At 66.7% G+C, this 111,829-nt stretch carries 105 protein-coding genes and 3 tRNA genes (2 of these 108 running past the window's edge); 46 read left to right on the plus strand and 62 right to left on the minus strand.

From position 1 onward, the window contains the following. Together AC1RJ5_RS05040 and AC1RJ5_RS05045 are read right to left on the minus strand one after the other, a co-directional pair. On the minus strand, positions 1-1,187 hold the 5' portion of the coding sequence (locus AC1RJ5_RS05040) for a potassium transporter Kup (protein WP_342250550.1). 739 nt of this gene lie to the left of the window's left edge; 1,187 of the gene's 1,926 nt are visible here — the first part of the coding sequence; it begins with the start codon at positions 1,185-1,187; its stop codon lies off the left edge, out of view. 180 nt (positions 1,188-1,367) lie between these two features. Then, complete coding sequence (locus AC1RJ5_RS05045; RefSeq protein WP_493112043.1) at positions 1,368-3,707, minus strand: glycoside hydrolase family 31 protein; 2,340 nt, start codon at positions 3,705-3,707, stop codon at positions 1,368-1,370. Positions 3,708-3,856: 149 nt separating this feature from the next. On the opposite strand from AC1RJ5_RS05045, the gene AC1RJ5_RS05050 reads away from it, so the two are divergent. Beyond that, on the plus strand, positions 3,857-4,339 hold the full coding sequence (locus tag AC1RJ5_RS05050) for a cupin domain-containing protein (RefSeq protein ID WP_269574842.1): 483 nt from the start codon (positions 3,857-3,859) through the stop codon (positions 4,337-4,339). A gap of 105 nt (positions 4,340-4,444) precedes the next feature. After that, positions 4,445-5,266 carry a hypothetical protein gene (locus AC1RJ5_RS05055; RefSeq protein WP_269574841.1) on the plus strand — a complete coding sequence of 274 codons (822 nt, stop codon included), beginning with the start codon at positions 4,445-4,447 and terminating at the stop codon, positions 5,264-5,266. 42 nt (positions 5,267-5,308) lie between these two features. On the opposite strand, the gene AC1RJ5_RS05060 is transcribed toward AC1RJ5_RS05055, so the two are convergent. Next, positions 5,309-5,512: a hypothetical protein gene (locus tag AC1RJ5_RS05060; protein WP_493112044.1), complete on the minus strand. Its 204-nt coding sequence runs from the start codon at positions 5,510-5,512 to the stop codon at positions 5,309-5,311. 105 nt (positions 5,513-5,617) lie between these two features. Between AC1RJ5_RS05060 and AC1RJ5_RS05065 the strand changes: the two genes are divergently transcribed. Beyond that, positions 5,618-6,538, plus strand: a complete 921-nt coding sequence (locus AC1RJ5_RS05065; RefSeq protein WP_342250551.1) for a LysR substrate-binding domain-containing protein — start codon at positions 5,618-5,620, stop codon at positions 6,536-6,538. A 42-nt stretch (positions 6,539-6,580) separates the two neighbouring features. Here the strand turns inward: AC1RJ5_RS05065 and AC1RJ5_RS05070 are convergent, their stop codons facing one another. After that, on the minus strand, positions 6,581-7,048 hold the full coding sequence (locus AC1RJ5_RS05070; protein WP_342250532.1) for an Lrp/AsnC family transcriptional regulator: 468 nt from the start codon (positions 7,046-7,048) through the stop codon (positions 6,581-6,583). Between the two features lie 137 nt (positions 7,049-7,185). Between AC1RJ5_RS05070 and ald the strand changes: the two genes are divergently transcribed. Continuing rightward, entirely contained in the window at positions 7,186-8,292 is a 1,107-nt protein-coding gene (gene ald, locus AC1RJ5_RS05075) for an alanine dehydrogenase (protein ID WP_269574838.1), read from the plus strand. A gap of 225 nt (positions 8,293-8,517) precedes the next feature. Here ald and AC1RJ5_RS05080 read toward each other — a convergent pair whose 3' ends face one another. The 14 genes from AC1RJ5_RS05080 to AC1RJ5_RS05145 all read right to left on the minus strand — a co-directional run bounded on the left by AC1RJ5_RS05080 (position 8,518) and on the right by AC1RJ5_RS05145 (position 19,424). Continuing rightward, complete coding sequence (locus AC1RJ5_RS05080; protein ID WP_493112047.1) at positions 8,518-9,174, minus strand: tetratricopeptide repeat protein; 657 nt, start codon at positions 9,172-9,174, stop codon at positions 8,518-8,520. After that, complete coding sequence (locus AC1RJ5_RS05085; protein WP_269574836.1) at positions 9,174-9,581, minus strand: cytochrome c-type biogenesis protein; 408 nt, start codon at positions 9,579-9,581, stop codon at positions 9,174-9,176. The genes AC1RJ5_RS05080 and AC1RJ5_RS05085 overlap by 1 nt, the downstream gene beginning before the upstream one ends. Beyond that, positions 9,578-10,102 (minus strand): DsbE family thiol:disulfide interchange protein, encoded by a 525-nt coding sequence (locus AC1RJ5_RS05090; protein ID WP_269574835.1) that lies wholly within the window; start codon positions 10,100-10,102, stop codon positions 9,578-9,580. Before AC1RJ5_RS05090 ends, AC1RJ5_RS05085 begins: the two co-directional genes overlap by 4 nt. Continuing rightward, positions 10,099-12,024, minus strand: a complete 1,926-nt coding sequence (locus AC1RJ5_RS05095; protein WP_493112050.1) for a heme lyase CcmF/NrfE family subunit — start codon at positions 12,022-12,024, stop codon at positions 10,099-10,101. The genes AC1RJ5_RS05090 and AC1RJ5_RS05095 overlap by 4 nt, the downstream gene beginning before the upstream one ends. Next, positions 12,021-12,455, minus strand: a complete 435-nt coding sequence (ccmE, locus tag AC1RJ5_RS05100; protein ID WP_269574833.1) for a cytochrome c maturation protein CcmE — start codon at positions 12,453-12,455, stop codon at positions 12,021-12,023. Before ccmE ends, AC1RJ5_RS05095 begins: the two co-directional genes overlap by 4 nt. After that, complete coding sequence (locus tag AC1RJ5_RS05105) at positions 12,452-12,586, minus strand: hypothetical protein (RefSeq protein WP_260396071.1); 135 nt, start codon at positions 12,584-12,586, stop codon at positions 12,452-12,454. The genes ccmE and AC1RJ5_RS05105 overlap by 4 nt, the downstream gene beginning before the upstream one ends. Continuing rightward, positions 12,583-13,302 (minus strand): heme ABC transporter permease CcmC, encoded by a 720-nt coding sequence (gene ccmC / locus AC1RJ5_RS05110; protein ID WP_184167609.1) that lies wholly within the window; start codon positions 13,300-13,302, stop codon positions 12,583-12,585. Before ccmC ends, AC1RJ5_RS05105 begins: the two co-directional genes overlap by 4 nt. 85 nt (positions 13,303-13,387) lie before the next feature. After that, positions 13,388-13,825, minus strand: a complete 438-nt coding sequence (locus AC1RJ5_RS05115; RefSeq protein ID WP_269574832.1) for a hypothetical protein — start codon at positions 13,823-13,825, stop codon at positions 13,388-13,390. 49 nt (positions 13,826-13,874) lie between these two features. Further along, entirely contained in the window at positions 13,875-14,735 is an 861-nt protein-coding gene (locus AC1RJ5_RS05120; protein WP_269574831.1) for a sigma-70 family RNA polymerase sigma factor, read from the minus strand. Then, on the minus strand, positions 14,732-15,190 hold the full coding sequence (locus AC1RJ5_RS05125; protein WP_184167616.1) for a carboxymuconolactone decarboxylase family protein: 459 nt from the start codon (positions 15,188-15,190) through the stop codon (positions 14,732-14,734). The genes AC1RJ5_RS05120 and AC1RJ5_RS05125 overlap by 4 nt, the downstream gene beginning before the upstream one ends. Before the next feature lie 196 nt (positions 15,191-15,386). Next, on the minus strand, positions 15,387-16,988 hold the full coding sequence (locus tag AC1RJ5_RS05130; protein WP_493112054.1) for a M20/M25/M40 family metallo-hydrolase: 1,602 nt from the start codon (positions 16,986-16,988) through the stop codon (positions 15,387-15,389). A 74-nt stretch (positions 16,989-17,062) separates the two neighbouring features. After that, entirely contained in the window at positions 17,063-18,115 is a 1,053-nt protein-coding gene (locus tag AC1RJ5_RS05135) for a Leu/Phe/Val dehydrogenase (RefSeq protein ID WP_269574829.1), read from the minus strand. Positions 18,116-18,179: 64 nt separating this feature from the next. Then, positions 18,180-18,256 (minus strand) — tRNA-His (locus AC1RJ5_RS05140). Between the two features lie 67 nt (positions 18,257-18,323). Beyond that, positions 18,324-19,424, minus strand: coding sequence for a GspE/PulE family protein (locus AC1RJ5_RS05145; protein WP_493112056.1), 1,101 nt, complete (start codon positions 19,422-19,424; stop codon positions 18,324-18,326). A 118-nt stretch (positions 19,425-19,542) separates the two neighbouring features. Between AC1RJ5_RS05145 and AC1RJ5_RS05150 the strand changes: the two genes are divergently transcribed. Next, complete coding sequence (locus AC1RJ5_RS05150) at positions 19,543-20,214, plus strand: prolyl hydroxylase family protein (RefSeq protein ID WP_493112058.1); 672 nt, start codon at positions 19,543-19,545, stop codon at positions 20,212-20,214. 80 nt (positions 20,215-20,294) lie between these two features. Here the strand turns inward: AC1RJ5_RS05150 and AC1RJ5_RS05155 are convergent, their stop codons facing one another. The 4 genes from AC1RJ5_RS05155 to AC1RJ5_RS05170 all read right to left on the minus strand — a co-directional run bounded on the left by AC1RJ5_RS05155 (position 20,295) and on the right by AC1RJ5_RS05170 (position 27,148). Beyond that, complete coding sequence (locus tag AC1RJ5_RS05155) at positions 20,295-22,985, minus strand: TonB-dependent receptor domain-containing protein (RefSeq protein WP_342250538.1); 2,691 nt, start codon at positions 22,983-22,985, stop codon at positions 20,295-20,297. An 80-nt stretch (positions 22,986-23,065) separates the two neighbouring features. Continuing rightward, positions 23,066-24,727, minus strand: a complete 1,662-nt coding sequence (locus AC1RJ5_RS05160) for a beta-helix domain-containing protein (protein ID WP_269574825.1) — start codon at positions 24,725-24,727, stop codon at positions 23,066-23,068. 186 nt (positions 24,728-24,913) lie between these two features. Then, positions 24,914-26,173, minus strand: coding sequence for a metal-dependent hydrolase family protein (locus AC1RJ5_RS05165; RefSeq protein WP_493112061.1), 1,260 nt, complete (start codon positions 26,171-26,173; stop codon positions 24,914-24,916). A gap of 90 nt (positions 26,174-26,263) precedes the next feature. After that, entirely contained in the window at positions 26,264-27,148 is an 885-nt protein-coding gene (locus AC1RJ5_RS05170; RefSeq protein ID WP_342250540.1) for an EamA family transporter, read from the minus strand. A 146-nt stretch (positions 27,149-27,294) separates the two neighbouring features. Between AC1RJ5_RS05170 and bla the strand changes: the two genes are divergently transcribed. Beyond that, the gene (bla, locus tag AC1RJ5_RS05175; RefSeq protein ID WP_493112063.1) at positions 27,295-28,191 is read left to right on the plus strand and encodes a subclass B3 metallo-beta-lactamase; all 897 of its coding nucleotides are present in this window, start codon (positions 27,295-27,297) and stop codon (positions 28,189-28,191) included. Positions 28,192-28,342: 151 nt separating this feature from the next. On the opposite strand, the gene AC1RJ5_RS05180 is transcribed toward bla, so the two are convergent. The 5 genes from AC1RJ5_RS05180 to lon all read right to left on the minus strand — a co-directional run bounded on the left by AC1RJ5_RS05180 (position 28,343) and on the right by lon (position 34,497). Further along, positions 28,343-29,182 carry a protein NO VEIN domain-containing protein gene (locus AC1RJ5_RS05180; protein ID WP_493112065.1) on the minus strand — a complete coding sequence of 280 codons (840 nt, stop codon included), beginning with the start codon at positions 29,180-29,182 and terminating at the stop codon, positions 28,343-28,345. A gap of 79 nt (positions 29,183-29,261) precedes the next feature. Then, the gene (locus AC1RJ5_RS05185; RefSeq protein WP_342250542.1) at positions 29,262-31,334 is read right to left on the minus strand and encodes a M13 family metallopeptidase; all 2,073 of its coding nucleotides are present in this window, start codon (positions 31,332-31,334) and stop codon (positions 29,262-29,264) included. A gap of 152 nt (positions 31,335-31,486) precedes the next feature. Continuing rightward, positions 31,487-31,561, minus strand: a tRNA-Val gene (locus tag AC1RJ5_RS05190). 99 nt (positions 31,562-31,660) lie between these two features. Next, a complete protein-coding gene (locus AC1RJ5_RS05195; RefSeq protein WP_086129015.1) occupies positions 31,661-31,933 on the minus strand; it encodes an HU family DNA-binding protein in 273 nt (90 codons plus the stop codon). Between the two features lie 167 nt (positions 31,934-32,100). Next, a complete protein-coding gene (gene lon / locus AC1RJ5_RS05200) occupies positions 32,101-34,497 on the minus strand; it encodes an endopeptidase La (RefSeq protein WP_269574819.1) in 2,397 nt (798 codons plus the stop codon). A gap of 91 nt (positions 34,498-34,588) precedes the next feature. Between lon and AC1RJ5_RS05205 the strand changes: the two genes are divergently transcribed. From AC1RJ5_RS05205 to AC1RJ5_RS05215, 3 genes are read left to right on the plus strand one after another with little or no spacing between them, the layout of a single operon-like run. Then, positions 34,589-35,233 carry a hypothetical protein gene (locus AC1RJ5_RS05205; RefSeq protein WP_493112068.1) on the plus strand — a complete coding sequence of 215 codons (645 nt, stop codon included), beginning with the start codon at positions 34,589-34,591 and terminating at the stop codon, positions 35,231-35,233. 11 nt (positions 35,234-35,244) lie between these two features. Then, positions 35,245-36,963, plus strand: a complete 1,719-nt coding sequence (locus AC1RJ5_RS05210) for a M1 family metallopeptidase (protein WP_493114647.1) — start codon at positions 35,245-35,247, stop codon at positions 36,961-36,963. Positions 36,964-36,966: 3 nt separating this feature from the next. After that, complete coding sequence (locus tag AC1RJ5_RS05215; protein ID WP_493112070.1) at positions 36,967-37,572, plus strand: methyltransferase family protein; 606 nt, start codon at positions 36,967-36,969, stop codon at positions 37,570-37,572. A gap of 12 nt (positions 37,573-37,584) precedes the next feature. Here AC1RJ5_RS05215 and AC1RJ5_RS05220 read toward each other — a convergent pair whose 3' ends face one another. Continuing rightward, positions 37,585-38,205: a hypothetical protein gene (locus AC1RJ5_RS05220; RefSeq protein WP_493112072.1), complete on the minus strand. Its 621-nt coding sequence runs from the start codon at positions 38,203-38,205 to the stop codon at positions 37,585-37,587. A 135-nt stretch (positions 38,206-38,340) separates the two neighbouring features. Here AC1RJ5_RS05220 and AC1RJ5_RS05225 point away from each other — a divergent pair, with 135 nt between their 5' ends. Beyond that, a complete protein-coding gene (locus tag AC1RJ5_RS05225; RefSeq protein ID WP_493112074.1) occupies positions 38,341-39,777 on the plus strand; it encodes an NCS1 family nucleobase:cation symporter-1 in 1,437 nt (478 codons plus the stop codon). Beyond that, positions 39,774-40,217, plus strand: a complete 444-nt coding sequence (locus AC1RJ5_RS05230; protein ID WP_342250547.1) for a hypothetical protein — start codon at positions 39,774-39,776, stop codon at positions 40,215-40,217. Before AC1RJ5_RS05225 ends, AC1RJ5_RS05230 begins: the two co-directional genes overlap by 4 nt. Here AC1RJ5_RS05230 and AC1RJ5_RS05235 read toward each other — a convergent pair. The 3 genes from AC1RJ5_RS05235 to AC1RJ5_RS05245 all read right to left on the minus strand — a co-directional run bounded on the left by AC1RJ5_RS05235 (position 40,214) and on the right by AC1RJ5_RS05245 (position 43,090). Beyond that, positions 40,214-40,861 carry a hypothetical protein gene (locus AC1RJ5_RS05235; protein WP_493112076.1) on the minus strand — a complete coding sequence of 216 codons (648 nt, stop codon included), beginning with the start codon at positions 40,859-40,861 and terminating at the stop codon, positions 40,214-40,216. The genes AC1RJ5_RS05230 and AC1RJ5_RS05235 overlap by 4 nt on opposite strands. A gap of 215 nt (positions 40,862-41,076) precedes the next feature. Then, a complete protein-coding gene (gene clpX / locus AC1RJ5_RS05240) occupies positions 41,077-42,333 on the minus strand; it encodes an ATP-dependent Clp protease ATP-binding subunit ClpX (protein WP_184167662.1) in 1,257 nt (418 codons plus the stop codon). Positions 42,334-42,454: 121 nt separating this feature from the next. Then, positions 42,455-43,090, minus strand: coding sequence for an ATP-dependent Clp protease proteolytic subunit (locus AC1RJ5_RS05245; protein WP_184167666.1), 636 nt, complete (start codon positions 43,088-43,090; stop codon positions 42,455-42,457). A gap of 174 nt (positions 43,091-43,264) precedes the next feature. Here AC1RJ5_RS05245 and AC1RJ5_RS05250 point away from each other — a divergent pair, with 174 nt between their 5' ends. Next, on the plus strand, positions 43,265-44,554 hold the full coding sequence (locus tag AC1RJ5_RS05250; protein WP_493112079.1) for a hypothetical protein: 1,290 nt from the start codon (positions 43,265-43,267) through the stop codon (positions 44,552-44,554). Then, positions 44,551-45,579, plus strand: a complete 1,029-nt coding sequence (locus AC1RJ5_RS05255; protein WP_269574811.1) for an SDR family oxidoreductase — start codon at positions 44,551-44,553, stop codon at positions 45,577-45,579. The genes AC1RJ5_RS05250 and AC1RJ5_RS05255 overlap by 4 nt, the downstream gene beginning before the upstream one ends. Before the next feature lie 85 nt (positions 45,580-45,664). Here the strand turns inward: AC1RJ5_RS05255 and AC1RJ5_RS05260 are convergent, their stop codons facing one another. The 3 genes from AC1RJ5_RS05260 to AC1RJ5_RS05270 form a co-directional block, all read right to left on the minus strand. Further along, positions 45,665-46,591: a glycosyltransferase family 2 protein gene (locus AC1RJ5_RS05260; protein ID WP_493112081.1), complete on the minus strand. Its 927-nt coding sequence runs from the start codon at positions 46,589-46,591 to the stop codon at positions 45,665-45,667. 111 nt (positions 46,592-46,702) lie between these two features. After that, entirely contained in the window at positions 46,703-48,292 is a 1,590-nt protein-coding gene (tig, locus tag AC1RJ5_RS05265) for a trigger factor (RefSeq protein ID WP_493112083.1), read from the minus strand. A 71-nt stretch (positions 48,293-48,363) separates the two neighbouring features. Then, a tRNA-Leu gene (locus AC1RJ5_RS05270) sits at positions 48,364-48,448 on the minus strand. Between the two features lie 112 nt (positions 48,449-48,560). Here AC1RJ5_RS05270 and AC1RJ5_RS05275 point away from each other — a divergent pair. The 3 genes from AC1RJ5_RS05275 to AC1RJ5_RS05285 are packed head-to-tail and all read left to right on the plus strand — an operon-like array spanning position 48,561 to position 49,672. Next, complete coding sequence (locus tag AC1RJ5_RS05275; protein WP_269574808.1) at positions 48,561-48,740, plus strand: hypothetical protein; 180 nt, start codon at positions 48,561-48,563, stop codon at positions 48,738-48,740. 16 nt (positions 48,741-48,756) lie between these two features. After that, positions 48,757-48,939, plus strand: a complete 183-nt coding sequence (locus AC1RJ5_RS05280) for a hypothetical protein (RefSeq protein ID WP_269574807.1) — start codon at positions 48,757-48,759, stop codon at positions 48,937-48,939. Between the two features lie 28 nt (positions 48,940-48,967). Next, positions 48,968-49,672 carry a Crp/Fnr family transcriptional regulator gene (locus tag AC1RJ5_RS05285; protein WP_269574806.1) on the plus strand — a complete coding sequence of 235 codons (705 nt, stop codon included), beginning with the start codon at positions 48,968-48,970 and terminating at the stop codon, positions 49,670-49,672. A gap of 9 nt (positions 49,673-49,681) precedes the next feature. On the opposite strand, the gene AC1RJ5_RS05290 is transcribed toward AC1RJ5_RS05285, so the two are convergent. Genes AC1RJ5_RS05290 through gatC form a run of 6 tightly spaced genes read right to left on the minus strand, consistent with a single transcriptional unit; the run spans position 49,682 to position 54,377 of the window. After that, the gene (locus AC1RJ5_RS05290) at positions 49,682-50,326 is read right to left on the minus strand and encodes a peptidylprolyl isomerase (RefSeq protein WP_493112086.1); all 645 of its coding nucleotides are present in this window, start codon (positions 50,324-50,326) and stop codon (positions 49,682-49,684) included. Continuing rightward, positions 50,323-50,928: a hypothetical protein gene (locus AC1RJ5_RS05295; RefSeq protein WP_342251407.1), complete on the minus strand. Its 606-nt coding sequence runs from the start codon at positions 50,926-50,928 to the stop codon at positions 50,323-50,325. Before AC1RJ5_RS05295 ends, AC1RJ5_RS05290 begins: the two co-directional genes overlap by 4 nt. 18 nt (positions 50,929-50,946) lie before the next feature. Then, positions 50,947-52,452 (minus strand): Asp-tRNA(Asn)/Glu-tRNA(Gln) amidotransferase subunit GatB, encoded by a 1,506-nt coding sequence (gene gatB, locus AC1RJ5_RS05300; RefSeq protein WP_184167704.1) that lies wholly within the window; start codon positions 52,450-52,452, stop codon positions 50,947-50,949. Next, positions 52,449-52,604 (minus strand): hypothetical protein, encoded by a 156-nt coding sequence (locus AC1RJ5_RS05305; protein WP_184167707.1) that lies wholly within the window; start codon positions 52,602-52,604, stop codon positions 52,449-52,451. Before AC1RJ5_RS05305 ends, gatB begins: the two co-directional genes overlap by 4 nt. 1 nt (position 52,605) lies before the next feature. After that, the gene (gene gatA / locus AC1RJ5_RS05310; protein ID WP_493112089.1) at positions 52,606-54,090 is read right to left on the minus strand and encodes an Asp-tRNA(Asn)/Glu-tRNA(Gln) amidotransferase subunit GatA; all 1,485 of its coding nucleotides are present in this window, start codon (positions 54,088-54,090) and stop codon (positions 52,606-52,608) included. Next, positions 54,090-54,377 carry an Asp-tRNA(Asn)/Glu-tRNA(Gln) amidotransferase subunit GatC gene (gatC, locus tag AC1RJ5_RS05315; protein WP_183994508.1) on the minus strand — a complete coding sequence of 96 codons (288 nt, stop codon included), beginning with the start codon at positions 54,375-54,377 and terminating at the stop codon, positions 54,090-54,092. Before gatC ends, gatA begins: the two co-directional genes overlap by 1 nt. Positions 54,378-54,575: 198 nt before the next feature. Between gatC and AC1RJ5_RS05320 the strand changes: the two genes are divergently transcribed. Continuing rightward, a complete protein-coding gene (locus AC1RJ5_RS05320) occupies positions 54,576-55,685 on the plus strand; it encodes a DUF3089 domain-containing protein (protein ID WP_493112091.1) in 1,110 nt (369 codons plus the stop codon). A 23-nt stretch (positions 55,686-55,708) separates the two neighbouring features. After that, positions 55,709-56,170, plus strand: coding sequence for a Holliday junction resolvase RuvX (gene ruvX, locus AC1RJ5_RS05325; RefSeq protein ID WP_269574801.1), 462 nt, complete (start codon positions 55,709-55,711; stop codon positions 56,168-56,170). Here ruvX and AC1RJ5_RS05330 read toward each other — a convergent pair. Then, positions 56,167-56,955: a hypothetical protein gene (locus AC1RJ5_RS05330; protein ID WP_493112093.1), complete on the minus strand. Its 789-nt coding sequence runs from the start codon at positions 56,953-56,955 to the stop codon at positions 56,167-56,169. The two genes, ruvX and AC1RJ5_RS05330, sit on opposite strands and share 4 nt — an antisense overlap. A gap of 138 nt (positions 56,956-57,093) precedes the next feature. Between AC1RJ5_RS05330 and AC1RJ5_RS05335 the strand changes: the two genes are divergently transcribed. Beyond that, positions 57,094-58,083, plus strand: coding sequence for an aspartate carbamoyltransferase catalytic subunit (locus AC1RJ5_RS05335; protein WP_269574798.1), 990 nt, complete (start codon positions 57,094-57,096; stop codon positions 58,081-58,083). Between the two features lie 145 nt (positions 58,084-58,228). Then, positions 58,229-59,392 (plus strand): dihydroorotase, encoded by a 1,164-nt coding sequence (locus AC1RJ5_RS05340; protein WP_493114649.1) that lies wholly within the window; start codon positions 58,229-58,231, stop codon positions 59,390-59,392. Positions 59,393-59,503: 111 nt separating this feature from the next. Here AC1RJ5_RS05340 and AC1RJ5_RS05345 read toward each other — a convergent pair whose 3' ends face one another. Next, positions 59,504-60,124, minus strand: coding sequence for a DJ-1/PfpI family protein (locus AC1RJ5_RS05345; protein ID WP_342251096.1), 621 nt, complete (start codon positions 60,122-60,124; stop codon positions 59,504-59,506). 89 nt (positions 60,125-60,213) lie between these two features. On the opposite strand from AC1RJ5_RS05345, the gene AC1RJ5_RS05350 reads away from it, so the two are divergent. Continuing rightward, positions 60,214-60,609 (plus strand): hypothetical protein, encoded by a 396-nt coding sequence (locus AC1RJ5_RS05350; protein ID WP_269574795.1) that lies wholly within the window; start codon positions 60,214-60,216, stop codon positions 60,607-60,609. 163 nt (positions 60,610-60,772) lie between these two features. Here the strand turns inward: AC1RJ5_RS05350 and AC1RJ5_RS05355 are convergent, their stop codons facing one another. From AC1RJ5_RS05355 to AC1RJ5_RS05375, 5 genes are all read right to left on the minus strand, one after another. After that, positions 60,773-61,165 carry a DUF1801 domain-containing protein gene (locus AC1RJ5_RS05355; protein ID WP_269574794.1) on the minus strand — a complete coding sequence of 131 codons (393 nt, stop codon included), beginning with the start codon at positions 61,163-61,165 and terminating at the stop codon, positions 60,773-60,775. Further along, entirely contained in the window at positions 61,162-61,347 is a 186-nt protein-coding gene (locus AC1RJ5_RS05360; protein ID WP_493112096.1) for a hypothetical protein, read from the minus strand. The genes AC1RJ5_RS05355 and AC1RJ5_RS05360 overlap by 4 nt, the downstream gene beginning before the upstream one ends. Before the next feature lie 143 nt (positions 61,348-61,490). Further along, entirely contained in the window at positions 61,491-62,870 is a 1,380-nt protein-coding gene (locus AC1RJ5_RS05365) for an SPOR domain-containing protein (RefSeq protein ID WP_493112098.1), read from the minus strand. 10 nt (positions 62,871-62,880) lie between these two features. Continuing rightward, the gene (locus AC1RJ5_RS05370; protein ID WP_493112100.1) at positions 62,881-63,495 is read right to left on the minus strand and encodes a hypothetical protein; all 615 of its coding nucleotides are present in this window, start codon (positions 63,493-63,495) and stop codon (positions 62,881-62,883) included. Continuing rightward, on the minus strand, positions 63,495-64,208 hold the full coding sequence (locus AC1RJ5_RS05375) for an AAA family ATPase (RefSeq protein WP_269574791.1): 714 nt from the start codon (positions 64,206-64,208) through the stop codon (positions 63,495-63,497). Before AC1RJ5_RS05375 ends, AC1RJ5_RS05370 begins: the two co-directional genes overlap by 1 nt. A gap of 176 nt (positions 64,209-64,384) precedes the next feature. Here AC1RJ5_RS05375 and AC1RJ5_RS05380 point away from each other — a divergent pair, with 176 nt between their 5' ends. Next, on the plus strand, positions 64,385-65,323 hold the full coding sequence (locus AC1RJ5_RS05380) for an SPOR domain-containing protein (RefSeq protein ID WP_493112102.1): 939 nt from the start codon (positions 64,385-64,387) through the stop codon (positions 65,321-65,323). 256 nt (positions 65,324-65,579) lie between these two features. Beyond that, positions 65,580-66,371, plus strand: a complete 792-nt coding sequence (locus tag AC1RJ5_RS05385) for a MipA/OmpV family protein (protein WP_269574789.1) — start codon at positions 65,580-65,582, stop codon at positions 66,369-66,371. Positions 66,372-66,425: 54 nt separating this feature from the next. Here AC1RJ5_RS05385 and AC1RJ5_RS05390 read toward each other — a convergent pair whose 3' ends face one another. Beyond that, complete coding sequence (locus AC1RJ5_RS05390; protein ID WP_493112104.1) at positions 66,426-66,836, minus strand: endonuclease domain-containing protein; 411 nt, start codon at positions 66,834-66,836, stop codon at positions 66,426-66,428. 204 nt (positions 66,837-67,040) lie between these two features. Beyond that, positions 67,041-67,919, minus strand: a complete 879-nt coding sequence (serB, locus tag AC1RJ5_RS05395; RefSeq protein WP_493112106.1) for a phosphoserine phosphatase SerB — start codon at positions 67,917-67,919, stop codon at positions 67,041-67,043. On the opposite strand from serB, the gene miaA reads away from it, so the two are divergent. The 7 genes from miaA to AC1RJ5_RS05430 all read left to right on the plus strand — a co-directional run bounded on the left by miaA (position 67,912) and on the right by AC1RJ5_RS05430 (position 74,470). Then, entirely contained in the window at positions 67,912-68,841 is a 930-nt protein-coding gene (gene miaA, locus AC1RJ5_RS05400; RefSeq protein WP_493112108.1) for a tRNA (adenosine(37)-N6)-dimethylallyltransferase MiaA, read from the plus strand. The genes serB and miaA overlap by 8 nt on opposite strands. 80 nt (positions 68,842-68,921) lie before the next feature. Continuing rightward, positions 68,922-70,673, plus strand: a complete 1,752-nt coding sequence (gene ilvB / locus AC1RJ5_RS05405) for a biosynthetic-type acetolactate synthase large subunit (RefSeq protein WP_493112110.1) — start codon at positions 68,922-68,924, stop codon at positions 70,671-70,673. A gap of 4 nt (positions 70,674-70,677) precedes the next feature. Continuing rightward, positions 70,678-71,193, plus strand: a complete 516-nt coding sequence (ilvN, locus tag AC1RJ5_RS05410) for an acetolactate synthase small subunit (protein ID WP_184167756.1) — start codon at positions 70,678-70,680, stop codon at positions 71,191-71,193. Positions 71,194-71,359: 166 nt separating this feature from the next. Continuing rightward, positions 71,360-72,379 (plus strand): ketol-acid reductoisomerase, encoded by a 1,020-nt coding sequence (gene ilvC, locus AC1RJ5_RS05415; RefSeq protein WP_184167759.1) that lies wholly within the window; start codon positions 71,360-71,362, stop codon positions 72,377-72,379. Positions 72,380-72,738: 359 nt separating this feature from the next. Beyond that, positions 72,739-73,353, plus strand: coding sequence for a YceI family protein (locus tag AC1RJ5_RS05420; protein ID WP_493112112.1), 615 nt, complete (start codon positions 72,739-72,741; stop codon positions 73,351-73,353). 64 nt (positions 73,354-73,417) lie between these two features. Beyond that, positions 73,418-73,813 carry a hypothetical protein gene (locus tag AC1RJ5_RS05425; RefSeq protein WP_269574784.1) on the plus strand — a complete coding sequence of 132 codons (396 nt, stop codon included), beginning with the start codon at positions 73,418-73,420 and terminating at the stop codon, positions 73,811-73,813. 54 nt (positions 73,814-73,867) lie between these two features. Next, positions 73,868-74,470 (plus strand): TMEM175 family protein, encoded by a 603-nt coding sequence (locus AC1RJ5_RS05430; RefSeq protein ID WP_493112115.1) that lies wholly within the window; start codon positions 73,868-73,870, stop codon positions 74,468-74,470. 117 nt (positions 74,471-74,587) lie between these two features. Here the strand turns inward: AC1RJ5_RS05430 and AC1RJ5_RS05435 are convergent, their stop codons facing one another. Continuing rightward, on the minus strand, positions 74,588-77,269 hold the full coding sequence (locus tag AC1RJ5_RS05435; RefSeq protein ID WP_269574782.1) for a TonB-dependent receptor domain-containing protein: 2,682 nt from the start codon (positions 77,267-77,269) through the stop codon (positions 74,588-74,590). 232 nt (positions 77,270-77,501) lie between these two features. On the opposite strand from AC1RJ5_RS05435, the gene folE reads away from it, so the two are divergent. Genes folE through AC1RJ5_RS05450 form a run of 3 tightly spaced genes read left to right on the plus strand, consistent with a single transcriptional unit; the run spans position 77,502 to position 79,229 of the window. Next, positions 77,502-78,122: a GTP cyclohydrolase I FolE gene (gene folE / locus AC1RJ5_RS05440; RefSeq protein ID WP_493112117.1), complete on the plus strand. Its 621-nt coding sequence runs from the start codon at positions 77,502-77,504 to the stop codon at positions 78,120-78,122. Next, entirely contained in the window at positions 78,122-78,886 is a 765-nt protein-coding gene (locus tag AC1RJ5_RS05445; protein ID WP_493112119.1) for an SDR family oxidoreductase, read from the plus strand. Before folE ends, AC1RJ5_RS05445 begins: the two co-directional genes overlap by 1 nt. Beyond that, a complete protein-coding gene (locus tag AC1RJ5_RS05450) occupies positions 78,879-79,229 on the plus strand; it encodes a dihydroneopterin aldolase (protein ID WP_493112121.1) in 351 nt (116 codons plus the stop codon). Before AC1RJ5_RS05445 ends, AC1RJ5_RS05450 begins: the two co-directional genes overlap by 8 nt. On the opposite strand, the gene AC1RJ5_RS05455 is transcribed toward AC1RJ5_RS05450, so the two are convergent. Beyond that, positions 79,230-80,366 carry a GGDEF domain-containing protein gene (locus AC1RJ5_RS05455; protein WP_493112123.1) on the minus strand — a complete coding sequence of 379 codons (1,137 nt, stop codon included), beginning with the start codon at positions 80,364-80,366 and terminating at the stop codon, positions 79,230-79,232. A 178-nt stretch (positions 80,367-80,544) separates the two neighbouring features. On the opposite strand from AC1RJ5_RS05455, the gene AC1RJ5_RS05460 reads away from it, so the two are divergent. Continuing rightward, the gene (locus tag AC1RJ5_RS05460; RefSeq protein WP_493112125.1) at positions 80,545-81,672 is read left to right on the plus strand and encodes a zinc-binding dehydrogenase; all 1,128 of its coding nucleotides are present in this window, start codon (positions 80,545-80,547) and stop codon (positions 81,670-81,672) included. 45 nt (positions 81,673-81,717) lie between these two features. Continuing rightward, complete coding sequence (locus AC1RJ5_RS05465; RefSeq protein WP_493112127.1) at positions 81,718-83,334, plus strand: hypothetical protein; 1,617 nt, start codon at positions 81,718-81,720, stop codon at positions 83,332-83,334. 6 nt (positions 83,335-83,340) lie between these two features. Here AC1RJ5_RS05465 and leuA read toward each other — a convergent pair whose 3' ends face one another. Then, the gene (gene leuA, locus AC1RJ5_RS05470; RefSeq protein ID WP_493112129.1) at positions 83,341-84,999 is read right to left on the minus strand and encodes a 2-isopropylmalate synthase; all 1,659 of its coding nucleotides are present in this window, start codon (positions 84,997-84,999) and stop codon (positions 83,341-83,343) included. 163 nt (positions 85,000-85,162) lie between these two features. Then, positions 85,163-85,399, minus strand: a complete 237-nt coding sequence (locus AC1RJ5_RS05475; protein WP_493112131.1) for a hypothetical protein — start codon at positions 85,397-85,399, stop codon at positions 85,163-85,165. Positions 85,400-85,683: 284 nt separating this feature from the next. Here AC1RJ5_RS05475 and AC1RJ5_RS05480 point away from each other — a divergent pair, with 284 nt between their 5' ends. Together AC1RJ5_RS05480 and AC1RJ5_RS05485 are read left to right on the plus strand one after the other, a co-directional pair. Next, positions 85,684-85,941: an SWIB/MDM2 domain-containing protein gene (locus tag AC1RJ5_RS05480; protein ID WP_184167796.1), complete on the plus strand. Its 258-nt coding sequence runs from the start codon at positions 85,684-85,686 to the stop codon at positions 85,939-85,941. An 86-nt stretch (positions 85,942-86,027) separates the two neighbouring features. After that, entirely contained in the window at positions 86,028-86,207 is a 180-nt protein-coding gene (locus AC1RJ5_RS05485; RefSeq protein ID WP_184167798.1) for a hypothetical protein, read from the plus strand. Here AC1RJ5_RS05485 and AC1RJ5_RS05490 read toward each other — a convergent pair. After that, positions 86,204-86,611, minus strand: coding sequence for a hypothetical protein (locus AC1RJ5_RS05490; protein ID WP_269574773.1), 408 nt, complete (start codon positions 86,609-86,611; stop codon positions 86,204-86,206). The genes AC1RJ5_RS05485 and AC1RJ5_RS05490 overlap by 4 nt on opposite strands. A gap of 75 nt (positions 86,612-86,686) precedes the next feature. Here AC1RJ5_RS05490 and AC1RJ5_RS05495 point away from each other — a divergent pair, with 75 nt between their 5' ends. Both AC1RJ5_RS05495 and AC1RJ5_RS05500 read left to right on the plus strand, forming a co-directional pair. Next, positions 86,687-87,862: a BaiN/RdsA family NAD(P)/FAD-dependent oxidoreductase gene (locus AC1RJ5_RS05495; protein WP_493112134.1), complete on the plus strand. Its 1,176-nt coding sequence runs from the start codon at positions 86,687-86,689 to the stop codon at positions 87,860-87,862. Between the two features lie 232 nt (positions 87,863-88,094). Further along, positions 88,095-89,489, plus strand: a complete 1,395-nt coding sequence (locus tag AC1RJ5_RS05500; protein ID WP_493112136.1) for a methyl-accepting chemotaxis protein — start codon at positions 88,095-88,097, stop codon at positions 89,487-89,489. A gap of 142 nt (positions 89,490-89,631) precedes the next feature. On the opposite strand, the gene AC1RJ5_RS05505 is transcribed toward AC1RJ5_RS05500, so the two are convergent. After that, a complete protein-coding gene (locus AC1RJ5_RS05505; RefSeq protein WP_269574770.1) occupies positions 89,632-90,024 on the minus strand; it encodes a winged helix-turn-helix transcriptional regulator in 393 nt (130 codons plus the stop codon). A gap of 82 nt (positions 90,025-90,106) precedes the next feature. Between AC1RJ5_RS05505 and AC1RJ5_RS05510 the strand changes: the two genes are divergently transcribed. From AC1RJ5_RS05510 to AC1RJ5_RS05530, 5 genes are all read left to right on the plus strand, one after another. After that, positions 90,107-90,949: an SDR family oxidoreductase gene (locus AC1RJ5_RS05510; protein ID WP_493112138.1), complete on the plus strand. Its 843-nt coding sequence runs from the start codon at positions 90,107-90,109 to the stop codon at positions 90,947-90,949. A gap of 420 nt (positions 90,950-91,369) precedes the next feature. Beyond that, on the plus strand, positions 91,370-93,100 hold the full coding sequence (locus tag AC1RJ5_RS05515) for a DEAD/DEAH box helicase (protein ID WP_493112140.1): 1,731 nt from the start codon (positions 91,370-91,372) through the stop codon (positions 93,098-93,100). After that, on the plus strand, positions 93,097-93,546 hold the full coding sequence (locus AC1RJ5_RS05520; protein WP_342249491.1) for a YaiI/YqxD family protein: 450 nt from the start codon (positions 93,097-93,099) through the stop codon (positions 93,544-93,546). The genes AC1RJ5_RS05515 and AC1RJ5_RS05520 overlap by 4 nt, the downstream gene beginning before the upstream one ends. 47 nt (positions 93,547-93,593) lie before the next feature. Beyond that, positions 93,594-96,056 (plus strand): aminotransferase class I/II-fold pyridoxal phosphate-dependent enzyme, encoded by a 2,463-nt coding sequence (locus AC1RJ5_RS05525; RefSeq protein ID WP_342249490.1) that lies wholly within the window; start codon positions 93,594-93,596, stop codon positions 96,054-96,056. Next, entirely contained in the window at positions 96,053-97,120 is a 1,068-nt protein-coding gene (locus tag AC1RJ5_RS05530) for a glycosyltransferase family 2 protein (protein ID WP_493112143.1), read from the plus strand. Before AC1RJ5_RS05525 ends, AC1RJ5_RS05530 begins: the two co-directional genes overlap by 4 nt. Positions 97,121-97,202: 82 nt before the next feature. Here the strand turns inward: AC1RJ5_RS05530 and AC1RJ5_RS05535 are convergent, their stop codons facing one another. After that, positions 97,203-98,150 (minus strand): ROK family protein, encoded by a 948-nt coding sequence (locus AC1RJ5_RS05535; RefSeq protein WP_493112145.1) that lies wholly within the window; start codon positions 98,148-98,150, stop codon positions 97,203-97,205. A 132-nt stretch (positions 98,151-98,282) separates the two neighbouring features. On the opposite strand from AC1RJ5_RS05535, the gene AC1RJ5_RS05540 reads away from it, so the two are divergent. Then, the gene (locus tag AC1RJ5_RS05540) at positions 98,283-99,608 is read left to right on the plus strand and encodes a sugar porter family MFS transporter (protein ID WP_493112147.1); all 1,326 of its coding nucleotides are present in this window, start codon (positions 98,283-98,285) and stop codon (positions 99,606-99,608) included. A gap of 26 nt (positions 99,609-99,634) precedes the next feature. Continuing rightward, entirely contained in the window at positions 99,635-100,858 is a 1,224-nt protein-coding gene (locus tag AC1RJ5_RS05545) for an ROK family transcriptional regulator (protein ID WP_269574763.1), read from the plus strand. 66 nt (positions 100,859-100,924) lie between these two features. Here the strand turns inward: AC1RJ5_RS05545 and AC1RJ5_RS05550 are convergent, their stop codons facing one another. From AC1RJ5_RS05550 to AC1RJ5_RS05575, 6 genes are all read right to left on the minus strand, one after another. After that, complete coding sequence (locus AC1RJ5_RS05550; RefSeq protein WP_493112149.1) at positions 100,925-103,243, minus strand: GH92 family glycosyl hydrolase; 2,319 nt, start codon at positions 103,241-103,243, stop codon at positions 100,925-100,927. Between the two features lie 17 nt (positions 103,244-103,260). After that, entirely contained in the window at positions 103,261-104,700 is a 1,440-nt protein-coding gene (locus tag AC1RJ5_RS05555; protein ID WP_493112151.1) for a glycoside hydrolase family 125 protein, read from the minus strand. Between the two features lie 22 nt (positions 104,701-104,722). After that, entirely contained in the window at positions 104,723-107,050 is a 2,328-nt protein-coding gene (locus AC1RJ5_RS05560; RefSeq protein ID WP_493114651.1) for a GH92 family glycosyl hydrolase, read from the minus strand. Between the two features lie 56 nt (positions 107,051-107,106). After that, entirely contained in the window at positions 107,107-108,159 is a 1,053-nt protein-coding gene (locus AC1RJ5_RS05565; RefSeq protein WP_493112153.1) for a glycoside hydrolase family 43 protein, read from the minus strand. Positions 108,160-108,326: 167 nt separating this feature from the next. Then, positions 108,327-111,308 (minus strand): TonB-dependent receptor, encoded by a 2,982-nt coding sequence (locus AC1RJ5_RS05570; RefSeq protein ID WP_269574759.1) that lies wholly within the window; start codon positions 111,306-111,308, stop codon positions 108,327-108,329. A 162-nt stretch (positions 111,309-111,470) separates the two neighbouring features. Continuing rightward, positions 111,471-111,829, minus strand: partial view of a glycoside hydrolase family 2 protein gene (locus AC1RJ5_RS05575; protein WP_493112156.1) — the final stretch only. Its footprint extends 1,636 nt past the window's final position; only the last 359 of its 1,995 coding nucleotides appear in the window; the start codon falls outside the window, past its right edge; it ends in the stop codon at positions 111,471-111,473.

A 111,829-nucleotide genomic window follows, 5' to 3' on the forward strand; every position in this document is an offset into this window, starting at 1 on the left:
AGCATCGCGCCGGTAACCGCGATGCCATAGGCCGCCGTGAGGTTCGACGAGGTCTGGAAGGTCAGGACGAGCAGGATCACCATAATCATCAGCGCCCAGTTGATGAGCGGGATGTAGATCTGCCCGGCGGTCGAGGCGCTGGTATGCTCGATGCGCAGGCGCGGCACGAAGCCGAGCTGGATTGCCTGCTGGGTCACCGAGAAGGCACCCGAGATCACCGCCTGCGAGGCGATGACGGCCGCCATCGTCGCCAGGATGACCAGCGGGAACTGCAGCACTTCCGGTGCCAGCTCGTAGAACGGGCTATGCAGCGCCGATGGGTCGCGCATCAGCAGCGCGCCCTGCCCCATGTAATTGAGGATCAGCGCCGGCAGCACGAACCACAGCCAGGAGATGCGGATCGGCTTGCGCCCGAAATGGCCCATGTCGGCATAGAGCGCCTCGGCGCCGGTAACCGCCAGCACGACCGAGCCGAGCGCGAGGAATGCGCGGAACGGATCGGCGGCGAAGAACATCATCGCGTGATGCGGCAGCAGCGCGTTGAGGATCGTCGGCGTCTGCACCAGGCTCAGCGTGCCCAGCGTCGCGATCGTCAGGAAATAGAACAGCATGATCGGGCCGAAAAAGGCGCCGACCCGCGACGTGCCCGTCCGCTGGATCGAGAAGAGCAGCACCAGGATGACCACCGCGATCGGCAGCACCAGCTTGGCGAAGGCGGGCGCGGCGACCGACAGGCCCTCGACGGCCGACAGCACCGACACCGCCGGCGTGATCATCGAGTCGCCATAGAAGAGCGCGGTCGCGAACACGCCGAGCAGCACGATGCCCTGCGTCCAGCGCTTGGCATTGCCGCTGCTGCGCGAGATCAGCGCGAGCAGCGCCAGGCTGCCGCCCTCACCCTTGTTGTCCGCCCGCATGATGATCGTGACGTATTTCAGCGTCACCACGACCATCATCGACCAGAACATCAGGCTGATGACGCCCATGATGTGCAGCGTGTCGAGGTCGAGCTTGTGGTGCCCCGCAAAGGTCTCGCGGAAGGCGTAGAGCGGGCTGGTGCCGATATCGCCGAAGACGATACCGATCGCGCCGATCGCCAGCTTCCACGTGCCGTCGAGGCTGTGGCCATGCGCAGCATGCGCGTCGAAATGAGCCGGAGCCGACTCGTCGGCTCCTTCTTTCGGGATGTTCACGGGCGCGGGTGTCGCGTCGGAAAGGAAACGGACCTGGTCATGCGACCTGCGTTCTCGATCTTCTAATTGCGGGCGGGCCGTTAGCACGCGCAGCAAAGGCAATCAACGAATGTCGTTACGCAGGGCTCGACGCGCAAGGGGGCCGGCTGGTTCCCGTGCGAAAAGATAGGCCGGTCACCTGGGCGCGGGGGACGCACCCGCGAGTCGCACCAGCGCCTGGAGATCCTGTCCGCCCGGCAACTTCCCCGATGCGGAGAGCCGCCCTTCCCGGTCGTTCCAGCGCAGCTCGGTCCGGGTCCCCGCGCCCTTGCGATAGGCGTTGGTCACGCCATCATCGTCAAAGAGAGTGAAGGCGCCGTCGCGTCCCGGATAGACGCGGATGCTCTCGAGCGGCTGGCGCGCCGCGGTGTTCGGCACCTGCGCGCCCAGCGGCACGATCGATCCGGCGCGGACGAACAGCGGGATCCGATCGATCGGCGCCGCTGCGGTCACCCACTGGCCGCCGGCATGCTTCTCGTCGGTCCAATAGTCATACCAGTCGGTGCCGGCCGGCAGGTAGACGCGGCGCGAGGTCACCCCCTGCTCGGTCACCGGCGCGACGAGGAAGGCGGGGCCGAACATATATTCGTCGCCCAGGTTCGCGACATTGGGATCGTCCGGGAAGTCCATGAACAGCCCGCGCATGAACGGCGCGCCGGTCTCATGCGTCCGGTATCCGAGCGAATAGAGATAGGGGATCAGCGCGTATCGCAGGCGCAGGAACTTCGCGAGCACCGGCTCGGCCGCCGCGCCATATTCCCAGATCGCCGTTGCCGGGCGCTGGCCGTGGATGCGCAGCGTCGGGGTGAAGACATTATATGCGAACCAACGGGTGAACAGCTCGGGATAGTCCTTGTAGTCCGCCCCCATCGCCGTGGCGCCGGCGGGATCGAGCAGCACCGGGCGCTCGGCGGCCGGGCCGTTCGGCCACTGCCAGCCGCCGGTATCGCTGCTCCAATAGGCATGGCCGCTCGCCGTGAAGTTCAGCCCCGCCGGCACCTGGCGGCGCAGCGCTTCCCAGGTCGCCTGCACGTCCGACGACCAGAAGATCGCGCCGCTATGCTGGGTGCCGAGATAGGCGGCCCGGGCGAGGATCAGGTTGCGGAAATCCGGCCGGTCGCGCGCCGACCCCTCCGCCACGCTCGACGTGTGCACCAGCGGATAGAGGTTGTGATAGCGGTCACCCGATCCGATCGAATAGAAATTGCCGTCGGGCACCAGGTCGGGCTCGGTCTCGTCGAGCCAGAACCAGTCGAAGCCCTGGCTCGCGATATTGTCGCGGATCTTCTCCCAGAACCACGTACGCGCCTCCGGATTGGTACTGTCGAGCAGCGCCCCCGCCCGGTCCGCGCGCACCGGCAATCCGTCGACCGTGTTGCCGTCCTTGTCCTTCAGCAGCCAGCCCCTGGCGCTCAGCATGTTGAAATAGCGCGATTCCCGCTCGAAGCGCGGCCACACGCTGATGATGCTGTGCATGCCCGCATCATGAAGCTGCTTGTTCATCGCCACGGGGTCCGGGAAGAAGCTCCGATCGATGTCGATCTGCCCCATCCGCGTCCAGTAGAACCAGTCGAGCACCATCACGTCGAGCGGATAGCCGCGGCTGCGATAGCCCTCGGCCACGCCCAGCAGCTCCTTCTGGCTCTCATAGCGCGCCTTGCTCTGGATCAGCCCGAACGCCGCCTTGGGCGGCAGCGGCGTGTCGCCGGTCAGCCGGGCATAGCCGGCATAGATCTCGTCGGTGGTCGCGCCGGTGATGACGAAGAAGGAAACCCGCTCGCCCACTTCGGACTGCCAGTGGGTGCTGCCATGCAGCCCGGGCGAGACGATGGTGGCGGAAGGATTGTCCCACACCACCGCATAGCCCTTGTTGGTCACCAGGAACGGGATGCACACCGTCTCGCCCGCCGGCGCATCGTAATAGTGCCGGCAGTCGATCGTCCGCCCGCGCAGGTCGAGCGGGCCTATGCTTTCCTGGTTCTGGCCGAGCCCGTAATAATGCTCGTCCTGCGGCGCGGCGAAGCTCGCCCCCGCCTTGAACGTCTTCTCGCCGTTGACGGTATGCGGCGCCAGCTCCCAACCGTTCATCTTGGTGAGCAGCCGCCCGTCCGCCGCGCGCACCGACAGCGAGACCCGGGGCAGCGACGGCACGAAATAGCGCTCCATCTGGCTCGGCGCCTTGGGCCAGGGTTGCGGATCGACGGTGAGCGTCAGCGCAGGCGAGGCGAACACATCGCCAGAGCCGTCCGCCTTGTGGGTCCAGCCCTTCGCATCGACCTTGCCCGAGATGCCATGTCCGGGAGCCGCGTCGCTCAGCCCCCGGTCGAGCGAGATCGTCACCCGCACGATGTTCGGCGCATAGGGTTCGACGGCAACGAAGGCGCCGTTGCGCTCGACCGTCGCCAGCGACTGGGCGGCAACGGGAAACGGCGCCAGCACGGTCGCCAAAAGGCCAAGCACACGGACAATTCGCATCGTTCGACTCTCCCTGCCGAGGGCGTTGCGCGAAACGTCCGCCGCCGCAAGCACGGCTAAGGTCGTAGCCCTTGCCGTCACCCCGGGCTTGACCCGGGGGCCCGCTTCTTATGTCTTGGCGCAAACAAAGCGGCTTGAGGAGAGACGCGGTGAAGACCCTTGGCATGACACTCGCACTCACCCTCGCATGTTCGCCTGGCATCGCCGCCGCCCAGACGACCACCGACCCCACCGCCTTCGCCGGCGGCGCGGACGTGCAGGCCCAGACCCGCGCGATGCTCGCCGAGATGAAGCCCGATCAGGGCTTCATGTGGCGCCCACTGGTCCGCGACGGCGCGCGCGTGGCCGCGATCGAGATCTGGAAGAAGCCGGGCCGCCCCGCCGTCCATCCGGCCGAGGCGGAATATGCGATCGTGCTCGAAGGCGCCGGCACCCTGGTCTCGGGCGGCACCCTCGCCGATCCGACGACCCGCAACCCCGGCCTGGTCGACGGCAGCCGGATCGAAGGCGGCACCACCCGCACGCTCGGCCCGGGCGACGTCATCCTCGTCCCCGCCGGCGTGCCGCACTGGTTCGGGATCACCGGCGAGCGGCTGGTCCTGCTCGGGATCAAGCTGCCCGGCGCGAAATAGCCGGCTTCCCCCCCTGGTTAAGGCATCGCGCGTTGGCGCGAGCCCGCTTTGCGGCCATACAGCCCTCGCCAGCTTACCATGGCGGGAAAACAAAGAGGGAAAACAATGCGCTTGTCCTGTTTCTTCGCACCGATTGCGCTGCTTGCTCCAGCTCTTGCCCATGCCGGCACCTGTGAGGAATCCTTCACCAAGGGTGGCAGCTTCATCAGCGGCCAGAAGTTCGCCGCGTCGGTGACGCTGCCGGGCCTGACGCCCGCCAGCGCGATCGGCCAGATGCGCGGAATCGTCGTCGCCAAGGGCTATGACGTGCTGGCGGTCGAGCCCGAGGACGGCAGCATGCTGATCGAGCAGGCGCAGACCGGCAAGGCCCGCGCCTTCCCGATCACCATCACCGCGACGCCCGACGGCAATGTCCGGATGGAGGCGAAGCTGCGCGCCGGCATGTCGGCCCCGAGCGAGCCCGCCAAGGCCGAGATGTGCGGCATGCTCAACCAGCTCAAGACCGGCAAGGCCGGCACCGCGGCCGCCGGCGCGGGCATGACCGCCGCCGGCAACAAGGCGCCGCTCGAAATGGACGCGCTGTCCATCTCGCACCAGATCTCGAAGGACACCCAGCGCAACGCCGCTGCGATCCCGCTGCGCTACAAGGACAAGACCTTCATCGTCAGCGGCACGGTGAAGTCGATCGACAAGCTGGATGACGCCTATGTCGTCACCTACGACATCCCCGAGCCCTATAACGAAGCGATCCGCCTGCCCGGCACCGCGCCATTCAAGACCGACATCTTCTGCCGGTTGGCAAAGGGCCAGTCCGTGTTCGCGCTGCAGCAAAAGCCCGGCAAGAAGGTCAAGCTCTCGGGCGTCTACGCCAATTTCAACCCCAATTCCCACGCCTTGCTGCTGGAGAATTGCCGCCCGGTGAAGTGATTGCGTACAGGTCCTGGCGAAGGCGACGGTCTTCGCCAGGGCTCACCTAATATCCGTCGCGCCGGATTCCACGCATTCGCGCGCGATTCGTTCAGAACCGGAAATATCCGGCTCGCCACCCGAAGACATCCGGCGCCCGAATACGCTCTTCAACGCGCGCCCGGCCTTTCGCAGCAGAGCGTGTACATCCTGGCTGAAGCGCTGGTGATGTTCACCCCAGGCGCGATCATACATCTCATCGATCATGGCTGCCCTCCGGACTTGAAGCTGGCCCGGAAGAGATGCGGATCTTCGGCTGCCGCGTCCAACAAAGGGATCGACACGCCTTATCAACAGGCTTTATCAAGCACCATGCGACGGCTCCCCCCGCTTCCCGCAGTTCGCGCATTCGAAGCGGTCGCGCGAAGGGGTACCTTCACGGCGGCTGCCTCCGAATTGGGGATGACCCAGGCCGCGATCAGCTATCAGATCAAGATACTGGAGGAGCGGGTCGGCGAGCCGCTCTTCGTCCGGCGGGGAAGACGCGCCGAACTGACTGCCGGCGGGGCCCGCGTCGCCGCACGGCTGGCGACCGCTTTCGACGAGATCGAGATGGCGTTCGATGAACTCACCGGCGAGAGCGAGACGGTCTTGCGCATCGCCACGACGGCGAGTTTCGCGAACAACTGGCTGGCGGGGAACATCGGCACCTTCCAGGCCGCGCATCCGGATATCGAGATCGAGCTCGAAGTCAGCGGTACGGTGATCGACCTCGCGGAAGCCCGCATCGACGTCGCCATAAGATCCGGCCGCGGCGACTGGCCGGGGCTGAAATCCGAGCATCTGGCGAAGGTCGACTTCACCCCGATGTGCAGTCCGGCGCTGCTCGAGGGGCGCGATCTGCCGCTGGACGCAGGCAAAGCCCTGGAAATGCGGCGGATCAGTCCGCAGGATCGGTGGTGGCCGATATGGTTCCGAAGTGCCGGCGTAGAGATAGGGGACGATCCCGGGCGCGGCGGCATTCGCATGGACTCCCAGGCGACCGAGGGGCAGGCGGCGCTTGCGGGGCATGGAATCGCGCTGATGACTCCGATGCTATGGCGTCCGGAACTCGCGAGCGGGCGCCTCGTATGCCCTTTCGCCGACATAGCCGATGAAGGCACCGCCTACTGGTTCGTCTATGCCGAAAACCGCAGGCATACGCGCAAGATCGCCCGGTTCCGCGACTGGCTCGTCCCGGCGTTTCGCGCGATGGCCGCCGCCCAGGAAATGCGCGCGATCGAAGGGGCATAGCTGTCTCTCCGCCGAACCGCTTCTTCGGGCGATCACCCGCCTTTATCGCCCGCCGAACAGCGCCTCCGCCTCGCTCCGCGTCGGGATCGACCGCAGCACGAAGCTCGAGTTGATCGTCACCACCCCGGGCAGCCGTCCGAGATGCTCGCGGTGGAGCCGCTCATAATCGTCCAGGTCACGCGCCAGGATCTTGAGCCGATAATCCTGCCCGCCCGAGACCAGCGCGCACTCCACCACACCGTCGATCTGCGCCACCGCCGCCTCGAACCGCGCCAGGTCTTCCTCCACCTGCGTCCCCAGCGTGATGTCGACCAGCGCGGTGATGCGGAAGCCCAGCCGCCGGTGCCCGAGTCGCGCGCCATAGCCTTGGACATGCCCTGAGGCCTCCAGCGCCTGGATACGGCGGGTGCAGGCCGACTGTGAAAGTCCCACCTGCACCGCGATAGCGCTCACCGGCGCCCGCGCATCGGCGGCGAGCGACTTGAGGATAGCTGCGTCAATCCTGTCCATCCTGCATGGATAGACGGTTTTCTCGCATGATACAGGGAATTCATGCGCTAACCCTCATCGACTGTCACATCTTTGCAGGGATTTGCCGCGATCCATGCTATATCGTGCGCGCCAACCCAATTCACGGAGAGGCTTCCATGCGCATCGGCGTTCCCAAGGAAATCAAGAATCACGAATATCGTGTCGGCCTGACCCCGGCTTCGGTCGCCGAGCTGGTCCATGCCGGCCACGAAGTGCTGGTCGAGACCAAGGCCGGCATGGGCATCGATTTCGACGACGAGGCCTATACCAAGGTCGGCGCGAAGATCGCCCCGGATGCCGCCGCCGTCTTCGCCGGCTCGGACATGATCGTGAAGGTCAAGGAGCCGCAGGCGCAGGAAATCGCGCTGCTCGAGCCGCGCCATGTGCTGTTCACCTATCTCCACCTCGCCGCCGACAAGCCGCAGGCCGAGGGCCTGATGAAGTCGGGCGCGACCTGCATCGCGTACGAGACCGTCACCTCGAACTCGGGCGCCCTGCCCCTGCTCAAGCCGATGTCGGAAGTCGCCGGCCGCATGTCGGTCCAGGTCGCCTCGCACTATCTCGAGAAGGAACAGGGCGGTCGCGGCGAGCTGCTCGGCGGCGTGCCGGGCGTGGCGCCGTGCAAGGTCGCGATCCTCGGCGGCGGCGTCTCGGGCATCAACGCCGCGCAGATGGCCACCGGCCAGCGCGCCGACGTCACCATCTACGACATCAACAACGAGCGCCTGGCCGAGCTCGACATGCATTTCGGCAGCCAGATCAAGACCGCCTATGCCAGCAAGGCCGCGATCGCCGAAGCGGTGAAGACCTCGCAGGTCGTGATCGGCGCGGTGCTGGTGCCGGGTGCGGCTGCGCCCAAGCTCGTCACCCGCGACATGCTCAAGACGATGATGCGCGGCTCGGTGCTGGTAGACATCGCGATCGACCAGGGCGGCTGCTTCGAGACCAGCCATGCCACCACGCATGACAACCCGGTCTATGAAGTCGATGGCGTGATCCACTATTGCGTCGCCAACATGCCGGGCGCGGTCGCCCGCACTTCGGCTTTCGCGCTCAACAACGCGACGCTGCCATTCGTGCTCAAGCTGGCGAACCTCGGCGCCGAGGGCGCGATGAAGGCCGACAAGCACCTCGCCAACGGTCTCAATGTCTACAAGGGCAAGATCGCGTTCAAGGCCGTCGCCGACGATCTCGACCTCCCCTACGAAGCATGGGCGGGCTGATCAGCCTGCTTGCAACGTAGGATTCCGCATGGTTCGCTGGAGCGGTCGGGACCCGGGTCCCGGCCGCTCTTTGCCTTGTAGGAAAGATAGGATCAGCCGCGCGCAACAATCGTTCGGGATGGATCGCGTTCCCGTAAGGAAGGTCAAATTTGCCGGCCTGAAAACCCGCTCTTGGGCTGTACTTCGTGTACTTTGGCGCGTCGCCCTTCGCAGCAGCGTAGGAAATCAGGGCCTGGCCGGTTGCAGCCCCTGCCGCTGCGCAGCATCCTGCAGGAACATGTCGAGCATCAGCAACCGCGTCGCGATCTGCTGGCGGTAGCTCGCCTTTTCCGGAGTCAGCGCCAGCGCCTTCTCCCACCAGGGCTTGGCCTCGGCAAAGCGGTTCGCCCGGACCAGCGCCAGGCCGTAGAAGAAAGGCGGTCCGGGATGCTGCGGTGCCAATTCCAGCGCCTTGTCGAAGGCGAACTGCGCCGCCGGCGACATCTGGTTGCCGTCATATTCCGACAGCGCGCCGCCAAAGCCTGTCCACAGCGCGGCGTCGTTCGGCACCTGACGCACCGCCCCCTGCCACACCATCACCGAGCGCGGCCGGTCGCCCTGGCGCAGCATGCCGTCGGCCAGGTTGGCGTAGCTCCAGGCATAGGTGCCGTATTTGCCGAACATCGCATCGCGCATGTCGATCAGTTCCTGGTCGACCTTGATCGGCTTGGCATCGGCCTCGATCGGATGGCCGGGGAGACCGGGGCTCCCCTGCCAGGCATAGCCCGCGGCCCCGAGCATGATCGCGGTCGCCGGCACGCTCCACAGCTTGCGCGGGTAGCGCAGCAGCACCAGCGCGAGGCCCGCCAGGAGTGCGACCGCGGCAAGCATCAGCCAGCCCATCACGCACCTCCCTTGCGGAACAGCCGCCGCGCGAGCAGCAGCCCGATCACCAGCAGCACCAGCGGCGTGATCCACAGCGGCGCGGTCACCCAGCTGAACGGCGGGTCATAAGTGACATAGTCGCCATAGCGCTGGATCAGATAGCTCCGGATCGCGGCCGGCTGCTCGCCCCTTGCGATCCGCTCGCGGACCAGCGCACGCATGTCCCCCGCCATCTCGGCATCGCTGTCGGCGATCGACTGGCCCTGGCAGACGAGGCAGCGCAGCGTCTCCATCAGCGCCTTGGCCTGCGCCTCCTGCGCTGCATTGGGCAGCTGGGTATAGGCAAGCCGGGCCGGCGGCAGATTGGAATCCGCCACGGCAGGTCCAGCCGCAAGCAGCAGGAGTGCAAGCGCGGCCCGCCTCACTTCGCCGCCTCCAGCTTGGCGAGGATCGCCGGGATGTCGTCGGCGCGGATGTCGCCGATATGCTGGTCGATGATCCTGCCCTGCGCGTCGATCAGGAAGGTCTCGGGCACCCCGGACGAGCCAAGCGCGATCTGCGCCTTGCCGGTGGGATCATCCCCGATCCGGGCATAGGGATCGCCGTTGCGCGCCAGGAAGGCCTGCACCGCCTCGGGCGTATCGCGGATCGCAATCGCGTCGATCTCCACGCCGGCCTGCCTGAGCTTGAGCAACTGCGGCGCCTCGGCGATGCAGGGAATGCACCAGCTGGCGAAGACGTTGAGCAGCCGCGGCTTGCCCCGCAGCTCGGCGCTGGCAACGCCGGGCCGGTCGGCCAGCAAGGGCTTGAGCGCCAGTTCAGGCACCGCCTTGCCGACCATCGCCGAATGGATGGTGCGGTCGCCCGGCTTGAGCAGGCCACTGGCGACCAGCGCGAAGACCAGCGCGAACAGCGCCAGCGGCGCCCAGATCAGCAGCCGCCTCATGCGTCATTCTCCGCATCGCGCCGCTCGCGACGGACGCGGCCGATCAGCGAGAGCAGCCCGCCCAGGGCGATCAGGAAACCGCCGCCCCAGATCAGCGTGACGAAGGGCTTCCACCACAGCCGCACCTGCCAGCGGCCCTGCCCGTCGCCCGGGCCGATCACGGTGTAGAGCTGGCCGTCGAGCTCGGTGGCGATCGCGGCTTCGTTGGTGGTCGTGGTCGGGTTGGCGAAGAAGCGCTGCTGCGGGAACAGGTCGAACGGTACTGCGCCGGTGCGGGTCGCCTTGAGGTGCGCTTCCAGCGCCGACCAGTTGGGGCCGACTGCCGGCTGCACCTTCACCAGCTCGATCCGGTACGGTCCGACGGTCACGTTCTGGCCGATCGCGATTGCCGCGAGCCTTTCAGTCTTGAAGGCGCCGTCCGCGGCCATGCCGGCAATGCTGACCGCGATGCCGAAATGCGCGACGACCATGCCGTAGATGTGGAGCGGCGTGCGGCGCAGGTTGCGGCGGATCAGCGGGATGACGCTGGCGACGGCGAGCATCGCGGCCAGTCCCAGCGCAAGCGAAGGAAGCCAATGCGCCCCGCCCAGGGCAAAGACGAGTGCGAAGGCCAGCCCGCCGACGCCTACCGGCACCAGCAGCTTGCCGAACAGCGTATTCCACTGGTCCCGCCGCCACTTGAGCAGCGGCCCGGCAGCGGTCGCAGCGACGAGCGCCAGGCCAACCGGCGCCGCTGCCTTTTCAAAGAAAGGCGCCCCGATCGAGAGCTGCACCCCGGCCGCCTGCGCCACCAGCGGATAGAGCGTACCGATGAAGACGACGCCGAGGATCACCGAGAGCAGCAAATTGTTGAGCACCAGCGCGCCCTCGCGGCTGACCAGTTCGAAGGTCGCGCCCTGCTTCACCGTGCCGATCCGCGCCCCGAACAGCGCCAGCGCGCCACCGATGTAGATGCCGAGCAGCGCAAGGATGAAGCCGCCCCGGGTCGGGTCGACGGCAAAGGCGTGGACGCTGATCAGAATTCCGGAACGCACCAGGAAGGTGCCGATCATCGACATGGAAAAGGCCACGACCGCCAGCATCACCGTCCAGGCGCGCAGCCCGTCGCGGGTGGCGAGTACGGTCACCGAATGGAGCAGCGCGGTCGCCGCCAGCCAGGGCATCAGCGAGGCGTTCTCGACCGGATCCCAGAACCACCAGCCGCCCCAGCCGAGCTCGTAATAGGCCCAATAGCTGCCGGCGGTGATGCCGATGGTCAGGAAGATCCAGGCGCCGAGTACCCAGGGCCGCATCGCCCGGGCAAAGGCCGGGCCGACGTCGCGCATCAGCAACGCGCCGACTGCGAAGCTGAAGGCGACCGAGAGGCCGACATAGCCGAGATAGAGGGTCGGCGGATGGAAGGCGAGACCGGGGTCCTGCAGCAGCGGGTTCAGCCCCTGCCCGTCCAGCGGCGCCGGGTCCACGCGGACGAACGGGTTGGAGGCGAAGGCCAGGAAGGCGTAGAAACCGATCGCGATCGCCGCCTGCGCGCCCAGGGTCGCGGCCAGCGTGCCCTGGGGCAGGCGCTTCTCGAACAGCGCCACCCCTGCCCCGGACACCGCGAGCACGGTGACCCAGAGCAGCATCGAGCCTTCATGATTCCCCCAGGCTCCGGCGATCTTGTAGAGCAGCGGCTTCATCGAGTGGCTGTTCTCGATGACCAACGCGACCGACATGTCCGACACCACGAACAGCGCGATCAGCATGCCGAACGCCACCAGCGCCAGCAGACCCTGGACTACCGCCACACGGCGCAGCGCAGTCATCACCTCGATGCCGGTACCCTGCGCGGCCCCTCGTGCCGCGCCCCAGGCGAGCATCACCTGCATCAGGGCAAAGCCCGTCGCGAGCCACAGGGCGGCAAGACCGGCTTCGGCGATCACTGCTCGAGCGACTTCGTCTCGTGCATGTTGCCCGCCGCCTGGGGCGGCATGTAGCGCTCGTCATGCTTCGCCAGGATGTTGTCGGCGATGAAGCTGCCATCGGGCTGGAACCTGCCTTCGGCGACCACGCCCGACCCTTCCTTGAACAGGTCCGGCGTAACCCCGCGGAACGCCACCGGCACCTTGGCCTGCCCGTCGGTCACCACGAAGCGGATCGAGACCCCATCCGCCTGGCGCTGGATCGACCCCTTCTCGACCATGCCGCCAAGGCGCACATGCTTGTCGAGCGGCAGCGGTTTCCCCTTCACATCAGCGGGCGCATAGAAGAAGGCCGCCTGGTCCTTGAGCGCCGACATCGCCAGCGCGGAGGCGCCGAGGATGGCACCCAGCGCGAGCAGCGCAAGGACGAGCCGCTGGTGCTTGGCCTTCATTCGCGATTGCCCTTGAGCGAATTGGCCGCAGCCTCTGCCCGGCGCATCGCGGCATAGCTGAGCGCGGCCAGCCCCACCGTGCCGAGCAGCACGACGAGATAGGCAGCGGTGATGAACGGCCAATGGTTCATGCCGCCGCCATCCGCCGCAACCGCGCCTCGACCTTCTGGTTCGCCAGGATCGCCCGCATCCGCATCAGCACGACGCCGGCGAAGAACAGGGTGAAGCCCCCCAGCGTGAAGAAAAGCGGCCAGAGCATCGACGGCGCGATCTTGCCCGTTACCACGCTCTCGCCCTGGTGGAGCGTGTTCCACCAGATCACCGAATAATGGACGATCGGCAGCAGCGCGCTGCCTGCCACGCCGAATAGCGCCGGCACCCGTCCGTCACCGGACCGGTCGGCATCCGCCCGGTCGAGCGCGATCCAGGCGATATAGACGAAGAACAGCAGCAGCATCGACGTCAACCGCCCGTCCCACTCCCACCAGGTGCCCCAGGTCGGGCGGCCCCAGATCGACCCGGTGAGCAGGCAGAGCGCCGCGAAGGTCGCTCCCGCCGGTGCGATTGCCCGGGCGGCCACGCTGGCCAGCGGATGGCGCCAGATCAGATAGCTGAGGCAGGCGATCGCCAGCCCGCTCCACCCGCCCATCCCCAACCAGGCGCTGGGGACATGGATATAGAGGATGCGCACGCTTTCCTTCTGCAGCGCATCGGGCGGCGTCAGCATCAGCCCGGCCCAGCAACCGAACGCCACCAGCACCACGCCGAGCCAGAACAGGATCGGCGTGAGCGGGCGCGCGATTCGAAGGAAACGCGCAGGATTGGCGAGGGCATGAAGCGCAGGCACGCGTAACGACTAGCGAGGATCCGGGCGTCGGTCCATCGTGAGAGTTGTCAGGTTCTGTTAGTCCCTGATCCGGCGTCCCGCACGATCAGTATGATGTGGGGCAGCGGCGTAGGGCCATGGTCGGGAATCGCGCCATGCCGGGCTCGACCGGCAGCAGCTTGTCCGGCGCGCCCTGGCCGACCAGGCGCAGGCTGTCTCCCTCGATCCGGAACGCCATCGCCACGTCGGAAGCGGCGTTCGGCGCGTCGGACCGGGCGGCGAGCGCGCTGTCGACTTCGATCACGAACATCACCGTGGACGGATCCGAGGCCTGGCTGACGATACGCCGCACCGGCAGCGAGTTCACCGACTGACCGTTCTGCACGAAATCGATCATGTCCTTCGAGAAACGGAAATAGGTATCCCCGCAATCGGCGGCGGCGCGCGCCCAGCGATGGCCGATAATCCCGTCGGCCGCCTTGCCATTGGTCTGGTTGCAGGAGGAGAGTGCCGATACGGCGAGGAGCAGAAGCACGGATCGCATGGGCGGAACCTTGGATTAACCGACGTTGCCAGCCTCATAACGGCGAGAGTTAATGCACTGCAGCAAGGTGCCCCAGCTTGTCCGGATTGCGGGTGACGTAGATGCCCGTGATCCTGCCGTCCTCGATCGCCAGGGCAGTCGTCTGGAGCACCCCGCCCGGCTCGATCGAGACGAAGCCCGGCAGGCCGTTTATCATGCCGTAGCGCACGATCCGCGACATCTCCTTGGCGAAGAAGCGCGCGAGCGAGGTGTAGAGCTTCATATTGTCGTCGAGACCGTGGATCGGGCGCAGGCCGGCATGGACCTTGCCGCCGCCATCCGACCAGGTTGCGACATCGCCGGCGAGCAGCCCACGCAGCGCCCCCATGTCGCCGCTGCGCGAGGCAGCGAAGAAGGCGGCCGCGATCTCCAGCCCCTTCTCCCTGGGCATCTCGTAGCGCGGGCGGGCGGCGCGGACATGGCTGCGGGCACGGCTGGCGAGCTGGCGGGCGGCGGCGGGATCGCGGCCGATCGTCTCGCCGACTTCGTCGAAGCTCACCCCGAACACGTCGTGGAGCAGGAAGGCGGCGCGTTCGAGCGGCGACAGGCGTTCGAGCGCCATCATCAGCGGAAGCGTGACGTCCTCCACCTCGTCCTCCTCCTCGACCACCGGCTCGGGCAGCCAGGGGCCGACATAGGTCTCGCGCCGGACGCGCGCCGATTTGAGCTGGTCGAGGCAGAGCCGCGTCACCACCCGGCGCAGGAACGCCTCGGGCTCGCGGACCTGGTCGCGGTCGGTATCGAGCCAGCGCAGGAACGCGTCCTGCACCACGTCCTCCGCGTCCGCGACCGAGCCGAGCATGCGATAGGCGATGCGCGCCAGCCGCGGACGCAGCGGATCGAAGCTCGCCGCCGCGTCCGCGCCGGTCATGCCGCGGCCACCGCCGGCTTGGCGTCGTAGAACAGGTCGAAGCCGACCGCGAAGCGGTTCCAGCCGTTGATCACGTTGATCATGAGCGTGAGCTGCACCTGTTCCTCCGGCGTGAACTCGAAGGCGAGTTCCTCATAGAGCGCCTGGGGCGCCCGTGCGGTGGATACCAGAGTCATCGCGTCCGTCCATGCCAGCGCAGCGCGCTCGCGCGGGGTGTAGCAGGGCGCTTCGTGCCAGGCGCTGAGCAGATAGATGCGCTGCTCGGTCTCGCCGGCCTTGCGGGCATCGGCGGTGTGCATGTTGAGGCAATTGGCGCAGCCGTTGATCTGCGAGGCGCGGATCTTCACCAGTTCGAGCAGGCTGTGCTCCAGCTTCGGCGCGATCTTGAGCGACATTTCGTACCACGCCTTCATCTCGGCGGGGGCGGCGGTGAAGAGGTCGAGGCGGCCAGTCATCTTGCATCTCCTTGGTTGGATGCAGGCAAGACGAGATGGCCGCGCCGGATGTGACATGGGGGGTGCGATTTTTTCGCGATAACCGAAAATAATCATCGTCATCCCGGCCCTGAGCCGGGATCCCGCTTCTTCTTCACCTGGATTGGGCAGCGGGACCCCGGCTTACGGCCGGGGTGACGAGTGCGGGAGCAAAGCCCTACTTCTCCTTCGGCGCCGCGAACGGATCGGTCACCGCCGGCTGGGTCGGGATCGGCAGGCGGGGCAGCGGCTTGTCCGCGTTCGCCGCGTCGAGCAGGAACGCCGCCAGGATGATCGCTGCCTGGCGCATGTCCGCCGCCTTCAGGTGATCGAAGGTGTCGAGCTGGGTGTGATGCACCCGGCTCTCATAATCGAGCGGGTCCTGGATGAACTGGAACGCCGGGATTCCGACCGCCTGCATGAACTGGTGATCGGTGCCCTCGGTCTTCTGGATCGCCACCGTCGATGCGCCCATCGAGGCGAAGGGCGCCAGCCATTCCCGGAAGATCGGCACCGCCGCCATGTTGTTCTCGGCATAGATGCCGCGAATCTTCCCCGAGCCATTGTCGAGGTTGAAATAGGCGGTCAGCTCCTTGTGGCCAGCCAATGGCGTGATCGGGAAGCGGGTCGCCCAGCTATAGTAGAACTCGTCGGCGCTGGGGACGTGATCCCAGGCCGGGCGCTTGGCAAGGTGCTGCTCGATATAGGCGATAGAACCGTAGAGGCTCTGTTCCTCGCCGGCCCAGAGCGCGAAGCGGATCGTGCGCTTCGGCTTGATCCCGCTGGCGGCGATGATCCGCGCCGCCTCCATCACAACCGCGCTGCCCGCGCCATTGTCCGCGGCACCATCGCCCGCCACCCAGCTGTCGAGATGCGCGCCTGCCATCACATAGCCGGCCTTGGCATCACGGCCCTTGATGTCGGCGATGATGTTGTACGCCTTGGTGTCGCTGTCGTCGAAATGGACATTGCTGTCGATCTCGAGCGTCGGCGCCTTGCCGGTCCAGGCGAGGCGGACAAGGCGACGATAATCCTCGGCGGCCATCTCGATGCCGGGCACCTTGGGCGTCTCGCCGACATGGTGGAGATAGCCTTCGCCATGGATCAGCTTGCCGTCGCTGCGCGAGCGGGTGACGTAAGCGACCGCGCCCTCATCTGCGAGGAACTTGGCGAGCTGGCCCTCGAACTTGGCGCGAGACAGCGACTGATCGAGCTTGCCGGGATCCCAGGTCGGCTCCTCATAGACGTCGAGCTTGGCGAGGTCCTCGTCGCTCAGCCGCTGGAAGGCCGCTTCCTTGGGCTCGGAGCCGGTGCCCGGCGCCGAAGTCAGCACGATCTTGCCGGCCAGCTTGCCCTTCCACTGCGCGAAGTCGCCCGGGCTACGCAGCGGGGCGACGATCACCGGTGCGGTGACCGGGCCGTTGGTCGCCGGCGTCCAGGCGATCGGAATGGCGGTGAGCTGGACCGGGCGCGGCGCGACCATGCGGACGCTCGACTTCTCGATCCACCAGCCGCGACCGAAGTCGAAGCCTTCCTTGTGGACATCGGTGAGCCCCCAGCCGGTGAACTTCTCCTGCGTCCATTTCTCCGCCTCGCGCATCGCCGGCGAGTTGGTCATGCGCGGGCCGATCACGTCGGCGAGATATTCGGCGGTGGTCATCACCTCCGAATGGCTGGTGCCCTGGTCGACGAGGACGGCGACGGTCGAGGGATCGATCGACTGGGCGGTGGCCGGCACCGCGATCAGCAGAGCGGCGTTGGCGAGGAGGAAAGTGCGCATGGGGCTCCGCAGAAATGCGAGGGGGATGCGCGACGCTATTGGCCGCGCATCCCCCATGCAAGACTGTGGTGCAATCAGCCCCGGCCGATCAGCCGCTGCGCGATACGATCGGCGACTTCGCTCTCGGGATCGCCGGTGCGGGCGCTCTCGTCCCACACTTCGATCAGGCGATCGGGGATCTTGTCCACGCGAGCCTGCACCTCGGCCATGTTGCCCTGGCCCAGATACTCCAAGCCGACATTGATGATGCCGCCGGCATTGATGACATAATCGGGCGCGTAGAGGATGCCGCGATCGTGGAGACGGTGGCCGTCCTGACGCGTCGCCAGCTGGTTGTTCGCGCCGCCGGCGACCACGGTGGTCCTGAGCGCCGCGATCGACTGTTCGGTGAAGATCGCGCCGAGTGCATTCGGGCTGAGGATGTCGGTTTCGATGCCGAGGATCTCGGAAGCATCGACTGCCTCACCGCCCAGCTCCGCCGCCAGCGCCTTGGCGCGCTCGGCATTGACGTCGGCCAGCACCAGCCTGGCGCCGTCCTTGGCGAGCAGGCGGGCAACGCCGCCGCCTACCGAGCCGACACCCTGGATCGCAACACGCACACCGGCCATCGAATCGGCACCGAGGCCGCGCTTCGCCGCAGCCTTGACGCCCAGATACACGCCGCGCGCCGTTACCGGGCCGGGATCGCCGCCAGCGCCGCCTTCGGCCACCGGCAGGCCCGAGACGTGGCGGGTCTGGGTCGCAACGACCTTCATCCGCTCCTCGGACATGCCGACATCCTCGGCAGTTACATATTTGCCGCCCAGCGATTCGACCGCGCGGCCGAATGCCTGGAGCTGCTCGGTGGTGACGGTTGCGCCCGGCTGGCTCGCCAGGATCACGCCCTTGCCGCCGCCAAGCGGCAGGTTGGCCATCGCGTTCTTGTAGCTCATGCCGCGCGACAGGCGCAGCGCATCGGTGATCGCGGCGCGGTGATCGGCATAATGCCAGAAGCGCACGCCGCCGGCCGCCGGGCCGAGCTTGGACGAATGGACTGCGATGATGGCGCTCAGGCCCGATTCGCGGTCGCTGAACAGATGGACGCCTTCATGGTCGTCGAAATCAGGGAAACCCCAGTCGGTGATCACGCGCTACATTCCTGCGGAGAGTGCCACACGTCTGTGGGCCGCGTGCGGTCACAAGGGGAAGAAATGGGGCGGATGACGGGACTTGAACCCGCGACCCTCGGTACCACAAACCGATGCTCTAACCAACTGAGCTACAACCGCCGTGAAGAAGGCGCGCTTAGCGGGGGTCGATGCGAAGGGCAAGATAATTACGCCAGAAATATTGGCGCTATCCGCGGGAAATTCGCACAGCCTCCTCCGGCGTGGTAATCCCCTCTCGCGCAAGCGCCCGTGCGGCCGATCCGAGATTGGGTGCGCGCAGGAAAGCATGGCGCGCCAGGATCGCTTCGTCGCCGCCATCGTTGATCAGCCGGCGAATCGCGCCATCGGCAACGATCGCCTCGAACACGCCAGTCTGGCCGACAAAGCCGATGCCTTCGCAACTCTCGCAGCCGACCGGGGCGAAGACGATCGCGCCCGAATCGAAGCCGAGCAGTGCCGAAACGGAACCCTGCGCCTGCACCGGGCGGCGGCAATCTGGACAGAGCCGCCGGACCAGCCGCTGGGCAAGCACCGCGGCAACGTTGGACGCCAGACGGAATGGCTCTACCCGCCAGTCGCGCATCCGCCGGATCGCCGAAACTGCGTCCGGCGCGTCGATCGTGGCCAGGACCAGATGCCCGCGCTCGGCCGCCTCGGCCGCGGCGGCTGCAGCCTCCCGCCCCTCCAGGCCATCCAGCGCGATGATGTCGGGATCCTGCTCGATCGCGGCCTGGATCGCGGCGGCACCGGTGCAGCCCTCGATACGGGTGGCCCCTTCCACCGGAAACGTGCCGATCGTCGCGATGTGACGAGGCGAGCCGGAGAAATGCCGGAGCAGTGTCGCAAGGGTCGTGCTGCGGCCCGATCCCGCGAGCCCCGCGACCAGCACCAGCCCGCCCCGCCGCAACGCCGGAAGCAACGCATCGACCAGCACGCGGCTCATGCCGATCGCCTCAAGGGAGCGCTCACGCCGTTCGCCGCCGTCGAGGCGCAGGACGATGCGCTCGCCCTCCCCCTGCTCCAGCACCGACGCGCCGTCCATCGCCCGGAAGTCGCGAGCAAGCGAAGGGTCGGCATGATAATGGCGCGCTTCGGTGAGCTGGCCGGCGATGCGCATGCGCACCACGATGGCAGTCGCACCGATTTCGAGGTGGAGGTGCGAGGCGCGGCGCCGGCGCCCTTCGGCAATAAGCGCCTCGGCCGCCGAATCGGGATGGGAACCCGAAAAGAGCAACGGCTGCGGCGACGTTTCGGCAACCGGCGCCAGCGCTTCGGCTTCCATGTCCATCGGATTCCTCGTTGCGGTGTGTCATCCGCTAGGCAGATCATGTGACACCGCGCTTGCGATTTTGTGACGGTTTCGGGTCACTCTGGCGCCACGCCATGGCTTTTGGCAGAACGCCGCCATGCAAAGTACCGCTTCCCCTCTTCCTGCTCTTGGCTCCGGCTTCCCTCTCGAGCCGATCATCGACCAGATCCTGCGCTGGCCGGGCGTGCAGCGCGTGCCGCACCCCAAGATCCAGATGTTCATCGCCAAGAACTTCCTGGAGCCCGAGCTCTGCCGGCAGCTGATGGCGAAGATCGATGCGGAGCGCCGCCCCTCGACCATCGCCGACGCGAATGACGACTATGCCTTCCGCACCAGCGAGACCTGCGACTTCAATTCGGACGATCCGGTGGTGGCCGAGCTGAAGCGGCGGATGACGCTCCTGACCGGACTGGACCCGACGCATGGCGAGCCGATGCAGGGCCAACGCTACGAGATCGGCCAGGAGTTCAAGGCGCATACCGACTATTTCGAGCCGCAAGGCCGCGACTATCAGAAATATTGCGGCATCGCCGGGCAGCGCACCTGGACGGTGATGCTCTATCTCAACGAAGTCGAGGCCGGCGGCGCGACCCGCTTCAAGGCTGTCGACAAGATCATCCAGCCCGAAACCGGCAAGGTGGTCGCCTGGAGCAATCTCCGCCCCGACGGGACGACCAACCCCTCGACCATCCACCACGCGATGAAGGTCCGAGCGGGCCTGAAATATGTGGTCACGCAATGGTACCGCGAATACCCCTGGGGCTGGTGAACCCAGCCTCGTAGCGGGAACAAGAAAGGGAGCGGCACCGCCAGGCGGGCCGCTCCCTTTTCAGTTGCGCATGCTCGCGATCAGAAAGTGGTCGAGAGCGAGAAGGTGAACGTCGGACCCACCGAGTAGTTGTTGTAGATCACGGTGTTCTTGCCCAGCGTCTGGGTTTCCTTGTGCTTCCGGTTCGTGATGTTGCGGGCTTCCAGCTTCAGATCGAGCTGGCGGCCGGCAATCTTCACGCCCTGGCGCATCACGAAGTCCAGGTTCAGGCCCGGATATTCGTAGATGTCCGGCTGGCCGCTATTGGCCAGACCGCGGCTGGTCACGCGCTTGCTGGCATAGGAAAGAATGAAGGTCTGCTGCGAGAGCGAGGCCTTGTCTTCCATGCCGAACTGGAAGTTGACCAGATGGTCCGACTGTCCGGTAAGCGGCGAGCCGTCCTGGAAATAGTCGGTCGCCAGGGTCGACGACGCCGCGAACATCCGGGTCTGGTCGCCTGCCTTCACCTTCAGCTCCGACTGGGTGTAGGTGTAGTTGGCGATCGCGATCAGGTAGCGCTCGGCGAAGAAGTTCGAGCCCGACCAGTCGGCCAGCGCGAACTTCTTCACGGCTTCGACCTCGGCACCGTACAGGTCAGCACGCGGCGCGTTGGCGAAGCTGGTGACGAAGTCGCTGCCGGTGATGAAGGTCTCGATCGGATTCTTGATCCGCTTGTAGAAACCCGCGACCGTAAGGCGCTGCTCCGGTGCGAAATACCATTCGTAGCGCGCTTCGGAGTTCACCAGCGTGCTGTCCTGGAGCAGCGGGTTGCCGCGATACTGGCGGTTGCTGTCCGGGTCGAAATAGAATTGGTAGATCAGCTCGCGGAACTGCGGACGGGCAATCGTCTTCGACGAGCTGAGGCGCACCTGCATGTCCGGGCGGAACTGCCAGGTCAGCGTGGCGGCCGGCAGCCAATAGTCGTTGTCGAGATTGGTCGCCGCAGTGCTGCCGGTCGGCGTGTTGAACACCTGGACCGGAACCACCGTTTCCTTCGCCGTCTCGTAGCGGACACCGAAGTCGAGCGAGAGCTCGGGCGAGACCTGCCAGTTTACCTTGCCGTAGCCGGCATGGTTCTTCAGCTCGGCGCGGAAGGCGGGAGCGCCTTCGTTCGTGTCGATCAGCGCGATGTTGTAATAGTCGATGATCGCCGAACCGAGCAGCAGGTCCGGGCGCAGCATGCCGACCGCGGTCGGGAAGCTGCTCGGCGCCGTGAACTGGAAGTCACGCCGCGAACTGGTGCGCTCGGTCTTGAGATAGGCATAGCCGGCGGTCAGCGCGAGATCGGTGACCGGCTTGAACGTGAGGTCGGCACCGGCCGAGTAGAGATTCTCGTTCAGGTCCGAATAGCTGATATGCGCGTCGCCGTTGTTGCCGTTGTTGAGGCGATTGACGAAGTACGCGCCATACAGGTCCGAGGCCACGTTGGTGCGGACATATTCCAGCGTCAGCTCGTTCGGGGCCTTGCGCTTCGAATTGGCATAGCTGCCGCGAAGATCGAGGCTCCACTCGGGGCTGAACTTGAACTCGCCGACCAGCTGGGTGTTGATCAGCTGGCGCTCATACCAGGCGGTGTCCTGCTGCATGACGTCGGTGACGGCATTGTTGTTGGTCTTGCCGAGGCCGAGACGCGCACGCTTCAGCGTGTCGTGGATGTAGAGGTTGGTCCAGCGGATCTTGTTGTCGCCATACTCGAGGCCGAGGCCGAGCAGTCCGTTGACCACGATCCGGTTGTCGGTCGAGACGCGACGGAAGTCGTTCTCGAGCGTCGAGAGGTCGCTGTTGAGCGAGGTCTGCTGGATCGCGTCGCGCGTCGTCCACTTGTTGCTGTAGCCACCGGTGGCGATCACGCCGAGCGTCATGTCGTCGCCGATCGGGAAGGACGTGCCGCCCGAGAGCGTCGCCGACCAGTTCGGGCCGATGCGCGACTGGCGCTGGACCAGCGCGTTGTTGGCGTTGATCAGCTGGCCCGCGATCGCCTGGGTGTCGACATTGCCCGAGCTGATCTTCTCGCCGCTGGCGAAGAAGGCCGCGAGCGCCGGAGGCAGATCGCGCGAGCCGTCGTCATAGCCGGTCCAGTCATGGCCGCCACCGGCATAGACATAGCCGACATGGCCGGTGGTCACGAGGTTCGCGCCCACGCCGCCGCTGACGGTGAGGAAGCTTTCCTTCGGCACCGAGTTGGTCGTCAGGTTGATGACGCCGCCGCCGAACTCGCCGGGGAAGTTGGTCGAATAGCTCTTCTGCACCAGCGAGGACGAGACCACGTTGGTCGGGAAGATGTCGAGCGGCACGACGCGCTTGAGCGGCTCGGGGCTGGGCAGCGGCGAACCGTTGAGCAGCGCGAGCGAATAGCGGTCGCCAAGACCGCGGACATAGACATAGCCGTTGCCGACCACGCTCAGGCCGGTGACGCGGCTCAGGGCGCCGGCGATATCGCCTTCGCCGGTGCGGGCGATATCGGCGCTCGACAGCACCGAGACCACCTGCGGGGTATCACGCGCGACATTGACGCGGCGTCCGGTCACGACGATGGCGTCGCCGCCCGGAACCGAGACGTCCGGAGCCTGCTCTTCCTGCGGTGCAGCCTGGTCCTGGGGCACGGCTGCAGCGTCGGACGGGGTGCCGGTGGTGTCCGGCGTCGAAGGCGCTGTCTGCGCATAGACAAGGGAAGGCGCAACAAGCGCAGAAGTGAAAAGGAACAGGCTGGCAAGCCGGAGCGGCTTCGTCATGGTAACCCCCAATCAAATCCTGAAAGGGCGGAGCGTCGCCGATTGGCCACGCCCCGCCCCAGTCTCAGGTCAGGCTAGCCTCAGTTGGTCGGCAGCGAAGTGCAGCGACGGTTGGCGTTCGTCGCATCGTCGAACGCGGCGTAGCCGGAGTTGCAGGTCCACTGCTTGTACCAGTTGTCGTTCGCGTCCTTGACCGCGCCGACATAGGTCGTCGTGTCGAAGAAGCCGGTGGCGTCCACCGTCTTCGGGTCGACCGCGGTGAGCGCCGTCTCGGTCGCACCGTTGATGAACAGGCTGGTCAGCGACGGCGTGAAGGCGTCGTTGTTGCCGTTGGCGCCGGTGCCGAAGAAGGTCGCGACCTGCGTGGCGGTGTAGCTGCCGGTGCCGAGATACTTGGTGGCGTTGCACTGCATCGCGACCGCACGGGCCAGCAGGGTGGCCGCATTGGCGCCGCCCGAACCGTTCATGCGCAGGCACTCGTTCACCGGGCTGATCACCAGGCCGTTGACGAGCTTCAGGTCCGCATTGCCGCGCAGCAGGATCGAAGCCTGGTCATTGGCTTCGTTGTTCGCGCTGGTCTGGCTCTGGATCGCGGTGAAGTTGGCAACCGCGGTCACCTGACGCGGCGTGTCGGCTTCGTTGTTGTTGCTGTCGACTTCCATCAGGGCGTCGCCCTGGCCAGGACGCTGCAGCAGCAGGACGTACTGGAAGAAGCCCTGCAGGCCCGTGTCGATGTCGAGGCTGTCGTCATCGGCGCCGGTGGCGATGTAGTGCTTGAACTTGACGGTGCCGCCGAAGAACTCCGCGCCGTCGTCCGAGCTGTTGTGGCTCTGGACCGAGTCGAGCGTGGTGCCGCTGCCGGTGCCCTCGGTGGTCAGGCCCTGGAGCTCGACGTTCGCACCGAGCACATAACCCGAGTAGCGGATCTGCGTGTACTTGATGCTGCCGGCGTTATAGGTGTCGTCGGTGCCGCCGAAGGTGGCCGGACCGGTGCCCGAGGCGCCTTCCGTCTCACGCTCGCAGGTGCCGGCGCCGGTGGTGCCGGTGTTGCAATCGGTGATCTTGGCGCGGCCCATCAGCACCACACCGCCCCACTGGCCGATCGAGGTGTCGTCGGCGAGGCCGAGCAGGTTGTCGCGGCTGGTGAAGATGATCGGCGCGGTCGCGGTGCCGTTGGCGGCGATCTTGTTGCCGCGGTTGACGGCGAGCCACGAAGTGCCGGTGCCGCCGAACAGGATCACGCCCGGCGCGATCGTCAGCGTCACGTTGGTGTCGGCGGTCAGCTGACCCGAGCCGTTCAGCGTGAAGCCGTTGGCGGTGGTGCAACCGACGGTGGTGCTGGCGCGCGGCGCAGCACTGGTCGGCGCGGTGAAGCCGCCGTCGCAGCCGACGTTCACGCGGTCCTTGAGCTGATAGACCAGGCCGGCGATCTTCGGCAGCGTGACGCTGGCCGACAGGATCGACGGCAGCGTGCAGACGCGCCATTCGCCGGTCGGGCCCTTGATGGTGCCGTCGTTGGTCAGGCCCTTCGGGTCGCCGATGGTCGGGCAGCCGGTGGCCGGGCTCACGAGCGCCGTGGTCGGCGTCGGGGTCGGCGACGGCGTCGGAGCCGGCGGGTTGTTGATGATGACGTTGCCGCCGGTGCCCGGCGAGGCGATGTCGTTCGCGCCGTCGCACGCCGCAAGGGCGGTGCATGCAGCGGCAGTCATCATGATAAGGCTGACGCGTTTGAAGCTGGCCATAGGATCTCCGTTCCGGCGGACGCCGGGTTGCATCGAATTACGGTGCGGGATCGACTCGGCTGTCCCCCGTCGGCCGCAAGGGGGCGCTAGGCGGGGTCTGTTACGCGTTGGCGCGACTTCGAAGAAGGTTTCGAGACACTTGCGTGACTCGATTGTGACAATGTCAGCGTATGGGACGGAAACGGTTCACGGATTGGTGACGATGTTGCCCGATTGCATCACGAGCCGGACATTTTCGAGCGCCGACAAATCCTTGAGCGGATCGCCGGCAACCGCGACCAGATCGGCGATTCGGCCGGGCGCGATGCTGCCGATGCGGTCGGACATCCCCAATATAGCGGCATTGCCGGCGGTAGCGGTCCAGAGCGCGTCATTCCTTGCCATGCCCCAGCCGGCCATCAGTTCGATCTCGCGGGCATTGGCACCGTGCGCGAACACGCCGGTATCGCCGCCCACGCACATCGTCACGCCGGCCTGGAGCGCGGCGGCATAGCTCGCCCGCTTGGCGCGTATCGCCTCCGGTTCGGGGGCCGCGCCGTTCCAGCTGCCATAGCGGGTGATCGCATCGGTGGCGGCGAGGGTCGGGCAGAAGGCGACCTTGTTCGCCTTCATCAGCGCGAAGACCGCGTCCGTCGCGTCATTGCCGTGCTCGATCGTGTCGGCCCCGGCCAGCACGGCGCGCCGCATCCCCTCGGGCGTGCTCGCATGCACCGCGACCTTGCGCCCGGCATCATGCGCGGCGGCGACCCCGGCCTTGAGCTCGTCGAGGCTGAAGGTGGCGCGGCTCGGCTCGCCCGGCCCCCAGCGATAATCGGCGTAGAACTTCACCCAGTCCGCCCCATGCGCGATCTGGCGACGGACGGCGACGACGATCCCCTCGCCGCTCACTTCCTCGGCGCCCTGCGGCACGTCGAACGCATAGCCCTTGGGGCCATAGGCGCCGGTGGCGACCAGCGCGCGGCTGGCGATCAGCAGGCGCGGCCCCGGCACGATGCCCTGCTGGATCGCCATCTTGAGCCCGGCATCGGCGTCCCCCGCCCCTTCGGTGCCGAGGTCGCGCACGGTAGTGAAGCCCGCCATCAGCGTCGCGCGCGCATGCGCGACCGCGCGGGCGGTGCGGAGCGCCAGCGGCTCCTTCGTCACCTGGTCGTTCCAGCTCGTCTCATTATAGGGATGCAGGAACAGGTGGACGTGAAGGTCGATCAGGCCGGGCAGCAGCGTGGTGCCCGGCAACGCCCGGGTTTCGGCCCCGGCCGGGGCGGTGACGTCGGGACCGACCGCGACGATCCGGCCATCGGCAACCAGCACCTTCCAGCCCTCGTGCACCACCCGGTCGGTTGCGGTGAACACGCGGTCGGGCACCAGCAGCACCGGCACCTTCTGCGCGAGGGCGGTGCCGGGCAGGAGAAGCGCGGCGATGGCGAGCAGGCGGCGAAGCTTGGTCATGGCCGGAGTTTGACAAAGGCGCCTGCCTTAGACCAGCCCGGTTCCATCTCTGCTTTCCGGCGAGAGCCGGGGAACAGGTACCGCTCCGTCTCAATACATCGCCGTCATCGCCACGCCCGCGGCAATCACCACCACGCCGGCGATCTGGCGCAGGCTCAGCTTCTCGCGGAACAGCCGGTGGCCCGCAGCGGCGGCGATCGGCATCTCGATCACCCCCAGCGCCCGTACCGCCGCCGCGGGTGCCAGGTTCAGCGCCAGGAACCAGCCAGACGAGGCCAGCGCGCCGAACAGCCCCGCCCCAAGCGACTGGCGCCAGCCCTTCGCCACCGCGACCAGCGCGGCACGGTCGCGAATGGCGAGGTAGAGGCCCAGCCCGCCCGCCTGCACCGCCTGGACGATCGCGACGCATGCCATCGCCGAGAACCAGGGATGATGCGGCTCGAGCCGGAGCCCGGCATGGCGGAAGGCGTTGAGCGCGAAGCCGAACAACAGGCCCGAGATCACGCCATAGGTGATGCCCAGCACCGGGTGATGGGCGCCTTCGATCTTCTTCGGCCAGACCAGCAGGGCCAGGCCCAGCGTCGTCACGGCAACGCCCACCCAGCCGAGCGTGGAGAGGTTGTCGCCGAACACGATCAGCCCGACCGTGGCCGCCAGCGGGACCGAGCTCTGCTGGAGCGCGGTGCCCACTGCGAAGCCGGCATGATGCATGGCGAGCAGCAGCGCGGCGGTGGCGATCACCTGTGCCGCCGCGCCGGTGAGCGCCGGCCACCAGAATTCCCAGCCGAATTGCGGATCGAGATGCGGGCTGAGTGCGAACGCGATCGCGGTGAAGACCAGCGAGAAGGGCAGGCCGAACAGGAAGCGCACCAGCGTCGCACCCCAGGGGCCGGTGTTCGACATCATGCCCCGCTGGAGCGCATTGCGGCCCACCTGAAATCCCGCCGCCGCCACCGTCGCCACTGCCCAGAGCACGCATTTACTCCCGATCGATACCCGAGCCGCGCTTAGGCAGACCCACGCGAGCCATCAATCCCGCTAATGGCTCCTCCCAGAAATGGTGGTTTGCGCGGTTCCCGGCCCATGGATCATTTCATGCGGCGCAAACCAAGGAGCCCCGGATGAAGTCGATCCACCTCGCTGCCCTCGCCCTGCTCACCGCTGCCGCCGCCCCGCAGCAGGACGACCCGCTCACCCGCCCGATCGCGCCCGAGGCCGCCGCCAAGTGGATCGGACCGCAGGCGCCGATCCGCGTCCATGGCAAAACCTATCTGGTCGGGTTCGCGGGGATGAACGTCGCGCTGATCGACACCGGCAAGGGGCTGATCCTGATCGACGGCGCGGTGCCGCAGTCGGTCCACTCGGTCGAGGCGAACCTCAGGAAGCTCGGCTTCCGGATCGAGGACGTGAAGCTGATACTCAGCACCGAGCCGCATTTCGACCATGCCGGCGGCCTCGCCGCGCTGGCCCGCGACAGCGGCGCGACCGTGCTGGCGGGAGCCTGGGCGGTAACCGCGCTCAAGCAGGGCATGAGCACGCCGGACGATCCCCAGGCCGCCTGGCTCGTCCCCTTCCCCGCCGTCTCGCGCGTGCGCGCGGTCAAGGATGGCGAGGTGATCCGGCTGGGCAATGTCGCCGTCACCGCCCGCGCCACGCCGGGGCATACCCCGGGCAGCATGAGCTGGACCTGGCGCAGCTGCGAAGGCGGTGCATGCAGGACGATAGTGTTCGCCTCGAGCATCAATCCGGTCGCGGCGAACGGCTATCGGTTCACGAAGCACCCCGAGGTCGTCGCCAGCTTCCGCGCCTCCCACGCGAAATTCCGAGCCATGCCCTGCGACATCATGTTCAGCGCCCATCCCGACAATTCGGGCGGGGTCGAGAAGTACGCGCGCTTTGCCAGGAGCGTGCGCCCCAACCCCTATCTCGATCCCGGCGCCTGCCGCGCCTATGCCGCCCGCTCCGCAAAGGCATTGGCGGAGCGCCTCGCCGACGAGAAGGCGGGCAAGGCCAAATGATCCGCCCCGCGCTTGGGCTCTGGCTGCTCGGCGCGAGCGCACCCGGGTCACTGCTGCACGGGATCGGTGTCGAAGGCAGTGGACCTGTGCTTCTGCGACAGCGGGCACCAACCGGCTTTTGGAGGAAACATGTGTAGAGGCTGTGCAGGCGCTACCCGAAGCTGGCCTGGAACGCCGTCGGCATGAGGGACACATGCGCCTCCAGCGGCGGCCTGAGTTCGAACGCACGCGGCTCGCGAGCGAAGTTCCAGAGGCGAACGAGGCACCATGCATCGCGCCGATCCTGTGAGACCGCCAGCTCGTTGCGCGATATGTGAAAGGGCGTTCGATCCCAGCCGTTGGTCGTCTTCACCTCAATCAGGCGCTCTCGCCCGTCAGGCTCGAAGCTGGCGATATCATAGCCTGCCCCGTCCCCGTCGAGATCGGAGACCCAGCGTATTTGCCGCGCCAGGTCGGTGCGTCCGATTGACGTGAGTGCAGAGCGCTCATGCTCCAGAACCCGCTCTTCGCCTGCCCTGCCCAGTGCCCGATTGCGCGCGTCACGCTCCGCCACGTCGAAGCGGTGCGCAACCGCCTGCATCTTCTCCCACTCGTCCGGAGGTGGCGCGTTGCTCAGCGTGGGAGGTGGGCCGATCCAGAGCGCGGGCGCCTCCCGAATAGCGCTGGACGCACCCGATCCAATCCTGGTCGCCGACGCCAGCCAATCGGGATGTCGCGCCAGCCACCGTGCCACGGCGTCGACCAGCGATGTCTGAAAATTGAAGGCGGGCCTGTAGCCGGGGATCCAAGCCTCACCCAAGCCTTTCAGTACCGCGCTGATGTTCTGATGCTTGTATTCGATCGCGCCACGCGGCCGATCGATACGCTGCTGCAACCGGCGATTATGTTCGGCCTTGTTGTACGGGCGGCCAGCCTCATTGTCCGCCAGCATCGCGAAATAGTCCGCGACGATCGCGTCATTCTGCGCGTCGGTCCAATCGCCAGGCCCCATCCAGCCTGGCTAGAATAAACCCCACGCTCTGTCACGCGAGCAGGTGGGGCTCCGCTATCGAAGCCCCACCCTTCTCACCTCACCAGATGCGCACGCGGTCCGCCGGTGCGACATATTGCTTCTGGTCGGGCGTGATCTTCCACGCTTCGTACCAGGCATCGACGTTGCGCAGCGGGTTCACCGCGCGGACCTGGCCCGGCGAGTGCGGGTCGCCGACCAGTTGCTGGCGCAGCGCTTCGGTGCGGAACAACGTGCGCCACACCTGGCCCCAGCCGAGGAAGAAGCGCTGGTCGCCGGTGAAGCCGTCGATCACCTTGGCCTTCTTGCCTCCCAGCGACTGGTGGTAGGCGTCGAGCGCGATCAGAACACCGCCGAGATCGCCGATATTCTCGCCCATCGAGGCGCGGCCGTTGATGTGCACGCCCGGCAGCCCCTCGAAGCTATAGGCCTCATATTGCGCGCCGAAGCGTACTGCCTGGGCTTCGAACTTGGCGGCGTCTTCCGGCGCCCACCAGTCGCGCAGCACGCCGTTGCCGTCGGACTTGCGGCCCTGGTCGTCGAAGCCGTGGCTGATCTCGTGCCCGATCACGCCGCCGATGCCGCCATAGTTGATCGCATCGTCCGCCTGCGGATCGAAGAACGGTGCCTGCAGGATCGCCGCGGGGAAGACGATCTCGTTCTTCACCGAGTTGTAATAGGCGTTCACGGTCTGCGGGGTCATGCCCCATTCGGCCTTGTCGACCGGCCCGCCCAGGCGCTTGCGGCGATAGTCCCATTCGAAGCGGCCGGAACGCTCGGCATTGCCGACCAGGTCGCCTGCTTTCACCTCGAACGCCGAATAATCACGCCATTTGTCGGGATAGCCGATCTTGACCGTGAATCCCTTCAGCTTCGCCTGCGCCTGCTCCTTGGTCGCCGGGCTCATCCAGGCGAGGTTGTTGATGCGACCGGCGAGCGCGACGCGCAGGTTCGCGACCAGCGTGTCCATCTTCGCCTTGGAAGCCGGCGGGAAATAGAGCGCGACATAGTCGCGGCCCACGCCCTCGCCGATTCCGCGCTCGGTGAACGCCACCGCGCGCTTCCAGCGCTCGCGCTGCTGGGGCTGGCCGTTCATGAACTTGGAGCGGAACTCGAACTGCGCATCAACGAAGCGCTTCGAGAGCAGCGGCGAGATATCGTCGGTGGTGCGGAAAGCCTGCCAGGCCTTGAGCGTCTCCAGGTCGGTATCCGCGAACACCTTGGCGATCGCCGGGATCGCGGTGTTCTGCGCGACGATCACGCGATCGGCGCTGGACAGGCCCGCGCCGACCCAGAAGGCATCCCAGTCGAATCCCGGCGCCTGCACCTTCAACTCTGCCGGAGTCACCGGATTATAGGTCTTGTCGCGGTCGCGGCTCTGCACGCGCGTCCAGTGCGCTTTGGCGATGCTGGTCTCCAGCGCGACCACCTTGTCGGCCGCCGCCTCTGCATCGGCCCATCCTGCCATGCCGAGCATCTGCGCGACATATTGCTTGTAGCGCGCAACCTGCGGCGCGAACTTGGCGTCGAGATAGAGGTCGCGGTCGCCCAGGCCCAGGCCCGACTGGCGCAGGTAGAGCGCATAGACGTCCGGGTTCTTGGCATCGTCGCTCACGCCCGCGCCGAAGAAGCTGGCCCCGAAGCCGCCGAGCGTGCGGCCCATCAGCCCGCTCATCTCGCCCTTGGACGCAACCGCGCGGATCGCGCCCAGGCGCTCGGTGAGCGGCTGCGCGTCGAGCTTCTCGGCCAGCGCCTCGTCCATGAAGCCGCTATAGAGGATCGCTGCCTTCATCCGGTCCGGATGCGCGCTGTCGGTGGCGCTGTAGCCCGAGATCAGGCTGCGCAGGCGCACTTCGGACAGGTCGCGCAGCACCGCGAAGGCGCCGAAGGACGAACGGTCGGCCGGGATCTGGGTGCGGTCGTTCCAGGCACCGTTGACGAACCGATACCAGTCGTCGCCCGGCTTCACGTTCTTGTCCATGCCGGTCAGGTCGAAGCCCCAGGCGCCATAGCGCGTGGCCCCGGCGTCAGCGGCGGCACCCGCAGCAACGGGCGCGGCGGATTGCTGGCTGAAACCGATCGCAGGCACGGCAAGCGCGGCCATGGCCGATGCGAGCAGCAGATATTTCTTCAATGGAGGTCCCCCGAATTGAGACGTTTAGGCGCGTCTGGGGGCAAGTTGTCACGGCGTGAGGGGCTGCGCAATATCCTTACGCGAAGCCGCAACACTCCGAAACACGGACAAACCAAAAAGCCCGCCGGTCACAGGGACCAACGGGCTTGTAATGGTGGGCGCGGTAGGGATTGAACCTACGACCCCACCCGTGTGAAGGGTGTGCTCTACCACTGAGCTACGCGCCCATTGGCCAGGTTCGAAAACCCTTGCGGCCGAAATGGGAAGCGGGCCTTTAGGCGGCACAGCCCCAGCTGTCCAGCCCCCAAACCCGCTTTTGTGCAGTCTTAGTTGACTGCGTCCTTGAGGCCCTTGCCCGCCTTGAACTTGGGCTGGTTCGACGCCTTGATGGTCATCGGCTCGCGCGTACGCGGGTTGCGGCCCGTCGACGCCTTGCGCTTGCTGACCGAGAAGGTGCCAAAGCCGACCAGGCGAACCTCATCGCCCTTCTTGAGCGCGGCCTGGATGGCATCGAACACGGCCTCTACAGCCTTGCTCGCATCGCCCTTACCAAGGCCCGAGGTATCGGCGACCTGTCCGATCAGCTCTTGCTTGTTCATTTCGTGACTTTCCCCCTCATGAAATTCGCACAAATACGTGAGTCGCGGCGGCAGGCCGAGCTATCACGTCAGCACGCCGCCGCCCGGGCTGTCAAAACGTTTCGGCCCGCTTTTCCCTCGAAGTGACGAAAAGGTTACGGTCAGCGAACGGCTGGGGTTGCCCTGCATCAATGATGCAGGGGGTCCCCCATTCCGGTGGGAGCAGCCGGTGGCTGGGTGGCCAGTTCATCGGCTTCGGTCCAGTCGATCGGCGTAAGCGGCTCGGTGAGCGCCAGGCGCAGCACCTCGTCGACATGCTTGACCGGCACGATCTCCAGCCCGTCACGGATGTTCTGCGGAATCTCGGCGAGGTCCTTCTGGTTCTCGTCAGGGATCAGCACCGTCTTGATGCCCCCCCGCAGCGCCGCAAGCAGCTTTTCCTTGAGACCGCCGATCGGCAGTACGCGGCCGCGCAGCGTGACCTCGCCCGTCATCGCGATGTCCTTGCGCACCGACACGCCGGTGAGCGTCGAGACAATCGCGGTGACCAGGCCGATGCCGGCGGACGGACCGTCCTTCGGCACCGCGCCTTCCGGCAGGTGGACATGGATGTCCTTGCGCTGGAGCAGGCTCGGCTTGATCCCATAGACCGGGCTGCGCGCCTTGACGAAGCTGAATGCGGCCTCGACCGATTCCTTCATCACGTCGCCCAGCTTGCCGGTCGTCTTGATCGCACCCTTGCCGGGCACGGTGACACTCTCGATGGTCAGCAGTTCGCCGCCCACCTCGGTCCAGGCCAGGCCGGTAACCGCACCGATCTGGTTCTCTTCCTCGCCCATATCGTGACGATACTTCTGCACCCCGGCGAACTCGTGGAGGTTCTCCGGCGTGATCGTCACGCTCTCGGCCTTGCCTTCCAGGATCTTGCGCAGGGCCTTGCGGGCGAGCTTGGCGATCTCCCGCTCCAGCGTACGCACGCCCGCCTCGCGGGTGTACTGCTGGATCAGCTTGCGCAGGCCTTCAGGCGTGAGGGTGAACTCACCTTCCTTTAGCCCATGCGCCTCGATCTGCTTCTCGATGAGGTGCCGCTCGGCAATCTCGACCTTCTCGTCCTCGGTATAACCTTCAAGGCGGATGATCTCCATGCGGTCGAGCAGCGGCTGCGGCAGGTTCAGCGAGTTCGCGGTGCACACGAACATCACGTCCGAAAGATCGATGTCGATCTCCAGATAGTGATCGTTGAACTTGTTGTTCTGCTCCGGATCGAGGACCTCGAGCAGCGCCGAGGCGGGATCGCCGCGGAAATCCTGGCCAAGCTTGTCGATCTCGTCGAGCAGGAACAGCGGGTTCGACGTACCGGCCTTCTTCAGGTTGGTGACGATCTTGCCCGGCAGCGAGCCGATATAGGTGCGGCGGTGGCCACGGATCTCGGCCTCGTCGCGCACGCCGCCCAGCGACTGACGGATGAACTCGCGCCCGGTCGCCTTGGCGATGCTCTTGCCCAGCGAGGTCTTGCCGACGCCCGGCGGGCCGACGAGGCACAGGATCGGCCCCTTCAGCTTGTTGGTGCGCGCCTGGACCGCGAGATACTCGACGATCCGGTCCTTGACCTTCTCGAGCGCATAATGGTCCTCGTCAAGCACGCCCTGCGCCTCGGCGATGTCCTTCTTGAGCTTCGACTTCTTGCCCCAGGGCAGGCCCAGCAGCACGTCGAGATAGTTGCGCACCACCGTCGCCTCGGCGCTCATCGGCGCCATGGTCTTGAGCTTCTTGAGCTCCGACTGGGCCTTGGTGCGCGCTTCCTTCGACAGCTTGAGAGTTGCGATCTTCTGCGTCAGCTCGGCGACTTCGTCGCCATCGCCTTCCTCGCCCTCATTGCCCAACTCGCGCTGGATCGCCTTGAGCTGTTCGTTGAGGTAATATTCGCGCTGCGTCTTCTCCATCTGGCGCTTCACGCGGCTGCGGATCTTCTTCTCGACCTGCAGCACGCCGAGCTCGCCTTCCATGAAGGCGAACACCATCTCGAGGCGCTTCATCGGATTGGTCTCGACCAGCAGCGACTGCTTGTCGGAAACCTTGACGGCAATGTTGGCGGCAACCGCGTCGGCCAGGCGCGAGGCGTCCTCCAGCTCACCGAGCTGCACGGCGGTCTCGGCCGGCAGCTTGCGGTTGAGCTTGGCGTAGTTCTCGAACTGGTCGACGACCGAACGCATCAGTGCCTGGATCTCGCTACCTTCGACGGCATCGTCGTCGATCGGCGCGACCTCGGCAGTCAGGAAGGCGCCGCCTTCCTGCATGGTAACAAGCGAGCCGCGCTCCTTGCCGGCGACGAGCACGCGCACGGTGCCGTCGGGCAGCTTGAGCAGCTGGAGGACTTCGGCGGAGACGCCGGTATCGTACAGGTCTTCGCGGCCGGGATCATCCTCTGCCGGATCGAGCTGGGCGACGAGGAAGATCTCCTTGTCGTCGGCCATCGCTGCCTCGAGCGCGGCGACCGACTTGTCGCGGCCCACGAACAGCGGCACGATCATGTGCGGGAAGACGACAATGTCCCGAAGGGGAAGAACGGGGTAGGACTGCTTCATGAATACTCCTGAGCCCGTACAGGGCTCCTATCCTCCATTATATGGTGGCCGCGGAGCCCGCATCAATCGGCGAACGCTCTTAGGATGCGGAGTGTTGCTTCCCATTGCGGCACGGGCAAGCATTTTTCCTGCCCCCGACCTGGCCGAACAGGCGATCGAAGCACTGGGCGGACGAAAATTATTGAGCCGCGTCAGGGTGTTAAAGTGGGATGGCCGAGCAACCATCTACACTGGCATGCGGGACAATCCTGTGGAAATCGCGGTCGAGACGAGAGTTACTCCCTTTGGCCAGGCGATTTCCCGTAGCTGGTTGCCCCTGCACGGCTCCTGGACTGCCAGGACGATGACGGTCGAACCGAGCGGCGGGTTCGTGGAACAGGCCGGAAAGCGGACTCCCCTGCCCGCTCCCCAGGCGCTGCACGAGCTGCAGCAATTCGGCATCTACGGCTATCTGCTTCTCGTCGGCGCACGATTGCGCGCCGAAGGTAACGATGTGATCGCACAGAGAGAGGGATTCCCCGATATCCGCTTCACGCTGGGCGCCGACGGCCGCCCTGCTACAGGCACCTATCAGGTCGATTCTCCCGACGGAGGCCCGACGATCGAAGAGAAGCTGATCTTCGAGGGTCGCGTGCGCTCGCCAAACAGGATCGCGTGGCCTGCCCGCATCCAGGTGCTGCAAAAAGCATTTGATTTTGATCTCCGGATCGACGCCTTTGACGTCGAACTCGCCTGAAGGAGGCTCTCATCCGTACGTCCCTGTTCCTCGCCGCCTCCACGCTGGCGCTTGTCACCACTTCCGCGGGCGCGCAGACGATCAAGCCCGGCGAGCCGCCGATCACCCCGACCACGCAGGAATCGGGCGGCCCGATCAGTCCGGAGCGCGCCGCGCTGCACCTCGACCATGCCGATCTCGCAATCGAGGTGTTTCCCGACAAGCAGCGCATCGAAGGTACCGGCACGCTGACCATCACCAGCGCGATTGCCCAGAAGGCGCTGCAGATCGATCTCGACAAGAACCTGCCGGTCAGCGCGGTGAGCGTGGACGGCAAGGCGCTGACCGCCGCGGACTGGAGCAATCCGGAAGGGCGGCTCACCGTCACCCTGCCCCACCCGCTCAAGGCCGGCGGCAAGGTGGTAGTGAAGATCACCTATGGCGGCACGCCGCACGTCGCCGTGCGCGCGCCCTGGGATGACGGCATGGTCTGGGCGAAGACGCCGGGGGCGGACCGCCAGCCCTGGATCGCAAGCACCGCCGAAGGCTATGGCTGCGACCTGTTCTGGCCCTGCCTCGATTTCCCGCGCGGCGAGCCGGACACGGTCGACCTGCACATCACGGTGCCCAAGGGGCTGAAGGCCGCCGGCAACGGCAAGCTGGTGAAGGTGGACGAGCTTGCCGATGGCCGCTCGACCTGGAACTGGTCCGCGCGCAGCCCCAATCCCTATTCGGTGACGCTGCAGATCGCGCCCTACAAGCTGCTCCAGGCGGACTATAAGAGCCGCTTCGGCAATACGATCCCGATGCAATATTGGTATCTGCCGGGCCGCGACGAGAAGGCCAAGAAGCTGTTCGACGAGTTCGCGCCGTCGCTCGACTTCTATGAGAGCGTGATCGGCCCCTATCCCTGGGGTGACGAGAAGGTGGGCGTCGCTGAGACCCCGCATCTCGGCATGGAGCACCAGACGATCAACGCCTACGGCAACAACTACAAGCAATACCCGTCGGGCTTTGACGAGATCTTCCAGCACGAGCTCGGCCATGAATGGTTCGGCAACCAGATGTCGGCCGGCAATTGGGACGATTACTGGCTGCACGAGGGCTTCGCCCAGTACATGCAGCCGCTCTATGGCCGCTGGCGCGAGGGCGAGGCGCGCTATGCGATCATGATGGAGGATTTCCGCCTCTCGATCACCAACCACGCGCCGATCGTCTCGGGCCAGATCCGCACCGAGGAGCAGGTCTATGAAGAGGACAATGGCGGACCGGGCCAGGACATCTACGTCAAGGGCGCCTGGATCCTCCACACGCTGCGCAACCTGATCGGCGACGACAAGTTCCTCGATGCCACGCGCCTGCTTGTCTATGGCCGGACCGATCCCAAGCCCGGCAATTTCAAGCCGCGCTTCGCGACTACACCCGAGTTCATCGGCTATGTGAAACAGGTGACCGGCCAGGACCTGCAATGGTTCTTCGACGTCTATCTCTACCAGGCCCAACTGCCGAAGCTGGTCGAGCAGCGCCAGGGCGATAGCTTGACGCTCAAGTGGGAAGTGCAGAACAACAAGCCCTTCCCGCTGCCGGTGGAAGTGTCGATCGACGGCAAGGTGAAGAAGGTCGAGATGCCGGGCGGCACCGCGACGCTGACCGTGCCCGCCGGGGCGCATGTCATCGTCGATCCGGATTCGCGCATCCTCAAATATTCGGCCGCGGTCGATGCGTTTCAGCGCTACGCCTATCGGAGGTGATCGATGATCGGACTGGTCCATCCCGAGCCCACCAGTGTCTATGCGGTCGCCATCCTGTCCGGCAGCCTGCTCGTCTGGATCGTGATGCTGCTGATTGCGAAGGCCAGGCGCGGTCCAGCGGGCAGCGAGGTCACCAGCGAACGCGATTCGGGCTCGATGCTGGGCGTAGCGGTACAGGGGCTCGCCTTTTTCGCGGTGGGATTTGGTCCGCTCAAGCTGATCCTCGGGGCGCCGGACGGCGCCGCGATCGCCGAAGGGATCGCGGTACTGCTGCTTGCCGGCGCCGTGCTGGCGCTGTTCTTCGCCTCCTCGCGGGCGATGGGCCGCAACTGGGCGATCTTCGCGCGCACCCGCGACGATCACCAACTCGTGACCTGGGGGCCCTTCGCGGTGATCCGCAACCCGATCTACGTCGCACTGTTCGCCTGGATCCTCGTCATGGCGCTGGCGCTCGGCCATTGGCGCGGCCTGCTGATCGCGGTGCCGCTCTACTGGATCGGGACCTGGATGCGCGTGCGGCGCGAAGAAGCGCTTCTCCGCGCACAGTTCGGCGCCGACTATGACGCCTATGCCGCGCGCGTGAAGCGCTTCGTACCCGGGCTCCTCTGAGCCCGGGGAAGGTTACTCCTCGATCAGCCCGCCATCGGGCCGCAGCACCTTGGCCAGTACGAAGCCGAAGGCGATCTGCCAGGGCACATAGATCTTGAGCAACTGGAGCCAGTCGCCGGGGAAGCCCTGGTTTGCCGTAACGGTCGTCATGTAGAGATAGACGACCAGCGCGCCGAGGCCCGCAAGCAACGCAGTGCCGAACACCGCGAAGATTGCCGTGGCGATCCCCGGCCGGCCAAGTCCGCTGCCCAGCACGAACAGCAGCGCCAACCCGGAGCCGACACCGCCGCCGATCAGGCCGAACCGCATCGGATCGGTCGACAGGCTGACCTGGTTCGCCAATTGGGCGGCCGCCCAATGTGCGAAGGTGAGCCCGACGATCAGCACGGCGATCTTCATCATCAGCTTGTGGCCTCGCCCGGCCCAGACGAGGGGCAAGGTAAGCAACGGCGTGATCCACACCGCTCCGTTGGCGACATTCGCCAAGGTGAGCACGCACAACGCCGCTATGAAGAACAGATGGCCAAGGACGAGCCATTTGAAAGCCGTGCCCGCAGCGGAATCGAGCGCAAGATTGAACGACGAATGATACTCGCGGGGGTCTTCGTCCGCGAGGATTGCAGCATCAGACATAGGACAACTCCTTTATCCGGCTAATACAGCGAGGGTGCGCCTCATCTTGAGTCGCGTCAACAAAAGTCGATCTTGCAGCGCAGCGAAGATCGGGCGACATTCCAGCGCGTTGGAGCCGGCATTTCGGGGGGAAGCGTGGCGGACGAGAAGCTCTGGAATAGCGACCTTGCGCCCACCGGGCCGGAACAGCGCAACTGGGCCTGGTATCACTATGCCGCGCTGTGGATCGGGATGATCGTCGCGGTGCCGGCATGGATGCTCGCAGCCGGGCTCGTCGAGCAAGGCATGTCCGCAGCCCAGGCCGCGCTGACGGTATTGCTCGGCAATGTTGTCGTCCTCATTCCGATGCTGCTGATCGGCCATGCCGGCGCCCGCTACGGCATTCCCTATGCGGTGCTGGTCCGCGCATCGTTCGGCACCGCCGGCGCGCGGCTTCCTGCCCTTGCCCGCGCTCTGGTCGCCTGCGGTTGGTACGGCATCCAGACCTGGATCGGTGGCGAAGCACTGCTCACCCTGCTCGGCGTGGCACTCGGCAGCGACCTTCGCGGCGCTCAGCTACCGCTGCTCGGCATCGGAATCGGCCAGCTGATCGCCTTCCTTGCCTTCTGGTCATTCCAGCTTTTCTTCGTGCGCAAGGGTCTGCTGACCATCCGTCGGCTCGAGACCTGGACGGCACCGGTGAAGATCCTGGTCTGCATCGCTCTGGTCTGGTGGGCCGTGGACGCCGCAGGCGGGCTAGGCCCGATCTTCAACGCACCGTCGGCCTTTGCTCCCGGCGGTGCGAGGCAGGGCCAGTTCTGGACGGTGTTCTGGCCTGCACTCACCGCAATGGTCGGCTATTGGGCAACGCTGGCGCTCAACATTCCGGACTTCACCCGTTTCGCCCGCTCCCAGCGCGACCAGTTGATCGGCCAGTCGATCGGCCTGCCGCCGATGATGGGCCTGATCGCGCTCGCCAGCGTCATCACCACCAGCGCGACCGTGACCATCTATGGCGAGGCGATCTGGGACCCGGTCGCGCTCGCCGGCCGATTCGAGGGGCCCTTGGTGCTGCTCGGCCTCCTGGTGATCAGCATCGACACGATCTCGTGCAACATCGCCGCGAACCTTGTTTCCGCTTCCTACGACTTCTCATCGGTCTGGCCGTCGAAGGTGAACTACCGCGCTGGCGGCATGATCACCGCGACCATTGCGATCCTGATGATGCCCTGGAAGCTGCTTGCCTCCAGCGGCGGCTACATCTTCGTCTGGCTTACCGGCTATTCAGCGCTGCTCGGCCCGATCGCCGGCATCCTCATCGCCGACTATTGGCTGATCCGGCACACCGAGCTGGTGGTCCCGGATCTCTACCGCGCCGACGGCGCCTATCGCTATCGCGGCGGCTGGAACCCGGCGGCATTGATTGCCTTTGCGGCCGGCCTGCTGCCCAACCTGCCCGGCTTCCTGGCCACCGCCGTGCCTTCGATCTTCTCGGCAGGGGCGCTGTGGATGGCGATCTATACCTGGGCCTGGTTCATCGGCCTGGCGATCGCCCTGGCAATCTACACCCTGTTGATGCGGAAGCAGGGATGAACGGCTGGAAAAAGGGTCGTGGCGCATTGGGCGCACTCGCGCCGCTGATCGGCAGCTGGACCGCACGGCCGGGCGGCCCCGAACCCGCGAGCCAGGCCAATTGCAGCCGCCGTTTCGAGCGAATCTGGAATGGCGCCTTTATCCGGCTCGACGCGCAGTGGAGCGGCATGGGCTATGAGGAGATGGCGCTGTTCGGCAAGGACAGTGACGGCACCCTTGCCTTCTGGTCGTTCACTTCGGACGGCAAGCGATCACAGGGCAAGCTCGCCGACGCCAGCGATATCCATCCGGAAGCCATCGCCTTCGAAGCGGAGATGCCGGCCGGGCTGGCGCGCTTTGCATATTGGCCCGGCTTGGGGGAGGGATTCGACTTTGCGGTGGAGAGCCGCACGAAACGCGGGTGGAATCGCTTCCTTCTCCACCATTATCACGCCAACTAGGCCCGCCGCCCGAGCCGCATCAGCCAGGCGAGGAAAAACGCCAGACAGGCCTGCCAGGGCAGATGCACGCACTCGAACCAGAAGACGAAGCGCGAGGACTTGAGTTGATATTCGAGCGCGTTGGTCAGCTGCAGCCCCTCGGCCATGCCCAATGCCCCCAAGACCGCCAGCGCCGCGATCCCGAACAGGATGATCGCCCGGCTCGCGGCGGTGAACGGCGCCAGGCGCAGCGGCACCAGCAGCATCAGCGCCAGCACGCCGCCGGCAAAGCCACCCACCGCCCCGGTGCCCAGGTCACGCACCCAGGTCTGGGTGCCCGGCTCGAACGAGTAACTCAGCATCGCATGCCGCCACGCGAGATAGTTGGCCGCGACATGCGCGCAAGTCAGCACCGCGGAAAAATAGACCACCCTTCGCACCCAGCCGCGCTGCCGGGCGCTGGCGAACAGATAGGGCATGCCGAACAACGGCGTGAGATACAGGCTGGGCCCGATCACCGGCGCCAGCACGTCCTTGGGATCGGGATAGAGCAGCACGGCGACCGCCAGCGCCACCGCATAGCTCACCGCGCCGACCAGCAGCCAGATGAAGGCATGCCAGAAACGAACGTTGCGGCGCCGGGCATGCGCGTCCGTGCTGGTCAAAGCGTGCCCCCGATCGCCATTGGGCCGCATGATGGCGCATCGCACAGAGAGTACAAGTTCCCCGGCGAAAGCCGGGGCCCAGGGTCACAAGCGAGCCGGCGGAGAAACCCTGGGCCCCGGCTTTCGCGGGGGAACGGGAAGGTAGAAAGCAGAAGGCCCTCCCCGCTCTCGCGGAAAGGGCCTTCCAAATTCCAGCCGGAGCTAGCGTGCTACGCTCAGCCCGCCTTTTCCTTCTTGGCATAGACGCGGACCGGCTCCTTGGTACCGGCGACCACGTCCTTGTCGACCACGACTTCGTCCACCCCGTCCATCGACGGCAGGTCGAACATCGTGTCGAGCAGGATGCCCTCCAGGATCGAGCGGAGGCCGCGTGCGCCCGTCTTGCGCTCGATCGCCTTCTTCGAGACGGCGGTAAGCGCGTCATCGTTGAAGCCGAGCTTCACACCCTCCATGTCGAACAGCTTCTGGTACTGCTTGACCAGCGCGTTCTTCGGCTCGGTGAGGATCTTTATCAGCGCCTCGACATCGAGGTCCTCGAGCGTCGCGATGACCGGCAGACGGCCGACGAACTCGGGGATCAGGCCGAACTTGAGGAGATCCTCCGGCTCGACCTGCTTGAGCATCTCGCCCGTGCGGCGCTCGTCCGGCGAGGCGACATGCGCGCCGAAGCCGATCGATTTGCCCTGCAGGCGATCGCCGATGATCTTCTCGAGGCCCGAGAAGGCACCGCCGCAGATGAACAGGATGTTGGTCGTGTCCACCTGCAGGAATTCCTGCTGCGGGTGCTTGCGGCCGCCCTGCGGCGGAACCGAAGCCGTCGTGCCTTCCATCAGCTTGAGCAGTGCCTGCTGCACGCCCTCGCCCGACACGTCGCGCGTGATCGACGGGTTCTCGGCCTTGCGGCTGATCTTGTCGATCTCGTCGATGTAGACGATGCCGCGCTGCGCCCGCTCGACATTATAGTCGGAAGCCTGGAGCAGCTTGAGGATGATGTTCTCCACGTCCTCGCCGACATAGCCGGCTTCGGTGAGCGTGGTGGCATCCGCCATGGTGAAGGGCACGTCGAGGATGCGCGCCAGCGTCTGGGCCAGCAGCGTCTTGCCGCAGCCCGTCGGGCCGACGAGCAGGATGTTCGACTTGGAAAGCTCGACGTCCGCGCCCTTGGCGCCGTGGTTCAGCCGCTTGTAGTGGTTGTGCACCGCCACCGACAGCACGCGCTTGGCGCGCTTCTGGCCGATCACATAGTCATCGAGGACGTCGCAGATCTCCTGCGGCGTCGGAACCCCGCCGTCCTTCTTGCTGACGAGCGCGGACTTGGTCTCTTCCCGAATGATATCGTTACAGAGCTCCACGCACTCGTCGCAGATGAACACGGTGGGTCCTGCGATGAGCTTGCGCACTTCGTGCTGCGACTTGCCGCAGAACGAGCAATAGAGCGTGCTCTTCGAGTCTCCGCCGCTAAGCTTGGTCATTCAATTCCATCCTTCGTGCGTCGCGCGCACGTTACGCCACCCGCTATCCTACACGCGGGAGATTATCCGGCAAACTGGAATCTGGCTATTACGCCAGACTCCTTAAGTACCTACTGACGGATCAGGCTGCCGGAGCCTCACCATCCGTCGGCATCGGCCGCTTCTCGTAAACCTCGTCGACCAGGCCGAAAGCCTTGGCCTCGTCGGCCTCGAGGAAGGTGTCACGGTCCATCGCACGCTCGATCTCATCGAGCGACTTGCCCGTGTACTTCACGTACAGGTCGTTCATCCGGCGCTTGATGCGCAGGATTTCCTTGGCCTGGATCTCGATGTCCGACGCCATGCCCTGCGCACCGCCCGAGGGCTGGTGGATCATGATGCGGGCATTGGTCAGCGCCACGCGCAGGCCCGGCTCACCGGCTGCGAGCAGGAACGAGCCCATCGAGGCAGCCTGGCCGATGCAGACCGTGCCGACGCGCGGACGGATATACTGCATGGTGTCGTGGATCGCCATGCCGGCGGTCACCACGCCACCCGGCGAGTTGATGTACATCCAGATGTCCTTCTTCGGGTTCTCGGACTCGAGGAAGAGCAGCTGGGCAGTGATGAGCGAGGCCATATGGTCCTCGACCGGGCCGGTCACGAAAACGATTCGCTCGCGCAGCAGGCGCGAATAGATGTCGAAGCTGCGCTCGCCGCGGCTCGACTGCTCGATGACGATGGGAACGAGACCGCCGGTAACGGGGTCGATGGTCATCTGACCGGAAAGCGGATGCATGGGTGAATGTCTCATTATGTCTGTTTGCCCGCTGCAACATCGGCGCTTGACGAGCGGAGTTCAAGCCTTGGTTATGGTTAGTCTGTGACAAGCGGGTCCGGCACCGGCCAGGGGAGACACGGCATCAGCGGAGACGAAGCAGGAAGCGCGCGCATGACGACGCGTGACGTGGCGACCTGGCTGGTGATGGCCGGGTTGGCGATCCGCCTCGGGTGGCTGGTGCTGGTGCGCGGCCTGCTCGCGCCGTTCGACCTGGGCGAGGCAAGCAGCGCCGTCACCGCCCTTGCGCGCACCAGCACGCTCGCCGACGCCTTCGGACCGGGCACCGGCCCGACCGCGCATCTGATGCCCACGACAATCGTCGGCGCCGCCGCGGTGGAGCATGTGTTCGGCGATTCGGCGGCGGCCAGCCTGATCCTCAGCCTGTGGACGCTCGCCCTGCTCGGCGCGACCTGGCTGCTTGCCCGCAAGCTGTTCGAACGGGCCGGCTGGCAGCCTGCCGCGCTGATCGGCGGGCTTGCGCTGCTCTGCCTGGTGCCCGGCCATATCGTGCAGGAAGCGGCGGACTTCCGTGTCTGGGAAGGCGGGCTCGCCACGCTGCTCGCGCTCGCCAATCTCTGGCTGATCGTCACACTGGACCAGCGCGAGACGATCGCGGGCCAGCCGCTGCTGGTTGGCGCCGCGCTGTCAGCCGCGACCTTCTTCGTCAGCCCCACCACCGGGCTCGCCGTCGATGCCTGCTGGGCGTGGCTCGCGCTGCGCCGCCTGCCCTTCCCACGCGCCCTCGCGTTCGCCGCCACCGCCGCAGCGGCACTGGCGCTGGTCCTCGCGCCTTGGGTGCTGCGCAACGCGCAGGTGATGGGTAGCCCGATCCTGCTGCGCGACAATGTCGGGCTGGAAATGGCGCTCGCCAATTATCCCGGCGCGCTCGATCCCGCCGATCCGCTCGCCGAATCGCAGGCGCGGATGCAGGCGATCCACCCCAACGACAATGAAGCGACCCAGGCGCGGCTGCGCGCCGCCGGCGGCGAAGTCGCGTATTCGCGCGCGCTTGCCCGGGAAACCGGCGCCTGGATTCGCGCCAACCCGCTCGACTTCGCCCGGCTGGCGCTGCGGCACTATCGCCAATTCTACTTCCCCGATCGCTGGCAAGGCGCGCTGACCAACTGGGAGGCATTTCCCACGCTGCGGATCGACATGATCCGGCTGGTCGCCGCGCTGGGCCTGGCCGGCCTGCTCGCCGGCCTGATCCGGCGCCGGCGCTTCCACGGGCTGTTCGCGCTCTACATCGCGCTCGCCGGCCTGCCCTATGCGCTCGTCCAGCCCGTGCCCCGATACGCCTATGCCGTCTGGCCGCTGCTCGCCTTTCTTGCCGCCGGTCTGCTCGTCGGAATCTTCGCCCGCTTGCAGGCGCGCGGGCGCATACCCATGATGGCGCAATGACGACGCACACGATCCTGGTCACCGGCGGCTCCGGCTTTGTGGGCAGCCATGTCATCCTCCAGCTGCTGGCGGCGGGGCACAATGTCCGCACCACCGTCCGCAACCTCGCCCGCGAGCCGCAGGTCCGCGCCACGCTCGAAAAGGCAGGCGCCGATACCAGCCGCCTCAGCTTCTTCGCCGCCGATCTGGAGAAGGACGAAGGCTGGGCCGAGGCCGTGGCCGGCTGCGACTATGTCCAGCACGTCGCCTCGCCCTTTCCGCAGAGCCAGCCCGAAGACGAGCAGGAGCTGATCCGCCCGGCGGTGGATGGCACCCTCCATGTTCTGCGCGCAGCCCATGCGGCGGGCGTGAAGCGCGTCGTCGTCACCTCCAGCTTCGCCGCGATCGGCTATGGCCATGGCAACCGCTCCGGTGACTATAGCGAAGCGGACTGGACCGATGTGAACGGCCCCGCCGTCCAGCCCTATATGAAATCCAAGACGCTCGCCGAGCGCGCCGCCTGGGACTTCGTCGCGGCCGAGGGCAAGGGGCTGGAGCTGGCGGTGGTCAATCCGGTCGGCATCTTCGGCCCGGCGCTCAACGACGACCTCTCCACCTCGATCTGGCTGGTGAAGTCGATGATCGAGGGCAAGATGCCCGGCCTGCCCGACCTGTGGTTCGGCGTCGTCGATGTCCGCGACGTCGCGAGCCTGCAGATCGAGGCGATGACCCATGCCGATGCTTCGGGCGAGCGCTTCCTCGCAGTCGCCGGCCCGGCGATGTCGATTCCGCAGATGGCGGATGTGCTGCGCGCCAACCTAGGCCCTGCCGGTGCCCGCATCACCCGCCGCCGCGTGCCGAGCTGGCTGGTGCGGATCATGGCGATCTTCAACCCGATGGCCCGCGAGGCGGCACCCCGCCTCGGCATCCAGTCCAACGCCAGCAACGCCAAGGCGCGCAAGCTGCTCGGCTGGCAGCCTCGGAGCAACGAGGAGGCGATCCTCGCATCCGCGAAGAGCCTGATCGAGCTGGGGTTGATCCAGTAACCGTCATCCCGGCGAAAGCCGGGATCTCAGGCGGCTCCTTACCCGCCATCGCCTGAGATCCCGGCTTTCGCCGGGATGACGGATCTTATTTCAGCGGCCCGGGCTGCGCCAGATATGCCAGCCGCCGCATCTCGCGCCGCCCCCGCACCACCGTATCGAGAATCAGCCCGGTAAACAGGTTGAGGAACGCCAGGATCATCAGCCCCGTCGCGAGGATCGCAGTCGGGAAACGCGGCACCAGCCCGGTCTCGAACCAGGTGAAAGCGAGCGGAATGCTCATCCCGATCGCCAGCAGCGCGAACAGCGCGGCGATCCAGCCGAAGAACAGCATCGGCCGCTCGATCCGGTAGAGCACCGCGATCGTCTTCAGGATGCGCCAGCCGTCGCGATAGGTGTTGAGCTTCGATTCGGAACCTTCGAGCCGGGCGAAATAGCGGGTCTCGACCTCACCGACGGGCATCTTCAGCTCGAGCGCATGCACGCTGATCTCGGTCTCGATCTCGAAGCCGGCGGAGAGCACCGGGAAGCTCTTCACGAAGCGGCGCGAGAAGACGCGGTAGCCCGAGAAGATATCGGTAAAGCTGCGACCGAACAGGCTGGCGAGGATGCCGGTCATCATCCGGTTGCCGAGCACGTGCCCGCGGCGATACGCCTCCGCCGCCTCGTGGACGCGGGTGCCGACGATCATGTCGAGCCCCTCTTCCGCCACGCGCGCGACCATCGCTGCAGCCGAGGCCGGGTCATAGGTCGCATCGCCATCGGCCATCACATAGATGTCGGCATCGACATCGGCGAACATCCGGCGGACGACATTGCCCTTGCCCTGCATCCGCTCGCTGCGCACCACCGCGCCCGCCGCCCGCGCGACGTCGATCGTCCGGTCGCGGCTGTTGTTGTCATAGACATAGATGGTCGCGTCCGGCAGCGCCTTGCGGAACCCCTCGATCGTCTGGGCGATCGCGGCTTCTTCATTGTAGCAGGGCAGGAGAACGGCGACTTTGGGCATGGTCATGCGCCAGCCATAAGGCGGAAATGGCTGCGTTTCGACAGCAATCTGCGGCGCAAGGAAAAGGCCCCCGCTCCGCGAGGAGCGAGGGCCTGAACTTGTACAAAGCGGAAAGCCTTAGTCGGCCTTCTTCTTCGCCGGAGCCTTCTTGGCGGGCTTGGCTTCAGCCTCGCCCTCGGCCGCTTCGGCCTTCTTGGCCGGTGCCTTCTTGGCGGCCGGCTTCTTGGCCGGCTCGGCCTCGGCTTCCGCAGCCGGCTCGGCGTCGGCCTTCTTGGCCTTGGCCGGCTTCTTCTCGGCCTTCTCGCCTTCGTCGGCCTTCTTCGACTTGCGCGGCTTGTGGTTGTCGTGGTCGTGGGTGTGCGTGCCGGTGTCGAAGCCGTCATCGCTCTCGATCGCGGCTTCCAGCTCCTCGCGAGTCACTTCGCGATCCGAGATCTCGGCCTTGTCGAACAGGAAGTCGACCACCTTGTCCTCGAACAGCGGCGCGCGCAGCTGGGCGGCGGCCATCGGCTCGTTGCGGACATACTGGTAGAAGCGCTCGCGATCGTTCGGGCTGTACTGGGCGGCAGCCTGGGCGATCAGCTGGTTCATCTCGTTCGGGGTGACTTCGACGCCGTTGGCGGTGCCGATCTCCGACAGGAGAAGACCCAGGCGCACGCGGCGCTCGGCGATCTTCACATAGTCCTCGCGCTCGGCGTCCAGCTCGGCCTTGGCAGCGGCCGGATCGGCCTCATGCTCGGCTTCGTGCTGGAGCTGGTGCCAGATCTGGTCGAACTCAGCCTCGACCATCGAGGGCGGAACCTCGAAGTCATGGCCGGCGGCCAGCTGGTCGAGCAGCTTGCGCTTCATATAGGTGCGGGTCAGGCCGCCCAGCTGCTGCTCGAGCTGGCCCTTGAGCAGGCCGGTGAGCTGCTCGAGGCTCTGCAGGCCGAGCGTCTTGGCGAAGTCGTCGTTGATCTCGGTATCGCCGGCGGTCTTCACCGCGGTGATCTTGAGCGCGAACTGCGCCGGCTTGTCGGCCAGGTCGGCCACGCCATAATCGGCCGGGAACGTGACGTCGATCGTCTTCTCGTCGCCGGCCTTCACGCCGACGAGCTGGTCCTCGAAGCCCGGGATCAGGCGGCCGGTGCCGATCTCGACCGACATGCCCTCGCCGGTGCCGCCGTCAAAGGCGACGCCGTCGACGGTGCCGACGAAGTCCATGGTCACCTGGTCGCCGGTGGCGGCCTTGTGCTTGGCCGGGGCGTCGGTCCACGCCTTCTGCTGGCCGGCGAGCTGCTTGAGCTGCTCGTTCACTTCCTCGTCGCTGACCGGAACGGTCAGGCGCTCGAGCTTCAGGCCGTCGATCGAAGGAGTCGGGACGTCCGGCAGGACTTCCAGCTCGACCTTGATCTCGGCGTCGCCACCCGGCGCATACTCGCCTTCCAGGCTCACCGACGGCGACACGGCCGGGCGCAGCTTGTTGTCGGCGATCAGCTTCTGCACGCCTTCCTGGATCGAGCTGTTGAGCGCGTCCTGGGCAATCGCCTCGCCATGCATCTTGCGGATCAGGTTGGTCGGCACCTTGCCCGGGCGGAAGCCCGGCATGCGCACCTGCGGAGCAACCCGCTTGACCTCGGCATCGACCTTCTTGTCGATGTCCTTGGCAGTGATCTTGAGCGTGTAGGCGCGCTTCAGGCCCTCGTTCAACGTCTCGACAGTCTGCATTTTTCTCAGGCTTCCAAACTTCAAGAAAAGGAGTCGCGGCGTCCGGTGACGCGGGAAACGAGCGGCGATGCTGGTGCGGGCGAAGGGACTCGAACCCCCACACCTTTCGATACCAGAACCTAAATCTGGCGCGTCTACCAGTTCCGCCACGCCCGCACAGGGCACCGCCGGTCGGCGGGCTCTATAGCAGTCAGGGGCTTCATCGCAAGGGCGCAAGAAACTTCATCGCGACACGAAGCGTTGGTCAGGCGAAACAAGGAGACCGAACGTGCCCGTTGAGCCCCCTGTCCAGCCGACCGTGCCGCCCCCCGAGCAGCCGTCCGCGCCGCAACCGGGCCAGCCGATCAGCCCGCCGCCGGAACTCGATCCCCCGGCGCCGGACATCGACGTGCCCTCGCCCCAGCCGTCCACCCCGACGGTCCCGGCGCCGGGCCAGCCCATCGCATAGAACAAGGAGAGAGAGGATGAACGACAGCAATCGTGACGACCCGCGCTCCGATCTCCAGCAGATCGTCGAGGCGCGCGCCGATGCCGTGAAGCGCGGCGAAGGCGGCAACGGCCATTCGCCGCTGGCGGATGCCGGAGCCTCGGACGGAGTCGGCGGCACCGCCGGAGACGTCAAGAACCAAGACGCGGACGCGCAGTAACGCCCGGGCGCCCATGATAGACAAGCACATGAAAAAGCTCCGGCTGCGCTGCGAAATCGGCGAGCCGGAGGAAGAAGCCCTGCGCGCTGCGCTGATCGGTCCGATCGACTTCGCCGCCGAACAGGTGATCGTGCGCCGTGGCGAGCGGCTCAACAGCTCGATTCTGCTGCTCGACGGCCTGCTCGCGCGGTACAAGGACCTGAGCGACGGCCAGCGCCAGATCACCCATATCCACGTGCCCGGCGATTTCGCCGACCTGCACGGCTACACGCTCGGCTATCTCGATCACAATGTGATGACGCTGACGCCGTGCCGGATCGCGCGCGCGCCCCATGTCCGCGTGCTCGAGCTGACCAATCGCTTCCCCAGCCTCACCCGCGCCTTCTGGTTCTCGACCAACCTCGACGCGAGCATCCACCGCGAATGGGAAGTGTCGCTGGGCCGGCGAAATGCGATCGAGCGCGCGGCACACCTGCTGTGCGAGCTCCAGTCGCGCCTGCTCGTGGTCGGCGCGGCGGAGGGCAACAGCTTCCGACTGCCGATCACCCAGAACCAGTTCGCCGAGTGCCTGGGCCTGACCGGTGTGCATGTGAATCGCGTGCTGCGCGAGCTGCGCGAAGCCGGACTGGCCGACTTCCGCGGCGGCAAGGTAACCGTCCATGATCGGGGTGCGCTGGAAGGGCTCGCCGAGTTCGACGCGCTATACCTCTATCTCGACAAGCCGGCGAACTAGGCCGGCGAACTAGGGCGCCACCCGCCGCGCAGTGAGGATCTTCACCTGCGCGGCGGGAATCTCGCCCTTGAAATAGCCGCCGGCCAGTGTCGCGGTGGGCGAGTTGGGCGCATCGAAGATCTTGAGGACCACATCCTTGCCATCGACGACATGGGCGAAGGCCGCGAAGCCCAGATTGTCGCCTGGCTTGCTCGGATCGGCATCGAACGAGGGCTGGTCGCCAAGCAGGATGGTGAAGTCGCCCCGCGCGGTCCCCGGCGCGCGGCGCGGGGTCGAAAGCGTGAAATCGGTATGCTTGATGCCGGTAACCGTGGTCGGCTCATGCTTGATCGGCGGCAGCACCTTGGCCGGAGCGCCGTTCACGCCGAACTGCACGAAGCCGAAATGGTCCTGCACCTTCACCACCCGGTAGAAGGGCGCGCCATCGAGCCTTTTCTGGTCGACATAGCGCAGGAAATTCCCACCGCTGATCGGCGCGCGGACATTGTCTACCTCGACCGTGATTACCCCGGCACTGGTGGTCAGCGCCACGCGCGGCAGCGGCTTGGCGGGGGTCGCCGACGGCACCGGAACGGGCGCCGGGGCCGGTGCGGTCTGCGCCATGGCCGGAAGCGCCGACAGGGTCAGCAGGCATGCGGTCAGCGTCCGGATCATGATCCCTCCTGTTTCGTCGCGGCGGCCCGCGGGCAGGCATAGGCCTGTTTGTAGGTCTGCCCCCAGCAGCGGCGCAGGGAGTCGAGCACGCCCAGGTTGAGCGGCCACTGGATGCGCCACGGGCTGCCGTCCGGCATCAGGATCGGCTTGCCCTTGTCGTCGCGCGCCACTTCGTCGAAGTCGGCAGGCCTGGGCGTGGCGGCGAGCTTCGCGCGTGCCGCCTCCAGCCCGTCCTTGTCCCCGCGCAGGAACGCGATGCTGCCATCGACATAGAGCGCCCAGGCACCCCCCTGGTCCCCGCCGGTGCGCTTACGCGCCCGTTGGAACAGCCCGATCGCTGCATCGGTCTCGCCGGCATTGGCGCGCATCTGCCCCTCATGCCAGAAGAGCGTCGAGAGCTCCGCCTTGTGCGCCTCGCGCCAGTCGCGAATCGCCTCGGCCGCCGCATGCTCGCAGCCCCGATTCGCCAGCGCCCGCCAGCCACCGTCCAGGTCCTGGTCGAACCGATCCTGGTCGAGCGCGATCAGTGCCGCGCGGTCATAGCTGCAGTCCGCCGCCTGCGCGGGAGAAAGGAAAAGCAATGCCGAAAGGATCGTGATCATCGCTTTCCCCTTCGCAACTCAGCCCGCCAGCGCCTTCTTCAGCAACTCGTTGACCACCGCCGGATTGGCCTTGCCCGCCATCGCCTTCATCGTCTGGCCGACGAAGAAGCCGAACAGCGCTTCCTTGCCGCCGCGATACTGCTCGAGCTGGCCGGGGTTCTTGGCGAGGATCTCCGCGATCACCGCCTCGATCGCGCCGGTGTCGCTGGTCTGCTTGAGCCCGCGCTCCTCGACGATCTTCCCCGCCGCATCACCGGTCTCGAGCATGATCTCGAACACCTGCTTGGCGAGCGGGCCCGACAGCGTGCCATCGGCGGCCAGCGCCAGCAGCTCGGCGCCCTGTTCCGGGCTCACCGGCGAGGTGTCGAGGTCCTTGTTCAGGCGGTTGAGCGCGCCATACAGGTCCGACAGTAGCCAGTTGGCCGAAGCACGGGCAACTTCCTGCTCGCCCTTCTTCTGGATGCGCGCGCCCTCGGCGAGCAGCGCCTCGAACCAGCGGGCAGTGTCCGCATCGGCCGTCAGCGTCGCGGCATTGTACGCGCTCAGCCCCAGCGCCTGCTCATAGCGGCGGCGCTTGGCGTCGGGCAGCTCGGGCAGGCTGGCGCGGCACTCCTCGAGGAAGGCATCGTCCAGCTCGAGCGGCAGCAGGTCGGGATCGGGGAAGTAGCGATAATCGTGCGCGTCTTCCTTCGAGCGCATCGACCGGGTCTCGCCCTTGTCCGGATCGAACAGGCGGGTTTCCTGGACGATCTTGCCGCCGGCCTCGAGCACTTCGACCTGGCGCCGCGCCTCGATCTCCACCGTCTGCATGACGAAGCGGACCGAGTTGACATTCTTGGTCTCGGTGCGGGTGCCGAACTCGGCGCCCGGCTTGCGGACCGAGACGTTCACGTCGGCGCGCATCGAGCCCTGGTCCATGTTGCCGTCGCACGAACCGACATAGCGCAGAATCGCGCGCAGCTTGCTCAGATAGGCACCGGCCTCCTGCGGCGAGCGCATGTCCGGCTTCGACACGATCTCCATCAGCGCCACGCCGGCGCGGTTGAGATCGACGTAGCTGCGCGTCGGATGCTGGTCGTGCATCAGCTTGCCGGCGTCCTGCTCGACATGGATGCGCTCGATGCCGATCGTCTTGACGTTGGCCTCGGGGTCCTTGTCGTCCAGGCTGATCTCGATCTGCCCCTCGCCCACCAGCGGGTGGAAGAGCTGGCTGATCTGATAGCCCTGCGGCAGATCGGCGTAGAAATAGTTCTTGCGGTCGAAGCGCGACCATTTGTTGATCACCGCGCCGATCGCCATGCCGGTGCGCACCGCCTGGCGGATGCACTCCTGGTTCGGCGTGGGCAGCATGCCCGGCATCGCCGCGTCGATCAGGCTCACCTGGCTGTTCGGCTCTGCGCCGAACGCAGTGGCCGCGCCCGAGAAGAGCTTGGCGTTGGACGTGACCTGGGCGTGGACTTCGAGGCCGATCACGACCTCCCATTCGCCGGTTTCGCCCTGGATGCGGTACGTGGATTCGCTCATTTACCGACCTTCTCCGCCCGCCGTGGCGAGCGCTTCATTCGCTTGTGCCGGGACCTGAAATCCGGGTCCGGCGCCATATCCCGCCGCTTCCTGCCGAGATCGCCGAACCAGCTGGCGATCTCCTGGATCAGGATGTCGGCGAACCAACTCATCTTACCACCATTGCTCCGGCCGCGCCGTGAACCCGGCGCGCTGCTCGATCGCAAGGCCGGCACCCAGCACGCCCTGCTCGTCGAGCGGCTTGCCGATGATCTGCAGGCCGAGCGGCAGCCCGGCGCTGTCGAGCCCGGCGGGCACGCTCATCGCCGGCAGGCCGGCAAGGCTGGCAGGCACGGTGAACACGTCGTTGAGGTACATCGCCAGCGGATCGGCCGACTTTTCCCCGAGGGCAAACGCCGCGCTCGGCGCCGTCGGGGTCAGCAGCAGGTCGCAGACCGTGAAGGCGTTCTCGAAATCCTGCGCGATCAGCGTGCGGACCTTCGATGCCTGGGTGAAATAGGCGTCGTAGAAGCCCGCCGACAGCACATAGGTGCCGATCAGGATGCGGCGCTGCACTTCGGGGCCGAAGCCCGCCGCGCGGGTCGCCGCGTACATTTCCTGCAGGTTCTGGCCGTCAGCCAGCTCGCGCAGACCGTAGCGCACGCCGTCATAGCGGGCGAGGTTCGACGAAGCCTCGGCCGGCGCGATGATGTAATAGGTCGGCAGCGCGTATTTGGTGTGCGGAAGGCTGACCTCCACCACTTCGGCGCCGGCGTCCTTCACCCAGGCGATGCCCTGGTCCCAGAGCTTCAGTATCTCTTCCGGCGTGCCGTCGAGGCGATATTCCTTGGGAATACCGATCTTCTTGCCCTTGAGGTCGCCCGAAAGCAGCTCTTCCCACTTCGGCACCGGCAGGTTCAGCGAGGTCGAGTCCTTGGGATCGAAACCCACCATGTTCTCGAGCAGGATCGCGCAGTCCTTGACGTCGCGTGCCATCGGCCCGGCCTGGTCCAGCGACGAGGCGAAGGCGACCACGCCCCAGCGCGAGCAGCGGCCATAGGTCGGCTTGATGCCGCTGATGCCGGTGAACGCCGCGGGCTGGCGGATCGAGCCGCCGGTGTCGGTGCCGGTGGCACCCGGCACCAGCCGCGCCGAGATCGCCGCCGAGCTGCCGCCCGACGAGCCGCCGGGCGCCAGCGGGGCATTGTCGCCGCCGCCACGCCGCCAGGGCGAGATCACATTGCCGAAATACGACGTCTCGTTCGACGAGCCCATCGCGAACTGGTCGAGGTTGAGCTTGCCGAGCATGCCGGCGCCCGCGTCCCACAGCTTCTGCGAGACAGTCGATTCATAGACCGGCTTGAAGCCTTCCAGCATGTGGCTGGCGGCGGTGGTCTGCACGCCCTTGGTGGCGAACAGGTCCTTCATGCCGATCGGCACGCCGGCAAGCGGCTTGAGCGCCTCGCCCTTGGCCAGCGCCTCGTCGGCGGCGGCAGCGGCGGCGAGCGCATGCTCGGGGGTTTCGACGATGAAGGCGTTGAGCGCCTTGGCCTTGCTCACCTTGACGATGAAGGCATCGGCGACTTCGCGGGCCGAGAAGGTGCCGGCGCGCACGCCGTCGCGCAGGGCGGCTACGCCCAGATCGGTGATCTCGGTCATTATTCGACCACCTTCGGCACGGTGAAGAACCCGTGCTCGCCCTGCGGTGCGTTCTGCAGCACGGCGTCGCGCTGGTTGCCCTCGGTCACCACGTCCTCGCGGAGGCGCAGCTTGTTGGGGATCACGGCGGTCATCGGCTCGACCGACGAGGTATCGACCTCGCCAAGCTGCTCGATCCAGCCCAGGATGTTGTTGAGCTCGGGCGCGAGGCGCTCGGCATCGGCATCGCTGATCGCGATGCGAGCGAGGCTCGCCACCTTCTTCACGGTTGCGGTATCGACGGACATGGGAGGCGCCTAACAGCCGCGCCCCGCGCCTTCAAGCGCTGGCTTGCGCGGCCCTCGTCCGTGCGGGGTGGTAAAGTGAATTTCCGGTGCTTTATGGTGGCGCCTGCAAGCGCAGTTGCGCCGGGCGAAATCGCGCCCGCCGGGAATGCGATTGCAACAAAACGGCTTTATGCTGCATTGCACAATGGAGAGTGGGGCTTGGCCCGTAAATTCCTCTACGTCATCGTAGGACTTATCGTGCTCGCACTGGCCGCCACCTTCGCCTATCGATTCTGGGGCATCGAACTGCTCCGCCAGGCCATGGTGCCCAGCGCGAACATCGTGCAGCTCTCCGCCCCCGGCGATTACACCAGGCCCGATCTCTGGCTCGCCCGGCCGGACAAGCCCGGCAATCCAGCGCTGTGGACGCCCGAAGGCTTCAAGCCCGCCAAGAACCCGCCCGCCGCGGTGTTCTTCGTCCACCCTACGTCATTCCTCGATCGCTCTGCCTGGAACGCGCCGCTCAACGACATGGCGGCCAATGCCCGCGCCGAGCTGTTCCTGCGCGGCCAGGCGAGCGCCTTCAACGGCGCCGGGCTGGTCTGGGCGCCGCGTTACCGCCAGGCGACCTTCGGCGCCTTCCTCACCAGCAAGGAACAGGCGCATCAGGCGCTCGACTTCGCCTATCGCGACGTGCTGGCGGCGTTCGATCAGTTCCTCAGGGAAGCCGGCAACCGCCCGATCATCCTGGCCGGCCACAGCCAGGGCGCACTTCACCTCACCCGCCTGCTGGTCGATCGCGTGGCAGGCAAGCCGCTGGCGAAGCGCATCGTCGCGGCCTATGTCGTGGGCTGGCCGGTCTCGATGACTGCGGACCTGCCGAAGCTCGGCCTCCCCGCCTGCTCCGGCCCTGACGAGACCGGCTGCATCCTGTCCTGGCAGAGCTTCTCCGACCCCGCCGACCCTTCGCTGATTCTCGACACCTTCGACCAGAGCAGCGGCTTCACCGGCCAGCCGCGCAAGGGCACGCCGATGCTCTGCACCAACCCGCTCACCGGGAAACCGAACGACAGCGTCGGCGCGGAGGCCAATCTCGGCGGCCTGCTCCCCAGCAAGGACCTGACCAGCGCCGTCCTCCGCAAGAACCTCGTCCCTGCCCGCTGCGAGGGACGCGGCATCCTGATGATCGGCAACACCCCGCCGGACCTCGGCCCCTATGTGCTGCCGGGCAACAACTACCATGTGTTCGACTACAGCCTGTTCTGGGCCAATGTCCGCGCCGATGCCGAGCGGCGGCTCAAGGCCAAGCGCAAGTTCTGGCCGTTCTGATCGGCGCGACGTAGAAGGCCGCGATGATCACCACCGCCTCCGCCGAATTCCGCGCCGCCCTGCCCGCCGGCGGCCGCCTGATCGGCCTCGACGTCGGCACCAAGACGATCGGCACCGCCCTATGCGACGCCGGCTGGAGCTTCGCGAGCCCCGCCGAGCTCGTCCGCCGCACCAAATTCTCCAAGGACAAGGCCGCCCTCCAGGCGCTGATGAACGCGCAGCAGGTGAAGGGGATGGTGATCGGCCTCCCCCTCAACCTCGACGGCACCGATAGCCCGCGCACCCAGTCCACCCGCGCCTTTGCCCGCAACATGGACGATATCGGCCTGCCGATCCTGCTCTGGGACGAGCGCTGGTCCACCGTCGCGGTCGAGCGCACGCTGATCGAGCAAGATTTCAGCCGCGCCCGCCGCGCCGAGATGATCGACAACATGGCCGCCGCGCACATCCTCCAGGCGGCGATCGACGCGCTGGTGAACGTCTAGCGTCGATCGAACCGGGCGATCAGCGCGTCGAGCGAGCGGTGTACCCGCTCGCCCTGTGCCCGGGTCTTGTAGGTCACGTCCCCCGCATCGACCGGCTGGAGCTTCCCGCAGAAGCGCCGCACGTCCGCGCTCAGCATCGCGACATCGGCGTCGATCCGCTCCAGCTCCGCCCGCGCCGCCTTGCGCGCCCGGCGCCCCAGCACCTTTTCCAGGCCGAGACGATGCCCGGCAGCCGTCTCGGCAAAGCCCGCCGCCAGTGCTTCCATCTCGCCGACATAGGAAAGCGACACCAGCTGCGCCGGCGCATAGCCCAGCGCATCGTCGCCATGCACCGCATTGGCCCCCACCCGCACCGTCGCCTGGCCCAGATAGAGGCGCGTGAGCCCCGCAAGCGTCCGTCCGGCCAGCTCCGCCAGCGCCGCGGTATCGGCGAGCAGGGCCGCGTGCCGGGCATCCACCGCCGGCGCATAGACCGCCATTACCCGCCCGAACCGCGCCCCGTCCGCCGCCTGCCGCTCGATCGCCGCCCGTGCGCGGACCAGCCGGTCGAGCGGGGCGGCGCCATTCTCGCGGAAGAATTCGCGCGACAGCGCCAGCACATTCTCCCCGCAATCGCGGTGCGCCTGCAGCGCCGCCAGCGCCAGCATCTGCCGCATCGGCCGCCAGCGCGCCCGCTCGACGCGTGCCAGCCACCAGGGCAGCAGCGCGAGGACGAGCACCAGTCCCAATGCGAAGAAGAAGGCCCCGGTCTGGAACGCCGCCCACCACGCGGGATCGCGCGTCATCCAGCCGAGAAACGAAACCCACCAGCCCTGCACGAACGCTCCCCCCGAAACGATACGCGGGCGCATTCCTATCTGCGATTTGCGGCAGATGCGAGACTCCTTGCGCCACCGCGTCCGGGGGTCTAGGCGACGGCTTTAATGCAAGCCTCAGATCATCGCCCCGCGGCCCAGATACAGGGCCGCGCCGTCTTCCCGCACCGGCACCTCACCGGCATTGCGGGTCTCCAGCCCCATGAGATCATGTTCCTGCTCGACGAAGCGGAACAGTGGATCGAAGCGAACCGCTCGCGCGCCCGCAGCGACCGCCGGCTCGAGGGGCTCACCCAGATCAACGCCTTTTTCGAGAATAGCACCCGCACGCTCCTGTCCTTCGAGATCGCGGGCAAGCGGCTGGGCGCCGATGTGGTCAACATGCACGCGGCGCAGAGTTCGGTGAAGAAGGGCGAGACGCTGATCGACACCGCCGTTACGCTCAACGCGATGCGCGCCGATGTGATCGTTATCCGCCACATGGCCTCGGGCGCGGTGCAACTGATCGCCGACAAGGTCGATTGCCCGGTGCTGAACGCCGGCGACGGCTGGCACGAGCATCCGACCCAGGCGCTGCTCGACGCACTCACCATCCGCCGCCGCCGCGGCTCGGTGGCCGGCCAGCGCGTGGTGATCTGCGGCGACCTGCTCCACAGCCGTGTCGCCCGCTCGAACATGCTGGCGCTGACGTCGCTCGGCGCCGAGGTCCGCGTCGTCGCGCCCTCCACGCTGATGCCCCCGGCGATCGAGGGGCTCTACGTCACGCCGTTCACGGATTTCGACGCCGCGCTGGAAGGCGCCGATGTCGTGATGATGCTGCGCGTCCAGAACGAGCGCATGGCCGGCGGCTTCATCCCGTCGACCCGCGAGTTCCACGCCCGCTACGGCCTCACCCCCGAGCGGCTGGCGCGCGCCAAGCCCGATGCGCTGGTCATGCATCCGGGCCCGATGAACCGCGGCGTCGAGATCGACTCCTCGGTCGCCGACGATCCGGATCGCAGCGCGATCACCGAACAGGTCGAGATGGGCGTGGCAGTCCGCATGGCCTGCCTCGACGTCCTCACCCGAGCCGAGCGCGGCGTGGAGGGCTGGGCATGATCCATTTCCGCCCTTCCCATCATAGTTCCCCGGCGAAAGCCGGGGCCCAGGGTTTCTCTGCCCTGTCGCTTGTAACCCTGGGCCCCGGCTTTCACCGAGGAACCGAAGGAGTAGTCGCGTGAGCACGGTCTTCAACAACGTCCGCGTGCTCGGCGGCGCCACCAGCTTCGCCTTCTCCGGCGAGACCATCGCCACGCCAACCGACAACACCGAGACCATCGACGGCAAGGGCCTCACCCTCGCCCCCGGTATCATCGATCTCGGCGTGTTCGCGGTCGATCGCGCCGCCTGCCGCGCCGGCGGCATCACTCGGGTCGGCCTGATGCCCGATCAGTCGCCGATCCTCGACGATCCCGGCATCATCCGCCGTGCCGCGCTGATGGGGAAGCCGGATCTGTGGGTCCACCCCCTCGCCGCCGCCACGCGGGGGCTCCAGGGCACCGACCTCGCCGAGATGGCGATCAACGCCAGCGCCGGCGCCAAGGCTGTTGCCACCGGCCGCCGCTCGGTCGCGAATGCGGGCGTGATGCGCAAGGTCCTCGCCTATGCCAGGGATTGCGGCCTCACCGTGATCACCCATGCCGAGGACAGCGGCCTCGCGGGCGACGCCGTCGCCACCGAAGGCCTCACCGCCACGCTCCTGGGCCTGGCGGCAGCCCCCGCCATCGCCGAGGCGCTGGCGATCGCCCGCGACACGATGCTCGCCGAGGATACCGGCGCGCGGATCCATTTCCGCCAGGTCACCACCGCCGCAGGGCTCGACCTGGTCCGCCAGGCCAAGCGCCGCGGCGTCAAGGTCACCTGCGGCGTCACGCCGGCGCACTGGCAGCTGTCGGACATCGCGGTCAGCGACTATCGCACCTATGCCCGCGTCTCGCCGCCGCTGCGCGCCGAGAGCGATCGCCAGGCGGTGCTCGCCGCGCTCGCCGACGGCACGATCGACGTGATCGCCTCGGGCCATGACCCGCGCGGGCCGGAAGGCAAGCGCCTGCCCTTCATCGACGCCGACGAAGGCATGTCCGGCGCCGAGACCCTGCTCGCCCTCTCGCTCGGCCTGGTCCGCGACGGCACGCTGACGATGGAGCGGCTGTTCGAGCTGCTCGCCGCCAATCCGGCGCGCGTCCTGGGTCTCGACGCCGGCACGCTCGAGCCCGGCAAGCCCGCAGACTTCATCCTCTTCGCCCCGGACGCCCCCTGGCTGGTCGATGGCACGAAGATGAAGGCCCGCGCCGGCAACACCCCGTTCGACGGGCTGCCGGTCCAGGGCAAGGTCCACCGCGTGTTCAAGGGCGGGCGGGAGATCGAGTGACGCAATAGCCGTAGACCCCGGCCCTCCCCGTCATCCCGGCGAAAGCCGGGATCTCAGGCGAAGGCGCGGGGAAAGAGCCGCACGAGATCCCGGCGTTCGCCGGGATGACGGTTACGCAGCAACCCTCTCGCCCGCCCCGACAAACACCCCGATCACCCCCATCGCTCGCTCAACGTACAATTCCTTCTCCCCCACCGGCGCGACGTAATGGATCGCCGCCTCGGCATCGGCGAGCGAAGAACCCCGCGCGATCATCCAGCTCGCCAGATATTGCGAGGCCAGGCAGCCGCCAGCGGTCGCGACATTGCCATGCGCCACGAACGGCGCGTCGATCACCTCGACGCCCGCCTCGATCACCCAGGGCTTGGTGGTAAGGTCGGTGCAGGCCGGCAGCGAACCGATCAGCCCGAGCTTCGCGAGCAGCAGCGTGCCCGAGCATTGCGCCCCGATCAGCTGGCGCGCCGGATCAAGCCGGATCCGCGCAAGCATCTCCGCATCCGCCGCGATCTCGCGCGTGCGAAAGCCGCTGCCGATCAGCACCGCATCTGCCTCGGCGGCGAACTCCAACGGCTTCTGCGCGGTGACCGTAACGCCATTCATCGAGGTGACCTGCCCAGTCGGGCAGGTGATGTGGGCCATCCAGCCCTTGGCCTTCATCCGGTTAAGGATCGCCGCCGCGACGAAGCTGTCGAGCTCGTTGAACCCGTCGAATGTCAGCACTGCGATCTGCACCTGAAGACTCCCGTAAACCTGTGCTCCTGTCCTATCAGGCGGCATACGGTGCAACCATGCATTAATCGCCTCGGCCTAGGCAGCCTGTTATGGCTATTCCTATAAAAACCGCCGCACTGCTCACGGGATCGCTTTTCGCTGCCGGCTGCGCCTCCGGACAAGCCGACGGCCTCAACCCGAAGAACAAGCTCCACTGCGCGGTCGTGCTGGGCGTCGCCGGCCAGAATGCCGAGCGCACCAATGCCCCCGCAGAGGCGCGGCGCGCGTTCTTCGTCGGCAATTCCTGGTACACGCAGCGCCTGCCCGAGCGCACGCTGGAAACTTCCGAGGCGAAACAGGCACTGGCACTGGCCCGCCAGGATCTCGCCGCCCTCGAGCCGATCGCCAAAGCCTGTATCGACCGCGCCACGCGCGAAGCGGGCTTCAAGGGCTTCCGCCGCCGGATCGGCGCGATGTACGACGAGGCCGACGCCGCGCGGCGATGATGGGGCTAGGCCAAATACCCTTCGCCCCAGCATTTCTTCTCCGTGATCCCCGCCCTTGTTCGTCATCCCCGCGAAGGCGGGGATCCATTCTCGCTGACTGAAGAGAGTCTCATTACCCTCGGCGGCAATGGATCCCCGCCTTCGCGGGGATGACGGACGGAACCTACTTCTTCCGCCGCGCCGGCTTCGCCAGATTCGCCGCCACCGCCTCGCGGATCAGCGCCGTCAGCGCCGCTTCGTCGATCGTTTCGCCTTCATGGATGTCGATCGCACGGCGCACATTCCCGTCCAGGCTCGAATTGAACAGACCCGTAGGGTCTTCCAGCGAAGCGCCCTTGGCGAAGGTGAGCTTCACCGCCGCCTTGTAGGTCTCGCCGGTGCAGATAATCCCGGCATGCTCCCACACCGGCACGCCGCGCCATTTCCACGTCTCCTCCACCTCCGGATCGGCCGCGTGGATGATCGCGCGCACCTTCGCCAGCGTCGCGCCGCGCCAGTCGTCCAGCGCCGCGATGCGGGCGTCGATCTGCTCGACGGCGGTCTTGTCCTCGCTCATGCGTTCCTCGCGAAATAGGGCTTGGCGAACATGTAGAGCCCCGTCGGCAACAGCACCAGCAGCGGCGCCACCGCGAGCAGCCCCAGCCACTGCGCGTTGGCCTGCAGGATCACCGCGATGATGTTCACGACCGCGGCGATGCTGAAAATGAACCCGCTCCAGCGGTGGACCTGACGTAGCATGGCATATCCTCCCTCGAATACATAACCTTCTGGCTATGCATTTCTCATAACCATTGGGTTATGTGTTCGTCAAGCCCAACGAAAAAGGCCGGAGCGTCGCCGCCCCGGCCTTTCCTATTTCCCGATGGGAGTGGGAAAATTCGTTAGCGTGCGGCGAGGCGCGTGCCCGGCTTCACCCAGGCGGCAGTCGCATCGCCCGCGCCCGCGCGGACGAAGCAGGTCTGGCCGCTCGACTTGATCTGCTGGCACAGCGCATTGGCGCCGCTGCGGTCATAGCCGCCCACCGACAGGCGATAGAAATTGCCCGCCTTGGTCGAGACCTTGGCGCCATAGGGCGTCTGGCCGGCAAGGCCCGGAACGCGGTCGTCCATGCGGTTCCACGCGTCGCGCGCCACCGCCGGGCTGACATAGGCGCCGAGCTGGACATAGAAATTGCCGCGCGACGGCTTGGCGGCCATCGCACTTTTCTCGATCAGGCGCGGCGCCTTGGCGGCAACGGCGACGCTGGGCGCCGAGGTGCGCACCGCGGCGACGGGAACCGACTGCACCACTTCGGCGCGCGGGCCGAACACAACGCCGGCATTGGTGCCGGCGACCGGATTGGCCTCGGTCACCGCCACGGCCGGAGCCGCCGCAGCAACCGCGGTCGAGACGCCGGCTTCGGCGGCAACCGCTTCGGCGTTGGCGGGCACGCCCGGCATATAGGTGTCGACCGCTTCCGGCGCCGGCGCGGTCTGCACCGGCTGGACGGTCGCGGCGGCGAGCATCACATTCTGCTGCGCCAGCGCCAGGCGCACCGGCTGGCCGAGGTCCTGCACCGGCGTGACGTTGAGCAACGCGGCGACCTGGTCATAGGCGTTGGTCGGGCGGGCGAAGTTCACCCACTGCATCATCCGCGCGTTGAGCTGATCCGGCGCAACGTCGACCGACGCGACCTGCTTGGCCTCGGCCCAGCGGCCCGAAAGCGCAAGCGCGAGCGCCAGGTTCTGGCGGGTCTTGGCGGTCGCGTCCTCGGCGCGAGCGGCCGGGCCCAGGATCTCGACGGCCTTCACCGGGTCGCCGGCCAGCGCATAGGCCAGGCCGCGATCGGCGGCGGGAATCGTGTCCTCATGGCTGTCGAGCATCGCGCGCGCACCCGGCCAGTCGCCACCGGCGATCTTGGCGAGCACGAGATTGAGCGCGGCGCGCCCGTCGCCCGGGTTGAGGGTCAGCGTGTCGGCCAGCGCCTGCTTCGCCGAGGCGAAGCGGCCGGCGAGCAGATAGGCCTGGCCGAGCAGCGCGCGATATTCGGCGTTCTGCGGGTCGTTGGCCACCGCGGCCTCGGCATGGGCGACGGCATCGCCCGCCTTGCGCTTGGCAATCGCCTTGCGCGCGGCCCCGGCCTCCTGCGCGGCCTTCTTGGCGTTGGGCGCGTCGGTCGCGAAGGCCGAGAGCGCGAAGCCCTGGGTCGTAATGCCGGCTGCCAGCGTACCGCCGGCGGCCAGCGCCGAAAGGCCGATCACGAGCTTGCTACGGATCTTCATCATCCAGTCCTTACCGGTTCCCGGCCGGGCCGACCTGACGCGCGAGCGTCTCGACCTCGGTCAGCGATTCGAGAAAGGCGTCGAGCGCCTCGGTCACGATCTGCTGCGCCGAACGGTTGGTTACGGCCGATGCGAGGCGCAGTCGCAAATGCCGGTCATTGTCGAGGCGGAGCGTGAACGCCGCCTTGGATTTCTTGGCCACTTCGCGGGCGAGCCGCTCGGCAGCGGCCGGAGCAAGCGCCGGAGCCTGCGGAGCGGGAACCGAAGCCACGACCGGAGCCGGCTCGGCGACCTCCTCCACCACCGGCGGCAGTGCCGGCACGCGCGGCCGGGTCACCGGCACCGGTGCTGGGACCGGGGCCGGCTGGCTGAACCGCTCGTCGAGCTGCTCGATCTGGCGCAGCACCTGCGGCTTGGGCGCGGGCATCGGCATCGGCGCCGGCTCGGGCGCGAACTGCTGCGGCTGGGCGCTCTCGTCGCCCATGTCGTTCCAGCCGAGATCGTCCTGGGCGGTCGCCGGGTTCATCCCGACAAAGCCCTGCGGGCGCATCGCCGGCCGCGCCTGGCCCTTGCGGGCGAGCAGGCTCGAGGAGAGCGAAGCGGTGGGTTTGGGCGTGCCGAACATCAGCTCACCACCCGGCGGCCAAAGCCGCCACCCGGGCGCGACGCGCCGAACTGGTTCACCGCGGCCGGAGTCGCGAACACGGTGCGGCGGAAGTTCTTCTCCAGCCGGTCGTTGATATAGGTCCACAGCGCCTCGACCTCGCCGGCCGAGCGCCCGTTCGGGTCGACTTCCATCACGGTGCGGCCGTCGATCATCGAGGCCGCGAAATCGGTGCGGTGGTGCAGCGTGATCGGCGCGACCGTGCCGTGCTGCGACAGCGCGACGGCGGCCTCGCTGGTGATCCGCGCCTTGGGCGTCGCGGCGTTGACCACGAAGATCAGCGGCTTGCCCGCGCGGTCGCACAGGTCGACCGTGGCGCCCACGGCGCGCAGGTCATGCGGCGACGGGCGGGTCGGAATGACGATGAGCTCGGCCACCGCGATCACGCTCTGGATCGCCATGGTGATCGCCGGCGGGGTATCGATCACCGCGAGCTTGAAACCCTGCTGGCGCAGGATCTCGAGGTCCGAGGCGAGCCGCGCGACCGTGGTCTGCGCGAAGGCCGGAAGATCCGTCTCGCGCTCATTCCACCAGTCGGCCAGCGAACCCTGGGGGTCGATGTCGATCAGCACGACCGGGCCACAGCCCGCCCGTTCCGCCTGCACGGCGAGATGGCCCGACAAGGTCGTCTTGCCGGATCCGCCTTTCTGCGATGCCAACGCGAGAACGCGCATGAACCCCCTCGAAATACCAGTTACCCGAGCGTGGGGATGCCATGCGGTCGTCTAAGAATGCGTTAACAGCGTTCCGCCCCGGGATTCTCCGGAGAAGACCCGGGCTAAGGATTTCTTTCACAAATGATGGTTAACTGCCATTTAGCCATTCATCCGGGGTGGGAGTCGAAGGTCGCATGAAGCTGCTTGGGTTGATCGCTGTTGCCGGGCTGGCACTGGCCGCCCCGCTTGCGCTCGCGCAGGACAATCCGGTCAAGGCGGGCGTGGAGGCCTGGGAGCGCGGCGACTACAAGACCGCCGTCGATCGCTGGCGCGGCCCGGCGATGAAGGGCGATGCCGACGCGCAGTTCAACCTCGGCCAGGCCTATAAGCTCGGTCGCGGGGTCAAGGCCGATCTCAACCAGGCCGAGACCTGGTATGGCAAGGCCGCTGCCCAGGGCCATGAGCAGGCCCAGGCCAGCTATGCCCTCGCCCTGTTCGCCAATGGCAAGCGCGATGCCGCCGCGTCGTGGCTCCAGCGCGCCGCCGGCCGCGGCGATCCCCGCGCCCAGTATGTGCTCGGCACCATGTATTTCAACGGCGACATCGTCCAGAAGGACTGGATCCGCGCCTATGCGCTGGTGACCCGCTCCTCGCAGTCGGGCCTGGCCGAGGCCTCGGGCGCGATCGCGCAGATGGACAAGTACATGACCGTGCAGGACCGCCAGGCCGGCCTCGCCCTCGCACGCAAATATGAGGAAGAGGCCAATCGCGCGCCTTTGCCCGGCGGCAACCCGCCGGTCGAGGTCGCCAGCGCCCAGCCGCCTCGCACCGTCCCGGTCCGCACGCCGCCGCGCGCCGCGCCCAGCCCGGTGCCCGTGCCGGTCCGTACCCAGCCGGCGCCCGCCACCACCGCGATCCGCGACGGCGGCTGGCGCCTCCAGCTCGGCGCGTTCGGCGATCCCGGCAATGCCCGCAAGCTGTGGAGCCAGGTCGGCGACCGCTTCCCCGGCCGCTCGGTCAGCTATGTGAAGGCGGGCAGTCTCACCAAGGTGCTGGTCGGCCCGTTCGCCAGCCGCGCCGAGGCGGCAGGTGCCTGTCGCGGCCTCACCCCCTGCGTGCCGGTCAGCAACTAGCGCCTTCCCATTCTCGTCATCCCGGCCTTGAGCCGGGATCCCGCGAATATTCCCCGTCATCCCCGCGCAGGCGGGGATCCATTCTGGCTGGCTTGGGTGAGACCCACAGTACTCAGTGACAATGGATCCCCGCCTGCGCGGGGGATGACGTTGGAGACTTGGGAAACGGCAAACCCGAACTCGCATTGCCGCAAACCCGAACCGCTTCGGTCATATCGCAGTTGCAACAAAAGCCGGATCGTGGCGTTAGGGCGCAATGATCCGCTTCCTCGCGCTCGCGCCTTTGCTCGCCCTCGCCCTTCCCGCCCATGCGCAGGAAGGAGAGAGCAAGCCGCCCAAGCGCTACCGCGTCTCGCTCGGCCCGCAGCTCTCGCCCAATTATCCGGGTTCGGACAAGGTCCAGCTCAGCCCGCTGGTCGATGTCGCGATCGCCCGCGGCGACGATCCCTTCCCCTTCGAGGCAGCGGATGACAGCTTCGGCTTCGCGGCGTTCAAGTCGGGCGGGTTCGAGATCGGCCCCGCCGCCAATTTCCAGGGCTCGCGCCACCGCAAGGAAGCCGGTGCTCAGATCGACGAGGTCGGCACCACGGTCGAGCTGGGCGGCTATGCCCAATATTGGCTGGCCAGATCGCTGCGCCTCCACACCGAGCTGCGCCAGGGCGTCAACGGCCACAAGGGCCTGATCGGCAGCGCCGGCCTCGACTATGTCATGCGCGACGGCGACAAATGGCTGGTCGCGATCGGCCCGCGCGTCACCCTGTCCGACGCGAAATACCGCCGCGCCTATTTCGACGTCACCCCCGCCGTCGCCGCCCGCACCGGCCTGCCGGTCTACCGGGCAGACGGCAGCGCAGTCCACGCGCTCGGCGTGAGCAGCACCGCCACCCGCCAGTTCAGCCGCCACTGGGGCGTCTACGGCTATGCCCGCTACGACCGTCTGACCGGCGACGGCGCGGATTCACCGCTGACGACGAAGCCCTATGGCAGCCGCGACCAGTTCTCCGGTGGCCTGGGCCTGAGCTTCACCTTCGGCAAGGGCGTTCGGTAGGGCGTCGATCTTTAACCTGATTCCCCTCCCGGCAAGGGAGGGGAGTAATTGCAATCAGCCCCAGCGCGGCTTTCGTACCCTGCGTTCCCGTGATGGAATGGGCTCCGGATAGACGCCATCCAAACGCTCTGCCGCCCGCTCCAGAATATGCTGAACCGCGCCTTCCGGATTCGACAGCACCTCGGAGTTCCAGAGACGGATGATGCGCCAGCCTTCTGCTTCCAGATATGCCGTGCGACGCTCGTCCTGCTCGGCGTTTGCGATGTGCTGGCTGCCGTCGAACTCGACGCCAAGTTTCGCTTCCCGACAGGCCAGATCGATGATGAAAGGCGCTAGGATATGCTGGCGCGTGAAAGCTGGCCGATAGCGTGAGATTAGGTGCCAGACGGCAAGTTCGGTCTCGGTTGGATTGTTCCGCAGTTCGCGTGCGCGGGCGAGCAGCACGGGATCGATGCGGCGGAGCATGGCGATAGGTAACAGAGGTAGGTTGTGTGCGCCAAGGATCTCGGTGGCGCCTTTGCTACTCCCCTCCCTGAAAGGGAGGGGCTGGGGGTGGGTTGCGAGCGTAGCGAGCCCAACCACAACCCCGCGATGAAAGATAAAGCCGGGCATCGAGCCCAGCTTTATCTAACCCACCCCTAACCCCTCCCTTGCAGGGAGGGGAATTTCTCAAGCCTCCACCCAGTCCTTCGCCCCAATCCCCTGCGCATACAGCAGCGCGGTCAGGTCGCCATGGTCCACCCGCACCCCTGCCGCCGCCGCGACGATCGGCTTGGCGTGGTATGCCACCCCCAGCCCGGCCTCGCGGATCATCGCCAGGTCGTTGGCGCCGTCGCCCACCGCAAGCGTGTCCGAAGCACCCAGCCCCAGCTCGTCCCGCACTGCCAGCAGCGTATCGAGCTTCGTCGCGCTGTCGACGATCGGCTTCTCCACCGCACCCGTCAGCACGCCGCCTTCGATCACCAGCCGGTTGGCGATCATCCGGTGAAAACCGATCTCGCTGCCCACCGGCTCGGCGAACCGCGTGAACCCGCCCGACACCAGCACGCAGGTCGCGCCCCGCGCGCGCATCGTCCGAACCAGCGCCTTGGCCCCCGGCATCAACCGCACCCGCTCGCGCAGGCACTGCTCGATCGCATCCTCGGACAGGCCCTTCAACAGCGCCACCCGCGCATCCAGCGCCTCGGCGAAGTCCAGCTCGCCGCGCATCGCCCGCTCGGTAACCTCGGCGACCTGCGCCTTGATCCCCGCGAAATCGGCCAGCTCGTCGATGCACTCGACGGTGATCATCGTGGAGTCCATGTCGGCGATCAGCAGCTTCTTCGCGCGCCCCTCGGCCGGCTGCACCGCCACATCGGTGAAGGGGAACGCACCTTCCAAAGCCGCCCGCGCCGCATCAGGATGCACCCTGAATTCCAGGTCCGCTGCGCGGCCCTCATCGATCCAGCGCACGCTTCCGGGTCCGCAATGCACCGAAGCCAGTCGGTCAGTGGCTTCCGAAAGCTGCCCTGCGGCCAGACCATCTGCTATAAGCGTCGCGATGAACATCGGATCCCCTGAACTGCCAATGGTGGCGCTCATCGCAGGGCCGACCGCGAGCGGCAAGTCCGCGCTCGCGCTCGCCCTTGCGGAAAAACATGACGGCGTCGTGATCAATGCGGATTCGATGCAGGTCTATGCCGATCTGCGCGTGCTCACCGCCCGGCCCAGTGTCGAGGAAGAGAAGCGCGCGCCGCACCTGCTGTTCGGCCATGTCGACGGCGCCGAAGCCTATTCGGCCGGGCGCTGGGCGGCAGAGGCGCGGGCTGCGATCCACGAAGCGCATGCAGCCGGCCGCCTCCCCATACTGGTCGGCGGCACCGGCATGTACATGCGCACCCTGCTCGACGGCATCGCCCCGGTGCCCGAGATCGATTCGCTGATCCGCGCCGAAGTTCGCGCCCTCCCCGTCGAGGAAGCCCGCGCCGAGCTCGCCCGCCGCGATCCCGATGCCGCCGCCCGCCTCGGCCCGATCGACACGCTGCGCATCTCGCGCGCGCTCGAAGTCGTCCGCTCCACCGGCAAGCGGCTCGCCGAGTGGCAGGCCGAGCGGCACGGCGGGATCGGCCACGAGATCCGCGTCGCCGCGACCATCCTGCTGCCCGACAAGACCTGGCTCGCCGACCGGATCGATCGCCGCTTCCGCCACATGGTCAATGTCGCCCAGGCGGAGGTCGAGGCGCTGCTCGCCCGCACCGACGTGCCCGACGACGCCCCGGTGCTGCGCGCGATCGGCGTGCGCGAGATCGGCCTGGCGCTCGCCGGCGAGAGTAACCTCGACGAGGCGCATTTCGCTGGCTCCCTCGCCACCCGCCAGTACGCCAAGCGCCAATACACCTGGTTCCGCCGCCAGCCTCCGCCGGAATGGGAGCGCACGGATGAGACACAAACAAACAGACTCGTCGAGCAATTCGAAAGAAAATTGCTATAATTCGGCTTGACGTGTAGTTTTCGTGCGGGTAGCAGCGCCCTTCGGCGGTGTTTCCCGCACCGCAACAAACGGAGGCCGATGTGACGACCGAGAAGAGTGGAGCAGACATCCTGATCGAGACGCTGAGCGATCTCGGTGTGGAAGTCGTGTTCGGCTATCCCGGCGGTGCCGTGCTTCCGATCTATGATGCGATCTTCAAGCAGGACCGCATCAAACATATTCTTGTCCGCCATGAGCAGGCGGCGACGCACGCGGCGGAAGGCTATGCCCGCGCCACCGGCAAGCCGGGCGTCGTCCTCGTCACCTCGGGCCCGGGCGCGACCAATGCGGTCACCGGGATCACCGATGCGCTGATGGATTCGATCCCGATGGTCGTCATCACCGGCCAGGTGCCGACGGCGCTGATCGGCACCGATGCCTTTCAGGAAGCGGACACGGTCGGCATCACCCGCCACTGCTCGAAGCACAACTACCTGGTGAAGGATCCCGCACGGCTCGAGCCGACGATCCGCGAGGCCTTCTATATCGCAACTTCCGGCCGCCCCGGCCCGGTCGTGATCGATATCCCCAAGGACGTCCAGGTCGCCACCGCGCGGCGCGGCGAGAATGCGCCGATCTCGCACAAGACCTATCGTCCGCAGACCGAGCCGGACATGGTCTCGATCGAGAAGGCGGTCGACATGCTGGCCGCGGCCGAGCGTCCGATCTTCTACACCGGCGGCGGAATCATCAATTCCGGACCCGAAGCTTCGCGCCTGCTGCGCCAGCTCGCCGATGTAACGGGCGCGCCTGTTACATCGACGCTGATGGGCCTCGGCGCCTTCCCCGCTTCGGACGACAAGTGGCTGGGAATGCTGGGGATGCACGGCACGTACGAGGCCAATCTGGCGATGAACCAGGCCGACCTCATCATCGCCCTGGGCGCCCGTTTCGATGACCGCGTCACCGGCCGTCTGGACGCCTTTTCGCCGAACAGTGCAAAGATCCACGTCGATATTGACCGTTCGAGTATCAACAAGAACGTTCGCGTCGACCTGCCCATCGTGGCGGACGTCGGTTCGGCGATGCGGGCGATGCTCGATACGTGGCACCTTCGCCACCATCCGAAGCCGGACCTGTCCGAATGGTGGAGCCGTATCCATGGCTGGCGCCAGGTCGGCTGCCTCGAGTTCCAGGAGAGCGATCCCCAGACCATCATGCCCCAGCGCGCCATCCGCGCGCTGTGGGAGGCGACCAGGGACCAGTCCCCGATCATCACCACCGAAGTCGGCCAGCACCAGATGTGGGCGGCCCAGCATTTCCACTTCGATGATCCCAACAAGTGGCTGACTTCGGGTGGTTTGGGCACGATGGGCTATGGCCTGCCGGCCGCGATCGGCGCCCAGCTCGGCAACCCCGACCGGCTGGTCATCGACATCGCCGGCGAAGCCTCGATCCAGATGAACATCCAGGAGCTGGCCACCGCGACCCAGTACCGGCTGCCGGTCAAGATCTTCATCCTGAACAACGAATATATGGGCATGGTCCGCCAGTGGCAGGAGCTGACCTACCAGTCGCGCTATTCGGAGAGCTACTCGGACGCCCTCCCGGATTTCGTAAAGCTGGCAGAGGCTTATGGCTGGAAGGGCATCCGCATCGAGACGCGCGACCAGCTCGACGCCGGCATCGCCGAGATGCTCGCCTATGACGGGCCGGTGGTGGTCGATTGCCGCGTGGCCAAGCTCGCCAACTGCTTCCCGATGATCCCGTCGGGTGCCGCCCATACCGAAATGCTGCTCCAGTCGGCCGAAGTCTCGGGCGAGATGGACGATGAAGCCAAGGCACTGGTCTGAACCCATGCATATCAAGGAAGAAGCAGTCGAGCGGCACACGCTCGCGGTCATCGTCGACAACGAGCCGGGCATCCTCGCCCGGATCGCCGGCCTGTTCACCGCGCGGGGCTACAACATCTCCTCGCTCACCGTGTCCGAGATCACCGACGACGACCTGATCAGCCGGATCACCATCGTCACCCACGCCTCGGCGCCGGTGATGGAGCAGATCATCGCCCAGCTCGAGCGGCTGGTGCCGGTGCACAAGGTCACCGACCTCACCGCCTTCGGCCAGCATGTCGAGCGCGAGCTGGCGCTGGTGAAGGTGGCGGGCACCGGCGAGCACCGGATCGAGGCGCTGCGCCTCGCCGAGGTCTATCGGGCCCGGGTGGTCGACGCGACCACCTCCAGCTTCGTCTTCGAAGTGACCGGCGGCACCGAGAAGATCGACAAGTTCGTCGAGCTAATGCGCGACCTCGGCCTGGTCGAGATCGCCCGCACCGGCATCGTCGCGATTGCGAGAGGGGCCGAAGCGGCCTGAACATCTTCACCCCTCTCCCAGCGGGAGAGGGAGGGGCCCATGCGAAGCATGGGAGGGTGAGGGCGAACGTCCTCAAGCCCCACCACCCTCACCAACTCCGACTAGCCAGCAAGCTGGCAAGTCTCCGTATCCTCTCCCACCGGGAGAGAAGAAAAGGGATAGAGAAATGCGTGTCTATTACGATCGCGACGCCGATCTGAACCTGATCTCGAACAAGAAGATCGCCATCCTCGGCTATGGCTCGCAGGGCCATGCCCATGCGCAGAACCTGCGCGACAGCGGCGTCAAGGAAGTCGCGATCGCGCTGCGCCCGGGTTCGCCCTCGGCCGCCAAGGCGGAAGGCGCCGGCTTCAAGGTGCTGCCGAACAAGGAAGCCGCCGCCTGGGCCGACATCCTGATGATCCTGGCACCCGACGAGCACCAGGCCGCGATCTACGAGAACGACATCAAGGGCAATCTCCGCCCCGGTGCCGCCCTCGCCTTCGCGCACGGCCTGAACATCCACTTCGGCCTGATCGAGGCCCCGTCGGACGTGGACGTGATCATGATCGCGCCCAAGGGTCCCGGCCACACCGTGCGCAGCGAATATGCCCGTGGCGGCGGCGTGCCTTGCCTGATCGCGATCCATCAGGACGCATCGGGCAACGCGCATGACATCGCCCTCGCCTATGCCTCGGGCGTCGGCGGCGGCCGTTCGGGCATCATCGAGACCAATTTCCGCGAGGAATGCGAGACCGACCTGTTCGGTGAGCAGGCCGTGCTCTGCGGCGGCGCCACCGCGCTGGTCCAGGCCGGCTTCGAGACGCTGGTCGAGGCCGGCTACGCGCCCGAAATGGCCTATTTCGAGTGCCTCCACGAGCTCAAGCTGATCGTCGATCTGATGTATGAGGGCGGCATCGCCAACATGCGCTACTCGATCTCGAACACCGCCGAGTACGGCGACATCAAGACCGGCCCGCGCATCATCACCGAAGAGACCAAGAAGGAAATGAAGCGCGTCCTCGCCGACATCCAGTCGGGCCGCTTCGTGAAGGATTTCGTGCTCGACAACCGCGCCGGCCAGCCCGAGCTCAAGGCCAGCCGCATCGCCGCCAAGCGTCACCAGATCGAGCAGGTCGGCAGCGAGCTGCGCGCGATGATGCCGTGGATCGGCGCCAACAAGCTGGTCGATCAGACCAAGAACTAATCGCTTTGCCGAGGTCGGCGGTGCGCGCCGGCCTCGGCCCTTTTCTCCGGTGCCGCAATGCGTGCGGCAATCGCTGCCAGGCAGGCCTGCGTGCTGTCATGGCGGGGCTGGGGCAAGTGGAAGAAATATCCCATGGCGCATCTCCCGAAAGCGTCGGGACAGCGTCTCACCGGCATGGCACCGGCGCCAGTGCGGAACTCCCCGGTTGGGAGGCTTCCGGAACCCGCTTTTAGCTCTCTGTTCACCCTGTTCCCGCGCGCCCCCGCTCCGTTTCGGAAACCATGCGTTGCCGCCTTCGGGATTTTCCCGCCGGGCCGGCATCACCACAAAGCGCGCTCCTTCCCCACAGAGGAGTTTCCATGCGCGTTCTCATTGCCGTTGCTCTGCTTGCCGCCACCCCGATCGCTGCCTTCGCCGCCCAGCAGGCGGTCCAGCTCCCAGGCCAGCCCGACACCGCCCGCATCGCGGCCGGCACCTATGCCGTTGACGGCGGCCACACCCAGGTCAGCTACACCGTAGACCATTTCGGCTTCAGCAAGTTCACCGGCCAGGCCGGCGGCGCCACCGGCACGCTCGCCATCGACCCGAAGAAGCCCGCCGACGCCAAGCTCGACGTGACCATTCCGGCCTCGGGCATCGTCACCACCGTCAAGGCGCTCGACGAGCATCTCGGCACCGCCGACTTCTTCGACACCGCGAAGTATCCGGACATCCACTTCGTCTCGACCAGCGTGGCCGTTCAGGGCACCAGCGCCAGGATCACCGGCAACCTCACCCTGCACGGCGTCACCCGCCCGGTGGTGCTCGACACGAAGTTCGTCGGCGCCGGCGACAACCCGATGACCAAGAAGCTCAACTTCGGCTTCTCGGCGACCGCGAAGATCAAGCGCAGCGATTTCGGCATGGACAAGTATGTCCCCTTCGTCTCGGACGAAGTCGCGCTCGAGATCAACGCGGCATTCACCGCGCAGTAAGACCTCTTCCGATCCAATCGACTGCTTCCGTGGCGCATGATATACGCGCCACGGGAGCATCTCGATGATCGATGACTATCGAACTGCCATGGCGGCGGCCGCGCAACTGGAGGCCGCGGCCGAGGAATTGCAAGTGCTCACCGTCCGCCTGGACAAGCTGGTGCGCAAGCAGGAGCAGTCCGGCAGCTGGTTCGAGGACGACTGGCCGGACGAGTATCGCATTCGCGGGCACGAAGTGGATGGCCCGCTCGAAGCCGGTGCCAAGCTGTTCAAAAAATATCTGCTCATCTACCCCGCCCAGGAGGACAGCTGGCGCGACGGCGGCAGCTATTGGGGAGAGAATGAGAAGACCAACCGGCCGCTCCTCGAGCAATGCGCGGACAAGGCGAGGATCCTGCGGCTCTGCGCCGCGGCGGTGCGTGGCTGGGCAGGCGCCCTGCCCTCCTCACCTTCGGAATAGTTGAGCCGGCACGCATTCGGCGGCATCATGCTCTCCATTATCGGCGGAGGGGCAATGAGCGAGACGGAAGAAGGTCGGGGCGGCGTCAATCGGGTTGAGGCGTTTTCCGACGGCGTGATCGCCATCATCATCACGATCATGGTGCTCGAGATGAAGGCACCGGAGGAACATGGCCTGGCGCACCTCTGGTCGCTCTGGCCGATCTTCACTGCCTATGTGCTCAGCTATGCCTATGTCGCGATCTACTGGGTGAACCACCACCGGCTGTTCGCCCATGCTGCCCGCATCACCAACGCGCTGCTCTGGTCGAACATCGCACTGTTGTTCACCCTGTCGCTGGTGCCCTTCGCTACCGCCTATCTCGGCGAGCAGCATTTCAGCCATGATGCGACCCTGGTCTATATGTGCGTGATGATGCTGCCGAGCTTCGCCTATGTGTGGCTCCAGTCAGTGATCCGCCGCACCGGCCGGCAGGACGCGGCGGCGCAGGACTATCACCAGCATTCGCTGCGCAAGGGGCTGGTCGCCTCGGCGATCTACGCCAGCGGCATCGCCCTCACCTTCGCCAGCCCCTGGGCAGGCCTCGCCTGCGCCGCGCTGGTCGCGGTGCTGTGGTTCCTCCCCAAGGGCCCGATCGACGCGCTGTTCGGGGGGTAGCACAAGGCGAACCCCAGCCCTTCCCCGGCCTTCGCCGGGGAAAGAATAAGTACCCCACGAAAAGAAAAGGCGCCCCGGTTTCCCGGAGCGCCCCATCCCTGCCCGCAGGCGTCTCGATCAGAAGCCGAAGCGCAGCCGCGCGCCATAGAAGCGCGGATAGCCCGGATAGCCGTTATAGTTGCCGGTCTGCTCCGGCACGGCGAAGCCCGAGATGAAGTAGAAGGTGTTGGTGATGTTCTCGACGAAGATCTCGCCGCGGATCTTGCCGTCATTGGTCTGCAGGCCAATCGCGCCGTTGAGCAGGCCATAGCCCTCGTTGCGGATCGCGGTGCGGCCGCTGGCGGGGTCCGGATTGCTCGACGGAATGTTGACTTCGCTGTTGTAGCGGAAGTCGAGGTGGATCAGGCCCTTCAGGTTGTCCGCAACCCGCGGCTCCCAGGTCACCGCGCCGGTCACCGTGTGCTTCGGCTGGTTCTGGAACTGGCGGCCTTCCTGGCCCTGCAGCGGCGTGCCGGTGAAGTTGTTCGACTTGGCGTACTGCGCATCGATATAGCTGTAGCCGAGCTGGAAGGTCAGGTTGTTCGCCGGACGGATCGACGATTCGACTTCGACGCCCTTCGAGATGCTCTTGTCGACATTCTGGACGACGAAGTTGTTGCCCGAGAAGACCAGCGACTGCAGCCCGTAGAAGTTCATGTAAAACGCCGCGACGTTCAGCGAGAACGCACGGCTCGGGCTCGCCTTGAAGCCGACTTCGAACGCATCGTTGGTCTCCGCGCCGAAGCGCAGGTCACGGCCCTGGGCGCCGTTGCCGCCGAGCAGCACGGAGTCGAAGGTCGCCTGGTCGAGATTGTAGCCGCCCGACTTGTAGCCGTGATCGTAGCTGCCATAGACCATCAGCTTCGGCGAGAACTTGTAGGCCAGCTTGACGGTGCCGGTGATCTCGTCGTCGGTGAAGCTGTCGGTATAGTTGCCGTTGAACTCGCTGTTCACGGCCGGGTTGCAGCTCAGCAGGTACAGGTTGTTGAAGATGCCGAGCTGGCGCAGCAGGTTCGCATAAGCGGTCGCCGCCGGCTGGCCCGCACGCACATTGTTGAAGAAGGTGCAGCTGCCGGTGTTGCTGTTGATCGACGCCGTCATCGTCTTGCGCTCATGATTCCAGCGCGCGCCGAGGGTCAGCGACAGATTGTCGGTGACGTTGACGATGTTGTGGGTGAACAGCGCGATCGCGTCGGTCTTCACGCCGAACACGTCGTTGTTGTTGCCCTGGCCGGGGGTGGCGCCCGGCAGCGGCGAGGCGGCGAGCGCCGCCAGGCCGGGGATCGGCGTGGACGGGAAGCCCGGGATCACGCAGAGCCCGGCCGGTGCTGTGCCCGCCTGGGCGCGGAAGCAGCCGACCAGTGGGGCCAGCGTCGCGCCATAGACGGAGGTCAGCGCCGCCAGCGAGTTCGGCACCGCCGGGTTCAGGAACACCGCGCCCGGCGTCGGCACCGTCGGGCCGAGCGAACCGTAGAATTGCACCTTGCCGCCGAAGGACGGGCCGGCCAGCGCGTTGAACACCGAGTCGACATAGAGGTTGGCGTCGTTGCCGAAGCGCACCGTGTCGGTCAGGTCGTTCTTCTCGTTCAGGTAGAAGCCGCCGACCAGCCAGTCGAGCGCGCCGTTGAAGGCCGAGCCCTGCAGGCGGATTTCCTGGGTGAAGTCCTTGAGCTCGGTGCGGTAATTGTCGCGATAGGCGCGATCGATGCCCGAGAAGTCGATGTCCTGGCTGCGCAGCGCGCGCCAGTCGCGATAGGCGGTGATCGAGGTCAGCTTGACGTCGCCCAGATCCCAGTTGAGCTCGCCCGAGAAGCCCCAGTCCTTCACCTTCTCGCCATAGTTGCGGTTAGGCGATGCGGCCTGGATGCGGTCGCTGGGCGGGCCGGTATAGATGCCGGTGCGGCCCTGCGAGGCGGCGATGCCGTTGATGACCTGCGCCATCGGCCCGCGGACCACCGACACGGTGGCGCAGCAGACTTCGTCGGTCTGGTAATAGTCGGCGATCAGGCGGAAGGTGATGTCGCCCTTGTCGAGCAGCGCCTGGCCGCGCAGCGCCCAGCGATCGACGTCGTTGAAACGGCGGTTGCTGTTGGCGTCCTTGATATAGCCGTCACGCTTCCGGTAGCTGCCATCGAGGCGCAGCGCGAGGGACTCGCTCACCGGTCCGGTGATTGCGCCCTTGACGCCATAGGCGTTGTAGTTGCCGTACGAGCCCTCGACATAGCCGTGCGTCTCGAACTGCGGCAGCGCGGTGTAGATGCTCAGCGCGCCGGCAGAGGTGTTACGGCCGAACAGCGTGCCCTGCGGGCCGCGCAGTACTTCGACGCGCTCCAGCTCGGGCAGTTCGGAGATGGCGACACCGGCACGGGCACGGAACACGCCGTCGATGAACACGCCGACCGCCGGCTCGAAGCCGGGATTGTCGCCGCCGGTGGTGATGCCGCGCAGGTAGATGGTGGTGCCGGTCGCCGAAGACTGGCCGGTCGAGCTCTGGATCGACGGGGCGAGCTGCTCGAGGTCGCGGACATTGTCGACGCCCGAATTCTGCAGTTCCTGCGCGCCGATGGCGGTGATCGCGATCGGCACGTCCTGCACCGTCTCGTTACGGCGGGTCGCCGTCACGATGATCTCGTTCGAGGACTGATATTCCTGGCTGTCGTCCGACGGCGCGGGCGCCGGCGTGGTCTGCTGCTGGGCAAAGGCGGGCGTCGCGAAAAACAGCGTAAGCGCAGTCGCCGCGAGCAAGTCGAGCTTCTTCATCGGGTGCAATCCCCCTCCTCTGGGTGCCGGCCGGCTTGTACCGGTCGCGACGTTGCTTTTATCGGGGACGAAACTAACGCTGCATTTTTGAGCCCGTCAACGGGGATAAGCGTCGGAACTCTGCGGTTTTCGGCCCTTTTTCCCGGGGAGATACAGTTGAGCCACACCCGGTTTCTGCAAGAAGCGCAGATGCCGTAGCGTAAAGGCCGAACGCGGTCAGGAAGAGACGAAAATGGTGCATGATCACGAGGACCCCGAAGACGGCGATATTGTCGCATCGCCGCCCAAGATTCCGGTCCCCGACGAAGTTGCGGACGCGATCCGCACGCTGATCCGCTGGGCCGGAGACGATCCCGGCCGCGAAGGACTGCTCGACACGCCCCAGCGCGTCGCCCGCGCCTGGAAGGAATATTGCGCAGGCTATGAAGAAGATCCCGCGCACCATCTGAACCGGGTGTTCGAGGAAGTCGGCGGCTATGACGACATCGTCCTGCTGAACGGCATTCCCTTCCAGTCGCACTGCGAGCACCACATGGCGCCGATTACTGGCAAGGCCTCGATCGCCTATCTGCCCAAGGACCGCGTCGTCGGCATCTCCAAGCTCGCCCGCGTGCTTCACGGCTTCGCCCGCCGGCTGCAGGTCCAGGAGCGGCTCACCGCGCAGGTTGCCGACTGCATCTGGGAGCGGCTCCAGCCCCAGGGCGTCGCGGTGGTGATCGAGGCGACGCATGGCTGCATGACCGCGCGCGGCGTGCGCACGCCCGGCGTCGGCATGGTCACCAGCCGCATGATGGGCGTGTTCCGCGACGATGAGCGCAGCCGCCAGGAAGTGCTCAAGCTGATGGGCTATTGATGCGGATACTGGTTACCGGCGGCGCGAAGCGGATTGGCGCGGGCGTAGCCCGCCGGCTAGCCTTGCGCGGCCATCCGGTGGCGATCCACCACCACCACGCCCCTGACGAAGCCGAGGCCCTGCGCGCCCAGATCGCGGTCGAGGGCGGCACCGCCTGCGTAGTGACCGGCGAGCTGGCCGAAGCCGCCACCGCCCCCGCCCTGATCGCCGCCGCGCGCGAAGGGCTCGGCGGCCCGGTCGAGGGCCTGGTCAACAACGCCTCGCAATTCGCCTGGGACGCTCTGCCGCTCACCGACTTCGCCCTGCTCGACCAGCATATGCGGGTGAACTGCGGCGCCCCCGTCGCCCTCGCCTCGGCCCTGGCGGCACAGGACGACCTCGATCAGGGCGCGGTGGTAAACCTGCTCGACCAGAAGCTGGCCAACCTCAACCCGGACTTCCTCACCTACACGCTGAGCAAGGCGGCGCTCGCCACCGCGACCGAGCTGCTCGCCCGCGGCCTCGCCCCGCGCATCCGGGTCAACGCGGTGTCGCCCGGCCTCACCCTCCCCAGCCTCGACCAGACCGCACAGGAGTTCGCCGAGCACGCCCGGCAGAACCTGCTCCAGCGCCCAGTCGCGCTGGCCGACATCGCCGCCACGGTCGAGATGCTGCTCACGACGCAAAGCATCACCGGGCAGAACATCTTCGTCGATTGCGGCCAGCGCTTCCTGCAGCGCGACGGCGACGTGATGTTCGAAGGCCGGGAGCGCCCCATTGGCTGAGTACACGATCCTGCTCGACGGCCTCGAAGTCGCGATGGGCCTGGGCATCCATCCCGAGGAGCGCGCCGCTCCCCAGCGGGTGACCCTGCACGTCGCAATGACCTGCCGCTACCCCACCCCGCCCGAGGACCGGATCGACGCCGTTGTCGATTACGATTTCCTGCGAGCCGGCATCCGCAAGCTGGTGGAATCGCGCCATTTCGAGCTGCAGGAGACGCTGTGCGACCAGGTCGCCGCGCTGGCGTTCGAGGACCCGCGCGTCGCGAAGGTCAGCGTCCGCTCGATGAAGCTCGACATCTATCCCGACGCCCGCATCGGCTGCGAGATCGTCCGGGAGCGCTGATCAGGCAGCCACCGCCCGGGGCGGCTGCCACACCACCGGCACCAGGCCGAAGGCATGGAACAGCGCGACGCGGTTCCGCCCCTCGCCCTTGGCGCGGTAAAGCGCGACATCGGCACGGATCAGCGCCTCGCCCGGCACTTCGCCCGGCCCGTAATCGGCCACTCCGAAGCTCGCGCTCAGCCTATGATCCGGTGCCATGGCTTCATGCGTGCTGGCATGGAAATGCATCCGCAGCACCTCGGCCAGGCCGGCCGCGTCGTTCGCGCTGTTGCCCGGCAGGAAGATCGCGAACTCCTCGCCGCCCAGCCGTCCGACCTTGAAGCCGGTCGCAGCCAGCACATCGGCGAACAGCCGGATCACCTCATCGCCGACATGATGGCCGTAGCGATCGTTGACCCGCTTGAAATGGTCGATGTCGCAATAGATCACCGCCCCGCCCCGCAACGGTTCGCGCCGCACCGCCTGCTCGAAGGTCTGGCGATTGAGCACCCCGGTCAAATGGTCACGCTCCGAGCGCAGGCGATATTCGGTAATGATCCCCGCGATGATCTTGGCGAGCAGCAGGAACACCGAAGGCGGGGTCAGCAGCGCCGAGACGAGCAGCAGCCCGCGCTCGAATGCGGTCGGCATGATCTCGGCATAGTGCACGCCGAGCCCGAACAGCGCCGGATAGAGCGGCATGCGCACCAGGAAGAGCGTCGCGATCACCACCATGCAGCCGAGCAGCGCGCGATCGACCCAGCCCTGCGGCCGCCGCGAGAGGTGGACGATCCCGTCGCCCAGCGACAGCGCGCAGGCCAGCTGGAAGGGCATGGTCATCACCACGAAGGGCGCCCGCACCGCGAGCAGCGCCAGCGAGCAGATCACCAGCGAGATGCTCGTGCCGATCACCCGCCAGTGCTGCTTGCCCCCCGTCGAGATGCGCACCGCCTGGCTGAAGCAGAGATAGGCCGGCGGCACGAGCAGCGTCGCGGCGAGCAATTCGCTCTCGCCATGTTGCGCCAACGAGAGCACCAGCATCTCGGTGGTGCCGCACAGCAGCGCCGCCACCATCCAGGACAGCGCGGACTCGCTCCGCATCCCGATCCGGATCGCGCCGACGAGCAATGCCAGCGTCGCAAAGACGCACGCATGCACCAGTGATAGGCTGACGAACAATCCCGATACCCCCGAGCCCCGAACATGGCCGGAAAGGGGTTAACGAGCCCCTTATCGCCCTCCGTATTTTCCCGCAGCGCCGGCTTTGCGCGCGGCCGGGAAGATCGATATCTGGGGCCCGATACGGATCGGACGCGATCGACCACAGGAGAGTGCAATGACGGCCCCGCTGACCAGCCTCGAACTTCGCTCCACGGTATCGAGCGACGGCAAGCTCACGCTCGCGCTCGAGCCCGTGACGCTGGAAGCTCCCGGCCCCGACGAAGTCATCGTCAAGGTCGAGGCCGCGCCGATCAACCCGTCCGATCTCGGGCTGCTGCTCGGCCCGGCCGACATGGCCACGCTCGCCGCCGGCGGCACGCCGGACCACCCCACCCTCACCGCCGATATCCTCGCCGGCCGGATGGGCGCGATGAAGCCGCGGCTCGATCAGTCGATGGCGGTGGGCAATGAAGGCGCCGGCACCGTGGTCGAGGCCGGCACGAACGTCGCCAACCTGCTCGGCAAGAAGGTCGGCATGCTCGGCGGCGCGATGTACGCCCAGTATCGCAAGATCGCCGCGCGCGACTGCATCCCGCTCCCCGAAGGCGCCACCGCCGCCGACGGCGCTTCGATGTTCGTCAATCCGCTCACCGCCCTGTCGATGGTCGAGACGCTGCGGATGGAAGGCCATAAGGCGCTGGTCCACACCGCCGCCGCCTCCAACCTCGGCCAGATGCTCAACCGCGTCTGCATCGCGGACGGCGTGCCGCTGGTGAACATCGTGCGCAGCGAAGCGCAGGCGCAAATCCTGCGCGACATCGGCGCCAGGTACATCGTCGACAGCAGCGCCCCCGATTTCCGCGAAGCCCTCACCGACGCAATCGCCGAGACCGGCGCCACCCTCGCCTTCGATGCGATCGGCGGCGGCAAGATCGTCAATTCGATCCTCCACGCAATGGAAGCCGCGGCCAATCGCACCGCCACCGCTTATAGCCGCTACGGCTCCTCGACCTGGAAGCAGGTCTATATCTACGGCATGCTCGACACCTCGCCGACCGAGCTCGATCGCGGCTATGGCCTGGCCTGGGGAGTCAGCGGCTTCCTGGTCACGCCCTTCCTGATGAAGCTCGGCCTCGAAGGCACGCTGCGCCTGCGCGCCCGCGTCGCCGCCGAGCTGACCACCACCTTCGCCAGCACCTACACCCAGACGATCTCGCTCGCCGAAGCGCTCGATCCGGCAGTGGTGCAGGCCTATGCGAAGAAGGCGACCGGCGAGAAATACCTGATCGATCCGAGCCGGTAAGTGGCCGAATAACATATTGTCATCCGATCCCTCTCGTTTCCTCCGATGCAAGTTTCGCAAAGGCAGGGAGCAGTTGCGAAGTCATGCGATTGGAGGATATCGCCGGGAAATTCGCTTCGGGGGGATTGGATGCGGATCTTTGCTGTGATCTTTTCGCTGGCTGTGTCGCTTCTCGCGCCGGCTATGGCCAACGCCACTTGGCTCGACGCCCGTACCGATCATTTCGTCCTTACGGTCGATGCCAGCGAGGAAGATGCGCGAGCCTTCGCACTCCGGCTCGAGCAGTTCGATCACGCACTGCAGTTGCTTTACGGCGTAACCGACACGTCCGATCGGCGATCGCGGCCGATCCATGTCTATGCCCTGCCGCAGCAGCTTTTCGCCGAGACCTGCCGCTGCGGCCTCACCGTGGCCTATTACAGCCCTCGCGCGACCGGCTCGTTCATCCTCACCCAATATGTTCCGAAGGTGGACCAGAAGTCGCAGATCGGTGGGTGGAGTACGCAGACCCTCCTGCGTCACGAATATAGTCATCATTTCATGTATTCGAATTTCCCGCTCGCCTATCCCTTCTGGTATTCGGAAGGCTTTGCCGAGTTCAACGCCAATGCGTCGTTCGAGAAGGATGGCTCGCTGATCATCGGCTATCCCGCCAACTATCGCGCCGAAGGCCTGCGTAACGGCGGTTTGGGGATGAAGCAGCTCTTCGAACCGGATACCTATGGCTATCCGGACGACATGGACCTTCTTTACGGTCGCGGCTGGTTGCTCACCAACTATCTCATGTTGGGACCACAGCGTAAGGGCCAGTTGGCTAGCTATCTCGCGGCGATGAACAAGGGCGCGCGTAGCTACGCTGCCGCGCAGCAGGCGTTCGGCAACCTCGATACGCTGCGGGACGAACTGGAATCCTATCGAAAGGGTACGCTGGCCGCGCCGCTGCGGATCCCGCCGCCCGCTGCCCCGCTAAACGTCACCATCACCCCATATTCGCCAGGCGCGGCGGAGATCCTGCCAAGCTATCTTCTCATCAAGGACGGCATCGCCAGGAATTATCGATTGGGAACCGCGATGACTGCGGCGAAGATCGCCAGCCGCTACCCGGACGATGCCGTGGTGCAGACCCAACTGGCAGAGATCGAGCAATATGCCGGCCGTCTCGATCGAGCCGACGCAGCCGCGGATCGCGCACTTGCTATCCAGCCGAACGGCATCGATGCACTGGTCCGCAAGGGCATGATCGCCAGCGAGCGCGCCGCGAGCGTCAAGCCAGCCGATGCCAAGGCATGGAGCACAGCACGAAGCTGGTTCCTCAAGGCCAATCGCGCCGATCCCAACGCCGTGATGCCCCTCTATCTCTATTATTCGAGCTTCGTCGCAGCAAAAGAAAAGCCCAGCGCCGGGGCAGTCAATGCGCTGCTACGCGCGGCGGTGCTGGCGCCGGAAAGCCGTGACATCCGCCACGCGGCGGCGCGGCAGAAGCTTATCGAGCGCGACGCCGCCACTGCCCGGGACCTGCTCCAGCCGATTGCCTTTGCACCGCACCGCCGCCGCGACCGGAACATCCCGCGAGAAGTGATCACCCTGATCGACGAGGGCAAGATCGACGAAGCGATCGCGCTGATCACTCTCGGGGAAGACAAGGACCGCGAAGGGGACTGAGTTCGCTCAGGCCCTGTTCGCCGCACTGAGCACCGCGCGCACCGAAGCGGTGGCGATGTCCGCGTCGATCCCCACGCCGAACACCGTGCGCCCATCGGCGGTGCGGCATTCGACATAGGCGGCGGCCTGCGCATCGGCGCCGTGGCCGATCGCGTGCTCGCTATAGTCGACCACGTCGAGCGCCGGGCCGGTGGTGCCGGCAAGCGCGTCGATCACGCCCGAGATCAGGCCGTTGCCGCGCCCGGAAATCGAACGCGTCTCGCCGTCCACCGCGATACGGCCGACGAACACGCGCTGCCCGGCGGCGCCGGTCTCCTCATAATCCTCGAGCACGAAGCGGTCCTTCTCGCCCGGCAGATAGGTCTGCTCGAACCGGCCCCAGATGTCCGCGGCGTTGAGCTCGCGGCTGGTCTCGTCGGCCAGCGCCTGCACATGGCGCGAGAAATCGGCCTGCATGCGCTTGGGCAGCTTGAGGCCCTTGTCCTGCTCGAGCACCCAGGCGACGCCGCCCTTGCCCGACTGCGAGTTCACCCGGATCACCGCCTCATAGTCGCGGCCCAGGTCCTTGGGATCGATCGGCAGGTACGGCACGTCCCAGAATTCGTCGTTGCGCGCTTCCTGCGCCGCGAAGCCCTTCTTGATCGCGTCCTGGTGGCTGCCCGAGAAGGCGGTGAACACCAGGTCGCCGGCATAGGGATGGCGCGGGTGGACGGGGATCTGGTTGCAATATTCGACCGTCTGGATCACCTCGTCGATGTTCGAGAAATCCAGGCCCGGATCAACGCCTTGCGTGTACATGTTGAGGGCCAGCGTCACCAGGTCGACATTTCCGGTGCGCTCGCCGTTTCCGAACAGGCAGCCCTCGACACGGTCCGCGCCCGCGAGCAGGCCCAGCTCCGACGCGGCAACACCGGTGCCGCGGTCGTTATGCGTGTGCAGGCTGATGACGACGGTGTCGCGGCTGCGGATGTTGCGGCAGAACCACTCGATCTGGTCGGCATAGATGTTCGGCGTCGCCGCCTCGACCGTCGCCGGCAGGTTGAGGATCAGCGGCTTGTCGGTGGTCGGCCGCAGGATGTCCATCACCGCCTCGCAGACCTCGACCGAGAAATCGAGCTCGGCGGTCGAGAAGGTCTCGGGGCTGTATTCGAAATGCCAGTCGGTGTCGGGCTGCTTGGCGGCCTCGTCGCGCAGCACCTTGGCGCCGGCGATGGCGATCTGCTTGATTTCCTCGCGGCTCATGCCGAACACGATGCGGCGCCAGGCCGGCGAGACGGCGTTGTAGAGGTGGACGATCGCCTTCTTCGCGCCCTTGAGCGACTGGAAGCTGGTCTCGATCAGGTCCTGGCGCGACTGGGTCAGCACCTGGACGATCACGTCGTCGGGGATCTTGTCCTGCTGGACGAGGCCCGAGATGAAGTCGAACTCGGTTGCGCCGGCGCTGGGGAAGCCGACTTCGATCTCCTTCACGCCCACCTTGCAGAGCAGCTCGAAGAAGCGGGTCTTCTTCTCCGCGTCCATCGGGTCGATCAGCGCCTGGTTGCCGTCGCGCATGTCGGTCGACAGCCAGCGGGGCGCCTTGGTGATGGTACGGCTCGGCCATTGGCGGCCGGGCAGGTTTACCTGGGGGAAGGGACGGTACTTGATGGACGGATCGCGCAACATGACAGCTCTCTCTCGGCTGGAGACTTCGATTTCAATTGTGAAGTGCCCTTAGGGGCGTGCGCATGTGCGTCCGGCCCCTAAGGGCGGATAAGTCGCAGGCCGAGAAGTGCGCGGGTCATCATGTTGGGCATGCCTTTAGACAAGCCCGCGCCGCCTTGTCCACTCACATTACGTTTGTGACTGCCGTAGCGTCGCTATTGGTGACCGCCTCATCGGCCTCGCCCGTGGCCTCCGCCGCATTGACCGCCGCGGCATCGGCCTCGGGCGTCTCGCTGGCCTTGGGGCTCGGCGTGGCGACGATCTCGGCCATGGGTGGCGGATCGGAATAGTTGGTGCCGGTGGTGCCGCTGCCGCCACAGCCTGCCAGAATCAGCAATCCGCCAACCACCAGAACGCGCATCCCGCTCTCCCCTTTTGCCGTGAAAACGCTCCTTAGCATGGCGTTTTGCCCTCTCCTACCGGCGGTTTAACCCGACTTATCCCCAAAATGTCGCTCTCAGGGGGCGTCTCGGCGCATCTGCTCTCTAGACAGACGCGATTTGGCACGATCAAAGGGTTGTCAGGTGAGGAGTAACGCCCTCACCACGGAACATCGTAGGCGCAAAAGGCGGCGGAACGGTTCGCACAAGCCGCTGGCGCAGACGAAGGCATGGCCCGTCCAGGGCAGGAACAGGAGAAGACTTTATGGCCGAGACCAAAGCACGCGGCGGCATCGCCAAGCCGGTGACCCCTTCGCCCGAGCTGGCCAAGATCGTTGGTACTGCGGACCTCCCGCGCAGCGAGATCGTGAGCAAGCTGTGGGAGTACATCAAGAAGAACAACCTGCAGAACCCGGCGAACAAGCGCGAGATCCTCGCTGACGACGTGCTGCGTCCGATCTTCGGCGCCGACAAGGTGACGATGTTCGAGATGAACAAGCACATCGCGAAGCACGTCAAGTAAGCCGGGCCGGGGCGCATGCCCCGCCGCTGAAAGCGCTTGGGGCGGGTTCCGGACGGAGCCCGCCCCTTTGCTTAGGAAGGACTAGAATGGCCGAACGTTTCGAGCGTCACCGCCAGCCCTGGCGCGCCGACGAGATCCAGAAGCTCCACACCCTCGCCAAGAAGGGCATGGCCCTCAAGGCGATCGCGAAGGCGCTCACCCGCAGCGAGGAATCGGTGAAGGAGCGCGCCAAGCTCGACGGGCTGAGCATCGCCAAGCTCCACTAGGGTGCGGGCTGGGGCCGGATCTCGATCCGCAAGATCCGCCCGACATGGGCCCGCTCGCTGCCGCTTTCCTCGAGCTTGAACACCAGCCCGCCGCCGGTGACCACGCTGCGCGCCAGCCCCGGCCAGGGCTCGCCCGCATTGACCGTCGCCCCCGGCAGGCACGTGGCGATCCGCTTCGCCATCGTCTCGTGGGTGATCTCGGGCGGCAGCATGGTCTGGCTGCAGAAATAGCCGTCGCTGCGGAAGCAGCCCCGCAGCAGCTTCGGCGCGAAGTCCGAGCGGTACAGCGCCTGATAGGCCTCCGCGTCCCCCACCGCGGCGGACAGCCGCCGCAGGTCCGCGCAGATCGGATCGTCCTGGACGAAGGGCGCCGCCACCAGCGCCATGCCAAGCAGAAGATGCATCCCCAATCTCCTTTCGCACCCGCAACGTCTCGCACCGCCGCTTGCCGCAGCCTGAACACCTGCTAGGCGCAGCGCATGTATGACGCGATCATCCTGGGAGCCGGCGCCGCGGGGCTGATGTGCGCGCTCACCGCCGGCCAGCGGGGCAAGCGCGTGCTGCTCGTCGATCATGCCGACGCGCCCGGCAAGAAGATCCTCATCTCCGGCGGCGGCCGCTGCAACTTCACCAATATCGGCACCGCGCCCGACCGCTACCTCTCGCAGAACCCGCACTTCATGAAGTCCGCGCTCGGCCGCTACACCGCGCAGGAGTTCCTCGACCTGGTCGAGGCGCACCGCATCGCCTGGCACGAAAAGACCCTCGGCCAGCTCTTCTGCGACGGCTCGGCCCGCCAGATCGTCGATATGCTCCTCGACGAGTGCGAGCGCGGCGGCGTCGAGCTCTGGCTCGGCCACGCCCCCCAGGTCGAGCATGCCGACGCCCGCTTCCGCATCACCTGCGGCAAGCGCACCGCCGAGGCGCCCGCGCTGGTGATCGCCACCGGCGGCCCCTCGATCCCCAAGCTCGGCGCCACCAGCTTCGCCTATGACCTCGCCCGCCGCTTCGGCCTCAAGGTGGTCGAGCCCCGCCCCGCCCTCGTGCCCCTCACCCTCAGCGGCGAGGAAGCGCTGTTCCGCGAACTCTCCGGCGTCTCCACCGAGGTGATCGCCCGCGCCGGCAAGGCAGCCTTCCGCGAAGCCGCGCTGTTCACCCATCGCGGCCTCTCGGGTCCGGCGATCCTCCAGGTCTCCAGCTACTGGCGCCACGGCGAGAGCATCGGCATCGACTTCCTGCCGCAAGCCGAGCCCGGCTGGCTGCTCGCCGCCAAGCGTGCGCGCCCGCGCGTCACCCTGCGCAAGCTGCTCGGCGAAGCCCTGCCCGATCGCCTGGCCGACGCGCTGGCCGAGAAGCTCGCCCTCGCCACCGAGCTCGCCAACACCCCCGATCGCAAGCTCGACGACGCCGCCCGCCGCCTCGCCGACTGGCGCTTCAGCCCGAACGGCACCGAAGGCTATGCCAAGGCCGAAGTCACCGTCGGCGGGATCAGCACCGCCGAACTCAGTTCGCAGACGATGGAGGCCCGCAAGCTGCCCGGCCTCTACGCGATCGGCGAAGCCGTGGACGTTACGGGGTGGCTGGGCGGCTACAACTTCCAATGGGCCTGGGCGAGCGGCCGCGCGGCCGGTCTGGCACTCGCCCCAACCGCCTGATTTATCACATATTGCGGGTAATTTTGCGCAGTTTCCGTAGCGGAAACCGCCAGTTCGCACCATCGTGGCGGTTTTATTACGGTATTTTCACGTATTGAAATATTCGCCAATGACGAATGTTGCGCCATTGTGTCCTCTACAAAGGGATCATTGCCCGATCGTGCAGACTTTGCACCACGCGGGGACATGGTTCCCGGCTTCGAGCCTTCTGGAACCTTCAGGAGGTCTTTCGATGCATTGGTTTGAAGCCACGGCACCTATTCGTCTCAAGCTCTACGTAGCATTCAGTTCGCTGATCGGCGTGATGACGCTGGTCGCCCTCGTCGCGTTCCTCGCGCCGCTGATGATCGCGCTGCCGCTGGTCGCGCTGCTGATTGGCGGCGCCGCCATCCAGTGCGTCCGCTACCGCGCCGCGATCGCCAATCCCTATGTCGCCACCGTGGTCCGCATGGAAGCGCTTGCCGCCGGCGACCTCAACAGCCCGATCGAGTTCACCAACTATCAGGATTGCGTCGGCCGCATGACCAAGGCGATGCACACCTTCCGCGACAACGCGGTCGAGCAGCAGCGCCAGGCGGAGGAGCAGTCGATCGCCGTTTCGCATCTCGGCGCCAGCCTCGAGCAGCTGAGCCGCGGCGACCTTACCGCGAACATCGGTGACAGCTTCCCGGCCGGCTATGCCGAGCTCAAGGACCATTTCAACGCCGCGCTGGGCGCGCTGCGCGACCTGATCGGCTCGGTGATGCAGAGCGCCGAGACGATCCAGACCGGCTCGGCCGAGATCGCCTCGGCCTCTGAAGATCTTGCCCGCCGTACCGAGGCGAACGCCTCCAGCCTCGAGCAGACCACTGCCGCGGTCAGCCAGATGGACGGCCGCCTCAAGGCAACCGCCGCCGCCGCGGGCCGCACCGTCGAGCGCGCCGATGGCGCCATCGCCACCGTCTCGGGCGGCCGCGAGATCGCCGAGGAAGCCGTGCAGGCGATGACCCGGGTCAGCGAAAGCGCCAAGGGCATCGACAGCGTCATCGAGGGTCTCGACAAGATCGCCTTCCAGACGCGCGTTCTCGCGATGAACGCTGCGGTCGAAGCCGGCCGCGCCGGCGAGGCGGGCCGCGGCTTCGCGGTCGTCGCCGACCTGGTCAGCGCGCTCGCGATGCGCGCCGAAGAGGAAGCCGGCCGCGCCCGCGATCAGCTTACCGCCACTCAGACCGACATCGTCGCTGCGGTGGAGATGGTCCAGAAGGTCGACGGCGCCTTCGCCAACATCTCGAGCGATGTCGCTGAGGTCCACACCCTGCTCGGCGAGATGGCCAGCGACAACCAGGCCCAGGCCAACGCGATCACCGAGATCAGCCTGGCGATCAACACGATGGACCAGTCGACCCAGCAGAATGCCGCGATGGTCGAGGAATCCTCGGCGGCTGCCCGCAACCTGAGCAGCGAAGTCGATGCGCTGAGCGAGCAGGCCGGCAAGTTCGACGTCGGCGCCCCCACCGTCCGCGCCCGCACCCCGGCCAAGGTCCCGTCGCGCCCGCAAAAGCAGCGCGGCTATGTCTCCCCGGTCAAGCCGCTCGCCACTGCCCGGCCGGCGGCACCGGCCTCCAGCGACGACTGGGCCAGCTTCTGATGACGGAGGGCGCCGGGAAACCGGCGCCCTTTCTTTGATACAAGCCACGCACTGGCCCGAGCAGCTCCCCGGCGAACGCCGGGGAAGCGAGGAGCCGCAGTCCCTCTTATCCTCCCCCTCCAGGAGGGGATAATGAACACCCCTACTCCGCCGCCACCTTCGCCGCCTGCGCGTCGCAGATGTCCGGCAGCCGCACTTCGATCCAGTCGGCCAGCGCGCGGATATGCCCCGCTGCCTCGCGCCCGATCGGCGTAAGGCTGTATTCCACATGCGGCGGCACCACCGGATAGGCGATCCGCTCGACCAGCCCGTCGCCTTCTAGCCATTGCAGCGTTTGCGCCAGCATCCGCTCGCTCACCCCGTCCACCTTGCGGCGCAGCTCGCTGAAGCGGTGCGTGCCGCCTTCCAGCACGATCAGGATCAACACGCCCCATTGGCTGGAGATATGCTTCAGCACCTCGCGCGACGGGCAGTTGCGCTCGAGCAATGCGCCACGGCGCACGCGGGTCGAGAAGGGCTCCGGACTTTTTTCCATACTTACCTGAATGTATGTACTTACGAATAGTAAGCAAGGCCAATATCTGGATGTCCGTCACCCGCCAAGAAGGAACGGACACATGACCATCGCCATCACCGGAGCCACCGGCCAGCTCGGCCGCCTCACTGTCGAGAAGCTCAAGGCAAAGCTGCCCGCCGACCAGATCGTCGCACTGGTCCGCAGCCCCGAAAAGGCCGCCGATCTCGGCGTCCCCGCCCGCGCCTTCGACTATAACCAGCCCGAGACCCTCGCCGCCGCCCTTGCCGGCATCGACACGCTGCTGCTGATCTCGTCGAGCGAGGTCGGCAAGCGCGAGGCCCAGCACGCCGCCGTGATCGAAGCCGCGAAGCAGGCCGGCGTCGGCCGCATCGTCTACACCAGCCTGCTGCGTGCCGACACGAGCAGGCTCAGCCTGGCGGGCGAGCATCTCTTCACCGAAAAGGCGATCGCTGCCTCGGGCATCCCCTACACCTTCCTGCGCAACGGCTGGTACACCGAGAATTATGCCGCCGGCGTGCAGGCCGCGGTCGCGCACGGCGCGCTGATCGGCGCCGCCGGCCAGGGCCGCATCGCCGCGGCCGCCCGCGCGGACTATGCCGATGCCGCGGTCGCCGTGCTCACCGGCACCGGCCACGAGAACACGATCTACGAGCTGGCCGGCGACACCGCCTTCACCCTGGCCGACCTCGCCGCCGAGATCTCGCGCCAGACCGGCCGCGACATCCCCTTCCACAACCTCGCCCCGGCCGAGTACGCGGCTGCCCTAACCGGCGCCGGCGTCCCCGCCCCCTTCGCCGAGATGCTCGCAGGCTGGGATGTCGAGATCGCCCAGGGCGCGCTGTTCGACGACGGCCGGGTGCTGTCGAAGCTGACCGGCCACCCCACGACCAGCCTGGCGGATGCGGTGAAGGCGCTGATCTAAACCAGATCCTCCCAATCATTCCCCTCCCTGCAAGGGAGGGGCTAGGGGTGGGTTTGAAAAGGCCGGGCTCGATGCCCGGCCTTTTCTTCCTTCCATACCGTCGCGCCGAGCTCGCTACGCTCGCCACCCACCCCCAACCCCTCCCTTGCAGGGAGGGGAGCAAGAAAACCCGACGCCACCCCCACTTTTCCCCGCGAAGGCGGGGATCCATTCCGGCTGGCCGGAGCGAGTCTCAACCAGCTCAGCGCCAACGGATCGCCGCCTTCGCGGGGATGACGAAATGATAGCGCAACCAAAAACCCCGCAATCCCGCCATTAAGTTGCGCACCCCCGTCACGCGACGACACAAAGCCACGTCGAGACAAATCAACCCTCTTTTCCCTTGCGATACGGCCTTTGCGAGCCCATGTGCGGGGTCTCATGTCATTTGCCGATCTCCCTGCGCTTCTCGCCGAAGCGCTCGCAGCGCGTGGTTATGCCGCGCCCACCGCCGTCCAGGCCGCCGTCATCGAACCGGAAGCCGCCGGCCGCGACCTCATCGTCTCCGCCCAGACGGGCTCGGGCAAGACCGTGGCCTTCGGCCTCGCCATGCACCCCGAGCTGCTCGGCGAGGATGGCCGCATCATCCCGACGCGGGAGCCGCACGCGCTGATCATCGCCCCCACCCGTGAGCTGGCGCTCCAGGTGAGCCGCGAGCTGATCTGGCTCTATGGCCCCACCGGTGCGCGCATCGCCACCTGCGTCGGCGGCATGGACGCCGCCAAGGAACGCCGCCAGCTCAGCTACGGCGCGCACATCGTCGTCGGCACCCCGGGGCGCCTGCGCGACCATCTCGAGCGCGGCGCGCTCGACCTCACCGCGCTGCGCGCCGTCGTCCTCGACGAGGCCGACGAGATGCTCGACATGGGCTTCCGCGACGATCTCGAGGCGATCCTCGATGGCGCGCCCGACACCCGCCGCACCCTGCTCTTCTCGGCGACCATGCCCAAGCCGATCGTGGCGCTGGCCAAGCGCTACCAGAACGACGCGCTGCGCATCTCGACCGTCGGCGAGGATCGTGGCCACGGCGACATCAGCTATCAGGCGGTCACCGTCAGCCCGTCGGACATCGAGCATGCGGTGATCAACCTGCTGCGCTTCCACGAAGCGGAGACGGCGATCCTGTTCTGCGCGACGCGCGACAATGTCCGCCACCTGCACGCCACGCTGGTCGAGCGCGGCTTCTCCGCCGTGGCGCTGTCGGGCGAGCATAGCCAGAACGAGCGCAACCATGCGCTCCAGGCGCTGCGCGATCAGCGTGCCCGGGTCTGCGTCGCCACCGACGTCGCCGCGCGCGGCATCGACCTGCCGACGCTAACGCTGGTGATCCACGTCGAGCTGCCGCGCGATGCCGAGACGCTCCAGCACCGCTCGGGCCGCACCGGCCGTGCCGGCAAGAAGGGCACTGCGGTGCTCATCGTCCCCTATCAGCGCCGTCGCCGCGTCGAATCGATGCTCAAGGGCGCCCGCATCCCGGTCGAGTGGACCGAGGTGCCGAGCCCCGAGGCGATCCGCGCCCAGGATCGCGAGCGCCTGATCGCCGCGCTGCTCGCCCCCGTCGAGATCGACGAGGAGGATGCCGCCATCGCCGAGCGCCTCCTCGCCGAGCGCACGCCCGCCGAGATCGCCGCCGCGCTCGTCCGCGCGCACCGTGCTTCAATGCCGGCGCCCGAGGAGCTCAGCAGCCAGGGCGATCGCCGCGAGGAGCGCCAGGCCGGGCAGCATCGTCCGGGCTTTGACGACGTCGCCTGGTTCCGCATGGATATCGGTCGCCGCCAGAATGCCGATCCGCGCTGGGTGCTGCCGCTGATCTGCCGTCGCGGGCACATCACCAAGAACGAAGTCGGCGCGATCCGCATCGGGCCGAACGAGACCGCGTTCCAGATCCCGCGCGCGCTGGCGAGCAAGTTCATGGCCGCCGTGGCGCGCACCGCCGAGGGTGACGAGGACGTCCGCATCGAGGCGTCGGATGCGCCGCCGGCACAGGGTGCCCGTCCGCAGCGTAACGGTCCGAACCGTCCTGCCGGGGGTCCGGGTGGCCCGGGCGCGCCGCGGCATCAGCCCCGGCCCTATCGCAAGGCGCCGCCGGCCCGGGGTCCCTCGCACCGGTGAGGATCCTCGTCGACGCCGACGCCTGCCCGGTGAAGGACGAGGTCTACAAGGTCGCCTGGCGCCACGAGGTGCCGGTGGTGATCGTGAGCAATTCGTGGCTGCGCGTGCCCCAGCATCCGCTGGTCAGCCGCCAGGTGGTCAGCGACGGCTTCGACGCCGCCGATGACTGGATCGCGGAAGCCGCGGATGCGCGGTCGGTGGTCATCACCTCCGATATCCTGCTGGCGGATCGCGCCTTGAAGGCAGGCGCGAAGGTGCTTTCCCCGAACGGCAAGCCCTTCACCGCGAACTCGATCGGCGCGGCAATTGCCACCCGCGCGATCATGGCGGACCTGCGTGCGGGCGGCGATCAGGTCGGGGGTTCGAATCCCTTCTCTAGCGCGGACCGCTCGAATTTCTTGCAGGCGCTGGACCGTGAGCTGGTCGCGTTGAAGCGACTTACCTAATCTTAGGAGACGTGCAGGCATAGTTCCGCATCGGGGATGAGGGACCTATGCTGAAACTACCGCTGATCGCTCCACAGCCGCCACGGCTGAGTGAAATGGCCGAAGAGCTGCGCGCGCTTGAGGCAAGCGGCTATTTCAGCAACGGCGGCCCCATCGTCCGCGATTTCGAGCGCCGGGCCGTGGCCCAATTGTTTGGTGGCGAGGGACTGGCACTGGCAGTCTCGAATGCGACGCTGGGCCTGTTGCTGGCGATCCGCGAGGCCAAAGCCGGCAGATCCGGCCGTTACGCCCTGGTCCCGGCCTTCACCTTCGCCGCCACGGCGCATGCAGCAATCTGGGCGGGGCTCACCCCGATCCTGGTCGACAGCGACCCGAAGGACTGGGCCGCATCAGCAACCGCCATCGAAGCCGAGCTCGCCCGGCACGGCGAGGGAGTGGCGGTAGTCATACCCTACGACACCTTCGGCACCGGCATCGATCTGGGCTATTACGAGGCCCTGTCCGAACACCACAATGTCGGCGTGGTGGTCGATGCCGCCGCCTCGCTCGGCAGCCTCGACGCCATGGGCCGCGGCTTCGGGACCGGCAGCCGTCTCACCTGCGTCTTCTCGATGCACGCCACCAAGACCTTCGCCACGGCGGAAGGCGGGCTGATCTACAGCGCCGATCCGGACCGCATCCAGATCCTGCGCCGCATGCAGAATTTCGGCTTCGGCGCACCGCGCACCGCGACGCAGGAAGGCATCAACGCCAAGCTTCCCGAGCTGCTCGGCCTGATGGCCCGCGCCAAGCTGGGCGAGATCGATGCCGTGGCCGAGCACCGCGCAGCGCTCGACCGCGCCTATCGCGAGCAACTCGGCGACATCGTCACCTTCCAGCGCAGCCATGCCCGCAGGCAGGTCGCGCAGTTCATGCCGATGCTGCTCCCGGCGGGGACGGACCGCACCGCGGTCATGGCCAGCCTGGCCGAACAGGGTATCGGCTCCGGCCATTATTTCAGCCCGCACATCGGCCAGCAGCCCTATTTCCGCGAAGCCTGCATCACCGGACCGACTCCGGTCGCCGACGATCTCTCCGCTCGCATGCTCTCGCTCCCGGTCACCGACCGGATGAGCGGAAGCGACGTCGCCACCATCTGCGACGCATTGCATGCCGCGCTGCGCAAGCCGCGCATCGTCGTGCCGTCCGCGCCCGAGCCCATCCTCAACACCGTGCTGATCGGCGGTGGTCCAGCAGGCGTGGCCTTCCTCATTTCGGCCAGCAAGAAGGGCAAGCTTCGCGAGCTTGGCGCCGGCCTCGCCCTGGTCGAGCGCGGCGATTGCCTCGGCGCCGGCGAGCTGCCGGGCTATGCCATCACGTCGGACAGCACCGCCGAGACCTTTCTCAGTGCGGTAAAGGACAATCCCGAGCCGAGCATCGCCGCGCTGATGGACCACCCCGCCGCCCGCGAGATCGCCGCTTATATCGGCAAGCTCGGCGTGCCGCTGCACCGCACCGGCCCGTTCCTCGAAGCGATGGGCCAGCGCGTCGGCGCTGTTGTGACGGAAGCCGGCGGCCAAGTGCTGACCGGCCATGAGGTCATCGACAGCCGCCGCTGCGCCATCGGCCTGTGGCGCACCCGCATTCGCAATCGCGCCACCGGCGCCGAACGCGAACTGCTGTCCGAGAACATCGTCATCGCCACTGGCGGCTACCAGTCGGCCAGCGACATCGCCGCCGCACCCGTCGCCGACACGCCGCTCGGCGAACTGGTCAGCGAGCGGCTTATGCTGTGCGACGACATGCTGCGCACCGGCGGCATGGACCGGCTGCGCACCCGCATCGCCGGCAAGCGCGCGCCCAGGATCGCGATCATCGGCGCCTCCACCTCGGCCATCGCCTCCGCCGTCCTGCTGCTCAAGTCCGACATCCCGTTCGGCGCAGAGAGCCTGAGCCTGCTCCACCGCGAGGAGCTCCGCCCCTGGTACCCCTCGGCCGAGGCCGCCCGGGAAGACGGCTTCACCGATTTCGGCCCGGACGACATCTGTTCGCTTTCCGGCTTCGTCTATCGCCTCGCCGGCTTCCGGCTCGAGGCGCGCGAGCTGGTCCTGCGCATGCTCCGCATCGGCGGGCGCACGCCCGATCCGCGCGTCCGGCTGCAGCAGATCGCCCGTCCCGACCCGGAGACCAGCCGCATCCTCGCCGAGGCGGACGTTGTCGTCGCCGCGCTCGGCTATCGCCCGCACGCACTGCCGCTGCTCGATGCCGAGGGCCAGCGCATCGCACTCAGCGCCCATGCGCCCGGCCGCCCGCGCCTCGCCGACCAGCTTTGCCGCGTCACCGATGCCGAGGGCCAGCCGATCCCCGGCGCCTATGGCATCGGCCTCGCCGCCGGCTTCGTCCCCGAAGGGCGCCTCGGCGGCGAGAAGAGCTTCAAGGGCAAGGCCAATGGCCTGTGGCAGTGGCAGAACGATGTCGGCCAACTCATCGTCGACCAGCTGCTCGGGCAGAGCGTGAGCCTCGCCGCGTGAACGGACTGCCTGCTCCCACTGTCTCGGTCGTCATGCCCGCCTATAACGGCGCGGCCTGGATCGGCGCGACGATCGACTCCGTCCTCGCCCAGGACTTCAGCGACTGGGAGCTGGTGATCGTCGACGATTGCTCGACCGACGACACGCGCGCCCTGCTCGCCACGCTGACCGACCCGCGCATCACCGTGCTCCATGCCGAGACCAATGGTGGCCCGGTCGTCGCCCGCAATATCGGCTTCGCCGCGGCGCGCGGACGCTACATCGCGGGGCTCGACCAGGACGATCTCTGCAAACCCGGCCGCTTCGCTACCCAGGTCGGCTATCTCGACGCCAATCCCGGTACCGTGCTGGTCGGCACCGCCGCCGAGTTCCTCGAGAACGGCATTGTCAGCCCCTGGCCCGGCGACCGCCCGCTTACCCCGGCGATGATCGACTGGTTGCTGCTCACCCAGAACCCGCTGGTCTGGTCCACCGTCATGTTCCGCGCCGAGGCCGCGCGGCTGCTCGATCCCTTCGAGCGCCCCCAGGCCCGCTATGCCGAGGACTTCGACCTCTATCACCGGCTCGGCCGCTTCGGGCAGATCGCCCGGCTCGACGAGGCCCAGCTCCTCTATCGCTGCCACCCCGGCGGCGCTTCCAAGCGCTTTGCCGAGATGATGGCGGCCAGCGCCGGCCGGGTGCTGACGGAGCGCTATCTGCCGGTGTTCGGCGACGAGGCAGCTGCGAACGCCGCGCTCGTCGTGCGCTATTTCATGCAGCGCGACCCGGCCCCCGACCTGGAGACGTTGGGCCGGCTGTCGCGCATCCTGGCGGCGCTCCACGCCGACCATGTCGCCCGCACCCCGCTCACCCCCCAGGAGCGGATCGAAGTGGACGGCGAGCATGCCCGGCTCTGGTGGCTGATCGCCCGACCCGCGCTGCGCCAGGGCGCGGTGACGATGCGCCAGGCGATGGGCGTGTTGCCGGAGAGCGTCCACCTGCCCGCCAGCGACCCGGACCGCCTGATCTCGCCGCTGATCGGCCGCGTCCGGGCGATCGGACGCGGGTTCGGCGTGGCGCTCTGAGATCGAAAGTACACGAAGTACAGGCTCAGAACGGCTATCGACGGGAGCTTGCGGGCGGCCGCCAAAGGCCGCCCCGGCCCACTCAGCTGGCAGCGGCTGCCTTCGCAAGCGCGAGGTCGGCGACGGCGATGGCGCCAAGCGGCCCCGCCTTGTCGCCCAGCGCAGGCGCCACGATGTACGGCCCGTCGTCCGGCAGCGTCATATAGCCGTTGAGGCTGGCACGGAGCGCCGCTTCGATCCGGCCGAGCAAATGCGACTGGCCGGTCACCACGCCGCCGCCGATCGCGATGCGATGCGGCGCGGTGGAAGAGACGATCGCATGGCACATCATGGCCAGCGTGTGGGCGATCGGCGCCCAGACGGGATCATCCTCCGCCACTTCGCCGACCGATCGGCCGCCCAGGCGCAGCTTCAGCGCCGAGCCCGAGGCCAGGCCCTCCACGCAATCATCGTGGAAGCTGCAGAAGCTCGGCAGGTCGTCGCCGGGCAGCCGCGGCACCCGGATATGGCCAAGCTCGCTATGCGCGAAGCCGCGCGTCGGCAGGCCGTGCACGACGAGGCCGACCCCCACGCCGGTGCCCACGGTCACATAGGCGAAGTCGTCCATCCCCCGCGCGCAGCCCCAGGCCATCTCGGCGAGCGCCGCACCGTTCACGTCGGTATCGAACCCGACGGGCACATCGAAGGGCGCCGACAGGATGCCGAGCACGTCGGTGCCCGGCCATGCCGCCTTGGTCGTCGCCAGGATCTGGCCATGGGTGGCGGATTGCGGATTGATGTCGATCGGGCCGAAAGAGGCGATCCCGAGCGCGGCAAAGCCGTGCGCCGCATCCCATTCGCGCAGGATCGCGAGGATCGCCGGCAGCGTCTCATCCGGCCGGGTGGTCGGCACGGTGCGCTGGTCGCGAATGTCGTCCGGACCGCTCGCCAGCGTGCAGACGCACTTGGTTCCGCCTAGCTCGATTCCGGCCCGAAGCGTCGACTTTCCATCGGGAATCGTCACGCCGAGAGCGTCCACGCTGCTGCGCACGGACCAGATAGCGACTGCATTCCCCTCTCCCATCAATAACTTGGCACGTATCTATACGAGTCTCTTGTCACGCGCTTCCGCTGCATTAATATTTCAAATTAGATAATTCAATGATCCGGAGAGGGGTCTGCGATGGATAAGGGAGCGAGCACGCTCAATCGATCGGCCGTGGGCGCCGCCAGCCTGGGCGGCCTGTTGTTCGGTTTCGACACGGCGGTGATCGCCGGCGTTACTGACGCCTTGCGGCACAGTTTCCATTTGAGCCCGGCCCAACTGGGCGCGGCCGTGTCCGCCGCACTGGTCGGCACCCTGGTGGGCGCACTGGGCGCGGGACCACCGGGCGACCGCTTCGGCAGCCGCACGATGCTCTACTGGATCGCCGGCGCCTATATCCTCTCGGCGATCGGGTCGGCGGCGGCGGGCAGCCTGGCGATGCTCGTCGCCTTCCGGTTCATCGGCGGGCTCGCGATCGGCGGCTCTTCGGTGCTGGCGCCGGTCTATATCGCCGAGGTCAGCCCGGCCGAGCGGCGCGGGGCACTGGTCGGCCTGTTCCAGCTCAGCATCGTGATCGGCATCCTCGCCGCCTATGTGAGCAACTTCCTGATCGCCCGCGCGATCGACGGCGAGCTCGCCTGGCGCGTGAAGCTGGCCGTGGCGGCGGCCCCGGCCCTGCTCTTCCTGCTGCTGCTCCTGCGCATCCCGCACAGCCCGCGCTGGCTGGCGCAGCGCGGCCGCCTCACCGAGGCGGGCAACGCGATCCGCACGCTGCGGATGGGCGATCCCGAAACGCTCCTCCCCCAGTTCACCGCGGCGGCCATACCGGGCAGCGCCGCCCGGCTCAGCTGGGCGCTCCACCGCCGCCCGATCCTGCTCGCGTTCGCGCTGGCGCTGTTCAACCAGCTGTCGGGCATCAACGCGATCCTCTATTATCTGGGCGATATCTTCGCCGCCGCCGGGTTCAGCGCGGTGTCGGCGGACCTGCAGGCGGTGGCGATCGGCGTCGCCAACCTGCTTGCCACCCTGCTCGGACTGGCGGTGATCGACCGGGTCGGCCGCAAGCTTCTCCTGCTGATCGGCGCGATCGGCACGGCGCTGGCGCTCGCCGCCGTCGCGACGATCTACACGCTGGGTCAGGGACAGATGTTCCTGCTGCCGGCGCTGATCGCCTTCATCCTGTTCTTCGCGGTCTCGCAGGGCGCGGTGATCTGGGTCTATCTGTCGGAGATCTTCCCCACCGCGGTGCGCGCCCGCGGCCAGGCGATCGGCAGCGCGACCCATTGGGGAATGAACGCGCTTCTCGCTTTCGGCTTCCCGATCGTCGCGCAATATACGCAGGCCTTGCCTTTCTGGCTGTTCGCCGGTGCAATGCTGGTGCAGTTTGTCATAGTATGGCGATACTTCCCTGAAACGCGCGGCATTTCGCTCGAGCGGCTGGAAGGAACGCTCGAAGGGAAATGAGGGCACGTGATGGAGATGAGCTTGGCATGACAAGCAGTGCCCGCCGCGCCAGGCCGCGCCTTTCCGGTACCAATCTCGAACGTGCCGCCGATCACAACCAGCGCGTGACCCTGCACGCGATCCGCGTGCTCGGGCCGCTGACCCGCGTCGAGCTGGCGCGGATCACCGGGCTCACCGGCCCGGCGATCGCCAACATCACCAAGCGCCTGCTCCAGGACGGGCTGATCGAGGAAGCCGGCCAGCGCCGCGGGGGTCGCGGGCAGCCGCCGACCGCTTTGGTGGTGAAGCGCGACGCCTGCTACTCGATCGGCGTCAACATCGACCGCGATCACATTACCATCGTGCTGGTCGACTTCTCCGGCGAGACGCTGACCCGCACCACCGAGGAGGTCGATTTCGCCCTGCCCGGCCAGGTCCGCGCGCTCTATCGCCGTTCGATCAAGAACATGCTGCGCCGGGCGGATGTCGACGTGGCCAAGGTGGTCGGGCTGGGCGTGGCGATGCCCGACGATCTTGGGCTGGTCGACCTGCCGGGGCGTCCGGCCAACTATGCCGATTGGGAACAGACGGACATCGCCGCGCTGTTCGACGAGCCGTTCAACCTGCCGGTGTTCGTCGAGAACGACGCCGCCGCCGCCGCGATGGGCGAGATGCAGCTCGGCCACGGCCAGAGCAACAACAGCTTCTTCTACATCCTGCTGTCCTCGGGCTTGGGCGGCGGCCTGGTGATCGACGGCACCTATATCCGCGGCGCGGACGGGCGCAGCGGCGAGCTGGGCTTCATGCGCGCGCAGGGCGAGACCGGCGAGCAGATCCAGAGCCTGGTGTCGCTCTCCGGCCTGACCCGCAGCCTCGAGGCGGCGGGGCACAGCCTGGCCGACGCCCGCGGCCGGACGCCGGAGGCATCGGTGCAGCATTGCATCGCCGACTGGACCGAGCGCGCGGCACACCAGCTGACGGTGCCGCTCGATGCGGTGAACTGCCTGATCAACCCCGCGGTCGTGCTGCTCGGCGGGCGCCTGCCCACCGCGCAGCTCGATGCGCTGGCGGCCCGCACCGACGCGCTGATGCGTGAGCGGGCGCCGCAACTGCCGGCGGTGGCGCCGGTCGCCCGCGCCGCTTTGTCGGAAGACGCGCCCGCCGTCGGTGCCGCGATCCTGCCGTTCAGCCACTTCCTGCTGCCCAAGCCGGGCGCCCTGTGGAAGGCGCAAGGCAGCGCCGATGCGGAGATGGACGGAATCGACGCCTAGGCTGGCCGACGTCCAGATGCGGCGGTTGGTTTAGCTGCTCGCCGGAAGAGTGAGTGGCGATACGCCCTAACCGGTGCGCCCGAACGAGGGCGGGCGATCGGCCCTGGCGGTGCCGAAGCTGGACGGCTTGTCGCCCATTTCGAACACCAGCTCACCGCCCTTCGCTAGCTCGGCATGGGCGATCCAGTTCTTCGTCCAGGGCTTGCCGTTCCAGCGCACCGACTGAATGTACGGGCGGTCGGCGCCGTTGCCGTTGGCGAGCACGCGTAGCGTCCTGCCGCCGCCCAGATCGACCTCGACGCGGTCGAATAGCGGCGAGCCGAACACATAGAGCGCGCTGACCGGATCGACCGGATAGAAGCCCAGCGCCGAGAAGACGAACCACGCGCTCATCTGGCCGCAATCGTCATTGCCGATCTCGCCGTCGGGATCGTTCCTGTACATCTCGAGGCACAGGCGGCGCACCATCGCCTGGGTCTTCGCCGGGGCGCCGGCATAGGCGTAGAGATAGGCGACATGGTGGTTGGGCTCGTTGCCGTGCGCATACTGGCCGACCAGACCCGAGATGTCGGGCGGCGCATTCTCCGGCAGCGTTGAGGGCGCGTTGAACAGCGCGTCGAGCTTCTCGACGAACGCGGCATCGCCGCCGAAATGCGCGATCAGGCCGTGCACGTCATGCTGGTTGAGGAAGGTCGCCTGCCAGCCATTCGCCTCGGTATAGTCGCGGTGCAGCTTGGGATCATGGCCGATCTGGATCGGATCATAGGCCGCCCACCACTTCCCGTCCGAGAATTTCGGCCGGGCAAAGCGCGTCGAGGCATCGAGTACGTTGCGATAGTTGAGGCTGCGCTTGCGCAGCGCCGCCGCGTCGTCCCTGGCGCCCGCGGCATCGGCGAGCACTGCCATCGCCCAGTCGTCATAGGCATATTCCTGGGTGCGGCTGACCGACTCCCAGATCTTGTCAGCGGGGATATAGCCGAGGTCGTAATAGTAGCCGCGGCCCAGCGAGCCGTCGCTGTCCTTGAAGGTGCGATCGAAGGCGCGCCGGCGGATGTTGGGCCAGGCGGCGGCGTAATCGGCCTTGATGCCCTTGGCATGCGCCTCGGCCAGCACGGAGACCGAGTGCCAGCCGATCATGCAGCCGGTCTCGATCCCCTGGAGCTGCCACACCGGCGGGCCATAGGGGCTCTGCTGCGTCTGGCGGATCAGGTCGCGGGTGAAGGTGGCAGCGCGATCGGGCTGCACCAAAGTGAGCAGCGGATGCAGCGCGCGATAGGTGTCCCACAGCGAATAGGTGCTGAACGAGGCCTCGCCCGCCGGCACCTTATGCACCTGCTGGTCCATCCCGACATAGCGGCCGTCGCGATCGGTGAAGAGCGTCGGCGCGAGAAAGCAGTGATAGAGCGCGCTCGCCAGGATCGTGCGCTGGTCCGCACTGCCGCCCGCCACGCGGACGCGGTCGAGCTCCTTCGCCCAGAGCCGCCGCGCCTTGCTCGCCGCGCCGTCAAAGTCCCAGCCCGGCGCCTCGCCCGCCAGCGCCGCCTTCGCGCCGGCGACATCGACCGCGGAGATGCCCGTCTTGATCTGGATCGGCTCGCCGCCCGCCTCGTCGAAGAACAGGGCGACCTTGAGCCGGTTGCCGGCGATCGACCGGGCGCCCTTGGCCGCCGGCTTGTTGTCGTCGCCGAAGAACTCGACGCGGTCGGGCTTGCGCGACAGCTGCATCGCGAAGTGGATCATCCGCCCCTTCGCCCAGCGGTGCACGCGGCGGCTGCCGGTGAGCATGCCGTTCGCGTCAAGCTGGAGCGAGGCATTGTCGAGCGTCACGCCCTTGTCCCAGACGTCGCGGATCATGTGCGCGAAGTCGACCAGGATGTGCCCGGCGCCTGAAGGGAAATGATAGCGGTGCAGGCCGGTGCGTTCGGTCACCGTCAGCTCGGCGAGCACCCCGCTCTCCAGCTTCACCCGGTAATAGCCGGGCTCGGCCGCTTCCTCCGAGAAGCGCTGGCGATAGCCGAGGTCCGGGTTCTCGAGCGTGCCGGGATCGAGCTGCAGCGGCCCGCGCGTCGGCACCACCAGCACGTCAAGCATGTCGCCGATGCCGGTGCCCGATAGATGGGTGTGCGAGAAGCCCATGATCGAGGTGTCGCTGCGGTGATAGCCCGAACAGGCATCCCAGCGGGCATTGTCGGTATCCGGGCTCAACTGCGCCATGCCGAAGGGCAGCGAGGCACCCGGGAAGGTGTGGCCATGCCCACCGGTGCCGACGAACAGATTGGGTTTGCCGGGCGCGGCGCCCTGGGCGACGGCGGCACGCGGAAGCGCGGAGCCAAGCGCGATGGTGCCGGCCCCGGCGAGCAGCTGGCGGCGATTTGCGGTGATCATGCGGTTCCTGCCCTTCCCTAGAGCTTCTGCGCGAGCAGCGCCGGCTTGCGCCGGGCGATGTCGAGGATGAGGTCGCCGAACAGGCCATTGGCCCAGGCGAACCAGCTCCGCGTGAAGTTGGCGGGATCATCCTTGTGGAAGCTCTCGTGCATGAAGCCGGTGCCGCCATGCGAGGCCTTGAGCCATTTGAGGCACTGGGCCACCGTCGCGTCATCTTCGTGGATCAGCGCGCGGGTGATCAGCGACATCGGCCAGATCATGTCCATGCCGATATGCGGCCCGCCGATCCCTTCGCCGAACTTGCCCTTGAAGAAATAGGGATTGCGTTCGCTCCAGGCGAGCGCAGCGGTACGAACGTAGAGCGGGTCGCGCTTGTCGGCGGCGCCGAGCAGCGGCAGGCCCGACAGGCTGGGGACGTTGGCGTCGTCCATGAAGATGGCATTGCCATAGCCATCGACTTCGAAGGCCCAGACCTGGCCGCCCTTCCCGTCCGGCATCTTGCCATGCGCGTCGAGTGCCGCCTGGACTTCCGCGGCGAGCGCCAGCGCGTCCTGCGCCGCCGCGGTGTCGCCGCGCGCCTCGTTGTGCACCTGGGCGAGCATCCTGAGCGCGGAGACCGCGAACAGGTTCGACGGGATCAGGAAAGGGAAGACACAGGCATCATCCGAGGGGCGGAAGCCCGAATGGATCAGCCCGACCTTGCGGGTCGGCGCGCCGAAGCCGCCGAACATCAGCGTTTCGGTCGGCGAGGGATCGACGCGCTGGAAATGGTACGGGCCGGGTCCATCCTTGCGCTGCTGCTCGCGGAAGGTCGCCACCGCCCGCGCCGCGCCCTGCGCCCAGAGCGCGTCGAACGGCGTCTTGTCGCGCGTCGCGGTCCAGTAGCTGTGGGCGAGGCGCATCGTATAGGCGAGCGAGTCGATCTCCCATTTCCGCTCGGCGACGCCCGGCTTCATGTCGGTCCTGTCGTTCACCGCCGACAGGTTCGACTTGGCGGTCGGGTCCGGGGTGAAGGCGTTGGCGTAGGAATCGATCAGGATGCAGCGCGCCTGGCGCTGGATCGCGCCCTGGAAGACACGGCGCAGATCGGCGTCCCTGGGCGTCAGATGGACATAGGTCTGGAGCTGGGCCGAGCTGTCGCGCAACCACATCGCGTCGATGTCGCCGGTGATGACGAAGGTATCGGGCTTGCCGTCCACCGTGCCGAGCCGCACCGTGGTGTCCAGCGTGTTCGGGTAGCAATTCTCGAACAGCCAGGCGAGTTCGGGATCGGCGATCTTCGCCTTCACCGCCTTGATTTCTGCCTCCACCGCTTTGCTGACGAACCCGCGCTGAGCGACCGGCGGCCGCTTCGATACGAATCCCTCCGCCTGCCCGGCCGCCGCCAGCGCCCGCACGGGCAGGGCCGCCGACATCGCCAGCGCGCCTGCCCCCATCATCACCTCACGACGCTTCATCACCCTCTCCCGTTCTTGTTGTTCAGCGCGCCGCCGGTGCGCTCATCGAGAAGGGCGCATTCGACTTGGCCGTGCCCCATTTGGTGTTCGGGTTCGGCCCCATCACGAAGCGCAGCGTGCCGCCGCCCTGCAGCTCCTCGCGCGAGAACCAGGGCTTGTCGTGCGCCTTGCCGTTCAGAGTGACCGACTGGATGTAGACATTCTTGTCGCCGTTGTTGGCGGACTCGATGTTGAGCAGCTTGCCGCCCGGCATGGTCAGGCGGACATTGCGGAACAGCGGGCTGCCGATCGCATATTGCCCCACCGTCGGCGTCACCGGATAGAAGCCCAGCGCCGAGAAGACGTACCAGGCCGAGGTCTGGCCGTTGTCCTCGTCGCCCGGATAGCCGTCGGGCGCGGCCGAATAGAGCTTCTTCATCACGTCGCGGACATGCGCCTGCGCCTTCCACGGCTGGCCGGCCCAGTCATAGAGGTAGATCATATGCTGGATCGGCTGGTTGCCATGGGCGTACTGGCCCATGTTGACGATCTGCATCTCGCGGATCTCGTGGATCACCTGGCCATAATAGCTGTCGTCGAAGATCGGGCGGGTCGAGAAGATCGAGTCCAGTCGGTCGGTGAACTTCCGGTCGCCGCCCATCAGGTCGATCAGGCCCTGCACGTCCTGCATCACCGACCAGCTGTAATGGAGCGAATTGCCCTCGGTGAAGGCATCGCCCCATTTGTAGGGATTGAACGGCTTGGACCAGCTGCCGTCCTGGTTGCGACCGCGCATCCAGCCGGTCTCCTGGTCGAACAGCTTGCGATAGTTCTGCGCCTGCGCCGCGTATTTCTTCGCGTCCTCGGTCTTGCCCAGTGCGGCGGCGAGCCGGGAGAGCGAGAAGTCGGCGGTGGCATATTCGAGCGTGCGCGCGGCATTCTCGTTGATGCCCACGTCATAGGGGACGTAGCCGAGCTTGTTGTAATATTCGACGCCCTCGCGGCCGACCGCGCCGACGACGTTGCCGCGCTTGTCGCGGGGACGCCCTTCCGAGGTGGTCGCGTTCTTGACCATCGCCTCGTACAGCGTCTCGACGTCGAAGCCGCGCACGCCGTTGAGATAGGCATCGGCGATCAGATTGGCCGAGTTGGAGCCGATCATCACGTCGCGGTGCCCCGGGCTCGCCCATTCGGGCAGCCAGCCGGATTCCTTGTAGGTGTTGACCAGCCCCTGCATGATCTCGCTGTCGCGCTCCGGGTTCATCAGCGCGAACCAGGGGAAGACCGCGCGCCACGTGTCCCAGAAGCCATTGTCGGTGTAGAGGAAGCCGTCGTGCACCTTGCCGTCATAGGGGCTGTAGTGGACGGTCTTTCCGGCGGCATTCACCTCGTGGAACATGCGCGGGAACTGCAGCATGCGGTACATCGCCGAGTAGAAGGTGCGGCGATTGTCGAGGTTCGGATCGCTCACCTGGACCTTGGAGAGTTCCTTCTCCCATTCCGCCCGCGCCTTGGCCTGGGTCTGGTCGAAGCTGTCCTTGCCCAGCTCGCGAGCGAGGTTGAGCGCGGCCTGTTCAGGGCTGATGAAGGACGAGGCGACCTTGACGTTGACCTCCTCGCCGGCACGCGTCTTGAAGCTCACCACCGCGCCGACATGATCGCCTTCGCTGGCATTGGCGCCCGAGACCTGGCCGTTGTCGTCCCAGGTGCGGGTGACTTCGAAATCCTTGTCGAACTGGGCGACGAAGTAATTGTGGAAGTTGCTCGGCACGCCGCCGTGATTGTTGCGGACATAGCCGATGATGCGGCGGTTCGCTGCGTCGATCTTCACCATCGAGCCGCCGGCATAGCCGTCGATCAGGATGTGCGCGTCATCCGCCTTGGGGAAGGTGAAGCGGAAACTGGCGGCGCGGTTGGTCGGCGTGACTTCCGCGGTCACGTCATAGTCGGCGAGATAGACCTTGTAGCCATAGGCCCGCGCTTCCTCTGCCTTGTGGCTGTACCAGGAGGCACGCTCGTCTTCCTTGACCTTGAGCGGGCCGGTCTCGGCGAAGAGGCCGAACGCGGCATAGTCGTTCATCCAGGGGCTGGGCTGGTGGGTCTGCTTGATCGCGTTGATCTTGTGCGCGCTGTAAGTGTAGCCCCAGCCGTTGCCCATCTTGCCGGTGACCGGCGTCCAGAAGTTCATGCCCCAGGGCACGGCCACCGCCGGATAGGTGTTGCCATAGGACAGCTCATAGCTGCTGTCGGTGCCCATCAGCGGGTTGATCAGGTCGACCAGCGCAGGCTCCGCCGTCTGCGCCATTGCCGGCGCCATGGTCGTGCCGAGCGCACTGGTGAGCAGCATTGCCGAGATGCAGCACGCGTCGATGAACTTCCTCACAATCCCAATACTCCCCTGCTCGATTTCGTACGTGCTCGTGTCCGTTACCGCGCCTTGAACGGCCGCGGCTTCACGCCTTCATTGGTCATCACCACCGGCTTGATCGAGCCGTCCGCGGTGAATTCCATCCGGTCGATCGCCATCTCGCGATGCTCGCCCTTGTCGTCGCCCAGCGGGCGGCGGTGATAGACGATGTACCAGTCGTCGGTGCCGGGCACGTTGACCACCGAGTGATGGCCCGCGCCGCGCGCGATCTTGAAGTCCTGTTCGAGGATCTTGCCCCTGGGGGTGAACGGCCCGAGCGCGGTCGGCCCAGTGGCATAGGCGACGCTATAGTCGGGGCCGGTCCAGCCGCCCTCCGACCACATCAGGTAATAGACGCCCTTGCGCTTGATCAGGAACGAACCCTCGACATAGCCGGGCGGCGTGATTTCCTTGTAGCTACTGCCGTCCGCGAAAGGGACGACCGAGCGAAGGTCGTCGCTCAGCTGCACCACGTTGCAGTGCTTCCAGCCGCCGTAGAAGAGGTACACCTTCCCGTCGTCGTCGCGGTAGACGAACGGGTCGATCGGCTGCGCGCCATTGTGGAACTTGCCGATCAGCGGCTTGCCCAGCGCGTCCTTGAACGGCCCGCCCGGCTTGTCCGAAACCGCCAGGCCGATGCCGCCGACCTCCGCATCGCTCTGGATGTCGTTGGCGCTGAAGAACATGTAGTAGCGCCCCTTGTGCTCGAGCACGGAGGGCGCCCAGATCGCATAGCCCGCCCAGGCGATGTTCTCGACGTCGAGGACATGGCTGTGCTTGGTCCAGTGGACCAGGTCGGGCGACGAGAAGGCGTTGAAGAAGGTCTGCTGCACATAGGACGGACGCACCGTCTTCTGCTTGCGCAGCTCCGTCTGGTGCGGCGTGAAGCGCCTGGTCACGTCCGGCGCGCCATAGTCGTCGGAATAGGTCGGGTAGATCCAGTATTTGCCGCCGAACACACGGATCTCGGGATCGGCGTACCAGCCCTTCACGATCGGATTCGCCGCCCAGGCGATCCCCGCGGTCATCATGGCGGCAGCGGCGGCGATGATGCCTGCCCGGATCTTGTTCATGCGACCGTCCCCTTATTCCCCCACCCCGAAGTCATGGGCCGCCGGGCCTCAGGGGACCCGACGGCTGCATGATTGTCGTCCTCTCCCCTGCCCCGCCGGAACGGGGGTGGAGGTGGCCCGGGGGGAAAGGGCCACCTCCTGAGTCAGGGGGCTGACTCATTCGATGATCAGAACTTGTATGCCATGCCCAGATAGAAGCGACGGCCCGAATAGACGTTCGAAATGAACCGGTCCTTCGTGTCGTTGCCGAGGTGCTGGCGCTGCTCCGACTTGGTCAGGTTGATGACCGAGCCGGTGATCTGGAAGTTCTTGAAGACGTCGACCGCGGCGTTGAGGTCGACCTGCTCATAGGGATCGTCATAGACGTTCAGGCCGGACGACAGCCCGCGCACCACCTCGCCGCGGCGATTGTACGAAGCGCGCACCAGGATCGGACCGTGCTCGTAGAAGATCGACGCATTGAGCTGGGTCTTGGCGCTGCCCACCAGGGGCGATTCACCAAGCTTCTTCCCGTTCAGCGCGACGTCCGCCATCGAGGTGTCGTTGTAGGTGAAGTTCACCTGCGCGCCGAGGCCGAAGTCCAGCGTGTGCTGGGCATAGACTTCGACACCCTGCGACACGGCGCTCGAGCCATTGGCCTGGGTCGCATATTGCTGGACCGTGACCGTCTGACCGGCAACTTCCTGCGGCAGGTCGATCACGACCGGCACGATGAAGTCCTTCACGTCCTTGCGGAACAGGGTCGCGCCCAGCACCGAGCCACGGTGGAAATACCATTCCACGCCGAAGTCATACTGCCAGGCGTTGAACGGCTTCAGGTCGAAATTGCCGCCATCGCCGAACCAGCCCGGTCGCGCGCCGAACTGGGCACGGTCGAACACGAATGCATCCGAGTTGAAGGTCAGGCCGCGCGAGCCCGCCAGGTCGCCATAGCCCGGCCGTGCGATCACCTTCGACGCCGCCGCACGCAGCAGCAGGTTCGGCGTCACGTCCCACGAGATGTTGAAGCTCGGCAGGAAGTCCGTGTAGGTCTTGCTCTCCGAGTTCGGGCTGAACACGCGGAGCTGGCGCTGCGATTCCGGGATCACCGAGCAGTTGCCGTCCGCGCCCACGGGCTTGTTCGGGTCGAACGCGCCACCCGGTCCGTTGACGCAATACTCGTTCTCGTAGGTGATGCGGTCGGTCGAGGTGCCGTCCTGCTTGGTATTCACCACGCGCAGGCCGATATTGCCGCGAACCGTGCTCGTCTTGAAGTTCAGCTGGCCATAGCCGGCCCAGATGCGCTCGCCGATGTTGTAGACGTTCTGCGGCTCGGGAACGCGGACCGGGCCGCTATAGGTCTTGTTCAGATAGTCGATATAGTTGCGGATGTTGATCGCCGGGAAGGCGCTCGTCTGGAACCCGCCGGCGATGTTGCCGAGCGAGCTCGGGTAGAAGATCTCCGGCAGCGCCAGCGCGCCACCCGGCGTATCCTGGAAGCGCAGGGTGTTGGCGGCGTCCGAATACCATTCGAAGCGACCGGTCTCGCGGTGGATGGCGGCATCGCGCCACTTCGCGCCGACCTGGATCGAGTCGAAGAAGGGCGAGTCGAACTTCCGGGTCAGGTCGACCTGGGCATAACGCTGGGAGAGCGAGCTGTTGGTGAAGCCCGAACCCGTCGAACCCAGGTCGATCTGCGCCACGCCGTTCAGCATGTTCTGGATCACGTTGGGCGAGAAGTTCATCGCGATCGACTGATCGGTGAAGTTCCAGGCGCTGAGCGAGTTGCCGTTGACCGAGCCGTTGCGCGGCTTGGCCTGGGCATAGAACTGGAACGACGGGCCACCGGTCGCCTTGGTCTTGCCGAAGACGAAGTCGACGTTCAGGTGGCCGAGTTCCCAGTTGCCGCGCACTTCATAGGTGTTGGAGACGCTCTTCTCACGGACATAGGTGTCCTGCGGTGCCGGGGTTTCCATCGTGCACATGTTGCCGGGAACGCGGCAGCCGGTGCCTTCGGGCGGAACCTCGAAGGTCGCGCCGGTCAGGACCGTGCCGCTCTTGTCGAACGTCGCGCCGGTGAAGAAATTGCCATAGCCCCATTCGGGGATCTTGATGCTGCTGCGGGTGTAGTCACCGTTCAGCTGGAAGCGAAAATAGTTCGCCGTGATCTCGAGATTGTCGAACGGCTTCATCTGCGCCGTCGCCTGGATGCCCAGGCGCTTGCGCTTCTGCTCCATAATCGTTTCGCTGACCGACTGGGGCGCCCAATAGCCGCTGTAATGCTTGCCGTCGCGCGTGGTGGTGCCGGCGTTGTTGCCGCTGTTCCAATAGTCGATGGCAGAATCATTGGCGAAGGTCTTGCCGTTGACGTCGGTCGCCGGATCGGTGGCCTTGTCGTCGGTCCACCAGTGCCAGCTGTCGCCCGAGGCGCTGAGCGAGCGGTTCGTGCGCACCTGATAGGTGGCGCCGACCAGGAAGCCCAGCGTCTTGTCCTCATTGTGCCAGGAGAGCAGGCCGGAGACGTTCGGCTCGACCTTCTTGGTCACGTCCGAATAGGTGCCTTCGGCGGAGACGGTGCCCGACCAGGGCTTCAGGTCGAACGGCTTGCGCGTGCGGTTGATGATGACGCCGCCAACACCGCCTTCATCGAGGCGCGCTTCAGGCGACTTGTACACTTCCACGCTGCCGATCAGCGTCGAGGGCAGCAGCAGATAGTTGAACGAGCGCGAGGGGTCCCCGCTGTCGGCCGACGCGATGAAGTTGCCGTTGAGCTCGGTCAGCGTCAGGTCGGAGCTGAGGCCGCGGATGCTGACCCGGCTCCCTTCGCCGCCGTCACGATCGATGATGACGCCCGGCACGCGCTGCAGCGAGTCCGCCACGTTCTTGTCCGGGAACTTGCCGATGTCCTCGGCCGTGATCACGTCGACAAAGGCGTTGGCCTCGCGCTTCTGGTTGAGGCTCTTCTCGATCGAGCCGCGATAGCCGGTGACGATGATGTCGCCACCCTGGGCACCCGCATCCTGCTGTGCCTGCCCTGCGTCCTGTGCGGACTGGGCGGCATCCTGGGCATGGGCCACACCGCTCATCGTGATCGCGATGCTGGCCGATGCAAGCAGTTGGCATATCAGCCGGTTGCGACCGGCCAATGGCGTGCGTGCACGAAAAGTCATCCCCTATTCCCTCTCCAAGTTCGGGCCAGGCGCTGGCCCGATGTTATGCGCCCTGGGTATTCCCTTGAGGCGCTTCAAAATCAGAATACTAAAATCAATTTGTCAATTGTATCCGGTTGCGGTCGTGGCGTTATCCCGACCAGCTGTTGCGCGTTTGCGCCCTTATGAGCCGCGCTTGCGCTTCCTGGGCGGCGGCACATCCTTCGCCGCCGGCTCCGGCTTGTCCCACAGCGGCGCGGCCATCCGGGCGAACGCCTCCGCCGGAGCCTTGGCCACCGCGCGATCATAGGTGAGCAAGCCGTTGATCTCGCCCTCCACATCGGTCGTCTGGGTGTAGACCGACGCGCTCAGGCCATTCTCCTTCGCCTGCCGCACCACCTCGTCGAACTTGCGGCGATAGCGGGCGAGATAGTCGTTGGAATCGGTAGTGACCTGGTAGCTCCAACGCTTGTCGTCGCGCCACAGATGCCCCTCGATCGGCCAGCCCACCCCGCCATATTCGCCGAGCACGATGGCGCGGT

The sequence above is a fragment of the Sphingomonas sp. GW822-FHT03G08 genome (genome assembly GCF_058801135.1).

What these genes read in the sequence shown, in the direction of transcription:
- AC1RJ5_RS05045 (WP_493112043.1), bottom strand. Translation starts at nt 3,707, where the DNA reads ATGCGAATTGTCCGTGTGCTTGGCCTTTTGGCGACCGTGCTGGCGCCG.
- AC1RJ5_RS05055 (WP_269574841.1), top strand. Translation starts at nt 4,445, where the DNA reads ATGCGCTTGTCCTGTTTCTTCGCACCGATTGCGCTGCTTGCTCCAGCT.
- AC1RJ5_RS05060 (WP_493112044.1), bottom strand. Translation starts at nt 5,512, where the DNA reads ATGATCGATGAGATGTATGATCGCGCCTGGGGTGAACATCACCAGCGC.
- AC1RJ5_RS05065 (WP_342250551.1), top strand. Translation starts at nt 5,618, where the DNA reads ATGCGACGGCTCCCCCCGCTTCCCGCAGTTCGCGCATTCGAAGCGGTC.
- AC1RJ5_RS05070 (WP_342250532.1), bottom strand. Translation starts at nt 7,048, where the DNA reads ATGGACAGGATTGACGCAGCTATCCTCAAGTCGCTCGCCGCCGATGCG.
- ald (WP_269574838.1), top strand. Translation starts at nt 7,186, where the DNA reads ATGCGCATCGGCGTTCCCAAGGAAATCAAGAATCACGAATATCGTGTC.
- AC1RJ5_RS05080 (WP_493112047.1), bottom strand. Translation starts at nt 9,174, where the DNA reads ATGGGCTGGCTGATGCTTGCCGCGGTCGCACTCCTGGCGGGCCTCGCG.
- AC1RJ5_RS05090 (WP_269574835.1), bottom strand. Translation starts at nt 10,102, where the DNA reads ATGAGGCGGCTGCTGATCTGGGCGCCGCTGGCGCTGTTCGCGCTGGTC.
- ccmE (WP_269574833.1), bottom strand. Translation starts at nt 12,455, where the DNA reads ATGAAGGCCAAGCACCAGCGGCTCGTCCTTGCGCTGCTCGCGCTGGGT.
- AC1RJ5_RS05105 (WP_260396071.1), bottom strand. Translation starts at nt 12,586, where the DNA reads ATGAACCATTGGCCGTTCATCACCGCTGCCTATCTCGTCGTGCTGCTC.
- AC1RJ5_RS05115 (WP_269574832.1), bottom strand. Translation starts at nt 13,825, where the DNA reads ATGCGATCCGTGCTTCTGCTCCTCGCCGTATCGGCACTCTCCTCCTGC.
- AC1RJ5_RS05120 (WP_269574831.1), bottom strand. Translation starts at nt 14,735, where the DNA reads ATGACCGGCGCGGACGCGGCGGCGAGCTTCGATCCGCTGCGTCCGCGG.
- AC1RJ5_RS05125 (WP_184167616.1), bottom strand. Translation starts at nt 15,190, where the DNA reads ATGACTGGCCGCCTCGACCTCTTCACCGCCGCCCCCGCCGAGATGAAG.
- AC1RJ5_RS05130 (WP_493112054.1), bottom strand. Translation starts at nt 16,988, where the DNA reads ATGCGCACTTTCCTCCTCGCCAACGCCGCTCTGCTGATCGCGGTGCCG.
- AC1RJ5_RS05145 (WP_493112056.1), bottom strand. Translation starts at nt 19,424, where the DNA reads ATGGACATGGAAGCCGAAGCGCTGGCGCCGGTTGCCGAAACGTCGCCG.
- AC1RJ5_RS05150 (WP_493112058.1), top strand. Translation starts at nt 19,543, where the DNA reads ATGCAAAGTACCGCTTCCCCTCTTCCTGCTCTTGGCTCCGGCTTCCCT.
- AC1RJ5_RS05155 (WP_342250538.1), bottom strand. Translation starts at nt 22,985, where the DNA reads ATGACGAAGCCGCTCCGGCTTGCCAGCCTGTTCCTTTTCACTTCTGCG.
- AC1RJ5_RS05160 (WP_269574825.1), bottom strand. Translation starts at nt 24,727, where the DNA reads ATGGCCAGCTTCAAACGCGTCAGCCTTATCATGATGACTGCCGCTGCA.
- AC1RJ5_RS05165 (WP_493112061.1), bottom strand. Translation starts at nt 26,173, where the DNA reads ATGACCAAGCTTCGCCGCCTGCTCGCCATCGCCGCGCTTCTCCTGCCC.
- bla (WP_493112063.1), top strand. Translation starts at nt 27,295, where the DNA reads ATGAAGTCGATCCACCTCGCTGCCCTCGCCCTGCTCACCGCTGCCGCC.
- AC1RJ5_RS05180 (WP_493112065.1), bottom strand. Translation starts at nt 29,182, where the DNA reads ATGGGGCCTGGCGATTGGACCGACGCGCAGAATGACGCGATCGTCGCG.
- AC1RJ5_RS05195 (WP_086129015.1), bottom strand. Translation starts at nt 31,933, where the DNA reads ATGAACAAGCAAGAGCTGATCGGACAGGTCGCCGATACCTCGGGCCTT.
- lon (WP_269574819.1), bottom strand. Translation starts at nt 34,497, where the DNA reads ATGAAGCAGTCCTACCCCGTTCTTCCCCTTCGGGACATTGTCGTCTTC.
- AC1RJ5_RS05215 (WP_493112070.1), top strand. Translation starts at nt 36,967, where the DNA reads ATGATCGGACTGGTCCATCCCGAGCCCACCAGTGTCTATGCGGTCGCC.
- AC1RJ5_RS05220 (WP_493112072.1), bottom strand. Translation starts at nt 38,205, where the DNA reads ATGTCTGATGCTGCAATCCTCGCGGACGAAGACCCCCGCGAGTATCAT.
- AC1RJ5_RS05230 (WP_342250547.1), top strand. Translation starts at nt 39,774, where the DNA reads ATGAACGGCTGGAAAAAGGGTCGTGGCGCATTGGGCGCACTCGCGCCG.
- clpX (WP_184167662.1), bottom strand. Translation starts at nt 42,333, where the DNA reads ATGACCAAGCTTAGCGGCGGAGACTCGAAGAGCACGCTCTATTGCTCG.
- AC1RJ5_RS05245 (WP_184167666.1), bottom strand. Translation starts at nt 43,090, where the DNA reads ATGACCATCGACCCCGTTACCGGCGGTCTCGTTCCCATCGTCATCGAG.
- AC1RJ5_RS05250 (WP_493112079.1), top strand. Translation starts at nt 43,265, where the DNA reads ATGACGACGCGTGACGTGGCGACCTGGCTGGTGATGGCCGGGTTGGCG.
- AC1RJ5_RS05255 (WP_269574811.1), top strand. Translation starts at nt 44,551, where the DNA reads ATGACGACGCACACGATCCTGGTCACCGGCGGCTCCGGCTTTGTGGGC.
- AC1RJ5_RS05260 (WP_493112081.1), bottom strand. Translation starts at nt 46,591, where the DNA reads ATGACCATGCCCAAAGTCGCCGTTCTCCTGCCCTGCTACAATGAAGAA.
- tig (WP_493112083.1), bottom strand. Translation starts at nt 48,292, where the DNA reads ATGCAGACTGTCGAGACGTTGAACGAGGGCCTGAAGCGCGCCTACACG.
- AC1RJ5_RS05280 (WP_269574807.1), top strand. Translation starts at nt 48,757, where the DNA reads ATGAACGACAGCAATCGTGACGACCCGCGCTCCGATCTCCAGCAGATC.
- AC1RJ5_RS05285 (WP_269574806.1), top strand. Translation starts at nt 48,968, where the DNA reads ATGAAAAAGCTCCGGCTGCGCTGCGAAATCGGCGAGCCGGAGGAAGAA.
- AC1RJ5_RS05290 (WP_493112086.1), bottom strand. Translation starts at nt 50,326, where the DNA reads ATGATCCGGACGCTGACCGCATGCCTGCTGACCCTGTCGGCGCTTCCG.
- AC1RJ5_RS05295 (WP_342251407.1), bottom strand. Translation starts at nt 50,928, where the DNA reads ATGATCACGATCCTTTCGGCATTGCTTTTCCTTTCTCCCGCGCAGGCG.
- gatB (WP_184167704.1), bottom strand. Translation starts at nt 52,452, where the DNA reads ATGAGCGAATCCACGTACCGCATCCAGGGCGAAACCGGCGAATGGGAG.
- AC1RJ5_RS05305 (WP_184167707.1), bottom strand. Translation starts at nt 52,604, where the DNA reads ATGAGTTGGTTCGCCGACATCCTGATCCAGGAGATCGCCAGCTGGTTC.
- gatA (WP_493112089.1), bottom strand. Translation starts at nt 54,090, where the DNA reads ATGACCGAGATCACCGATCTGGGCGTAGCCGCCCTGCGCGACGGCGTG.
- gatC (WP_183994508.1), bottom strand. Translation starts at nt 54,377, where the DNA reads ATGTCCGTCGATACCGCAACCGTGAAGAAGGTGGCGAGCCTCGCTCGC.
- ruvX (WP_269574801.1), top strand. Translation starts at nt 55,709, where the DNA reads ATGATCACCACCGCCTCCGCCGAATTCCGCGCCGCCCTGCCCGCCGGC.
- AC1RJ5_RS05330 (WP_493112093.1), bottom strand. Translation starts at nt 56,955, where the DNA reads ATGACGCGCGATCCCGCGTGGTGGGCGGCGTTCCAGACCGGGGCCTTC.
- AC1RJ5_RS05335 (WP_269574798.1), top strand. Translation starts at nt 57,094, where the DNA reads ATGCAAGCCTCAGATCATCGCCCCGCGGCCCAGATACAGGGCCGCGCC.
- AC1RJ5_RS05350 (WP_269574795.1), top strand. Translation starts at nt 60,214, where the DNA reads ATGGCTATTCCTATAAAAACCGCCGCACTGCTCACGGGATCGCTTTTC.
- AC1RJ5_RS05355 (WP_269574794.1), bottom strand. Translation starts at nt 61,165, where the DNA reads ATGAGCGAGGACAAGACCGCCGTCGAGCAGATCGACGCCCGCATCGCG.
- AC1RJ5_RS05360 (WP_493112096.1), bottom strand. Translation starts at nt 61,347, where the DNA reads ATGCTACGTCAGGTCCACCGCTGGAGCGGGTTCATTTTCAGCATCGCC.
- AC1RJ5_RS05365 (WP_493112098.1), bottom strand. Translation starts at nt 62,870, where the DNA reads ATGAAGATCCGTAGCAAGCTCGTGATCGGCCTTTCGGCGCTGGCCGCC.
- AC1RJ5_RS05370 (WP_493112100.1), bottom strand. Translation starts at nt 63,495, where the DNA reads ATGTTCGGCACGCCCAAACCCACCGCTTCGCTCTCCTCGAGCCTGCTC.
- AC1RJ5_RS05375 (WP_269574791.1), bottom strand. Translation starts at nt 64,208, where the DNA reads ATGCGCGTTCTCGCGTTGGCATCGCAGAAAGGCGGATCCGGCAAGACG.
- AC1RJ5_RS05380 (WP_493112102.1), top strand. Translation starts at nt 64,385, where the DNA reads ATGAAGCTGCTTGGGTTGATCGCTGTTGCCGGGCTGGCACTGGCCGCC.
- AC1RJ5_RS05385 (WP_269574789.1), top strand. Translation starts at nt 65,580, where the DNA reads ATGATCCGCTTCCTCGCGCTCGCGCCTTTGCTCGCCCTCGCCCTTCCC.
- AC1RJ5_RS05390 (WP_493112104.1), bottom strand. Translation starts at nt 66,836, where the DNA reads ATGCTCCGCCGCATCGATCCCGTGCTGCTCGCCCGCGCACGCGAACTG.
- miaA (WP_493112108.1), top strand. Translation starts at nt 67,912, where the DNA reads ATGAACATCGGATCCCCTGAACTGCCAATGGTGGCGCTCATCGCAGGG.
- serB (WP_493112106.1), bottom strand. Translation starts at nt 67,919, where the DNA reads ATGTTCATCGCGACGCTTATAGCAGATGGTCTGGCCGCAGGGCAGCTT.
- ilvN (WP_184167756.1), top strand. Translation starts at nt 70,678, where the DNA reads ATGCATATCAAGGAAGAAGCAGTCGAGCGGCACACGCTCGCGGTCATC.
- ilvC (WP_184167759.1), top strand. Translation starts at nt 71,360, where the DNA reads ATGCGTGTCTATTACGATCGCGACGCCGATCTGAACCTGATCTCGAAC.
- AC1RJ5_RS05420 (WP_493112112.1), top strand. Translation starts at nt 72,739, where the DNA reads ATGCGCGTTCTCATTGCCGTTGCTCTGCTTGCCGCCACCCCGATCGCT.
- AC1RJ5_RS05425 (WP_269574784.1), top strand. Translation starts at nt 73,418, where the DNA reads ATGATCGATGACTATCGAACTGCCATGGCGGCGGCCGCGCAACTGGAG.
- AC1RJ5_RS05430 (WP_493112115.1), top strand. Translation starts at nt 73,868, where the DNA reads ATGAGCGAGACGGAAGAAGGTCGGGGCGGCGTCAATCGGGTTGAGGCG.
- AC1RJ5_RS05435 (WP_269574782.1), bottom strand. Translation starts at nt 77,269, where the DNA reads ATGAAGAAGCTCGACTTGCTCGCGGCGACTGCGCTTACGCTGTTTTTC.
- folE (WP_493112117.1), top strand. Translation starts at nt 77,502, where the DNA reads ATGGTGCATGATCACGAGGACCCCGAAGACGGCGATATTGTCGCATCG.
- AC1RJ5_RS05445 (WP_493112119.1), top strand. Translation starts at nt 78,122, where the DNA reads ATGCGGATACTGGTTACCGGCGGCGCGAAGCGGATTGGCGCGGGCGTA.
- AC1RJ5_RS05460 (WP_493112125.1), top strand. Translation starts at nt 80,545, where the DNA reads ATGACGGCCCCGCTGACCAGCCTCGAACTTCGCTCCACGGTATCGAGC.
- AC1RJ5_RS05465 (WP_493112127.1), top strand. Translation starts at nt 81,718, where the DNA reads ATGCAAGTTTCGCAAAGGCAGGGAGCAGTTGCGAAGTCATGCGATTGG.
- leuA (WP_493112129.1), bottom strand. Translation starts at nt 84,999, where the DNA reads ATGTTGCGCGATCCGTCCATCAAGTACCGTCCCTTCCCCCAGGTAAAC.
- AC1RJ5_RS05475 (WP_493112131.1), bottom strand. Translation starts at nt 85,399, where the DNA reads ATGCGCGTTCTGGTGGTTGGCGGATTGCTGATTCTGGCAGGCTGTGGC.
- AC1RJ5_RS05480 (WP_184167796.1), top strand. Translation starts at nt 85,684, where the DNA reads ATGGCCGAGACCAAAGCACGCGGCGGCATCGCCAAGCCGGTGACCCCT.
- AC1RJ5_RS05485 (WP_184167798.1), top strand. Translation starts at nt 86,028, where the DNA reads ATGGCCGAACGTTTCGAGCGTCACCGCCAGCCCTGGCGCGCCGACGAG.
- AC1RJ5_RS05490 (WP_269574773.1), bottom strand. Translation starts at nt 86,611, where the DNA reads ATGCATCTTCTGCTTGGCATGGCGCTGGTGGCGGCGCCCTTCGTCCAG.
- AC1RJ5_RS05495 (WP_493112134.1), top strand. Translation starts at nt 86,687, where the DNA reads ATGTATGACGCGATCATCCTGGGAGCCGGCGCCGCGGGGCTGATGTGC.
- AC1RJ5_RS05500 (WP_493112136.1), top strand. Translation starts at nt 88,095, where the DNA reads ATGCATTGGTTTGAAGCCACGGCACCTATTCGTCTCAAGCTCTACGTA.
- AC1RJ5_RS05505 (WP_269574770.1), bottom strand. Translation starts at nt 90,024, where the DNA reads ATGGAAAAAAGTCCGGAGCCCTTCTCGACCCGCGTGCGCCGTGGCGCA.
- AC1RJ5_RS05510 (WP_493112138.1), top strand. Translation starts at nt 90,107, where the DNA reads ATGACCATCGCCATCACCGGAGCCACCGGCCAGCTCGGCCGCCTCACT.
- AC1RJ5_RS05515 (WP_493112140.1), top strand. Translation starts at nt 91,370, where the DNA reads ATGTCATTTGCCGATCTCCCTGCGCTTCTCGCCGAAGCGCTCGCAGCG.
- AC1RJ5_RS05525 (WP_342249490.1), top strand. Translation starts at nt 93,594, where the DNA reads ATGCTGAAACTACCGCTGATCGCTCCACAGCCGCCACGGCTGAGTGAA.
- AC1RJ5_RS05540 (WP_493112147.1), top strand. Translation starts at nt 98,283, where the DNA reads ATGGATAAGGGAGCGAGCACGCTCAATCGATCGGCCGTGGGCGCCGCC.
- AC1RJ5_RS05545 (WP_269574763.1), top strand. Translation starts at nt 99,635, where the DNA reads ATGACAAGCAGTGCCCGCCGCGCCAGGCCGCGCCTTTCCGGTACCAAT.
- AC1RJ5_RS05550 (WP_493112149.1), bottom strand. Translation starts at nt 103,243, where the DNA reads ATGATCACCGCAAATCGCCGCCAGCTGCTCGCCGGGGCCGGCACCATC.
- AC1RJ5_RS05555 (WP_493112151.1), bottom strand. Translation starts at nt 104,700, where the DNA reads ATGAAGCGTCGTGAGGTGATGATGGGGGCAGGCGCGCTGGCGATGTCG.
- AC1RJ5_RS05565 (WP_493112153.1), bottom strand. Translation starts at nt 108,159, where the DNA reads ATGAACAAGATCCGGGCAGGCATCATCGCCGCCGCTGCCGCCATGATG.
- AC1RJ5_RS05570 (WP_269574759.1), bottom strand. Translation starts at nt 111,308, where the DNA reads ATGACTTTTCGTGCACGCACGCCATTGGCCGGTCGCAACCGGCTGATA.